Raw genomic sequence first — 115,343 nt, forward strand, 5'->3', positions numbered from 1 at the left:
ACCCAGATTCCAGAGGCGATCGCTAAATTAACCAATCTGACACAGCTTCACCTCCATAACAACAAAATAACCCAGATTCCAGAGGCGATCGCTAAATTAACCAATCTGACACAGCTTCACCTCCATAACAACAAAATAACCCAGATTCCAGAGGCGATCGCTAATTTAACCAATCTGACGCAGCTTCACCTCCATAACAACGAAATAACCCAGATTCCAGAGGCGATCGCTAATTTAACCAATCTGACGCAGCTTCACCTCCATAACAACGAAATAACCCAGATTCCAGAGGCGATGGCTAATTTAACCAATTTGACGCAGCTTCACCTCAGTGGCAACGAAATAACCCAGATTCCAGAGGCGATGGCTAATTTAACCAATCTGACGCAGCTTCACCTCAGTGGCAACGAAATAACCCAGATTCCAGAGGCGCTCGCTAATTTAACCAATCTGACGCAGCTTCACCTCAGTTACAACCAAATAACCCAGATTCCAGAGGCGCTCGCTAATTTAACCAATCTAACGCAGCTTCACCTCAGTTACAATTCAATTACCAATATTCCATTAGAAATTCTTAATTCAAAAAATGTAAAAGAGATTTTTAATTACTTGAGGCAAATTAGCACAAGTGAAACTCGACCATTACACGAAGCCAAACTCTTGCTCATCGGACAAAGCAGCGTCGGTAAAACATCCCTTATCGAGCAACTAATCCGCAATAAATATGACAAAAATCAATCCCAAACCGACGGACTCAATGTAGAAAATTGGAACGTGCAGGTTAATAGCAAAGATATCCGCCTCAATGTTTGGGACTTTGGCGGACAGGAAATTTATCATGCCACCCATCAGTTTTTTCTGACTAAGCGCAGCCTCTATCTCCTCGTTTGTAATTGTCGCACCAGCGAAGAAGAAAACCGCATTGAATATTGGCTGAAACTAATTGAAAGCTTCGGCGGACAGTCCCCCGTAATTATCGTTGGCAACAAAAAAGACGAACAACCCCTCGACATCAACCGCAAAGCATTACGCGAAAAATATCCTAACATCCAAGCGATTATCGAAACCTCCTGCCAAGACAATATCGGCATTGATGAACTTCGCACCACAATTTTGCAGCAAATCGCCAAACTCAAAGAAGTCTACGACCTTCTACCCCTGACATGGTTCGAGGTTAAACAACAACTCGAATCCATGACTGAAGACTTCATCACCTACAACCGCTACATCGGCATTTGCCACGAAAACAAGATTCCCGAAGAACAAAACCAAGATCAACTCATCGATCTCCTCCATCGACTCGGCTTAGTTCTCAACTTCCGGGAGCATCCCATCCTCAAAGATACCAACGTCCTCAAACCCAACTGGGTTACAGAAGGTATTTACGCGCTCCTGAGCGATGAAACCCTCAAAACTAAAACCAAAGGCATTTTCACCTCCGCCGATCTCATCCGCATCCTCAATCCAGAGCGCTACCCCACTAAGCGTCATGGCTATCTGATCGAACTAATGAAGGAATTCGAGCTTGGCTTTGCACTAGAATGTTACCCACCACAATTTCTGATTGCGGGACTTCTGCCTAAAGACCAACCAGACGAAACAAAACTCCACGGCGAAACCCTGGAATTTCAATACAATTATAAAGTTCTCCCCGAAAGCATCATCTCTCGCTTCATCGTCATCACCCACGAAAAAATTCATAATCAAATCTATTGGCGCAGTGGCGTAATGCTGCAATATCAAGAAAATAACGAAGTCTACAACATCGCTCGCATCAAAGCCGATCCCGAAGACAAAAAAATCTTTATCACCATTAGCGATCGCCAAGAAACTCGCCGCTTATTTCTCGGCATCCTCCGCGATGTCTTCCAAAAAATCCACAAAAGTCTTCCCAATCTCGAAATCACCGAATGGGTTCCCGTCCCCAATCACCCCAAACATCCGTCCCTCGACTACCAAGAACTACTCGGACTTGAGGCAATGGGCGTTCTTGAATATCCAATCGGTAAACTCAAAATAAACATCAATATCCGTCAACTACTAGATGGCTATGAATCAAGAGAATCGCGTCAGAAAATACAAAAAGTTGCTCCAGAAAGCGATCGCTCTCCAATTTTCAACATTTACAATAGCAATCACCAAGGAGATTTTAAACCCATGACAGAAAACACAAACAACCTTCAAGGCGCAAACATCGCCAACTTTGCCAACCAAGTTAAAGACAACGCCACTCAGCAAGCGTCTAACTTCAATCAAACAAGCGGCGCAAACATCAGCGAAATTCTGCAACTGATCGGCAACCTGCGCCAAACTGCCGCCCAATTCCCACCAGATATCCGCGACGACATCATCATTGATATTGATGATGTAGAAGTAGAAATTCAAAAGCCAGAAAAAGAACGCAATGTACCCAAACTCAAAAAGCGTTTAGTAGCTTTACTAACTGCTGCTACTCTAGTCGTTGGTGCGATCGCAGGTATGACAGACTTTACAAACAATGTTATGGAAATAGGGGACAAATTAAATATCGAACTAAAGCTTCCCTCTGGTAAATAGACTTTTCTAACTCCAGAGGCGATGCAACCTATTCTAGATTAATAATAATGATGACATACAGCATTTTGCATCTAAATGAAGTACATCCTTTAACCCACCCTAACCCTCCCCGTATGTATTGGGGAGGGAACCAGATTTTTCTTGTTTCCCCCCAATACATCGGGGGGATTAAGGGGGGTAATAATGTAATTAAAATTACAGCCAACTATTTTTCAAACAACCTCTTAGCAATGGGTTGACTATGAGGCTTATATTAGTTGAGGATGAAGTAGATTTAGGTGCAGCAATCAAAGAAGTCCTGAGCCATGAGGCATATATAGTTGACTGGTTTCTAGATGGTAATCAGGCATGGCAATATCTAGAAACTGGCTGGACTGAGTATACACTGGCGATTTTTGATTGGATGCTGCCTGGAGTATCGGGGATAGAGTTGTGTAAATGGTTGCGCGATCGCCAATTAACTCTACCTATATTAATGCTAACGGCTAAAGACCGGATGGAAGAAAAGATTATTGGTCTAGATAGCGGTGCGGATGATTATTTAGTTAAACCGTTTGATATGGCAGAACTGTTGGCAAGATTGCGAGCATTACAACGGCGAGCCTCTTACGTCGGAGCAACGCTGACACCTCAAGTCCAACCCCGACGCTTACAAGTAGGTTGTCTGACGCTCAATTATAGCACTCATCAAGTTATTCGTGAGTATGTTCACGGAGAAAAGCAAGTGTTTTCACTAACTACCAAAGAATTTCAATTATTGGAATATTTCATCAGGCATCCTAACCAAATTATCAGCCGCGACCAAATTATCAATCAACTTTGGGAAATTGGTGCAGAACCAGTTAGCAATGTAGTAGCAGCACAAATTCGCTTATTGAGACGCAAATTAGGAGAAGAAGACAGCGAATCTTTAATTGAAACTATTTATGGTGTGGGCTATCGCCTAAACATTCATGCTGCTGATTTTTGCTAACTTGACAGCAATACTTTCAGCAAGGGTTTAAAAATATGGAACGCAATCCCATTTTCCACCAAACTCGGTTGCGGTTTGCGGCTTGGTATACCCTTATCATGGGCGGTATTTTAGGGCTATCTAGTTTGGGAGTTTATAGTGTGGTTGCCCATACCTACTATGAAACCATAGACCAGGGATTGCAATCAGTCGCCAACGCACTCCATAAAAGTATTGAACCGGCTTGGCAACAACCCGGACAATTACAACGCCTTGCTAAAGAATTTTCTTTAGAATTATGTGTGGCACAGACTAATTGTTTGCCTAAAACAACATCTATTAAAAAATCGATCGCAGAAGCGGCGAATCCAGTTAATTACTATATCCGTTTATTGGATCGCTCAGGAAAACTTTTTGCCAGTGGAGGCATGGAATTTGACAAGTTACCGATGCCCTCAACATTAGATAATTGGCAGATATTAACAGATTACTCTGGCACTCGATACCGCGAAATCACTTTACCTTTGTATACTCAAAACCAGGTTTCGGGTTATCTACAAGTAGCGCGTAGCATCACTGATTTAGACCAACATCTTACTTATTTAAGATTAACTTTGGTATTGGGATTGCCAATTTCGATGATTTTCGTTGGTTTGTCTAGTTGGTGGTTGGCAGGAAGGGCGATGCAACCTGTATATCTTTCTTACCAACAAATGCAACAATTTACTGCTGATGCTGCCCATGAGTTTCGCACGCCTTTAGCAGCAATGTACTCTACTATTGAAGCTGCTATCAAGTTACAGCAAGAACCAAAAGCCAATGGGGGAATTTTAGATGTACTCAAACGCCAAAATCGGCGCTTATCACAATTAGTTGGAGATTTGCTGTTATTAACGAGGATAGATCGAAAACAACTAACAGGAGAATATCAGCCTTGCTGTTTGAATGATATCATTAGCGATTTAATTGAGGAATTAGCATTTTTGGCGGTAGAGACTCAAGTCCATCTTTCTAAGCAGGTGCAAGTCTCAGAAAAATTGTATGCGATGGGAAATGAAGAACAGCTTTATCGCTTAATTTCTAACTTAATTGTCAATGCAATTCAAGCGACATCTAGCGGTGGAAAAGTCACGGTTTTTTTAGAAAAAAGTGAGCTTTACGCCATAATTAAAGTTCAAGATACAGGAATTGGTATTGCCCCAGAACATCAACAGCGAATTTTCGATCGCTTCTACCGAGTAGATCGCGATGCCTACGGCGGGCTGCGCCTACGCTCTCGCACCTCTGGTGGTTCGGGATTGGGATTAGCCATCGCGATCGCGATCGCCCAAGCACACAAAGGTAATATTCACGTTCAAAGTCAACCTGGGCTAGGTAGTACATTTACGGTTCGACTTCCTCTTTCACCGTGATTTATGGAAATAAATGTTGCTATTTGCAAATCTGCGATCGGCAAAGTGCGACTTTGAGTTTTTGCACACATAGAGAGCGCACATTTATCTGTTAAAAAATCCTAAAAGTGCTTTGATAGTTTTTCCACAGGATGATTAAGATATAGGTATTTGACCTGACGGGTGTCGATACTCATGGTGCAAGACCAGATTTTGCTGAATGATTGGCATGTAATAGCGCGATCGCCAGACCTCCAACCTGGAACAGTTCTGCACAAGCGTTTATTAGGCGAAAATCTAGTGCTTTGGCATAATGGCGACAAAGTTTTAGCTTGGCAAGACGTTTGCCCTCATCGTGGTGCCCGTCTTTCTCTAGGATATGTTAATAAAGAGACTCTTGTTTGTCCTTACCACGGTTTAGCCTTTAATAGCGAGGGAAAATGTGTACTAGTTCCGGCTAATCCCGAACAATCGCCCCCCGCTCAAGCTTGTGTTAAAACTTACCAAATTCAAGAGCGTTACGATCTGCTCTGGGTTTGTTTAGGGACACCAAAACAAGACATAGCTCCGTTTTCTGAGTGGTACGATCCGGTCTATCAGAAGATTTTCTGTGGCCCTTACTACTATCACTCTAGCCCTTTGCGAGTGCTGGAAAATTTCATCGATCCGGCACACTTCCCAATTATGCATTCAGGATTATTTGCCCACGTCAGTCGTCCTGAGTTGACGCACTATGAATTAGAGTCTCTTCCAGATGGAATTAGTTTCAAATGTGGTTTGTGGGAACTAGATTTTAATTCCGGTAATCCTCTGTCAGCACCAATGATTTTCAACACTTACGATTACCGCATTTTCCGTCCGCTAGTGGCATACTTTAAACTTGGGCCTGGAGATCGGCGTTTAAATATCTTCTATACAATTACACCAGTCGATGAAGATGAGTGCGTGGTGCAATATTGGTTAATGGTAAACAGTGTCCGCGACTTAAAAGTGGAAGTGTATCTAGATATTCAAAATAAAGTTGCTAGTCAAGATATCGCCATTGTCGAGTCCCAGCAACCCCGACGCTTACCTTTGGATTTGCAAGCAGAAGTACATTTACCGAGCGATCGCTATTCTATAGCATACCGAAAGTGGCTCAAACAACAGGGTGTTACTTTCGGTACTATTTAGAACTTGGCGATGCTTGTCATTTGTATGATTAAGAAAAAATATTTAGATAAAATTGCTTTAGAAGCTAACTTCCTTAAAGAGTTTAAAAAACGGTAGATTGTTAATTACTCTACCGTTTTTTATGTATGTTGAATGCGTTATATCATGTCAGCTTGATTACTTATTAAACCCGAATCACCCCACTCCGCCAAAGCTATGCTTTGTCTCCCCTCCTCGCTTGCGGGGAGGGGTTGGGGGTGGGGTGCAATGACTTGGGAATCATAACTATTTATCCTAGCTTTCATCTCAAGGTTAATTTTGGATATTTATCGATCCACAGGTGCTAATTTTAAAGGATACAATGGCTCAGATCCATTTAATTGCCAAATTCTAAATACCAAGACAGCAGCTACAGTTAACCACACACAAGAAAATGATAAAGTCATTCCTGCTATAGGATTAGTTTGCCAATAAATTGCCGTCACCACTACAGCAGATAACCAAGGGCCTAAAATAACTACAGGTACAGCAGCACCTAATCTCCGTTCAACAGTAAAAATCGTATTCCAAGTATCCCCTAAAGCCAGATGTACCACAAATAAAATTAAAGGCAGTACTAAAAACTGGTGATTCATTTGCTGCCAAACCAATACAGAAGAAATTACCCGCAAAACGGCAATTATCATCCAAACTATGGGAAATGCTAAAGGTGGAGGAGACCATCTTGGTCTGATTACCTGGTCATAGGTCTGACGAGAACGGGTATTATCTAAAAGAGAAAAAATTCGAGAACGGATACTTAATACAGCAAAAAATAATCCAGTCAATAAGGTGCTAAACCAACTGGAAAAAGAAGAATTGTTATCAATCAACATTACTAGTTTTTCCATTCCCAATAACACGAGAATCATGACTAATATTTGTAGGATAGTCCCTAGTGTATAAACTAAAACTGCTTTGATATCTAGTTCTTGTGTAGTCGCTATTGATGTGTTTAGAGACTGTTGTTGATTCCCAGATTTTACCCCCATCACTGTATTAACAAACTGTTCAACTATTCCACTATTGTTGGATTTATTCATAATTAAGAGATTGCGCGTAGTTGGTAATTAGTAGTAATAAGTCATTATATGATATTCTAATAGTTAAAAATAATTTGGTTAGGCTCTTTTAACATCAGAGTTTATAAGTTCCGAATCTAATGTACAGTCTCTCATAACTGATATTGAGGAAAAAACGTGAAATTTCAGAAGTTATTGTATATTTTTACTCTCGTAAATATTGCTACGTTGGCTCTGAGTGTACCTGTATTTGCTCAAATCGCGCAGACTCCCTTTAATTCTGCACAGTCAAATTGTCGTGCAACTAAAGTAAATACTCCAATTTTCAAAGAACCTTCAACATCATCCCATACTATCAGAATATTGTCGGCAAAAACAAAGGTTACTTTAGCATACATCCCAGCTAGTGGAGATAGATTTGTCAGAATTAAAGCTCCGACTTCAGGGTTTATTCAAACTGCTGTACTGAGATTTTGTCAGTCGAATAACAACGCTCAAAATGTATCGAGTAAACCTACTATTGGCAGTGTATGTCGGCAAATTGTACGACAGGAAACTATACGTCGCCAACCAAGTACAAAAGAACCTTTTATTACAACACTTTCTCCAAACACAACTGTGTTTGTGAACTTGGTTACAGGTAATATAGTTAAGTCATATAAATCTGAAAATTACATTTGGGTAGAAATCGACCTTTCCAGAAGTTTCCCTGGAGAATTATCTGGTAATGGTTGGATAGTCAATACTGACTTAGTAAATACTCCTGGATTAAGCAGTCTGGCTTATTGTAGTTAGTAGCTTATTTCGCTTAATATATCCCCCAGCATCAGTTTCTCCATCCACTAGGGTCGTGCCTCTATCACTGAGTTTGGTTCAAGGTTTTTTCCACCTGACAAAGACGCTCTGGTATGGATGCGTTTGCAAATAATCTTGTACCCAGATACAACCATAGTGCAATATCTGGTTAATATCCAAAACTCAATCTAGTTGCCAGAGAATCACAACATCATCTAATCCGGCAGATGCTAGCTAGCAGTACCTGCCTTAGCGATCTCATCAAGAGCGCATTCGCCTAGAATTGAAAAGTTGCAAATCAAGCAAGAGAAATAGTTAATTGTGCTAAATCTTTGTGATGCAAGATCCGAGTACGAACAAACAACAAAGTGAGAATCACCACTATCCTTTGCTGTCTCAATGAGATCGGCGCAAAAATCGACACCCCAGCCATCAATTCCTAAAGAAAAAAGCTGTCGAGACAACCATCCCTCACCGCATCCAATATCTAAGTAATGTTCTTGGATTGAGTTGGGTTATCGCTTTAACTATAGCGGCATCTGTGGCGATCGCACGGCTTTCAATTTGTTGATTACGAATTGCTTGTGTCCATGATTTAGCATTCATCTGCCATGAGTCAAGGATTCGTTTTTCATTCTCGTCCATACAACACCGCTCAAATAGCACGAACAATCTTCTCCTTTAAAACATAAGCGATAATGCAGCCAGATGCAGGATTTACACTATTTCCAAGAATCGCAGTTGTAACTCATACCTATAGATGATTACAGCAATTCTTTAAGTTCTATCGATTAGCGATAGTACACACGAACTCCGTAGTATTCGCATTATTTAAGTATATTGGATCGCACCAAAAACTCAGTGCAAAAGTTTTTTGAGTCGCTGGGGAAACTGAAGGCTTTTTGGGGTTTTTCGAGTTTAATGGATGATTATATCATTAGTAATTGCAACGCTATGTTAATCAATGAATTAAGAAATATTAATTTGATTATTTTTCCTGACTGGTCTAATTTAGAAACTACGATGCCTTCTCTACGAGAGGCTGCGCCAACGGCGAGCTTCTCTACGAGACGCTTCGCGAACGCTAACGCAGAAGACTTGGCGAATGTTCTCAGAACTCTTTTCACACATCCAGCTAGACAAGATATAACACTGCTAATTTACAGCCAAAGTTTATCGGATGAACTACAGGATAATGCTAACTCATTACTTTTTGAGACAGTTCTGAAACTTAGTTTAGAAGAGGTTGTCTCGGAAGACCTGAATGTAGGGCTTACGGGTCAGTTAACCATCCAAGAATGGTCTATTATTAAATCATTAATTAATTTTCGTATCCCAATTAATAACGAAGATCGCTATATTATCCAGCAGCCAGAAATTGCACAAGTCCCTAGATGTGATTTGTCAGAAATTGAACAGTCAACTATTTATGAAGCGGCTCGGCTAGAATCTTGGCACAGATGGGGTGACTATTTCGCAGACAGTGAATCGCCTGAAAATGCTATCTCATATTACAGCAAGTATTTATCTAGTTGTCCGCACCAGATTAACTATTATCTGAAGTTAAGTGATGTTTTGTATAAAACTGGTCAGATGCCAGCGGCTATCACAACATTGCAAAATGGTATTAGCAATTGTCCTCAAGCAGAAGAACTTTATTACTGGCTGATTATTCGTCTAAAGCAAAGCCAGAACTATCTGGAAGCTCGTAACTTTGCTCAACAGATTACAGAGAAGTTTCCTGAAAACTACGTATTTAAAATGTTGAGCTATCTTATGCTTCCAGAAACTTATCATATTCCTCAAGAGATTGATACCTATCGAGCATGGTTTCAAGATGGGCTAGAAAAATTGATTCAAGAAATAACAATGAATAGCCCAAATGAACAGAAAAAAGCTTTCATCGGAATCAGCCATCATACAAACTTTTTTCTTGCATATCAGGCAAAAAATGATCTGGTATTACAGCAGCAATATGGACAGCTAGTTCACCAAATTATGGCGGCAAATTATCCGCAATGGAGTCAGGCGCGTCCGATTTATTCTATTAGTAACAATCGAAGAATTAAAATTGGCTATCTTTCCTATTTTTTATGTAGCTGGAGTGGAACAGTTTTGTTCTTAAACTGGCTTAAATATGCAGATAATCAAAACTTTGAAATTTATTCATATCACATAGGGCATCAAATTGATGCTGCTACTCAATTATTTCAGTCTCATAGTACAAAGTTTTATCATTTGCCGAATAAGTTAGAACAGATTTGTCAACAAGTTATTGACGATCGCCTTGATGTCTTAATTTTTCCAGAATTAGGAATGGATGCGACCACACTATGCATTGCTGGACTCCGTTTAGCGCCGATTCAATGTATGGCTTGGGGGCAACCTGTCACTTCTGGATTACCCACCATTGACTATTTTTTATCTAGCGAACTGATGGAGCCTGTGAATGGCCAATATCACTACACCGAAAGCCTTGTACGTTTACCTGGTGTTGGGATTTCCTATCCTACGATCGAAGTTGACTCAGTTAACCGCAACCGATTATTTTTTGGATTACGAGAAGATGCTATCGTCTACATTTCTAGTCAAGCTGCTTATAAATATTTACCGCAGTACGATTACGTTTATGCAGAAATTGCCCGTCAAGTTCCCAACGCTCAGTTTATGTTTCTTCGCTCTGGGATTTCTCAAGAACGTCTGAAACGGGCATTTGCGGCTGTCGGGTTAGATAGTCTTGACTATTGTGTATTCTCTCCTGTTCTACCGCGTGATGATTACTTTGACTTGCTTTCTTTGGCAGACATTTATTTAGATACCTTCGACTGGGCGGGTGGTAACACAACACTGGATGCGATCGCCTGTCATTTACCAATCGTCACTTGTCCTGGTGAGTTTATGCGGGGGCGTCATTCTTATGGTTTTTTGCAAGCGATCGCTGTAACACAGACAATTGCAGATGATACCTCGCAATATATTCAGATTGCAGTGCGATTAGCCGGAGATATTGATTGGCGATACTCAGTTCGTGAAGCCCTAAAACTCTCAAGCAAGGTTCTGTTTGACAATCCCACTGCTACCCAAAATTTAGAAGCATTCATCAAACAGGCGATCGCTGCAAGAAGTTAAAGAAAGTATATTTTGACTTTACCTGAGTAATATTCAAAGGCTATGAAAGTCGAAAATGAAACGTCCAAATCGCCTTGCTTGGATAGGAGCGCTCGCTTGTGCAATTTGAGTGATATTATGTGCGATTAAATAGCCATAATATCCTAATTAATTTTCTAATGTTTATATGTGTTGGGTTTTGCTATTGTTTAACCCAACACATATTTAAAGATTAAAGTGCTTTAACCTTAGATGCGATGTGTATTCTTTTGCTATAAATAGCTTTTATTAAGGAATCACAGTAATATTTGCACTGGTAAGTGCTACCTGATTCGAGAACTGGGCGATTTGAAGTTGTGCAACTTTATTATCAACCCCATCTGCGTCAAAGAATAGTTTTCCCGTAGTTTGATCGTAGATAAAGCGATCGCTTCCTGTTGTTGCACTGCTACCAAGTCGGAATACACCTGAATCGAGCGTTGTATTTTGAGATTGGTTGAGTCGGAATTCTATCTGGGAAATGAAAATAGTATCATCTCCAAGAGTAAAATCAGCGATCGTATCATAGCCTCCAGTACGGCTACCAGTGAGATCGAAGCTATCTTTCCCAATTCCACCAGTCATCATATCTCGACCAACTCCACCAGCTAGTAAATCATCACCTGCACCACCGAGCAAGGTGTCATTGCCTGAGTTCCCAAACAGGCTATCATTGCCATCTCCTCCACTCAAGATGTTAGCGGCATTATTTCCCGTCAAAATGTTATCAACGCTGTTACCAGTACCATTTTTTGTCCCGGTTCCAATCAGCGTCAAGTTCTCCAGGTTATTTCCCAACACCAAAGTTATCGAAGAGTTGACTAAATCTGTGCCTGCATCTAAGCCTTCAATAATAGAATCGTTGAGGTTGTCTATCGTGTAAATGTCATTACCGACTCCACCATTGAGCGTGTCATTTCCTGCACCTCCATCTAAGGCGTCATCGCCTGTGCCGCCATCTAAGCTGTCATTACCTGAGTTACCAAAGAGGTCATCGTTGCCATCTCCTCCTCTTAAGGTGTCATTTCCTGCACCACCATCTAAAATGTCATCGCCTGCACCACCATCTAAAATGTCATGACCTAAACTACCAAAAAGGTTATCGTTGCCATTTTCTCCACTCAAAATGTTAGCAGCATTATTTCCTGTCAGAATGTTATTAAAGCTGTTACCAGTACCATTGATTGCCGCACCTCCAATCAGAGTCAAGTTCTCCAGATTATCTAGCAACACTAAACTCACAGAAGAGTTGACTAAATCTGTGCCTGCATTTAAGCCTTCAATAATAGAGTCATTGAAGTTGTCTATTGTGTAAACGTCATTGCCGACTCCACCATTGAGACTATCAACTCCCAAACCTCCATCTAAGGTATCATCACCAACGCCGCCTAACAAAGTGTCATTACCTGAGCTACCAAAAAGGCTATCGTTGCCATTTTCTCCACTCAAGATGTTAGCGCCAGTATTTCCAATCAGAATGTTATTAAGGCTGTTACCAGTACCATTGATTGCGTCGGTTCCAGTCAGTGTCAAGTTTTCCAGGTTATCTGCCAACACCCAAGTCACCGAAGACTTGACTAAATCTTTGCCTGCATTGGCGGATTCAGTAATCAAATCGTTGAGGTTGTCTACGATGTAAATGTCATTGCCGATTCCACCATTGAAACTATCAGCTCCTAAACCTCCATCTAAGGTGTCATCACCGATACCGCCTAACAAGGTGTCATTACCTAAACTACCAAAAAGGCTATCGTTGCCATTTTCTCCACTCAAGATGTTGGCGTCGGTATTTCCAATCAGGATGTTATTAAGGCTGTTACCAGTACCATTGATTGCGTCGGTTCCAGTCAGTGTCAGATTTTCCAGGTTATCTGCCAACACCCAAGTCACCGAAGACTTAACTAAATCTGTGCCTGCATTTAAGCCTTCAGTAATAATGTCGCTGATGCTGTCCACAATATAAGTGTCATTGCCTTTACCACCAATGAGACTGTTAGTGCCTGCACCACCCTCTAATAAATCATTTCCATCGCCACCATCAAGAGTGTCGTTATCACCTAGTCCTTGGAGGGTGTCATTGCCCTGCAATCCTGAGATGATATCCTGGCTATCTGTACCAATCAGTTTGTTTGCAGTTGAAGTGCCATTAATAATCATATTAGGGTCTTTTATGAGGATAATCGATGCTTCTTCTGCTGTCCCAAGTGCGATCGCAGAATTCCCTAGCTTCGCTTTTTTTAAAATTAAACAGCCTCAGCAAATATGTCTAACTTGATACTTTGTTTAATAACGCCCATTTGGTTAAATCCACATCAGCACTCCACATCAACCAATATCGACATAAGCCGTTGGAACGGCTAAAAGACAAATCTTTGTGGTTATCTCAGCTGAACTTGGTCGATCCTCGTAAATTGGTGTTCGCGTAGCGTGTCCTAAAGGACAAGGCATTGCTAAAGTTAATTATATTTTTGACTTTGCCTAAAAAATAAGTAAGTATTAACACTAGTGATATTCAAAGGCTATGAAAGTCGAAAATGAAACGTCCAAATCGCCTTGCTTGGATGGGAGCGATCGCTTGTGCAATTTGAGTGATGTTATGTGTGCTTAAATAGCCATAATATTCCCGTTAAACCCGCGTGCAAATAAGGTTTAGGTAGCTTTTTATTATCGTTGTAGTTCCCATGTTGAAGATGGGAACTACAACGAGTTTAACCTTTTGTATTACCGAGAATGATAATTTACTCTGCCCTTGGCAATGTGTCACCGATCGCGAGGATTTTACTTAGTTTGCTTTCGTTAGGCAATGACAGTAATATTTGCACTAGTAAGCGCTACCTGATTCGAGAACTGGGCTATCTGAACTTGTGCAGCACTACCAACCCCATCTTTATCAAAGAATAGGTTCCCCGTAGTTTGATCGTAGATAAAGCGATCGCCTGCAATTGTCGCATTAGTCCCAAGTCGGAACAAGTTAGAATTGAGCGTAGTATTCTGAGATTGGCTAAGTCCGAATTCTGTCTTGGAAAGGAAGATAGTATCATCTGCCAGAGTAAAATCACCGATAAGATCATAGCCTCCAGTGCGGCTACCAGTCAGATCAAAGTTATCTCGTCCAGTTCCGCCAGTCAGCACATCTCGACCAATTCCCCCTGTTAGTAGATCATCACCTACACCACCAAACAAGGTGTCATTGCCTGAGTTACCAAAGAGACTATCATTACCATCTCCTCCAGTTAACGTGTTTGCGGCATTATTTCCCATGAGAATGTTATTGAGGCTGTTACCAGTACCATTGATTGTCCCGGTTCCAGTTATGGTCAAGTTCTCTAGGTTATTTCCCAATACCCAACTCACCGAAGACTTGACTAAATCTGTGCCTGGATCTAAGCCTTCAATAATAGAATCGTTCAGGTTGTCTACGATGTAAATGTCATTGCCGACTCCACCATCAAGACTATCAATCCCTGCACCTCCATCTAAGGTGTCATCGCCGGAACCCCCCAACAAGGTGTCATTGCCTGCACTACCAATCAGGCTATCGTTACCATCAACTCCATTCAAGACGTTAGCGCCAGTATTTCCAATCAAGATGTTATTAAGGCTGTTACCAGTACCATTGATTGCCGAGCTTCCACTCAGAGTCAAGTTCTCCAGGTTATCTGCCAACATCCAATTCACCGAAGACTTAACTAAATCTGTGCCTGCATTTAAGTCTTCAGTAATCGTATCGTTCAGATTGTCTACAGTGTAAATGTCATTACCGACTCCACCATTGAGACTATCAGCTCCTAAACCTCCATCTAAGGTGTCATTGCCGGAACCGCCCAACAAGGTATCATTGCCTGCACCACCAATTAGGCTATCGTTGCCATTTTCTCCACTCAAGGTGTTAGCGGCAGTATTTCCATTCAAGATATTATTAAGGCTGTTACCGATACCATTGATTGCCCCACTTCCAGTCAGGGTTAAGTTCTCCAGGTTATTTCCCAACACCCAACTCACTGAAGACTTGACTAAATCTGTGCCTGCACTGGCAGATTCAATAATAGTGTCGCCGATGCTGTCCACAGTGTAAGTGTCATTGCCTTTACCACCAATGAGACTGTCATCTTCTGTACCACCATCTAAGAAATCATTTCCATCGCCGCCATCGAGGGTGTCGTTATCACCTAGTCCGTTGAGCGTGTCATTGGCCAGCAATCCTGAGATGATATCTTTGTTCACTGTACCAGTCAGGTTGTCTGCAACTGAAGTACCAGTAATTTCATTAGGAAGTTGACTAATGGTATTAGCCACGGTTAATGCAAAAATATCGCTGACAGTTGCCGTTCCATCACTGGCTATAACTTTGATATTGAGGCTACCAACGTTGTTATTTGTGGGAGTACCACTAAAGGTAGTGCCGTTGAAGGTTAACCAAACAGGAAGTGGATTACCATTTTCCAAAGTGGCGGTGTAAACGAGATTATCGCCTGCATCCACATCACTGAAGGTATTTGCTGGCACCACAAAGCTAAAGGCAGCGTCTTCTGTAGCAATTTGGTCTGCGATCGCATTACTCACAACCGGAGCATCATTGGTATTGGCGATCGCCAGCTCAAACACACTACTGGCGCTAGCTCCATCCTTATCGGTTGCGGTAACTTTGAGGCTGAGGCTGCCCACATTTTGATTTAATGGCGTGCCGCTAAAAGTGCGTGTGGTTGGATTAAAGTTTAACCAAGCCGGCAATGGATTGCCGTTACTGAGGCTACTAGTATAGGTCAATACATCGCCTGCATCGACATCGCTGAAGGTGGTTGCTGGTACGGTGAAGTTGAAGATGGCGTCTTCTGTCGCTGTTTGGTCAGCAATAGTATCTAACGCTTTTGGGGCATCATTAATATTGTTGACTACGATCGCGATCGCTTCTTCGTATAATAAACTACCCTGATCTGTGGTACGTACACGGATATTGTAGCTATTCTTGGTTTCGTAATCGGGGGAGACATTGATACGTAACTCGTTACCCACAATTGTGAAGGCGCTGTTATCGTTGGTGTCTGTACCCAAAACTAAGGTGTAAGTGTGGCTGTCGTCTGCATCGGTATCAACAGTGCTAAAGTTGGCAATTACTGTGTTGGCAGGAACATTCTCGTTAACACTTGTAGTAGTCAGGCTCAGATTAGTGGGAGTACTGTTCAGGTCAAGGGCAAAAAGTTCATCTCCGGTATTGCCGTTGTTAGCAAAAAAGTAGAGTTTGTTATTAACGTAAGTTAGGTTGTAAGGATTAGAGCCACTCATGCCAGGGTAAATATCCTTGACGCGGACAGTACCAGCTTCTGTACCATCACTCTTCCAGAGTTCATAGCCACTACTGCCGTCGGTTGCACTGAAGTAAAGCGTGCCGTTGGCATTCGTCAGATAGAATGAATCAGAACTACTCGTGCCAGGGTTAATATCCTTGACACGGACAGTACCAGCCTCTGTACCATCGCTCTTCCATAGCTCCCGACTCCCACTGCTGTCATAGGCAACGAAGTACAGCGTGCCGTTGACATTCGTCAGAAAGTATGGATTAGAGCTACCCGTGCTAGGGTTAATGTCCTTGACGCGGACAGTACCTGCCTCGGTGCCATCACTCTTCCATAGTTCCCGACCCCCACTGCTATCATAGGCATCAAAGTACAGCGTGCCGTTGACATTCGTCAGATTTTCTGACCCCGAAGAAGCTGTACCAGTATTAATATCCTTAACGCGGACAGTACCAGCTTCGGTGCCATCACTTTTCCACAGTTCAGAGCCACCACTACTGTCGGTTGCCATGAAGTACAGCATACCGTTGACATTCGTCAATAAGTATGGGTTAGAATTACCCGTGCCAGAGTAAATATCCTTGACGCGGACAGTACCAGCATCAGTGCCATCACTCTTCCATAGTTCCCGATCCCCACTGCTGTCAGTGGCAACAAAGTACAGCGTGCCATTGACATTCGTTAGATTTTGCGGTGAAGAACTACCCGTGCCAGAGTAAATATCCTTGACGCGGACAGTACCAGCCTCAGTACCATCACTCTTCCACAGTTCAGAGCCGCTACTGCTATCGGTGCCAACGAAGTATAGTGTGCCGTTGACATTTGTCAAATATGCAAAGTAAAAGCTATTCGTGCCAGAGTAGATATTCTTGACGCGGACAGTACCAGCCTCGGTGCCATCGCTCTTCCACAGTTCCCTGTCTCCACTGCTGTTGGTGGCAACTAAGTACAGTATGCCGTTGACATTTGTTAGATTTTCTGGTGAAGAGTTATTCTTACCAGGGTAGATATCCTTGACGCGGACGGTACCAGCTTGGGTGCCATCACTCTTCCACAGTTCAGAGCCACTAATGCCGTCATTGGCAACGAAATATAGCGTGCCGTTGATATTTGTTAGAGATGTTGGGCTAGAGGAGAGTGTAGCAGGATTAATATCCTTGACGCGGACAGTACCAGCATCAGTGCCATCACTCTTCCACAATTCCTCACCCCCACTGCTACCATAGGCACTGAAGTACAGTGTACCGTTGATATTCGTCAGATTTTCTGGGCTAGAGCTATCAGTACCAGTATTAATATCCTTGACACGGACAGTACCAGCCTCGGTGCCATCACTCTTCCACAGTTCCCTGTCTCCACTGCTGTCGGTGGCAACAAAGTACAGTGTGTCCTTGAAATTCGTCAGATTTGCTATTGAAGAACTATTCGCGCCAGAGACGATATCCTTGACACGGATAGTACCAGCCTCGGTGCCATCACTCTTCCACAGTTGATAGCCCCAACTGCTATCGTAAGCAGTGAAGTACAGCGTACCGTTGACATTCGTCAGATTTTCTGGGGTAGAACCACCCGTGCCAGGGTAGATATCCTTGACACGGATAGTACCAACCTCGGTGCCATTACTCTTCCACAGTTCTGTGTCTCCACTGCTGTCACGAGCAACGAAGTACAGTGTGCTGTTGACATTCGTCAGATTGAACGGCAAAGAGCTACCTGTGCCAGTATAAATATCCTTGACACGGACGGTACCAGCCTGGGTGCCATCACTCTTCCAAAGTTCAGTGCCCCCAGTGCTGTCGGTTGCTTTGAAGTACAGTGTGCCGTTGACATTTATTAGATATGCTGGGTTAGAGCTACCTGTGCCAGTATAAATATCCTTGACGCGGACGGTACCAGCTTCAGTACCATCACTTTTCCACAGTTCCCTGTCTCCATTGCTGTCACGAGCAACGAAGTACAATGTCCCGTTGACATTCGTTAGAAAGGTCGGACTAGAGCCAGCCGTACCAGGATAAATATCTTTGACGCGCACGGTACCAGCCTGGGTGCCATCACTCTTCCACAATTCCTCACCACCACTGGTGTCGCTGGCAACAAAGTAAAGTGTGCCGTTGATATTCGTCAGGTATTTGGGGGAAGAACTACTTGTACCACTATAAATATCCTTAACGCCGACAGTACCAGCTTCAGTGCCATCACTCTTCCACAGTTCATAACCCCCATTGCCGTCGGTGGCACTGAAGTACAGTGTGCCGTTGACATTCGTCAGATATTGCGGAATAGAGCCACTTGTGCCAGGATTAATATCCTTGACGCGTACAGTACCAGCCTGGGTGCCATCACTCTTCCAGAGTTCATAGCCCGCAGTAGTGTCATAGGCAATGAAGTACAGCGTGCCATTGACATTCGTCAGATATGATGAGCCGGAGGAAGCTCCGTTAATATTGATATCTTTGATGAGGCTAATTGATGGTTCTTCTGCTGGCATAACTGTTTTTCCTTAAAGCTTTAGTTGCAATCACAAGGGAAATCAGGCGTTAGTAGACGCCCCAAGGAGGATCGCTATTTTTCTGGCTATGTAAATATGCGATGCGATCGCTTAACTCCCAAGCTTCGCTTTTTTTTAAATTAAACAGCCTCGGCAAATATGTCTAATTTGATACTTTATTTATATAAAGCCCATTTGGTTTAGTTAATATAAGCACTCCACATCAACCAATATCCACACGGATATGAACATAAATAACCCGTTGGAAGGAATGAAAGAGAAATCTTGGTAGTTGTCTCGATTCAACTTAGCCGATCCTCGTAAATTGGTGTTCGCGTATCGTGTCCTAAAGGACAAGGTATTGAGAAAGTCAATTATATTTTTGACTTTGCCTGAAAAATAAGTAAGTATTAACATTGATATTCAAAGGCTATGAAAGTCGAAAATGAAACGTCCAAATCGCCTTGCTTGGATGGGAGCGATCGCACTCGCTGCGATCGTTTTACTGAGTTTGTTCGCGGCTCCCAATAATACTAAAATTAACGCTGGCTCTACGTATAACCGGAACTCTGATGGCTATGGTGCTTGGTATGCTTTTATGCAACAACAGGGAATTTCTATTAAACGCTGGCAAAAGCCTTTTAGTGATATTCAGCCAGAGAATAGCCCAGTTACCTTCCTACAGGTAGGCGGCTATCCTAGAGAAACCACACTAGATAGTCAAGAGCGGGAATGGGTAGAGAAAGGGAATACTTTGGTAATTTTGGGTGCAAAGGCGCGGGTTACAGAAGCGGAGTTTAGCACTATGCAAAAATCTCCTGAAGGTGATATTAAAATTGATACACGTAGACGATATAAAAAAGCTAACTCCCAGCAAGTTAATTTAGGCGATCGCTTTGGTGCTGTTGTCTGGAAAGAAAATTACAAAAAAGGAAAGGTGATTTTTTCTACCACTCCTTATTTAGCTGCCAACGCCTACCAAGATTATTTAAGTAATTTCAAGTATTTAGCTAGTTTGGTTACTGAAAAAAGTAACACAATCTTTGTCGATGAATACATCCACGGCTATAAAGATGCCGATGTTAGGAAGAAAGAAAGCGAAGGAGATTTATCTAGCTTTTTTGCCAAAACTCCTTTACTTCCAATCTTGATACAGGTAGGTATCCTGCTATTAGTGCTAGTTTGGGCGCAGAATCGTCGCTTTGGCAAGCCAGTAGCTTTAGATACACCAGTTGTAGATAATAGCGAAGCATACATCCAAGCTTTAGCCGGGGTGTTGCAGAAAGCTGATACTACCGACTTTGTTGTTGAAATGGTGGGTAAACAAGAACAACTACAACTCCAAAAAGCTTTGGGATTAGGGCAAGTACTTTTAGAACGTCAAGCCTTGATCGATTTTTGGATGGAAAAAACAGGTGCAAGTGCAGCAGAACTAGATGCAGTTTTAAAGCTACAATCTCGCAAACAACCCATCAGTGAACGAGACCTGTTAAGCTGGTTGGGGAAATGGCGAACCATTAGGGAAATTAAAAATTAAAAATTAATTTTTGGAATTATGTATAGTATTTCTGCGTTAGTTATTTATCAATAAAAAATATGAGTGAAACACATCCTATCTTAATTCGTCTTGGTCAAGGTCTTAATCAAGTAATTGTCGGACAATCTAGCTTAATACAGCAACTCTTAGTAGCGCTGCTAGCGGGTGGGCACGTAATTTTAGAAGGAGTACCGGGAACTGGTAAAACCTTACTCGTAAAAGTGTTAGCGCAGTTAATTCAAGGGGATTTTCGCCGGATTCAATTAACACCTGATGTTTTACCTTCAGATATTACTGGTACAAATATTTTTGACTTGAATAGCCGCAATTTCACTTTGAAAAAAGGGCCAATATTTACTGAAGTATTGCTAGCAGACGAAATCAACCGTACTCCGCCCAAGACACAAGCAGCGCTGCTAGAAGCAATGGAAGAGATGCAGGTAACACTGGATGGTGAAAGTTTGCCTTTACCAGATTTATTTTGGGTAATTGCGACACAAAATCCTCTGGAATTTGAAGGTACTTATCCTTTACCAGAGGCACAGTTAGACAGATTTTTATTTAAGCTGGTGGTAGATTACCCCGATAAAGCTGCTGAAAAGCAAATGTTACTCAATCGTCAGGCGGGTTTTGCAGCACGGCGTTTGGATATTAGCCGTTTGAAACCAATCGCAACAGTAGCCGACATTTTGCAAGCACGACAAGCAGTCAAAGAAGTTAAAGTATCAGAAGCGATCGTTGATTATTTGTTGGCATTGGTGACAATATCGCGTCAATATCCTGATTTGACTTTGGGTGCATCACCCCGCGCTACCGGTGCTTGGTTGCAGACATCTCAAGCTCTAGCATGGCTAGCGGGAAGGCATTTTGTCACACCAGATGATGTAAAAGCAGTTGCATCACCGTTGCTACGTCATCGTCTCATCTTGAAACCAGAAGCGATGCTGGATGGTTTACAAATGGATGCAGTAATTGCGTCGGTAATTAATCAAGTACCAGTTCCGAGGTGAAAAAATTAAACCTCTGGCGTAAATCCTAAAATTAGCCCTCATCCCCCAACTCCTTCTCCCAAAATTTCCTCGTTCCCAGTCTCCGACTGGAAATGCATTCACTGAGTCTCTGACTCAATGTCTGAATGGAGGCAGCAGCCCCTAAATCAGGCATTCCCATGCTCTGCATGGGAACGAGATATTTCAAAGTCCCTCTCCCAAGTTTGGGAGAGGGATTTAGGGTGAGGGCTAATTATTAATGATTCCGAATTCAAAATCAGATCGCACCTCTAGATTTGCACTTTTCTGCATAGCTTGAAAATTCATCTCCAATTAAAATAAGCGCATACTTCAATGAGTTAGGGCTAAAAGATACAAGATATGACTCTCAAGTTAAATGCTGGAGACAAAGAAAATTTTCATAAAGCTTAAAGAAACTTTGAATTTGGATGAAAATATGGTAGTAGTAAATTTAAAAGAACATCAAGTTTTTGGATATTTACCAGTGGAAAAAAAGCTGGGTATTATTGTTGTAGATGACCACCAATTAATTTTAACTGGTACGCTCGATGTCTTAAGTAGACAGTATCCCGAAGCTGCTATTATTAAGGCTCAGACGGCAAAAGAGACACTTTTTCAACTTCAATATCATCACTTTGACCTGATTGTGATGGATTTATCAATTCCCGATCGCCAAGGGGAGACAGCAGAAATTGATACCGGAATTAAGCTGTTGCAAACTTTGCTCCAAGAATATCCCCATCAGAATTTCATGGTACAAACTAGTTATGTGAAGGCGTTAATTCGGATCAAACACGAGATTGATAATCATCAAGCTGGATTTGCGATCGCAGATAAAGGATTACCCGAAGATGAAATGCTAATGCGGGTTAATTTGTCCCTTCATGGTGCAACTCACACCAAAGACATCAAAACGGGAATCGAACTCAAACCAGAATGGTTGGAAGTGTTGCGGTTGGCTTTTGAAGAGAGTTTGACAGATAAAGCGATCGCCGATCGAATGTATAAATCAGAAAGAGCAGTACGTACTTACTGGACGAAGATTCAGGATGTGTTGGGAGTCTATCCTGAAGACTGCAAGCAAAGTGGTAAGAATATGCGAATTCAAACTGAAATTCGTTCCCGTGATGAAGGTTTAATCGATTAATCCGGGGAAATTTAATTCGGTAAAAAGCGAGATGAGATTATGTCCGTTTGCTTACTTATTAAACTCAAAAAACCCCAAAGAATCAAAGCTATCCTTTATCTCACAAAATGAAGCATCTGACACCAATTTGAAAAAAGAATGCGACAGATACATACTCCCAAACCTTTGTTCTGTCTGGTTTTCTTAATTTTTAATTTTTAATTTTTAATTGGTATGACGTGTGGGGGTGCAATGACTGTAGAAATTATAACTAATTATCTAGACATGATATGAGCAGGAGAATCTGGAATCGCATTCGCCAAGAATTTGGGTTGTGGTTACAGGCTGCACCTCCTGGAATCATGGTACTGTTTATGGTGATATTGATACGTATAACTGGAGGAATGCAATCTTGGGAATGGATGCTTTTCGATAAGATGTTATATCTGCGTCCAGTCGAAAAACTTGATGAACGGGTAGTAATTGTAGGTATTGATGAAAAAGATATTGAATGGGTTAAGCAATATCCGATTCCAGATGAGAAGATTGCAGAGTTACTCACCAAGCTGGAAACTTATAAACCGTTAGCTATTGGGCTGGATATCTTCAAAAATGTTCCTGTTGAACCTGGTGGTAAAGAACTTGCGCAGGTGTTGCAGCAGAATTCTAATATTATCGGGATTCAAAAAATATTACCACCCGAACAAACTTCTCCGCCCCAGAATTTGCCACCCGAACGAGTTGGATTTGTCGATTTACCTAACGATCGGGATAGCAAAAATCGGCGCTATTTGTTATTTACAACAAACCCTAATGATCCTAACAATATCAACGAAGATAAATATTCTTTAGCGCTGCGGTTAGTTGTTAAATACTTCCAAGCGAAAGGAATTGAATTGGAAACAGGAAAAAATGACCCGAATACAATGAGATTTCGGGGGATTGAATTACCCCGAATCACTCATAATTTTGGCGGATACGTTAATGTTGATGATGGCGGATTGTCAATTTTAATGAATTTTCGCAATACTTCCAAGCCTTTTCATGTTGTCTCGCTACGCGACATTTTAAATGGAAAAGTAGATGCAGAATTATTGCGCGATCGCATTGTATTAGTTGGCAACCGCAACACGAGTACTGGCGATATTTTTTATACATCTGCATTGGCAAACTTAGAATTAAACGGTCAAATTTATGGTATTGACTATCACGCTCATGCAATCGGTCAAATTCTTAGTAATGTAATCGACAGCCGCCCAATGTTGCATAGTTGGGGAGATATAGAAGAGTATGCATGGATCTTTGTTTGGGGTTTTCTGCCGATAATTATCGGACGGCTTACCCAATCTGTTTGGGAAAATATACTTAGTGTTGGCGTCGCCGGATTTGCTCTATTTAGCTGTGGGTATATGATGTTGTGGGTGTGGGGTATATGGATTCCGGTAGCACCTGGTTTGCTGATCTTAGCTGTAAATGGGCTTGGCTTGAGTGCTTTTGCGTTTTACCAGCATGATAAATTCTTGCGATCGCAAATTAACGAACGTCAAAACACAATTCAACACACTTTTACCGTAATTCATAATGGCCCTTTGCAAACTCTTGCTTATGGATTAAAGCATCTGCGTGCTAAAGATATCCCCTACGAACAACTAGTTGGGCAATTTGAAAAACTCGATCGCGAAATTCGGGAACTTGGTGAATTTCTCAAACTCGAAGCATTAACCACAGAAGAGAGTTTGCGTTTAGGTAGCGGATTAATACTTGAATTGAAACGACCTTTGCACGATTTATTATATGAAGTTTATTCAAGTACATTAGAACGTAAAGATTTTGAACATTTTCAAACATTAAAAGTAAAAATTCGCAATTTTGAACCGATTGATGATAAATATTTAACTATAGAACACAAACGGGGAATATGTCTGTTTTTAGAAGAAGCTCTATGTAATGTTGGTAAACACGCCCAAGGAGTCAAGCGAGTTCAAGCATCGGGTGTTTATAGTGCAAATAAATACAATTTATCTGTGAAAGATAACGGTTCAGGTATTAAATCAAAACTAGAAAATAAAGGGACAAAACATTTTAAAATGCTTGCTAAACAATTAGGAGGAGAGTTTCGCCGTGAATCCCTTTCTCCACGTGGAACTATATGTGAACTTAGTTGGACACCTACGAAGGAATTTTAAGAAAGAATAAAGGCGTTAGTCGCCAGAATTCTGAATTCTGCAAAAGTTTGAGATCGCCATACAATCAACAGCATTTACCATGAGTCATCAACATTTCGGATTTTGGCAAAATAAGCGCAGACTTACAAGCTTGGTTGTAGGAGTAGTTTTTCTTATGACCGCAGTCCCAGCATTTGCTCAGTTTAAACCACGCGATCGCAAACCAGCCAGCGGAAATACCCGTCCGGCTGGTTCGCGTGGATGTTCAGCTAACGGGATACCATTGACGCAGCTTGCACCTCAGACATTTATTGGTAAAACCGCTTCCACGCGTCCAATGTTAGCTTGGTATATGTCAAGTTCCCAAAATGCGCGATTCCAACTGTATGAATTTTATTCAGCTAACACCGTTAAAAAAATTGGGCAAGTTAAAGAAATACCCACAACAGTAGGGATTAACAAACTAAAACTTCCCGTTGATTACCCCGAACTCACAGTTGGTAAAACATATTTATGGCAAATTGCAATTGACTGCGAAAACGACACGATTATTAGACGTGCAGAATTTACCGTTATCAATCCTCAATCACTTGCTAAAAATCGATTTACGAGCATTCCACAAAGCATAAATTATTATGCTGAAAATGAACTGTGGTATGAAGCCCTGGAAGAAGCGTTAAAAGCAACTGCTAATGGTAAACTGGGGCAAACTGGAGCAACTTTAGTTAAAGAGCTAGCACAGTCCGAAATGCTTATCGGCGATCGCGTAGATCAAAAAAAGATTCAGCAACGAATTGAATATCTCCAGAAAATTGCCGGCGAAAAAATATAGCAGTTTTCATTTTGATGCAACACACTCTGACCTCACTCCAAATCCTGAATTTACCCCCCTTAATCCCCCCTTATAAAGGCTACGGTGTACACACAAGTAGAAGTAAACTACTAGGGGAAGGGATTTGAGGGGGCAAATGAGAGTGGAAAATCCAATAAGAATTCATGCTCAACTCTGGTCAGGAAAAGCATTTGGCGACCCAAGGTTGATAAAAAGGGGGCAGCATTGTACGAAGCAATCGGAAAACATCAATCAGTCAGCGTCCGTCAAATAAGTAGAAACAGAGCAGAACAAGTAGCCTACTACCGCTTTTTGGAGAATGAGAACGTCACAGTAGGGGAATTAATCCGAAGCCTCAGCGACCACTGCATATTGCAGGTAGAAAGAAAACATGTATTAGCAATAAGTGATACTAGCGAAATTAATTTGCAGTCTCATGTAGGCAGGTTGAAAGCAGAGGGTCTAGGTGTAGTGGGAAACAACACAGATGTAGGATTTTATATTCACCCAACCCTAATATTGGATGCAGAAAATGGATTTCCCTTGGGGATAAGCACAGTACAACTGTGGACTAGAGACATCAACCATGCGGATAAGCACGAACGAAAGTACCAAAAATTGCCGATATTTGAAAAGGAATCATATAAGTGGCTGCGTTCGGCAACGGATACTCAGCAATGTTTAAGTGCTGGTGATGCCAAAGTGGTAACTCATATCGCCGACCGAGAAAGCGATTTATATGAGGAATTTGCTACTGTCCCAAATCAAAACAATCATGTATTGGTAAGAGCGCGTCAAGACCGTCGCCTTGCAGGACAGACTCAATCACTTTATACGTATTTAAACCAACAGTCTAGCGAGGGAACTTATACCGTGGATGTCCCCGCAGATCCACGTCTTGGTAGAACGGCAAGGGAGGCATTATTAATCGTTCGCCGTGCGGTAGTGAAAATTCAGCGTCCAGATAAATTGAATTCCCAAGATTATCCTGCCAGTGTGACGCTTTATGCAGTTGAAGCCGTTGAAGTCAACTCACCCAAAGGTCAAGAACCGATTCATTGGCGATTATTGACTACTCATCAAGTCGTTTGTTTAGAACAAGCGCTCTGTGTCATTAGATGGTACACATGGCGATGGCAAATTGAACAACTGTTTGCCACTCTCAAAACTGCCGGATTAAATCTCGAAGCTACGCAATTAGAGTCGATTGCTGCCATCCAGCGACTAACTGTGTTGGCTTTGTCAGTTGCTGTCCAAATTTTACAACTGATTCAGGGACGGGATAATCCTGATTTGCCTGCAACTATTGCCTTCTCGGATGAACAACAGCAATGTTTGTCTGCGATCGCACCAACAATAGATGGAAAAACTCGACTTCAACAAAATCCCTATCCTCCTCATTCCCTATCTTGGGCTACTTGGATTATTGCTCGACTTGGTGGTTGGTCTGGTTATAGGTCTCAAAAACCTCCAGGAATTATTACTTTAGTTCGTGGACTTTATCAGTTTGAATCCACCTTTCTTGGCTGGAAACTCGCTCTAGGTCTACTTGTGTGTACACCGTAGCCTTTCTAAGGGGAGGGTTAGGGTGGGGTAAAACCCTGGTTAATCAGCTATTTCAGACTTGTGTGTACGCCGTAGCTCCTCTTAGGAGAGGGTTAGGGTGAGATCTGTATTAACAACTAAGAACCGCTATAGAAATAGTACGGAGAATAGAGATGGTGAAAATTTGGTGGTTTGCTGTCACAGGATGGCTGGGATGCGTGGCAGGTATTGCAGTTTATATTCATCCTGCTGTTGCTCAGTTAACTCCCGATAATAGCCTGGGAAAGGAGCGATCGCAAGTCATTCCCATTAATCCAAACAATGGCCGTATCGAGGGCGGTGCAGCTCGTGGTGCTAACCTATTTCACAGTTTTCAAGATTTTAACATCGGTGAGGGTCAAGGCGTTTATTTCGCTAATCCAGAGGGGATAACAAATATCTTTTCTCGCGTTACTGGTGGTAACTCATCGAATATTTTCGGGACATTGGGAGTCTTAGGTAATGCGAATTTATTTTTGCTCAATCCCAATGGCATTTTATTTGGTAAAAGTGCCAGCTTAGATGTGCAGGGTTCATTTGTGGGCACAACAGCGAACGGAATTCAGTTTGGAAATCAGGGGGTTTTTAGCGCGACGAATCCCGAAGCAGCACCATTATTGACGATTAATCCTTCGGCGTTGTTGTTTAATCAAATCCAAGCGAGTGCAGGAATTACTAATCAATCGCAAGCATATGCTGGTAAAAATCTTATTGCTGAAGATGTCACGGGTTTGCGAGTTGCTGATGGTAAAAGTTTGCTGCTTGTTGGTGGAAATATCAATATTGATGGTGGGAGTATTCGCACTTATGAAGGAAATATTGAGTTAGCAGGTTTGGCTGCACCAGGAAATGTCGGATTAAATATCACAAGTGATAATATCAGTTTGGTAGTGCCTGATGGTGTAGAACGAGCAAATGTTTCCTTCAATAACGCCGCAGAAGTTAATGTTAGAGGTGCGAATGGCGGGAATATTAAAATTCATGCCCGTGATGTGAATTTGGCTGGAGAAAGTAAACTCAGAGCAGGTATAGAGACAGGTCTAGGAACACCAAATAGTCAAGGTGGCAATGTTGAAATTAACGCCACAGGAACCATAAATCTCACTGATGCCAGCTTTATTTCCAACACATTGCGAAAAGACGCTGTTGGTACATCAGGTGACATTAATATAAAGACAGGTTACCTGAATTTAAGTAATGATTCATTTCTAGATGCCAGTACTTCTGGGCAAGGAAATTCTGGTAAAGTTTCCATCTTAGCTAAAGATAACATTGCGCTTACAGATAGTAGCGATATTTATAGTTCTGCGGAAGAAGGGAGTGTAGGTAATGGTGGTAGTATTAACATTCAAACAGGTTCTCTTTCTCTAGCGCAAGGTTCCCAACTCAACACCAAATCTTTCGGACAGGGAAATGCCGGTAGTATCAATATTAATACGAGTAATGGCATAAGTTTAGATGGTTTTGTAGATACTACTTTAAGGGACGGTAAACCAGGTCGAATTTATAGCCGTATTACTAGTATCGTCAACTCAGAAGGTACAGGTAAAGCTGGAGATATTCAGATAAAAACAAGTTCTCTCCAATCAACTAATGGAGCATTTATTAGCAGTGGTACCTTTGGTAAAGGCGATGGAGGAAATATTACGATTGATGCTAATAATATTGCTTTGGATGGTGATAGTTTTATTGACAGCGAAGTATCGGCAGATGGTGTAAGTAAAGCTGGAAATATCTGGGTTAATACTGGAACTCTCTCATTATTGGGTGGTTCACAAATATCTACCGCCGTTTCTGGTAAAGGTGATGCAGGTAATATCTTTATTAATGCCCGCGACACAATTCAGTTAGATGGGATAGTTGGCTATTCTATTGCTGGTATCAAAAGTTATGTGATAGCTGGAGGTGTTGGTAATGGGGGAAATATAGAAGTCACAACTGGCTTGCTATCGTTGACAAATGGTGCAAGTATTGATACAGGTACAAATGGAATAGGTAACGCAGGCAATATCACCATTAATGCCCGTGAAACTATTAATATAGACGGTTTTGGTAGGGCTTTTATTGAACAATTAGGAGAAGGTAAACTACCCAGCCGTATTAGTAGTGACGTTAGTTCGGATGGTGTAGGTAAAGGTGGAGATATCCGCATCAGTACCAGAGAATTATTCTTAAACAACAAAGGTAAAATAAGTGCTGATACCTTAGGGCTGGGTAATGGAGGTAATATTTTTATTCAAGCAGCAGAAAAAATTTTACTCAGCGATACTAATAATATTGGTTTTACTCAAATTAGTACTGCTGTTATCGATAAAAGTAGAGGTAATGGTGGCACTATAAACATTCAAGCTAGAGATTTATCATTAGACAATGCTGCGATTAATGCCTTTACAACTGGTCAGGGAAATGCTGGTAGTATCTCTATTAAAGTTGACGATACCTTATCTTTAAATAATCAAGCATATTTTAGTAGTGCAACTTCAGAATTAGTAGGTAATGGTGGGGATATTGATATCCAAACAGGAAAGTTTTCTTTAGATAATGGCTCTTATTTCTTCGCTAGCACTTCTGGTAAGGGAAACGGTGGTAATATCTCAATCCAAGCAACAGACACAGTTTCTCTTGCCAATAACAGTAGTATAAGTAACAGCATCTCCAAAACAAGTGTAGGTAATGCCGGGAATATTAATATCTTTGCAAAGTCATTTTCTGTAAGCGGAGAATCTGCCATTTTTAACAGCAATCTTGGTGGTAAAGGTAATGCTGGCAATATCTCAATAAATACAAAAGAGAATGTTTCTTTGACAGGTGGTTCTTACCTGAGTGCTAGTACATCAGGTGAAGGTAATGGCGGGAATATCAAAATTCAAGCAGGTGGTGCTGTGACAGTTTCTAGACGCAGTGAAAGACTTAGTAGCGGAATATCTAGCGGCGTGTTGGAAACTGGTGTAGGTAACAGTGGTGATATTGAGATTGTAGCCCGTAGTTTAGAGCTATCTGATGGCGCTGATTTGTTTACATTGTCTAATGGTAAAGGCAACGCAGGTAATGTCTTAATAACTACATTAGGTAACACAACAATCAAAGATAGTAATATAGCAACATTTATTGCCACAGATGGAAGTGCTGGTAAAATTGCAATTCGAGCAGGTGGTGATGTCTTGATTTCGGGAAAAAGCAATTTGTACTCCATTCTTAACCTAAATGCAGTAGGTAAGGGTGGAGATATTGAAATTCAGGGGCGTAATTTTTCTTTATCCGATGGTGCTGCTCTATATTCCACTACTGCTGGTAAAGGCGATGCTGGAAATGTGCTAATAAATGCCACTGGTGACATTTATTTCACAAATGGTTCTAACATCAATGCTGCAACAATTGGACAGGGAAATGCAGGTAACGTCACCGTTAATGCTGGCGGTAAATTCTCTCTTCAGGGGACAACTCCCAATGGTTTTAACTTTGACACTGGCATCTTTAGCATAGTCACAATAGATGCAGGATTCACAGGTAAAGGTGAAGGCGGCAATATTAACGTTACAGCCCGTGATTTATCTCTCAATGGTGCAGCTTTATCTGCTAGTAATCTTGGAGATGGAGTTGCCGGGAATATTAACATTAATTCAGGTACTGTACAACTAGATAATAAAGGAATCATTGCTGCTGTAACTAACTCTGGTGATGGTGGAAATATTAACTTAACCGCTACAGATTTATTACTATTGCGTCGTAACAGCAATATTACTACAACTGCGGGGTTAGCCAAATCAGGTGGCGATGGCGGTAACATCAATATAGACTCAAAATTCATCGTCGCCAGCCCTGAAGAAAACAGCGACATCAGCGCCGATGCATATACTGGTTCCGGTGGAAGAGTCCAAATCAATTCGCAAGGAATCTTCGGTATCGAAGCGCGGACAAAACCAACCGAAAAAAGCGATATTACTGCAAGTTCTCAATTAGGTGTTTCAGGTATAACAAATATTAACGCACCCGATACCAGTTACATTCAAAACAGCTTTACCGGATTATCCCCAAATGTCATCAATACTAATGCACTGATCGCTAATAGTTGCATTGTTCGCAGTTCAAAACAACAGGGTACATTATTCATCACGGGTTCTGGTGCTTTACGTAGTAGTCCGGGAGATGGATTAATTTCAATCTATTCGACTGGTGAAGTGCGTAATGTTGAACCAATATCGCAGACTTGGAAAAAAGGCGATGCAATAGTTGAACCACAAGGACTTTATCGACTTGCTGATGGACGCTTGGTACTCAGTCGAGAATGTCATTAAAAGGGAACTCTTAATAGCAGGCTTAAAGGTCTTCTGGTGCTTGCACAAGCCTCAGATAACATTACCTGAAAAGGAGACAATTGTCCAAAATTTTCTTAATGGATACCGAAAATGACCTTTAAAATCCATTCATCACAAGATAGGCAATTATTACCAAACAAAAGCGCAGAAGTTATGGTGAAGATTTGGTGGTTTGCTGTCACGGGATGGCTGGGGTGCGTGGGAGCAGTTGCAGTTTCTATTCATCCTACTCTTGCTCAGTTAACTCCCGATAACAGCCTGGGAATAGAGCGATCGCAAGTTGTTCCTTTCAATCAAAAAAATGACATTATCGATGGTGGTGCGGCTCGTGGCACCAACCTATTTCACAGCTTTCAAGATTTTAACGTCGGTGCTGGTCGAGGCGTTTATTTCGCCAATCCAGACGGGATAACAAATATTTTTTCTCGGGTTACTGGTGGTAACTCATCAAATATTTTCGGAAGATTGGGTGTATTAGGTGATGCAAATTTGTTTTTGCTAAATCCAAATGGCATTGTATTTGGGAACAATGCCAGTTTAGATATACAAGGTTCTTTTTTGGGAACAACAGCAAATAGTTTAGTCTTTCCCAATGGGATAGAGTTTAGCGCCACAAATCCCCAAGAACCACCGTTATTAGCTATCAATGTACCAATTGGCTTGCAGTTTGGTTCACAACCCGGAAGTATTACTAGCCAAGCAGTGATTCGGAATTCACGGGGAAATGCTGTTGATGGTTTGCGTGTTGGATCTGGCAGTAGTTTAGCATTGATTGGCGGTGAAATCACCTTGGATGGTAGTGTTTTGTTTACTCAAAATGGACAAGTGAAATTGGGAGCAGTCACTGGAGATACAACTGTTGGGCTAAATGTCAATGGCTCCTCATTGGGTTTTCAGTTTCCAGAAAATTTCGGACGCGCACCCATCAACTTAACGAATGGTAGCTTCATTCTTGCAATTGGAAATAGTGCAATTGAACTATTTGGGGGAGAGATTGGACTAAACGGTTCCATTCTTGGCGGTAGCAATGGTGGCTCGATTGTAGTTGATGCAACTCAACTTAGTTTGGATAACAACTCTGGAATTCAGAGCGGTACTTCTGGTGCAGCCAAGGGTGGTGATATTCAAATTCAAGCCAGCGATGCAGTAACTGTCGCTAACAGCAGTCAGATTTTATCTGCTAGTAGCGCTTCTGCTACGGGTGCGGGTGGTGATGTTACTATCAATGCCGGGAAAATCACAATTACCGGAGATGGAGATGGACAAAATAGCGGTATTATCTCTACATCTAGTCTTGGTAAAGGCAATGGAGGGAACCTGACTTTAAATGCTACTGAGTCGGTTAACATCAATGGTGGCTTTACCTCTGTTATATCTGGAAGTGCAGGTAATGCAGGAAACTTGACAATACGAGCTACAGATGCCGTCAATATCACTAACCAAGCTTCTTTAGGACTCGGAAGCTTTGGTTCAGGTTCAACAGGTAATCTGCGGATTGAAACGGGTACTTTCCGAGTCCAAAATAATTTCCCAACAGGGGGAGTGACAGCACTTACATCTGGTGGTGGAAATGTCGGTTCTATTTCTATTCAGGCTCGGAATGCGGTTGAGGTAACTCAAAGCCAGATATCTACAGCTATTGTTACACCACGCGGAAGTAAAACTCAAGCAACAGCAGGGGATATTACTATTGAAACCCAGCGACTCAATCTCAAAGATGGAGGTTATGTCAGTACAGATACTTTTAGCAGTGCAAATGCAGCTAACATTTTTATTAAAGCTAGTGAATACGTAGAGATTAGCGGTTTCTCTAGCTATGTATCAAGCAGTACATTTTCTGGCTCAGGAAATGGAGGTAATGTAACGATTGAAACACCGCGAGTCACTGTCAGTCAAGGAGGACATATAGACACCACATCCACTGAAAGCAGTGGTAATGCTGGGAATATTACCATCCGCGCCAAAGATGTAGAATTCGATGGGTTTGTTTTGGTACCTAAAGAACAGTTTTTGGCTAGACTAGGTCAAGCTGATGCAGAAGAAATTTTGTCTGACCCTCTAACACAAGAAATTCTGTCTCGGTTCGGGGGGACTTTTTATAGAAGTAACTTATCCTCGGATGTGTTGAGAAGTAATGCAGATGTGCGGGGTGGCACGATAACTATTGACACGGAACGGTTGCGGTTGAGTAATGGTGGAAATATATCAACCTCAGTGTTAACAGGGGGTAAGGGACAAGGGGGTAATTTGGTGGTTCGTGCCGCAGATTCTATTGATATTACTGGGGTTGGTGGAGAACTACTAGATGGCTCATTTGCAGGATCGGGTTTATTTGCAGAATTGCAAACTGGAGCTATTGGTTCTGGTGGCAGCATTGATGTTACAACAGGACGCTTAAACCTCAGCAATAACGGACAAATTTCTGCCTCTACATTTGGTCAAGGCAATGCCGGAAATATTGGGATTAATGCCAGTCAAATTGATTTACGTGGAAGTAGTGGTATCAGAACTCAAGTTGACAGTGAAGCTAAAGGTAACGCAGGCAATATCAGCATCAAAACTCAACTATTAAATGTACAAGAAGAATCCCAAATATCATCAGGAACTCAAGGGAATGGAAACGCGGGGAATTTAACGGTAAAAGCTGATAACATTATCCTGACTGGTCCAGACAGTGAGTCTGCAACTGGTTTGCTATCATCAGTTGACGAAGGGGCTAATGGTAAAGGTGGTGATATAGATATTACTACCAATCGCCTGACTGTACGTGATGATGCTGAAATCGTCTCTGGCAGCCTCGGTACGGGTGACGCTGGAAATATTAGAATTAAGGCTAATTTTCTAGAAGTTCTTGGTAAAGGCAGTGCGATCGCTTCTTTGACAAATGCAGGTAATGGTGGTGACATCAACCTCGATATCGCTGATTTATTACTGTTGCGCGATCGCGGTTTAATTTCAACCACCGCAGGTAGAAGCCAAGCTGGTGGCAATGGCGGTAACATCAATATCAATTCTAAATTCATCGTCGCCATCCCCAAAGAAAACAGCGATATCAGCGCCAATGCATACACTGGTTCCGGTGGAAGAGTCCAAATCAACTCACAAGGGATTTTCGGTATTGAGTCGCGTCCAAAGCCAACCGAAAGAAGCGATATTACTGCAAGTTCGGAATTAGGTGTATCAGGTATAACAAATATTAACGCACCCGATACTACTTCCATTCAAAACAGCTTCAGTGGAGCATTTCCAAATGTCATCGACACTAATGCACTGATTGCTAATAGTTGCGTTTCGCGCAGTTCCAAGCAAGAGGGTACTTTCTTCATTACTGGTTCTGGTGCTTTACGTAATAGTCCGGGGGATGGATTAATTTCAAGCTATTCGACTGGTGAAGTGCGTAATGTTGAACCAACATCGCAGACTTGGAAAAAAGGCGATCGCATAGTTGAACCACAAGGGCTTTATCGACTTGCTGATGGACGCTTGGTACTCAGTCGAGAATGTCAGTGAAGCAATTTTTAGATGATATCATGTCCACTTGATTGCTTATTAAACCCAAAGAACCCCACCCCGCCAAAGCTACGCTTTGTCTTCCCTCCCCGCTTGCGGGGAGGGGTTGGGGGTGGGGTGTAATGACTGTGGTTAGCATAACTAATTGACGGATAATTTCCTGTAGAGACGGCGATTTATCGCGTCTTTCTAACCGTAAAAATGAATTTGACAGACTATTACTGATAAAATATGCAAAATGCGAGAACTTTACCCAGCGATCGAGCCTTACTTAGAAGGTAGTTTACAGGTTTCCGACCTTCATACTATCCATTTTGAAGAGTCAGGAAACCCGCAAGGTCAACCCATCGTTTTGCTGCATGGGGGCCCTGGTGGTGGATGTCCAGCTTTTTATCGGCAATATTTCCACCCAGAAAAATGGCGGTTAGTGATGTTTGACCAGCGCGGTTGTGGTCAAAGTACTCCCCATGCAGAATTACGAGAAAACACCACTTGGGATTTAGTAAGTGATATCGAAAAACTGCGCCAACATTTAGGTATAGAAAAGTGGGCGGTTTTTGGTGGTAGTTGGGGTAGTACTTTATCATTAGCCTACAGTCAAACCCATCCCTCTCGATGCACAGGATTAATTCTGCGTGGGATCTTCATGCTGAGGCAAAAAGAGTTGCGCTGGTTCTACCAAGAGGGTGCTAGCTATATTTTTCCTGATGCTTGGGAAGAATATCTCAAACCAATTCCCGTAGATGAACGTGACGATCTGATTGCAGCATATTACAAACGCTTGACCAATCCAGATTTAGAAATTCAATTAACAGCAGCGCGTGCTTGGTCAATTTGGGAAGGTAGTACCAGTAGACTTTTCTTAGACCCAGAACTGATGCAAAAGTTTGGCGAGAGTGAATTTGCTTCAGCTTTCGCTCGGATTGAATGCCATTACTTTATGAATAAGGGATTTTTGGAAACAGAAGATCAATTACTCTTAAATGTAGATCGCATCCGGCATATTCCGGCTGTAATTGTTCAGGGACGCTATGATGTAGTCTGCCCAATGATATCAGCTTGGGAATTACATCGCGCTTGGCCAGAAGCCGAATTTATAGTGGTTTCTGATGCCGGACATTCGATGAGTGAACCAGGAATTCGTAGTGCTTTGATTGAGGCAACAGATAATATTTAATTCGGTTAGGTAATCTTTACCAGGATGCGAGGTGATTTTGTAGTAGCTACTTTGTTTGATGGGAATTTTGATGCGATCGCTAACAATTAAAGTTGACATTTCTAATTATTATCGCGGCAAAAGATGAGGAATTTTTATCATCTGGCATCACGACCATTCCCCCACTGGGGACCTTCTACTTCAATTCCATCGGGCATAGTGGTACGCCAGATCAAATTCCAGCCACTACAGATAAGACCACTTTCGGTGTGGGCACCTTGGAATTCAGCCTGAGCGAGAATAGCACGCTCGAAATACCCGATTTGAGTTCCACGAAAGGTGGAACCACAGGCATTCATGTAATCCAAGTCGCTCCCGCGCAAATCGGCATTGTCGAAACAGCTCCAATACAAGTTAGCGGCGGACAAATTAGCGTCACGAATAATAGCCCCAACCAAGGAACATTCTCTCAAGAAAATCCCCCCCAAATCGGCTCCAGTCAAATCGGCTCGCTCCAAATAGACTTCATGGAGGTAAGCCCCTCGCAAGTTGATATCTCGCAAAACCACACCGTCGAGGTCAAGTTTCCTACCATATTTGGAGCGACGAAATCCATAGAGTCCATAATGAGCCAATTTGATTCCAGCAAAGTTACGTTCCCCATCAGCATACCGCTCCAGCAACTCCTCAGCAGTAATTTCCCAGACCATTATTTACCTCCCGCATTAACTAACATATACAGCAACGCTAACTCTTGTAAATTTGGAAACTTACAATGTATATGAAGCATCAGTGTAAGTAGTTCACTATAAAAAAAGAAGATATGCGAATTCTATTTATGGAAAGCAGTCTGTTATTGCTCCTGACTGCGGTGACAACTGGCTGTGTCAGTTCTCCCTCTGTTACCAAACAGACACAAACCTTACCAACAATCACTGAACAGCCGACAAAAGAAGCTGTGTTGAACTCAACACTTACACCGACTGCAAAACCGATAGAGCATTCTACCCCTGAAGCCACTACTGCCACCAATCCGACGCGCTGTGAAACTAGTCAATTGTCAGTGCGTCGAGTCTCCGAAGATGCTGGCGTTGGGAATGTTGCAATTACCTACGCCTTCACCAATAACGCCTCATCCCCTTGCACCCTCTACGGTTATCCGGGATTGGCACTACTGGATGCAAAAGATCGACCTTTGCAGGGGATTAAAGTTATTCGCTCCAAGGATACTTACTTTTCGAGTAAGCAACCTCGACAACAAGTAACTCTAGCTCCTGGAAAACAAGCCTCATTTCAGATAGCTTACAACCACATTAGTTCTCCAGATCAAAACTGCCCAATGTCTAGTAAAATTCAAATCACACCTCCTAATGCTTACGAGCACTTTACCCTTACAGAACAAATCAAGCCTTGTACAGGCAAAGTTAGAGTGACTCCAGTACGATCTGCTGACACTCAACCCTAGTAAATTTCTGTAATTAACTCAAATACCCAGAAAAAGCATAAATTTAATCAAAGCCTCTGATAAGTTCGCTATTGTACTAATCAAAAAGGTTAAAAAATCCTATGGAAGGAATTGATGTTGCCGATCAAGACGGCAGAGTAGATTGGACGGCAGTAAAAAACTCTGGTAAAACTTTTGCCTTTGTCAAAGCCACAGAAGGAGTAAGCATTAAAGATTCTGCTTTTGCTCATCACTGGCAAACCATGAAAGCTGTTGGTCTGATTCGGGGTACTTATCATTTCTTTCACCCCCATACATCTGACCCGGTTCAGCAAGCGAAGGAATTCTTAAAAACATTGGGCAAATTAGAACCGGGAGACTTACCACCAGTTTTGGATGTAGAAGTAACTGATAAAGGAAGTAGCCAAGCTGTAATTAATGGAGCGAAGTTGTGGTTAGCAGAGGTGGAAAAAGCCCTTTTGCAACAAACAAAAAAACCAATCAAACCAATTATTTATACCTTTCCCAGTTTTTGGACGGAACTTGGTAATCCATCGGATTTTGCTAGTTATCCGTTATGGATTGCCCACTACGGAACTAGGAACCCAACTATTCCTGGTGCTTGGCAAGGACAATACTTAATCCATCAATATGAAGGTGATATATCTGGTGTAACTGGTGTTAGTGGTCGAGCCGATTTGAATAGATTTAATGGATTGCAGCTAGGAGATTCTGGGCTAAGAGTAAAACAATTACAACAGCAATTAAAAGATATTGGATTATATACTGATGCCATTGATGGGCGTTTTTCTGAATCAGTTAAGAAAGCAATTGTTAGTTTTCAAACATCTAAGAAATTGCAAGCTGATGGAATTGTCGGTATAAAAACTTGGGTAGCTTTATTATGGATTTAAGTAATTGGGCGTGAATAAACAAAGGTTTATAGTAAGGTTTGGAGCTTTGACTACAAACCTTTTATTAGTTTTGTATTGTATAATATAGTTTAATTTTTTCTGCCCACTACTTAACATCGTAATGCACAAAATTGGGATTTTACCTGAAAGAAACCTTTAAGGATTCGTTTGAGTGAATTAAACTTAACCCGCCTGATAGCTTTATTCACTTCTACCCACTGCCGTTTTCTTTTACTTGCTTCGGGATAATCTTCACTCAGCATATCGACTGATAGTAAATACATCTTGACGCAGTAAATTTTGCCTTGTTTGCGGTACTTGTAAGTTCCCACTTCATTTGCATCCACTTGCCCTATTATCCCTGCTTCTTCCCACGCCTCTTTGGCTGCGGAATCAGGTGGACTCATGCCATTAGGAATATCTCCTTTGGGAATCACCCAGTGTTGAAAGTCACGAGTTGTAATTAGCAAGATTTCAACTTTACCATTGTTTACTCTGTAAGGAATTACCCCAGACTGTATAAACACTTTACTGGCTTTTCGACTCATGTAATTTACATCCTGTACGTCCTAGATTTTTTGTACAATGTTTACTTCAGAAATTCTAGAGCTGATACCGGATAAATTTGGGTTAATCTTAAGTTATGAAAAGGTTAAAACTATTTTTTGCTTATAATAGTTAATTATTCAAAAAATTTCCAGCGTAAGTGTTTGCGCGGGTAATTATGGTTTTGATGCCGCAGTTACACTATTGTTAGACTTGTTTTATCTTGAAGAGTCAGACTCCTATTCGTCAGTTGTATCCATAAAAGTTGTGGGTAATCTGGGCAGCACTGTTGTTCAACTAACTGTAATAACTGTTCCCGCACTCTCGTTAGCTAATCTATCCACTGCACACACAGCATAGCTTCCCGCTTGTTGGACGGTAGCGAAGGTTGTGCCGGCAGACAAAATTCGCTGAATTGTCCAAGTATCGCCACTCAGCCGATAAAGTGTCCAGGAACGAACTGGCTGATTATCTCCAGGCTGCCAACTCAGTTTGCGGTTATTGACTTGTAATCCAATGGGTGGAGGTGGTGGTGTTGTATCCTGCCAAGGTAAAGTTGGCGGTAGCGCGGGTTTGTTATACAGCAGACTTTGGAATTTATCAGCAATGCCCTGACTATTTTCTGTCAAAACACTGAGATTAAAGAAAATATTCCCCAGTGACAACTGTCCAGCTTGGCTACGACTAATTTTCACCTGCTTTTCAATCTCATCACTTTCCCGACTCTTGTTGCTTGGTTCTGTCAGATTATTACCAGCGTAAACGTGTCTTTGTTTTGTGTTTACTTGTGTCCACCATTTTAGCAACGCCGGATAACTTTGTTGTGGTTGGTCTGTGCGCCAGTAAAGTTGAGGAGCGATATAATCAATCCAGCCTTCTTCTAACCATTTTTTTGAGTCAGCATACAGCACGTTGTAAGCATCCAAGCCAGTAATACCCGCGGGTTGTCCGGGGCGATAAATTCCAAAAGGACTGATACCAAATTTAACGTCGGGTTTGGTTGTTTTAATCCCTTGCCAAAGGCGCTGTACCATTTTGTTAACATTGTCTCGTCGCCAGTCGCCAAGGCTGAGTGTACCACCAGCTGCTTTATATGCAGCGTAGGTTTTATCATCGGGGAAAGGTTGTCCCTCAATGGGATATGGATAGAAATAATCATCTAAGTGAATGCCATCAACATCGTAGCGCTTCACTACATCGAGAATTACGTTATACGCCCTATCCTGAACTATTTTTAGTCCTGGGTCCATCCAGCGTTGTGTTTTCCACAAATAAACGCTTTCTGGATTGGTAGCTGCGATGTGGGGACGGACTGTTTTAGCTGGGTCGGTGGAAGTGCTAGCGCGGTAAGGGTTAAACCAAGCATGGAGTTCAATATTGCGCTTGTGACATTCTGCGATCGCAAACGCTAAAGGATCGTAAAATGGTTCCGGTGCTTTCCCTTGAGTTCCTGTAATCCAAGCACTCCAAGGCTCTAATTGAGATTCATACAAAGCGTCTCCCTCTGGTCGCACCTGGAAAATCAGAGCATTAAAGTTTAGCGCTTGTAATTTAGTAATAATCTCGGTAAGTTCTGCTTTTTGTTGAGCAACAGAAAGTCCCGGTTTGGAAGGCCAATCACCATTCCACACAGATACTACCCATGCTCCCCGGAATTCCCGGCTATGATTTACCCTAACGCTACCGATAGGTGTGGGCGTTGGAGTTGGAATTGGAATTGGCGTTGGAGTTGGAGTTGGAATTGGAATTGGAGTTGGAGTTGGAGTTGGAATTGGAATTGGAATTGGCGTTGGAGTTGGAGTTGGAATTGGCGTTGGAGTTGGTGTCGGTGTCGGCGTTAATATTGGCGGCTGTACTAAGTAACTAGAGGCAATTTTTTCTGCCTGACCTAAATACACCAAGGCTTGATAAATAATCACTGCCACATCTGCACGGGTGGCTGCGAGATTAGGATTGAGTAATTTAATATTTGGAAAACTAACCACCAATCCAGCGCTGGTGGCAATAGCTACGTGATTTCTACCATACTCAGGAATCTGTACAGAATCCTGATAAATTTGTGAAAGTTTTGAGAGGAGGTCAGGTTTTACCTTGGTAGCAATTTCTAAGCCTGCTACCAAGGAAACCAAGACTTCTACTCTAGTAATTCGGTTAGCGGAACGGAAAGTTTTATCAGGAAACCCGCTAATAAATGCTTTTTCGTAAGCTGTTTTAATGGCTGCTGCTGCCCAATAATTTGTGGGTACATCAACAAAGGGAACATACTGCCGCTTCTTGGAAACTGTCCCAAATGCGTTAGCAATAATAGCGGCAAATTCAGCACGGGTAAGTGAATTATCGGGGCGATAAGTGCCATTAGGCAGCCCACTGACAATACCGCGTTGGGCTAAGGCTGTAATAAATGAGCGTGCCCAATGGTTTTGAATATCCGAGAATGGAGTAGCAATTGATACCATTGTTAATTGCAGCTAGCTGGCCTTGATTTTGATTTCCTTTGTTAATTTAGCAATTTTGTTGGCGTAGGCATAGCCAGGCGTAGGCGTCGCTGCTGCAATGTCTTAGTAAATTGTCACTACTCAAGATTGGCCATTGGGCAAAACAGTGCTGAGTGCTGAGTTAGGAGTTATTCTCCCCTACTCCTCCGGTTACTGAGCGCAGTGGTTGGCGTGGTAACAGAGCGTAGTCGTTCGCGCAGCATCTCGTAGAGAAGTGCAGCCTCTCGTCGAGAAGTATGCTCCCCTGCTTCTTCTTCATTCCCTATCTACTAAGTAGGATTTGCAGCTTCATTAGTAGGATTCGAGGTAGAACGCGCATTTAACGCTAGCATTACGCGTGAGATGCCGGTGAAAATAATGCTGACACCAACTAGTGTACCCAGAAGCCAAGGTGCATTGAAGGGCCACTGGAACCAAATCATTGCACCTAAGACCAGCGTAATAATCCCATCACCTAGTACCCACGTCCAGTTCTCTTGCGGACGTAACTTGAATGCCAGAATTAACTCGAATGTGCCTTCAGCTAGTAAAAAGCTGCCAAGCAACAGAGTTAGTGTAAGCACACCTGTAAAAGGATAAACAAACAACATTATGCCGGTTGCAATATAGAGTCCGCTCAATAGAAGTTTCCAAATAAAACCTCCTTGGTGGCGGGTTTGAGTGGCATAAACTAGTTTTGTAAACCCAGCGAAAATCAAAATCACTGCAATCCAAGTTTCGGCGAATATGGTCGAGAGACTAGGCGCTGCGATCGCAATAACCCCTAAAATACTCAAGAGAACACCTGTTATCAGTGATCCATTCACATTCTTGTTAGTATCTCTAGAAATATCGGTTGTCATAAAAATCCTCTCCTATTCTTAGACTAAACTCTACATTTAGGTTAGGGAATTTCTCAGTAACAGGGTATGAACCCTAAGATAGACTCTTCAGTATTAACTTAATCCTAATAGTGACTAAAATTTATCACTCTTGAGACACTAAACAAATCATTATTGTCTGTAAGTAATTCTTATAAAAGTTCTGCAAGACTGCTAAGGCGTTCATAAACAGAGATGAGACGATCTCCTTCAAGTTCAACAGAAGTATTTGGATAATTTTGAATGGCTCCAAGTAGTGTAACTTCACCGTTTTGTTGAATAGATGTACTTAAAGCGCTTCGCAATGCCTCCTGATTTAGTTCTCCTGCTGGAGGATGAACTACCTCACCAATTTGGTTAACTAAAATTGGCCCAGCCCAACTAGACAGTAAGCTATTTAAAAAGGCAGCATCAGCTTTTATTGGTGCTTTCAGTGCCTTACGAGCTACTGCGGGATCTTGTTGCGCCGCCTCTAGATAAGCTCTTAATGTTGGGGTAGTCTTGCCAGTTTCTGTAAACTGACTTAATTCTTCAACCGATATTTGCCCCTGAAAAGTACCATACTTTAAAACAACTTGCTCGGCAGCATTAGCATTAGTAGTTGAAAATAGAACGATAGCGCCTAAGCCTAAAGCTACTGTCTGACTGAGTAACTTACTAAATTTTTTATTATTTAATCGACTGAAAAGTTGAGAAATCTGCATTTTTTTAAACTTGATAATAGTATAGAGCAGATATAGGCAAAAAATGCCTATATCGTTAGTATTAAACCTTTTCATTAGGCGAAGCCGCATGAGGTAGTATTGATTTATCTTCGTCTAAAGTTGCTGCAGGTACGCCCAAATGCTTCCTTGTAGTTTCTTCAGCAAGCTTTCGGTCTTGTTCGTTCTCGAACTGATTCTCATCTAACAAATGAGGATTTTTTGCTGCTTCGTCTCGGCTTGGTCGATAACCATTTTTCCACCTGTATTTCCAGTCCATAATTTAAAAGGCAGATATCCTGCAATTTTATTTCCTAGTTGCTTATAGTAGACGCTAAATGGAAAGTGATACTCCTGCTATGGGTTGAAGAGGCTCATTCATAAGGTATAATTTTAACATTTTAGGGTAAAAATACTTTGCTGCGTAAATTTTAATACTTTAATACGCAAATAACAAGTCATGAGTGGCGATCGCAAATCCCGCATTTCTCACAAGCTGCTTTGCGTATAAGTAATAAGTAATGAGTAATAAGTAATAAGTAATAAGTAATAAGTTAAGAATTTTACTCATTACTCCTTACTTACTACTCATTACTCCTCCATTCGAGGTGTGGTGAGAAATCCGGGAAATGTAAAGTCACTTTCAACCAATATCTCTATAGATATAACTAAAAAAGCTATTTTTATTATAATTACACCTTTAGGCTCACGCAATTTAAACTAAAAAGGTTAATACTGAAAAATAACTTTATCAGCATTAAATCTGGTTGTCATCACAAATTACAGCCAATAAAAAATTAGAGAAATAGAGAAAAAAGTACAAACAATGACTACTTCTACAGACCGCGATCTACAGATTAAAAAACTGCATGAGCTAATCAAAGATATTGATTATGGTATGTTTACCACAGTCGATGATGATGGCAGCTTGCATAGTTACCCAATGTCAAAGAGTGGTGAGATTAACTCTGATAGTATACTCTGGTTTTTTACTTATGCTGGTTCCCAGAAAGTGACTGAAATTGAACACTATGAGCAGGTTAATATTAGTTTCTCGTCATCCGAACAGCAGCGATACGTTTCTATCTCAGGTACGGCACAACTTGTTAAAGACCGCAATAAGATGCGAGAGCTATGGAAGCCGGAACTTCAAACCTGGTTTCCTAAAGGACTAGACGAACCTGATATTGCTTTGTTGAAAGTGAATATTAACCAGGTTAATTATTGGGATAGTGCATCGAGTTTCAAACCACAAACAATTAGTCTGCTGACACCATCACGTCTTTAAGTAATAAATAATTCGTAATTCGTAATTCGGAATTAACAATTCAATTACGAATTATTTAAGACGTTTATTTTTTTGGCAAAATTGCTACAGTTGTCGGTGGGATTGATTATTTAAGTGAATTAAAATTTATTGATCGCTGTTACCAATACGTTGTTAATGAAGATTTTAAACTCTTCAAAACTTCCAAAGTTTGATACTGCCTTCGTCAGTATCAAACATAGCTTTCCACCCCAAAGCAAAGGACAAACATGAGACTGGGGAAATAAAAGTTATGCCTTACAAACAAATTGCAGACTTACCAGATTCAGTCAAAGAAAATTTACCCAAACACGCCCAAGAAATTTTTCGGGCTGCATTTAACAGCGCTCAAGAACAATATGGTGGAGAAGAACGTGCCTTTCGAGTCGCTTGGAGTGCGGTAAAGCGCGATTACGAAAAAGGCGATGATGGGCATTGGCACAAAAAGCCAGAATAGAAGTGAACTCAATACGGTTCGGTTAAGGTTTTTTGATGAAAGTTATAAATCGCAAAGACGCGATAAATCACCATCAAGACGAAAGACTGATTATTGTAGAGACGGCGATTCATCGCGTCTCTTAACCGAACAGTATTTGAAGTGACCAGCCACAAAAAGATCAATCATGAGAGATCGCCTCAAGAAAAGCGATTGCTCCATTTGTTTTCATGAAAATATGATGACTAATAAGGAATCGCTTTTGCTTTATAGGATATAGTACAGTTTTAGAGATATGAGCAAAAATGAATGTAGAGACGTAGCACTGCTATGTTTATACCAGGGTTATGGGTAACACATATTTAATTTTACTCATATCTCTTTTATGTAAAATCGTAGTCTTTTTAAACTCGCAGAGGCGCAAGGTAAGCGCAGAGTGTTTTGGAAGCAATGTTGTAAGGAAGTATCAGATGTTGCACAAACAATTGATTTATTGCTGGCAAAAATGGTTACTTCCCATCTTGATGCCTGCCACTGTGCAAATAGTGGTTCTAACATTAGGAGTGTTGAGTATCTTGGGAAGCACTGCTCCTATGAGTCATGCTCAAGCTGTTTTTTCCACTTCTGTTGCAGATAATGCTCAACTGATAAGTACCACTAGGTACATCCAAGAGCAACAGACACCATCAAAATCAACAGTGCTAAATGCCACTGTATATCACAGTCCCGATTGTAACTGTTGTGGCGGGTGGATTGAGCACTTAAAGACACAGGGTTTTAAAATCACAGATTTTTCTACACCTGACATCGAAACAGTCAAACAAAAGTACAACGTGCCGGATAACTTGTCATCTTGCCATACAGCAATTGTTAATGGATATGTCATCGAAGGACACGTTCCAGCAGGCGATATCAAACGTCTGCTTCAAGAAAAGCCAAATGTTGTTGGTTTATCTGTTCCTCAAATGCCTGTAGGCACTCCTGGAATGGAAATGGGGAATCGAAAAGACCCGTTTTCTGTGCTTTCCTTCGATCGCCATAACTCAGTTGCAGTATTCAATAAGTATCCTGGTGAGTCCTGAGTGAATTAAAATTAAAAGGGTCTTTTAACTTGGAACTTAGCACTCTTTATTTAGAACCAGTTTTGATCGACTGCGACAAATGACTTAACCATCTCCTCAACCAGAAAGTAGATGCTGCGCTTGCAATTTTTTGAGAAAGAAACTCAATAGCATGGTTACAATCTTGCAGGCTGGCATCGAGTCCCATTGCGTGATAAATTTCACGAGCATTGCAAAAGGCATCCATCGCTTCTGATTCTCGATTGATTTTTTCTAATACCAAACCCAAATTAAACCAGCCATTTGCTTCCCCATTTGGGTCATTAAGATCCCTTCCGATCTCTAATGAATGCTGATAAAACTCCAACGCTCTTTGGTACTTTCCTAAAGCCTTATAAGCACTGCCCAATCCACTCAAGGCCATGCTTTGACCATTGCGATCGCTGATGAATTTTGCCAGCCCTAGCCATTGTTGGTAAAACTCAATTGCTAGTTGGTAAGATCCCAATGATTCATAAGTATTGCCCAAACTTCCCAGGCTTATGCATTCCCCAGTCCAATCGCCTGTTTTCTTGGTTATACTCAACCACTGGTGATAGAATTCAATCGCTTGCTCGTACTTACCCAGGTATTCATAAGTATTACCCAAGCTTCCTAAGCAAATACCTTCCCCAGTGCGATCGCCTATTTTCCTGGTAATACTCAACCACAGGTGATAAAATTCAATCGCTCGCTGGTATTTGCCCAGTGATTGGTAAGCGTTACCCAACCCAGATAAAGATTTGGCTTCTTCTAAGCGATCGCCTATTTCTTTAGCTATATCTAACCATTGCTGATAAAACTCAATTGCTAGGTGGTACTCACCTAGTGACTGGTAAGCATTGCCCAAACTTGCTAAAGAAACGACTTCTGCATTGCGATCGCCTGTTTCTCTGGCTTTTTCTAAGCACTGCTCTTCAAACTCAATGGACTCAATATTATTTAGGCCCCCGGATCTTATTACTTCTGTCATTCTCTATAGAAATTTTTGCTCGATAAGCTGTCGATTATACAATTTTCTATGGCTTTAGCACAGGATAAATGCAACTTATGTCAAAATTTAGAAATTATTTTTCAATATCAAACTTTCTTATATACTTTTAATACACAGCGATCGCTATGTATAAAAGGCTTTTATTTATCCTTAGTAAGAAGCATACAAATATACCATACTGAAAAACTTAGCTTTCTCAAAAGATATAAGAAAAACCAAATTAATCAGCAGCTGCATAATCTGGCAATACGTTGAGTTCTAAATTAACAGCGCTTAAATAATTTTGATCGTTTAAAACTTGTGATGGTAATTTATCTGCATTCACAGCAGCTTTAACCAAATCTTTCGCAAGAATATTTCTATTCAGAGTTTTAAGTACTAGCGCTTCTCCGCTAGGAATACCATGTTGTTGCAGACCTCCTTGATAAGCAAAAGTAACTAGATTCAAAGGCTGGAGGTAATTCGCAGAAGTCGAGTTCGTGGATAAATTATTAGAGTTAACAGCTATTGTTTCACTGTTGTTAGTAGTAGCTGTTTGAGCGCCAGCGATTCCAGGTACAAGAGTGATAGAAGCAAAAATCAGTGCAGAATTTATTAAGTTAGTAAGTTTCATAAGTTATATTTAGGTAAAATGCAATCGGTATTCCTTACTAATAGAGTCCTCTTTATTATTAATCTCAACTTCCTTCAGTCAGGTCATCTGATCGGTTGATCTATGACTCACCCAAAAGGGTGAGCTAATTGAGTGATACAAACAGCAATAGAGACTCAGTTAAGTCCAGACACAGAAAAGATTGGTTGAAATTTTCAAGTACGTAACTGAGGCGAGTTGAACATTTATGCAGTTTTTCAATTCGCCTCTTGAATTCCCCTAACAAAGCAAAGATTTCTGCGGCTAAGGCGCATCTGCGGCTGATGACTCAAACACGCCCATTGGCCCAAGCCGAATCGTGAGTATTTCTACATCAGTGATTGCTATGTGGGGGCCTTGTTGGGTGTGGGCTGGGGTGAACCAAAAAATTCCACCAGAACAACTCTTTCCCCCAGTTTCTACAACTCCTTTCATCACATAGACATACTCATCGCAAGGATGAGTATGAATGGGAATCGTTGTACCCGCCTTCATTGTTAGCAGATGTATTGAACCCTGCGATACAGGCTCGGCTAGGGGGAAAAACTTAGCACCAGGAAACTGCTCAATGTCCAGCGATCGCTCAAAGTCGGTTTGAATAAAGGTCTGTTCTGACATCTTCTTTACCTCTTTTTAATTAGTGTTCTAGCAAGCTTGACGGCAAAGCGTTTTTATAGTATATTAGTACTATAAAAACGCTTAAGTATTGCATAAAACTTTACCACTCCCGACTACGCCAATAGGAGAGTACAAAATAAATGAAGCTATCTAAGGTAGACTTGAGCAGTTTAGTAGCGATCGCTCATTCTGATGGATATTTGCAGTTGTTGCTCGACCGAGGCAACGAACTAGAGTTTTTGGAAATTCCGGCACCGATACAAGCTTATGAAGGATTGCAAGAACTCAACGAAGCGATTGCCGAAACGACTGCATTACCCTTTGAAGAAGAACCAATTGTCATGCTACCAGTTGTCTCATCAATGGCTATGGCTGTAGGCTACGATCGCAACGAACAGATTTTGCAAGTTGAGTTTCAAAGTGGAGCGGTTTATCAGTACTTAGGCGTAGACGAGGATACTTGGGAAGATTTACATTCCTCGGACTCAATTGGCAGCTTTTTCAATCAAGAGATTAAAGGTAGATATGACTGCGATCGTCTAGATAATGCAGATTAATGACTAATAACTGCATGTAGGGTTTTCAATAATTCTTGCGTTGTATAAGGTTTAGATAAAAAGGCTGTATACTACTCAGCCGTTTTATCGAGCGGTACTTGCTCACTTGTTACTAGTCCACTCACAGCAATAATCGGCAACAGCGGATTTATATCTTGCAATGTGCGAATGGTAGTTGCTCCATCCATCTTGGACATCATTATATCAATAATTGCCGCACTAATTTTCTCTTGATGCTCGGTGTAAATTGCTAATGCTTCCATGCCATCACCAGCAGTAATTGCTGTGTAATTATAGTTTTCTAGGGATGTTTTAGTAATTTCCTGAATCGCAGTTTCATCATCTACAACCAAAATGCATTCTCCCGATCCCGTTGGGATTTCTATATCTTGTAAAAACTGGATTGGAACTTGATTAACTGCTGGCAAGTAAACCTGAAATTTTGTCCCTTCGCCTACACAACTTGATATAGTAATAAAACCATCATGTTCTTTAATAATTGATATTACTGTTGATAGCCCAAGCCCTGTACCTTTCCCTAACTCTTTTGTCGTAAAAAATGGTTCAAATATTCTATCTAATATTTCTTTGCTAATTCCCAATCCTGTATCAGCAACTGTCAAGGCAATGTAAGCACCAACTTTAGATCCTATATGCATACTTGCATAAATTTCATCAATCCAAATATTCTCGACAGATATTGTTAAAGTTCCGCCTGTAAGCATGGCATCCCGCGCATTGAGACACAAATTAATTAATACCTGATGCAGTTGGGTGCTATCAGCACAAATAGGTAACAATTCTTCCTGAATTTCTGTGTACACTGTAATTGATTTGGGAAATGTTTGTAAAATAATTTGCTGTATTTCTAAAATCAAGTGTTTGACTTGAAGCACGGTGTGTTGAGGCGTAGCGGTTTGTCCTTGGATATCGCCTTCGATTCCCCTGGCAAATGACAGCACTTGCTTAACTAAATCAGCACCACGTTTAGCATTGCTTTCTATTATTGATAGCATCTGATTAATTTGTGGTTCGCGGTTTTTTGCTTTGAGCAGATGCACTGACATCAAAATTGGTGACAACACATTATTTAAATCGTGAGCAATGCCACTAGCAAGAGTGCCTATACTTTCCATGCGTTGGGCACGTAAAGCTTGCTTTTCTAATTGTTTTTTCTGGGTAATATCACTATCAATAGTAAGAATTGATTTGACTTGAGAATGCTCATCTTCGAGCAGCATCCAGCGACTTTCAACGATCAGTTTCTTTCCAGATTTGCTGGTTTTATGTAACTCACCTTGCCAAAAGCCATTCTTTAAGACAGTTTGATAAATTTCTAAATATTGTGCCAAAGCTTCAATGGATAAAAGTTCATCGAAGTGTTTGCCTATAGCTTCTTCTGATTTCCAGCCATAAAGTTCTTCAGCCTTTTTGTTCCATAATAAAATTTTGTTGGACAAATCTTGCACGAAAATTGCATCACTGACAAGATCCAACATTACTGCTTGTTCGTGAATTTGTTGTTCTACTTGTTTGCAACTGTCCAAAATAGATTCGCTTTGGTGTAATGCTTCTTGTACCTGCTTGTACTCCTGTTTGATGCTTGCCAGTTCAACTAAGTTGCGCCGATTCTCTAGTTGTCTAACTATCATGCGGCTAAGAGTTTGCAATGCTTCCACTTGTTGGGGATTGATTTGGTGTGGTACGCGATCGACTATACACAGAGTCCCGATCGCTTCTCCTCCCGGTGCTAACAAAGGAACACCAGCATAAAATCTCGCACCAAATTCAGCAGAAGTAACTAGGGGATTGATCGCAAATCGTTTATCAGCCAAGGTGTCGGGAATAATCAAAACTTCACCACTTTCCATGCAAATAGAGCCGAAGCCCTTATTTCGTGGCATTTCCGGTACATCCAACCCCACCTTGGCTTTGAACCACTGACGGTTAGCGTCAATTAGATTAATCAAGGCGATCGGTGTGTTACAAATCTGTGTGGCTAAAAATGCTAGATCGTCGAATGCTTCTTCTGGTGGAGTGTCCAGAATCTGGTACTGATGCAGAGCCTCAAGCCTCGCTGATTCTTTGTTACACACGAAAGATTTCATTAGATTGTTCCTAACTATTGCTGAATGACCACTTGCCCTCGTGTTACTAATAAACGTGGATTTGTAGCGCTTTCTGTAGGTAAGCATTGCCACCAAATATCACATAGACTTTTCTGGGCAATTCAGCCTTGCCTGCACTTGATAGCTCAATCAAATCACTATTGGATTATTGCAATAAGTGAACAAGCAGATAACTTGATTGCTTTAATTATAATAATATGTCTTAAGGGGGATAACAGTGAATTTTGGTGATTATAAACAGATTTTAAAATATTTTGGTTACAATCATTTTTTGCTAACAAATAAAATTACTTTTACTATGGCAAGAGAATTTTAACTTTTAATTGCTATCCTGATAAGCAACAAAATTTATCAACTTCAAAAATCCTCTTTTGCCCACAAGCATTAACTAAAGCCACTCAACATAGACTAGTAATGCTTTCTTCAGAGACAATAGAAAAAACCTATATAATATCAACGCAGTTATGACAACCACACTTACCTCTGCTGTTAAACCAAGAGCCGAAGATACTTTTGCCATTACCTTTGCGCCATTATCTCTGGAAGAAATCTACGCACAATCTGACGATCCAGCCAATGGTGCTGTGGTTGTGATGAGTGGTATGGTTCGCAATCAAACCGATGGCAAACCTGTGATTGCTCTAGAGTATCAAGCTTATGAACCGATGGCGTTGCGGATATTTTATCAAATTGCTGCTGATATTCGCTTATCTATGTCTGATGTGAATCGAGTTGCGATTTATCATCGTGTTGGACGTTTGCAAGTTGGGGAAATCAGCGTTTTAGTAGCTGTGGGTTCTCCTCATCGGGGTGAGGCGTTTGAAGCTTGTCAATATGCTATTGATACGCTCAAACACAATGCCCCTATATGGAAGAAAGAACATTGGCAAGACGGTTCTAGCACCTGGGTGAGTATTGGTGCGTGTGAAACATCAGGAGAAAATTGTTGATTTGAAAAAGAATTCAGAATTCAGAATGGGCTACGCCCCGCTGCGCTAACAGGAGTCAGATTGACAAAATCTTGACAAGCATAGGTAAAATGCTATGCTCTTTTTCCAAATCTATTTAACTCATCGACACCACTCACCAGAACCTTGAAAACCGTCATAATTTCGTTGAATGGTGTCGATTGTTTCTACAGTAAGGGTTTCAGGCTACTAAATCGATTGTTTGTCGCTGTGCAAAAGTACTCTTAACAAACTCTGCAATCTCTATACGATTCCCACCGGGATCTCGGAGGAAAAACCGCACGCATCCTGGAAGTGGTCGTCGATCGGGAATAATTTCTATCCCATGCGCTTTTAGGTGTTCTTCAAAGGCGTTCAAGTTATCGACTTGGAAACAAAAATGTCGTCTAGATGCTTGGTTATTGGCGTTTTTCTCTCTACTAACGTGCAGTTCAATGTCTCCCAACTTGTACCACGCTCCTGAATCATTTTTGATGAGATCATATCTGGCAATTTCAGTCAGTCCCAAAACTTCGCTGTAGAAAGATAGCATTGCTTCCTCTACTTCAAAAGGATAGGTTACTTGAATATGATGAATTGCATTAAGCTTCATAAATTTTTCTCCTAATTTGGGTTAAATTTGGTAACGCTACAATCACCTTTTGCCGTAATACTGGCGTATTTCTAAAGTTTTTCTGTTCAAACTCACTAAACATCTATGCGACAAGCTTTCCCATACTGATGCGTTCTTCAATGAGATAGCCAAGTTTTCTATAAAACTCAACTGCTTCTGCGTTGGAGACACGAACTTGGAGATTGATTTTGAGGCATCCCATCGCTATCAATACCTTCTCTGCGTGCTGCACTAGCTTGCTACCAATGCCCTGCCGTTGATACTGAGGACTGACTGCAACTGTGTATAGCCAACCGCGATGCCCGTCATATCCTGCCATGATAGTGCCTAGAATTACAGAGTTAATCTCGGTAACGAAAAACAACTCAGGCTGTACAGCAAGCTTCTGACTGATTACCAATTTTGGGCTGCTGTGCGATGGATTATTAGGAAACACCTCATCCCACAAAGCACTGACTAATTCAGCATCAGATTCTTGATATGGTCTTATATTCATCTACATCTCTAAATCAAAGGACTTGCCTTTGCACATTGTTTGTGAAATACTACTCTTAAAACTACGGAAAATCGATATATTTTAAGTAGTATTGTACAAAAATTACCATAAAACATCGCGTCCTGAAAGCAATTACAGGCTAATCCTAAGATGACAAACACAGAAATTCGCACTGCTCAAGTGAAAGTCCCTAACGGAGATTTGCAAATTGATGCTTACTTAGCTGAACCAGCCCAAAAGGGAACCTTCCCAGCCGTGATTGTGATTCAGGAAATTTTTGGGGTTAATATTCACATTCGGGAAGTTGCTGAGAAATTTGCCAAAGAGGGTTATGTGGCGATCGCACCGACTTTATTTCAACGCACTGCTCCCGGTTTTGAGGGTGGATATACCCCTGAAGATGTTCAGCAAGGGAGAGGATATAAGGAGCAGACAACAGCAGAAGAAATATTGAGTGATATTAAAGCTGCGATCGCTTATTTAAGAACCTTACCAAATGTACAAGGAGATGCGATCGGCTCTATTGGTTTCTGCTTTGGTGGTCACGTCGTTTATCTAGCTGCCACTCTACCAGATATTAAAGTTACAGCTTCCTTCTATGGTGGCGGGATTCCCAACTCAACTCCCGGCGGTGGAGAACCAACCATCACCCGCACTCCAGAGATTAAAGGCCCCATTTACGCCTTCTTTGGTCTTGATGACCAGGGAATCCCCTTAGAACATACAGAACAGATTGAGGCTGAATTGAAGAAAAATCAGATTACTCATGCTATCTTCCGTTATCCCGGTGCAGGACATGGCTTTTTCTGCAATCATCGCGCCAGCTACAATGTCGAAGCTGCCGCCGATGCTTGGAAAAATGTTCAAGAACTATTCCAAAAGAACCTTCAGCTTCAAAAAGTCTAAATCTTTAGGTTACGAGCAATAGAACATTAGAGGCGCACAAATGTGCGCCTCTACGACTAGTCAAAAGCAAATAAAAAACAAAGTATCACGTCCATGATTCCCGCCTTCAAACAGCCACAAGTTAAGATTTTCCAACGTTTTTCACTATTCCTTTTACCTGGATTATTAACAATCTCAACAACCTTAATCAGTTGCTCAGTTCAAATCCCAAATTCAGCAAATCAAACCACTGGGTTGAAAACCAAAGTTGTCCGAATGGGATATCAAAGTTCTGGGGATATTTTCAGACTTAAAGGATTGATCGAAAAACGTTTAAAGCCTTTAGGTGTTTCTGTAGAATGGGCGCAATTTGCCGCCGGGCCACAACTGATGGAAGCAATGAATGTGGGTAGGGTTGATATTGGCTCTGTAGGCGAGACTCCCCCGATATTTGCCCAAGCGGCTGGCACATCTTTAGTTTATGTTGCTAGTAATAAACCTAGTACTGGTAAAGGAAGCGGGATTATCGTCCAAAATAATTCACCGATTCGGACTTTAGCCGATCTCAAAGGTAAAAAAGTAGTTTTTCAAAAGGGTTCTGCTTCCCATTACTTATTAATAAAGGCTTTGGAAGAGGCTGGTTTGAAATATAGTGATATTCAAGCTATTAGCCTCCCCCCTTCAGAAGCTCGTGATGCTTTTATTCAAGGCAAAATAGATGCTTGGGTAACTTGGGACCCTTATTTAGCCGTGGTCCAAAAAAAGGCCAATGCTCGTGTTTTGCGAGATGCTAGTGGCATTTCTACTCAGGGCGGATATTATCTGGCTGCGCGAAAATTTGCCACAGAAAATCCGAAATTAGTACGATTAGTTCTTGAGGAGATAGATAACACAGGGCAATGGGCTGATAAAAACCGAGCAGAAGTTGTAAAACTGACTATTCCTCACCTCAAAATTGATGAAGATATTTTAACAACAATGGTTGGAAGGCGAACTTACGGGTTAAGACCAATTACACCCGAAATCATGGAAAAACAACAGAAAATTGCCGATTTGTTTGCCAAAGAAAAAGTGATTCCTAAACCCATAAATATTAAGGAAGCGATGCTGACTAGCGAACAATATGCAGCTATAACACCGGAAACCATTAGCCAGAAATAGCGCCAGGAGAGAAGAAAATGGAAGTTTTTTGGTATTTGCCGACACAGGGAGATGAGCGTTATTTAGGTACTACAATCGGCAGGCGGCCAGCCACTTATCCCTATATGCAGCAAATCGCCCAAGCTGTTGATAAATTGGGCTATGGCGGGATGTTGATTGGTACCGGACAAAAACAAGATACTTGGATTGTCGCTACTTCATTAATTTCAGTTACGGAACGCTTGCGGTTTCTTGTAGCCTTTCGTCCGGCAATTATGTCGCCTTCTTTGGCAGTTAGAATGGCTGCGACTTTTGACCAGATTTCTAACGGTCGAATTATTCTGAATGTTGTTACTGGTGGCGATACCAAAGAACTTGCAAAAGATGGGATTTTCTTAGATCGTGACCAGCGTTATGAACTCACAGATGAGTTTTTGACAATTTGGCGATCGCTCATGCAAGGTGAAGAAGTAACCTATAGTGGTCGTCATTTGCAAGTTCAAGGGGCAAAACTCCAATTTCCTCCCGTACAAAAGCCTTATCCCACCTTATATTTTGGCGGTTCTTCAGATGCGGCGCTCCAAGTTGCTGCCAAACACATTGATGTGTATTTAACTTGGGGTGAACCACCAGATCGAGTTGCCGAAAAGATTGCAAAGGTACGCCGATTAGCAGCAGAACAAGGTAGAACAGTTCGCTTTGGGATTCGGATGCACGTCATAGTCCGCGAAACTACGCAAAAAGCTTGGGATGCGGCCAATGAACTGATTCAGTATGTTGATGATGAAACCATAGCAGCTGCACATCAGCGGTTTGCTCAATCGGAATCAGAAGGACAACGCCGTATGGCTCAACTGCATAATGGTAATCGCAAAAACCTAGAAATTAGCCCCAACTTATGGGCAGGTGTTGGCTTAGTGCGTGGAGGTGCTGGGACTGCCTTAGTTGGAGATCCAGACACAGTTGCAGCGCGAATGCTGGAATATGCCGATTTAGGAATTGATACCTTCGTTTTCTCAGGTTATCCCCATCTCGAAGAAGCTTATCGAGTTGCGGAATTACTGTTTCCCAAATTGCCATTACAAACTCCAGGCATCGCATTACCGCAGCAGGTTGCAAGTACATTCAGTGAATTTGTTACCAAAACAGATTTACTCAAACCCCAACCTGTGTAGGTAGGGACGCTTTGCGTCCCGCAGGGATGGGATATTTTTTTCACTAGAAGTTCCTTCCTCTACGTGCGTCTGCGTTTAAAAACACTACGATTTTACGCGTATCCAATTCTTACCAAATAGAAAAAAGCATGAGTACGAAAAAACCTCAACTTAGACTAGATCCATTCTTGCCCTATATCTTTCGATCGCTAGTGGATAAGCTCAGTTAAAATTTATCGCAATAGTAATGTAAGATAATTATCTGGATTATTGTCTGGTTAAAATCTATAACCTCAACAAAATCTAAATTACTCAAGCTGGGAGTTGGGAAACTCCGGTGAAATTCCGGGACTGTGCCGCAGCTGTGATGGGATGACCCAAGTCAGAATGCCAACTCTCAGGATGTCCTCAAGACACACTCACCGTCTACTCCCTGCGTTGCACGGGGAAGGAGTTCTAAGTTTGGTTTCTGGATTTGCCACTTGTCCTGGCTTGTTTTATGCTACTCCCGCCGCAGATGGTATATTATCTCGCGTTAGAATACCAGGTGGAATTATTAGTAGTCAGCAGTGCCGTGCGATCGCAGATACAGCAGAACAGCATGGTGGCGGTTATATAGATGTGACTAACCGAGCTAACCTGCAAGTTCGTGAAATCCGCACGGGGATAAATGCTGAGGTTCTGAAGTACCTACAAAATATGGGATTGGGTTCTGACAATACTGTTGTAGACCAAATCCGCAATATTATGACCAGTCCAACTGCTGGTATCGATCCCCAAGAATTAATCGACACTCGCCCCTTTGTCCAAGGTTGGGATGATTATATTGCAGAACATCCGGCGCTTTCGGGACTGTCGGCCAAATTTAGCGTTTGCTTTGATGGTGGTGGGATAATTCAGGTGTGCGATCGCTTGAATGATATCGCCTTTGCAGCTGTCTTAGTTGATGGTAGTGTTTACTTTCGCCTCTATCTCAGTGTCGGCAAGAAGGGTCAACCGCCCAGCGATACGGGAATTTTGTTATCACCAGAGGACTGTTTGCCCGTCTTAGCAGCTTTGGCGGATGTCTATCTAACTTATAGTCATCCTACGAGTAAGCGACGGCTACGTCTAAGAGAGTTATTGAATACTTTGGGTTGTGAAAATTATCTTCAGGAAGTTGAGCAGCGTTTACCTTTTTCTCTTTTATGCAGTGAAATCAGAAAAGACCTAACCCCCCAACCCCCTTCCCTACGAGGGAAGGGGGAGAAATTCTCTCCTCTCCTTGTAGGAGAGGGGTTGGGGGAGAGGTCAGATACGAAATATCAGCATATTGGCATCCATCCCCAACGTCAGCAAGGCTTATTTTACATTGGTGTCGTATTGCCGCTTGGGCGATTGGAAAGTAGACAGATGCGGGGTTTAGCAGATTTAGCAGCAAAATATGGTAGTGGAACTCTCAGGCTAACCCCTTGGCAAAATTTGCTCCTTACAGATATTCCTCAGCAATGGGTTGCTAATGTCCAAACTGAAATTGCTTTATTAGAATTAGATTCCTCTGCAACCAATATCAAAGGTGGATTAGTTGCCTGTTCTGGAAAAAAGGGTTGCGCCGCTTCTGCCACTGACACAAAAAGTCATGCGTTGGCATTGGCAGAATATCTTGAAACTCGCGTTACTCTCGATTACCCAGTTAATATCCACTTTAGCGGCTGTGAAAAATCTTGTGCCCAACATAGCAATAGTGATATTACTCTCCTCGGTGTCAGCATTGAGGCTGAAAATACAACCGTGGAAGGCTATCACGTTTATGTTGGTGACAGCAATCAGAAATTCGGACGCGAACTATATCAATATGTAACTTTTGCCGAACTACCTGCATTAATAGAGCGGATGCTATATGTATATAAAATTCAACGCTTAAATTCTGATGAGTCCTTTGGGAAATTTGCTAATCGATTTGCACTGGCACAATTACAGCAATTATTTAATATTTTTCCTCAATCATTTGTGAATAACAAGATTCCTAAGTTTTTAGAGAAGTTGGCAATCTAAGCCTTTTGATTTTTATATGTCAATCCAAAATTTAAAATCCCAAATTTAATGCCCGACTATATCCGAGATGCCAACGAAATTTACCGTAATTCCTTTGCAATTATCCGGTCAGAAGCGAAGCTAGATGTGCTGCCACCAGATGTAGCAAAAGTTGCTGTGCGTCTAATTCATGCCTGTGGGATGACGGATATTGTAACAGACTTGGGATATTCACCAATAGCAGTACAATCCGCAAGGGCAGCACTGGCAAATGGAGCGCCAATTCTGTGCGATTGCCGGATGGTTGCCGATGGCGTTACCAGACGGCGGTTGTCTGCAAACAATCAAGTTATCTGTACCCTTAACGAACCAGAAGTGCCAGAACTTGCCCAGCGTATGGGTACTACAAGATCGGCGGCAGCTCTCGAATTATGGCGATCGCACCTGGAAGGCTCAGTAATTGCAATTGGGAATGCGCCCACAGCCCTGTTCCGACTGTTAGAAATGCTCGATGCAGGAGCGCCTAAACCTGCGATTATCTTAGGCTTTCCAGTGGGGTTTGTCGGTGCAGCGGAATCAAAAGCCGCACTGGCAGCAGATAGCAGAAATGTACCATTTTTAACCTTACACGGTCGGCGCGGTGGAAGTGCGATCGCGGCAGCAGCAGTTAACGCCCTGGCAACGGAGGAAGAATGAATATGCAACCCAAAGGTCGTCTTTATGGAATTGGTGTCGGTCCAGGCGATCCCGAACTATTGACTCTGAAAGCACTGCGGCTATTACGTGCGGCTCCAGTGGTAGCCTATCAATCAGCCACAGATAAAGAAAGTATCGCTAGAGCGATCGTGGCGCAGTATCTTCCTGGCAATCAAATCGAGGTACTATTTCACCTCCCCCGCGCTTTGGAACCGGAAAAGGCCAAGTCTATTTATGACAACGAAATTCAACCAATCGCCGACCATTTAGCAGCCGGTCGAGATGTCGTAGTGTTATGCGAGGGCGATCCATTTTTCTATGGTTCCTTTATGTACCTGTTCACGCGGTTATGCGACCAATACGAAACAGAAGTTGTCCCCGGAGTTTCCTCGCTGATGGCTTGTCCGGTAGCCTTGGGTGTACCTTTCACCTACTACACTGATATTCTCACAGTCTTACCCGCCCCATTGCCAGCAGAAGAACTGACAACACATCTGCTGATGACCGATGCAGCCGCAATTATGAAACTAGGTCGTCACTTTACCAAAGTACGAGATATCCTGCATAAATTAGGGCTAGCGTCACGAGCAAGATATATTGAGCGGGCATCAACATCACAGCAACGTATCATCCCTCTAGATGAAGTCGATCCAGCCGAAGTACCCTATTTCTCAATGATTGTGATTCCAACTAAGAATCGACTATAGACTGACTTTTTCTTTTTAGTTAAGGTATTGTTTAACTGATGATTGAGACTTTACCATAAAAAAATACTTCAAGAAAAGTTGATGGCTTCTAATAGCACCTTCACTCCTGATACGATCGCTGCTGGCTTTCATGCCCTGTCTGACCCCCTACGGATTAAGGTATTAGAACTGCTGCGCTCTCAAGAACTATGCGTCTGTGACCTGTGCGACCATCTGGGAACCACTCAGTCTAAACTGTCTTTTCACCTCAAAACCTTGAAAGAAGCGGGTTTAGTTCGCGCTCGTCAAGAAGGGCGCTGGATTTACTACAGCCTCAATCTACCGCAGTTTGCTGTCTTAGAGCAGTATTTAGCAGAATTCCGCCGCTTTAGCCCCATATTACCTATTCGTCCCCCCTGCGATCCTTAAATACTCATCAATTTTTTTTGTAATATTTTGTTTAATTTTAGTTTTATAGGCATTGACAAATCAACTTTTTTTGAAATGATAGATATATACTCTTGATATAACTCACGAATTTTAGATTTTCAATTTTGGATGTTGGATTGAATAATCTGAAATTCCTGCTCGAAGCTCCTGCATTCATGTATGGGGTTAATTGTCATGAACAAAAATACTTCAAAACGCCTCTCCTTTATTGACCGCTTCCTAACCTTATGGATTTTTTTAGCAATGGCGATCGGTATTAGTTTAGGCTATTTCTTTCCTGGAGTAGAAGCCTTTATCAATCAGTTCCAGGTGGGAGCAACCAATATACCGATCGCCATCGGGTTAATTCTGATGATGTATCCGCCCTTAGCCAAGGTGCGCTATGAAGAATTAGGGGATGTATTTCGCAACGGAAAAATTCTTGGTGTTTCACTAATTCAAAATTGGATTATTGGGCCAATTTTGATGTTTGCTCTGGCAGCTATCTTCTTACATGGTTATCCAGAATACATGACGGGATTGATTTTGATTGGATTAGCCCGTTGTATTGCAATGGTAGTTGTGTGGAGTGACTTGGCACGAGGTAATACAGAATATACGGCTGGATTGGTTGCCTTTAACAGTATCTTTCAAGTCATCTTTTATAGTCCTTATGCCTGGTTTTTCATTACTGTACTGCCGCCACTATTTGGTTTACAAGGCAGTGTTGTTAATGTCAGCATTGCTGAGATTGCTAAAAGTGTGTTTATCTATCTCGGTATTCCTTTTTTAGCTGGATTTTTCACTCGTTACTTCTTAGTAAAAGTGAAAAGTAAGCATTGGTATCACGAGGAATTTGTACCTAAAATCAGCCCCATCACACTGATTGCTTTATTATTTACAATCGTCGTTATGTTCAGCTTGAAAGGGAATTTGATTGTTCAGATCCCCTTAGATGTGGTGAAGATTGCAATTCCGTTGATCGTCTACTTCTTCATCATGTTTCTGGTCAGCTTTTACATGGCTTGGCGCGTTAAGACGGACTATTCAAGAGCCGCAAGTGTCGCGTTTACATCGGCAGGAAATAATTTTGAACTAGCGATCGCAGTGGCGATCGCAGTATTTGGCATTAATTCGGGTGTTGCTTTTGCCGCCGTTGTCGGGCCTCTGGTGGAAGTGCCTGTATTGATTGGTCTGGTTAATGTGGCTTTCTGGTTTGAAAAACGTTATTTTTCGCCATCTGAATCGAAAACCTTTTAAATTTAGTCAAATTATTCAGAGGATTTGAACCATGAAACGTGTGATGTTTGTCTGCAAAAAGAATTCTGCCCGTTCCCAAATGGCGGAAGGTTTTGCTAAAACTCTTGGTAAAGGAAAGATTGCAGTGATTAGCTCTGGTTTAGAAGCAAGTCAGGTCAGATCGGAAGCGATCGCCACTATGAAAGAAATTGGTATCGACATTACCGCTCAACACTCCAAACCCCTCAGTGATTTTCAAGCGAAAGACTTTGATGTAGTGATTTCTTTGTGTGGCTGTGGCGTGAATTTGCCGCCAGAGTGGGTTATGCGAGAAGTATTTGAAGACTGGCAGTTAGACGATCCAGCAGAGCAACCAGAAATTTTTCCTAGAGTCCGCGATGAGATTAAAAAACGGGTGACTCAACTAATTGAGTATATAGAAAATCCAACATACAAATCTGATGTTGAATTGCGAGAGTTGGAGGAGAATAAGCAATTACCATGACGACATTTGATCGTTCCCCCAGAATTTTGTTTTTGTATGGTTCCCTGCGCGAGCGTTCCTATAGCCGCCTCTTGGCAGAGGAAGCAGCACGCATCATTGAAGAATTTGGCGCAGAGGTAAAGTTTTTCGATCCCCGCGAACTGCCGATTTACGGCAGCGTACCTGACAGCCACCCAAAGGTGCAGGAGTTACGCCAATTAAGCCTGTGGTCAGAAGGACAGGTTTGGTCTAGTCCAGAACTGCACGGTCAAATTTCTGGCATTATGAAAAACCAAATTGATTGGATTCCGCTCAGTATCGGAGCCGTTCGCCCGACTCAAGGGAGAACTCTGGCTGTGATGCAAGTGAGTGGCGGATCTCAGTCTTTCAACGCTGTCAACACATTAAGAATTATTGGGCGCTGGATGCGGATGTTTACTATCCCGAATCAATCTTCAGTGGCTAAAGCATACGAGGAGTTTCATGAAGACGGCACTATGAAGGATTCGCCCTACCGCGATCGCGTTGTCGATGTGATGGAAGAACTTTACAAATTTACTTTGCTATTGCGTGACAAAGTTGATTATCTCACAGACCGCTATAGCGAACGTAAGGAAAAAGCTGCCAAAGAGACAATCAAGATAGCCTCTCAATCTCTTGAAATTAACTCTAATAAAACAAATTGACTATTGAGCATCCAAAAAAAGATAACCTCCTGGCAGATTGAACCAGGAGATTTAAAAAAATTGATTCATCTTTACAAGCGTTGTAGCAGACTCAAACCGTGGCTATCAGTACCACAGGTATTGAAAAGAAAGTATTCATCAGCCAACTTTTGCACTTGTTCTGATTCCAATACGCTGGGTTTCCAAGGGTTAGGGTTATTGTAGGCGTAGAAAGTTTCCACGCCATCGATGCCCTTTTCTGCCGCCGCTGGAATCAAGTCGAAATGCGATCGCTTGTAACGAGCTGGATGAGCCAGAACTGCCAATCCCCCAGCTTCATGAATAGCGGCAATCACGTTACTTGCCTGATATTCTTGCCCTGTAGTCGGCCTTCTTTGCAGATAGGGTTTCATACTAGGGTGTTCTGTTGCAAAAGCGTAAGCCAAAATGTGAACTTCTATATTCAAAAGGTTGGCATTGATTTCCACGCCACTCCACAGGTGAGGAGTGGTTGCATGAGGATTATTCCACTTCCAATCTTCTAACCAAGCAAGGGCCGCTTGATAGCCGACAATACCATGATGATCGGTGATAGCTAACCCTTTTAACCCAATAGCGATCGCCTGCTCCATCAATGCACTCGGCTGCAACTTGCCATCCGAGAAGACAGTGTGCATGTGAAAGTTGAATAACTTTGGACAACTATGTGCATCAATGTTACGGAATACTTGCTTTAAAAGTTCTGCCGAAGTTGTAGTACGGGCCAAATTTACAACCATAACCCCCTCTGAAGAAAATATATATTCTTAACACACCAAAACGCCACATCTCTGGATGAGAAAGAACCAACACTAAAAATTAGTATCGGCTGCTACTTTCTCAGCAAATTTTTCAATATGTTAAGACTACGTTAGCAAATCTTAATCTCAGTGGTCATGGGTGATTAGCACTACTTTTAGATTAAGTGGTAGTAAATATTACATCCAAAATTTTATAAATGTGCCTATAGCATCTGTGTTACATGACTTAGAAAATAAAGGTTTAGTAGAGTAATAATCTCTAATAAGCCTGAAATGTAAATTGCTTTTGTGTGTAAAAAATATTATTTATCTCAGTAATTACAGCTTTTTATGACTTTAGCGTAGGCGTAGCCCGCACTTCTCTACGTTCGCGCAGCGTGTCGCAGACAGACGCTGCGCGTAGCTTGCTTCCACGTTCGCGGAGCGAGTGTGGTACGACACGGTTCGACTCCGGCTCCATCGAGCGAAGCCGAGATGCTCACCAGCCGCTCTGTTACCACCGCAGGCATCGCATAATTGAGTCTACAATAACTTCGATAAAACCAGCGATGTCTACGACGGGCTATGCCTACGCTTGGGTTGGATTATACCCCTCGCGCAATTCCAAAAGAATCTCCCTTCAAGGTGACTCCAAGGGGTTCTATCACTACCTCGCGGGAAAGAGACGCTTCAACTCTTCCAGCGATCGCAGCCGAAAGTTGATGTTCTCTTGCAAGTAGGACAATTCTCTCTGCATCCTGTTCAGACTCTGTATAGAATGCGAATCCTGCACCGTAATTGAACACCGAAAGCATCGTCTCGGCCCCGCCCTCAAGATGACTCTCAACAAATGTAAATATCTCTGGTACTGGGAGCATTGTTTCGATAACGTACCGAAGCGGCTTCACCGACCGCATCAGTTTTTGCCAGCCATGACCAGTGATATTCTCCATCGCCGTGGGACGAATTCCTTCGCCAAGCACTGCCTGTACAAGGGGCGTGTAGAGATACGAAGCAGCATTCATCGCTTCCCAGAACTCCTGCCCACTCGGAAGTTTTGTTCTATAACCATCAGGGAGCGACTCAGCAAGCTTTCGTAGTGGGGTAAAACCGTTCTCATGCGGCCCCGAACTTTCGACGAGAACAATAGTATTTCCGACATCCAGACGCGAGCTATCAATAGGAGCGACACCAGGGGGCATAACCCCAAAAACCGAGCCGGCGATATCGAGCCGCCCTGGAATCATCTTGGTTTTTAGTTGAGGAGTTTCCCCTGAGAGATACACACATCCCACTCGTTTGCAGCCCTCAACTACTCCATCCAGAAACCCATCAAGGAAAGCGGGGGTAAAAATTGTTTCGGGAGTACTCGAAGGCAGATAAAGACCGAGAAGTATAGTCTGCATACCTGAAGTTGCGGCATCGTTCGTCAGACACGAAATAATCTTGATACCAATATTCCACCAGAATCGTCGAAGTTCTTCTTCGGAAAGATCGTCAGGGCGGGTATCATCTGCGGTGCCTAGTCCTTCCGGCACAAGTGTCATCGAAAGTTCTCTAGCCCCCACCTCCAGAAAGGGAGCGAGGTTAAAGCTGAAAGCGTTGGCGCTTGCTCCCAGACCTGACGCGGGGACGATGCCATAAGCGCTTGCAAAGCCAAGTGTGCGTTTTGCAGCATCGATGAAGCGTCGTTTTGCAGCATCGAGAGTATCGTAATCGACTTGATCGAGAGCTTGAGCCATCAGGTTGCGTTTTAAGTTAGGAGTTAGGAGTTAGGAGTTAAAAGTTAGGAAAACTCATAACTCATAACTCATAACTCCTCACTTTAAAATACCTCAAAATACCTCATCTTCAATACCGCGCCACCATTCACCTAATTTCATCAAGTCTTGGTAAATATCTTCTAATTCTTTGGTATAAACATCGTTTGTCAGAGTGGCTCGACGCTCTTGCAATTTTTTGAGACGCAGTTGTACCAATACCCAAGGTTTAGAGATGCTATTCGTTGCTTCGATGTATTGCGCTAGTTCTTTGCTATCCATATATTTTATATTTTGATTTCTCCACCATCCCCTCAAGACCTAACCAAAAACAGTCACGATACTAGTACAATGTCAAGCTAGTTTTCAGGGTTTGTAGTAAGCACTAAAGTGCTTAGGAAATAAGGACTAAAGTCCTTACTACGAAATCGCTTACCCATCAATTAAAACTTGACTGACTACTGTCGTGACTGCTGACAAAGGTGTTAAGTGAATTATTTTTACTTTACATATCTGGCATAAGCTACGTAGCTGCAAAGTAGCTGGCTAAAGTACATCGCAGCCAGTTCAAAACTGCCAAGTAATTAAGCTTTAGCCAAGTTTTCAGCAGCAAAGTCCCAATTTACCAAGTTTTCTAGGAAATTCTTGATGAACGCTGGACGGGCGTTTTTATAGTCAATGTAGTAGGCGTGTTCCCAAACATCCAAGGTTAGGAGTGCCTTTTTACCATGAGCTAGGGGATTTTCTGCATTTGGTGTTTTGATCACCTTCAGCGTACCACCATCATCGATCAGCCAAGACCATCCACTGCCGAATTGAGTTGCAGCCGCGTTAGAGAACTCTTCCTTGAATTTGTCAAAGCTACCAAAATCTTTATCAATTTTGGCTGCGAGTTCACCTGTGGGTGTGCCACCACCTTGTGGTTTCAAAGAATTCCAGAAGAAGGTGTGGTTCCAAACTTGGGCAGCGTTGTTGAAAATTCCCACCTTAGAGGAGTCTTGGAAGGAAGTTTTAATCACTTCTTCCAGGGACTTATCAGCAAGTTCTGTACCTTCAGTGAGCTTGTTGAGGTTGTCTACATAAGCTTTGTGATGCTTGCCGTAGTGATACTCAAAAGTTTCAGCTTTCATGCCAAAAGGCTCTAGAGCATCTTTTTCAAAGGGTAGTGGGGGCTGTACAAATGCCATTGTGTCAAATCCTCTCTTTACCGGTTTCTAGTTTGTAAGCTATTGCAGAAGTTTGGAAAATTAATAGCTTTTATTTTTAGAGGTTTTATGCCTTTTGATTAGTGAAACATAAAACTTAACATCGTCATTCTACTACCAAAGTGAAGACGGAAACAAAGTACTTTGTTGATAAGTCAGATCGCTAGCAATTCCTGACTATAAATAAAAATGACTAATATATAACGAAAGGCCAATAACTAAATAGCATTTAGCAATTAAAACTTTAATACTTCTATCTTTAGTAGGATTAATTACGATTTTAAAAATCAGTCGAAAGCGAGATGATTTAATATTTAAATAAACGTAATATTTATTTACATCAAAAATATTAATTCTTAAAGAAAATAGCCAGCAGTCAAATTATATATTTTTTATTTTTAAAATAATTTTGAGGATGGTAAGTGAATAATCGCTCACCCACCACCCTTTGAAACAAAAAAACTAACAGCAAGTACGAGTAACTAACACTGAGATAAACGCTGTTGGTAATAGTTAACGATTTGTGCCGTGACTTCAGACACGTCCAAACCATCAGTTTGAAGTTCGATCGCATCTGCTGCTTTCTGCAAAGGAGAAACCTTGCGTGTACTATCTTTCCAGTCACGTTCGGCGATGTCGTGTTCCAACTGCTCTAAACTCACTTCAGGTAGACCTTGGATGTTAAAGTCTTGCTGGCGGCGACGGGCGCGTTCGCCGACAGAAGCAGTTAAGAAGATTTTAACTTCGGCATCGGGAAATACGTGAGTACCAATATCCCGACCTTCAGCAACTAAACCACCTCTCTTACCCCAGCTTTGCTGTTGTTTAACCAGTGCTTGACGGACAGCGCTTTGTGCCGCGATCGCAGATACAAGAGAAGTTACCTCAATGGTGCGAATTACCTGGGTAACATCAGTACCGTCAATCCAAACCCGCACGGACGATTGTAAATCCTCGGTGGGAGTAAGTTCAATTTTACACTGATTAGTTAATTCGGCGATCGCACACTCATCGTCAATAGCAATTCCCTTTTGCAGTACTAACCAAGTGACAGCACGGTACATTGCTCCTGTATCTAAATACACTAAACTCAGATTTGCTGCCACTTGCCGCGCCACTGTGGATTTTCCAGCACCAGCTGGGCCATCAATAGCGATAATGGGTTGACGATCGCGCAATATGATATTGTCAATCAAACGTGTAGCACCAAGACGAGCTGCGATCGCCAACATTCCTTCCTCCTCAACTTTTTCTAAAGACATTAACGTAGTCGGTTCAACCAATTCAATATATTCCACTGAGACCGTGCTGACCATTGCCACTTCTTGCTGTACCACTGCTATCAACTTGTTGCTATTGCGATCGCCTGCAATGAATGCAGCTTCAGCTTGTCGTAAACCCCGATATAACACCGCTGCTTGCTCTTTTGCCGTTGCAGTCAAATATTGATTGCGAGAGCTGAAGGCCAGACCCGACGCTTCCCGTACTATTGGACAAGCAACAATTTCTACTGGCAAATTTAAGTCAGCCACTAAGCGTTTAATAATTGCTAGTTGCTGACCATCCTTTTGACCAAAGTAGGCACGGTCAGGCTGTACCAAGTTGAAAAGCTTGGTAACAATCGTAGCGACACCTTGAAAGTGACCCAGCCGAGAACGACCACACAAGCCTGTCATCATAGCAGATGGGGGGATAACTTGTGTAACCTTTGATTCTTGTATACTCTTCTGCGGAACTGCCATCTCTTCAGGACTCGGTGCAAAAATTGCATCTACCCCAGCTTGTTCGCAAAGTTGTTGGTCTTGCTCTAAAGTGCGGGGATAGCGTTGATAATCCTCATTAGGAGCAAATTGCAGGGGATTGATGAAAATACTCACAATCACCGTAGAATTTTCGTGCCGCGCCCGTTGGATTAAGCTTAAATGACCTTGATGCAAATTTCCCATCGTTGGCACCAGACCGACTGCCGTCTGATACCAGCCAGTCATCTCATCTAGTCTCAGATCCTCAGTAACCGCAATTAGCTTGTTTTCTGAGCAGCGTTTAGTTAAATAGCAGCGTAAAGCTGCGACTGTTGTCAGCAGGCGCACAAAAATACCCCTAGTTCTTATCGATCCCTCCCCCGTTAGTTTATATCTGAAATAGAGGGAAGAGTTGATTGAACTAGGGGAATTAAGTGATACGGAACTGGGATTGAGGTTAGGGGAAAGGTTATAGGTAATAGGCGATAGGGAATAATTTTTCCCCTGTAACCTGTAACCTGTAACCTACTCGATTATTTACCCAAAACTTCAATATGCACTGGTGCAACTCCACTGCCCATCATTCCCAAAATTCGAGCCGCGCCGGCAGACACGTCAATGACTCGACCTCGAATGAATGGACCTCGGTCATTAATCCGCAGCACTACGGAACGACCGTTGCGAGTGTTAGTTACACGCACTTGCGTACCAAAGGGTAAACTACGATGAGCGGCAGTCATTGCTTCTGGATTAAATCTCTGACCGCTAGCAGTGCGATTACCAGAACCGTCATAGCCGTAATAAGAAGCCATGCCTCTCAGGGTGGCTCGCACTACTCCGACGGCAACCTGTTGAGGTAGCTTTGATATTGATATTTGTTGACGTACTGGTAAATTTGCAATCTCTTTTAGGGGAGATGCATTGCCTAGTAGTCTTCGCAAGCGATTGGTTGCTTGCAATGCATCTTGCGCTAGATCGTTGGTACTACCTGCTAATCGCGTACCTTCGCTGATTTCGACCAACTCTTCGCCATTAATTTTAATTACATAGCGATCGCCATTTTGTTGGACAGGAACGCTTTTGTTTTGCGCTCGATCGGCAGTAGATTTTTCCCCTGCTTTCCAACTGACGGTAATCTTACTCCCGTCTACGTTTTCCCGATTCAACTGGTTGATCTTAGCTGCTATTACACCAGCTATCTGAACCGGGTCATTGTCAGCGGAGCTAATCTGGTTACTGGCATCTGTTAGGTTCCCAGTATTTAATGCATTTGATGAATTGCTAGCAATAAGGGCGTACCCTTGTACGCCCCCAGTATTGCCAATTGCACCAACTTTTTTAGTCTCAAGATTCGTATTTGATACAGAACTCAAAAAGGTGAGAACAGGTATATTTTTGATAAAAAGGGTTGCCGCCTTACGTCCTCTAATGTTGTGAGGATGAATTTCTGTAATCACAGCATCCAAGGTTTGTTTCCCTGCTGTTGATTGGTACTCTCCCACCTTAACCACATCAGGGGCAGGTGATTTTTGGGATGCTAGCGCATTTCCTTTGGTGGTTTGAGTGCAACCGACTGATGGTATTCCCAAAACAGTCAGAAACAGGGCAACAATAGTCCACAAATGTCTTTGATTCATGCGTCCGTTTTTGAAAGCGACTGTAGAACTTAAAGTTTTATAACTTGTGGGATTGATCGCTAATGAAAGTGATTTCCCTTTTGAAAAACTCGAACTCGTTCCGTTTTCACTTTGTTCTTTATAACTGCAACAGACTAACACGAACCTTTTGGCTTGGGGATCAGGGTTTTAGCGTAACTATCGGCCACTTTCTCAAATTCCCATTCCAATTTGAAGGTCGAAACCTTTCTCAAAAGCGGGCTTTGGCTATGTAACGCTTTTTTCCGTAAGTCAAAAATTTCTTAAAAAAACTTTACGCTTATTTCACACGAAAGTAGCGATACCCTATTCACATCACTTCTAAAGGCTCGCAACTACTCGTGTATTCTAGATCACATTGTTTTTGGCTATTTCCTATAAGACGGTAATATAACTTTAATTAAATGGCATCGGCATAAATACTTAAAATCATTTATTTAAGGAAATATTTAGATTTAACTATGAATAAGTCGTGATATGAGTTACATCTTAAAAAATTATGCAAATTAGTTTGAGTCTAATATCTTTTTTCTAAGTTTTTTCTACTTACATCAATCATTACTTTTATTCTCCACAACTAGACTGATATTGGTGATAAATATAACTTTTGCTAACCGTATTGCTGAGTATAAAAAAAAGGACGATACCCAAGTTAATATTTTTCAGGATTAATGACTTAAAAATTAAGAAAACTTTGCGATCGCTTAAACAACATCTGTTGCATGTCACAAAAATTACATCTTATCTTGTTTATCTTCAGTAATTGCTCAAGTATGATTTTTTAGAGCAAGCTATTTTTGACAAAATCTTTGTAACAGTAGGGATGTACACCTGCACCTCTTCTATATATAGTAGGTATTTTGGGAAATGCCATCAGCCTAATGACAAACCAAGTACATCAAGGAGATTTAGAAATAGAAGCATCGCCATTAAAAGCTGTTCTCAACGAATTGCATTCCCAATACCAGTCACTGCGGGAGGGTGCAGTAGCGAAATACATTCCCGAACTGGCAAAGGTAAACCCGGATTTGTTCAGCATTTGCATTGTGACAGTAGATGGTCGGGTTTACAAAGTTGGGGACTACGAGCAACTTTTTACTATTCAGTCAATTTCTAAGGTGTTTGCTTATGGACTTGCCTTAGAAGATCATGGACTGGATTATGTTTTGACGAGAGTGGGCGTGGAACCGACAGGGGATGCATTCAACGCGATTGTTTTGGATGAGCAATCGAAGCGACCTTATAATCCAATGGTAAACGCAGGAGCGATCGCGACCACTAGCTTAATCAAAGGTTCCGGCCCAACTGAACGCCTCAATCGGATGCTAGATATGTTTCGCCGATATATTGGCCGCGACGTATTCGTTGACATTTCAGTTTTTACCTCAGAACGCAGTACAGGGCATCGCAATCGCGCAATGGCGCATTTGATGCTCAACTTTGGCATGATTGACCGAAACATTGAAGAGGCGTTGGATCTTTATTTCCAGCAGTGTGCTGTGATGGTGAATTGCCAAGACTTAGCGGTGATGGCGGCTACTCTGGCGAACAGAGGTATTAATCCCATCACCAAAGAACGGGCGGTAGATAAGCGTTACATCAAAGATATTTTGAGTGTTATGTATACCTGTGGGATGTACAACTTTGCAGGTGAGTGGGCTTATAAAATTGGGATTCCGGCGAAAAGCGGTATTTGTGGTGGGATTATCGCCGTTGTACCCAATAAGATGGGCATTGGCGTTTTTTCGCCCCTGCTGGATGTGCGTGGTAACAGTGTGCGGGGGGTAAAGGTGTGTGAAGAACTTTCCCAACGGTTAGGTTTACATCTATTTGAGTGTTCAGGTCAAGAGGTGAAATTTGAATAAATTAGAATACCTAAAAAAAAACTTAGCAATGTTAAACGTTTAGCTTGGAAACCAATCGTTCAAGAAGGTGATGGAGATTTAACTGTATCAAAGTTTGGTGGGAAACCTTGGCTAAATGTTGATGAAGAATGGCCACGTTGTCCAAACTGCGGCAAGCCGATACAGTTATTTTTACAACTTAATCTAGACGAGCTTCCGCAAAACTTAAACACTAAATTTGGCAATGGAATACTTCAATTCTTCTACTGCACAAATGAAATTATAGTAGAGCATGATACTGGATTGTATGGAAGAACAGTTGAAGAGTGCGAAACTTTAATGATGAACTTACCTCATGATATGCCAATCAAAGGAAGAATTGGTGTACATGTAGATTGGCAAGGAGATATTGGAAAGGTAAAAATTTTAGCTTGCGAACAAGATTGTGTAAGTGATTGTGAAGGATGGTCTCCATTTTCTAGATGTCAACTTGTTAGAATTTTCAAGCCCAAAATTCCTTCTGCATTTTTTGAAATTCCAGAAATAGGAAATTTGTTTGAACCTAAATTAATTGTTGGATGGAAAGAGGTAGATGACTATCCTAATTGGTTAGAAATCGATGACTTTGAAACCACGCTAGATGAAGATGAAAAAGATTTTTTAGATGAAATTTTAATGGAAGAACTTCATCAAGGTAGCGATAAATTAGCAGGTTGGGCTGATTGGGTACAATACCCTGAATATCCAGATTGCCCAATTTGCAAGCATCCAATGAATGAATCTCTATTTCAGTTTGAGTCAAATGAGAATATACCCTATATGTGGGGTGATGGAGGAGTAGGCTATATTGTTCAGTGCCCAGAGCATAAAGAAACAGTGGCTTTTTTCTGGCAATGTGCTTAAAGATCAATATAGTTGAGTTAAACATTTCGGTTCTTCTGTCTGTGTTCTCTGCGCCTCTGCGGCTTCTGCGTCGCTAACGTAATTAAGTTTTGCATTAGCGAACGCGAGTGCGTCTCGTTGAGCAGGATGCGTTCTTTGTTGTTTCCACAAAGGGGCAGGGGGCAGAACCCCATACATAAATTTAGGGCTGCTGAAACCCTTTTTGCAGGGTAATTCCAGTATCTTTCTCCCCTGCTAGCTGCAAGAACTGCCCCCCGCCTCTTCGATCAAAATTCTTCTGCTTGGGGAAGCGGGAAGATTTCACCAGCTAAATAAGACTGAAAGTGCTTTTGGAAGTACAACCAGGAAGTCATATCTTCCCCATCGCTTAATGCTTTTGGGGCTTGTTTATATAGAGGAATACGGTTACTAATTTCGTCTTGCAGCACTGGGGGCAGTTCTGTTAAACCATTGACTTTGCTGCCAACAGCACTGTAGATTAGTTGACCGGGGCGATCGCCCATTTTCATCCAGGGAAGCCATTGACCAATTCGATCCCAACTCAGTTTGAGTTCAGAAACTGATTTAAGTGCTGGGTTGAATAAATCTGCGGTTGGCACTGTTAATTTAAACAATTCCGCTGCCTGATAAATTGGATTTGGGCTATATTCGGCAAATTTGCGATCGTCTGCTAAGGGATTGGGGTAATAAGGAAATATATCAAAAACGAAGGTTGTGCTTTCACCATCTACTTGGGCGGGAAAATTTCCCTCAAACTTTCCCTGCACAGGATTATTGGCAACGTGAATCACCGGAACTGTCTCGCCTGTCCAAGGATTCTCCCATTTGGATAAAACCTCATCTGTTTTTGGGTTGAGGTAGTAAGTTAGTTCCCTAGAAGTAAAATCCCAACTACCTTCTGCTGTGGGAATACATCGGCTAACGCTTAATCCTAGCATTTTAAACAGGAGTTGTCTTTTCTCACCGGGAATAAAAGCGTAAATTTTACCTTTCCAAATCAGGAAAGTGGATTCGGTAGGGTCAAGGGAAGAACGAGTTTTAACCCAGTGCTGCGCTTCAAGTTCTTGAATTTGGGCAACCATCTAAAGCATCCTTAGTATTTGGATAACAAAAGAATAAGCTATCAGCATTCAAGTTGCATCTTTGTTATTAGTTATTTGTCATTTGTCAAAAACTAATGCCCCATGCCCCATTCCCAAAGCCTTCATCAATTAAACTGGTTCAGAAACCTGCTCATCTAGACGGCGAAACAAAAACACCCAAAGAGGCAGGGAACTGTTAATCGCAATTAGCCGCACTAAATGACCAGTTGTAACAATTTCAACATTATGATTCAATGTTAGGGAAACTAGGATCATTTCTGCCGATCCTCCTGGTGCTGTGACTAGCAGACAAGTTAACCAGTCCCAAGATGTTAATTGCATCGCAAGTATAGCAGCGATCGCTCCGGCTACGAGAGTCATCCCCACAGACATCAAGGCATAGGCGAAAGTCCGCTTTTTAAAGTTAGGTTTATCTCCCCAATATTCACCAATAGTAATTCCCAGGAGCATTTGACCCAATAAGTTTATTATTGGCGGCGGACTAAAGCTAATATCACCCACAAAAGGCAGCCAATGTAGCAAAGGATTAAACCCGATACCAATCAGCAATGCACCAAAGAAATCGCCGGCAGGAATTTTAAATAATATAGCTGGATAAACTACTAATCCAGTAACTAGCAGTACTAACAAGAGTAATTCTAGTTGAGATGGATCGAGATTGAGCCAAGCAGGGTTAATTGGAAGTGTTTGCGGATAGTAATTACCAGCTGATGTCCTAGCGATGAAGGGAATTAGAACAACTACACAGGTAACGCGAATCGCCTGAACTAGGGCAACCAAGCTAACATTTTTATTGTAATCGGCTGCGATCGCTGCCATAATTCCTACACCACCAGGAACTGTAGCCAGCATTGCTGTAAATAGGTTGGTTTTGCTGACGCGGGAGTAAATGTAACCGATACAGCTTCCACTCAGCAGCAAAAATAAAGTAAGAAAAATAAATATGGGAATACCGGAAGCAATACTAGCTAGATTAGCGTGGGCATTGGAAGCGCCGACAGTTAAGCCGACAAGTGCCATTCCCACTTTTCTAGCAGTGCGGTTAGGTTGGGGGGAATATTGATAAAAAATTCGACACCCTTGGAGAATCACTGTACCAGCTGCAATCCCGCCAAATATCCAGGCAATCCTGCCAATTTGGAACTTTGTGAGGAGTAAACCCAGAGGTAATGCCAGAAGCATTTCCAAGACAAGAACAATTAGTTGCTTTCCAAATAGCTGCTGTTTGGTAACAACAGGATTTTGATGAGTGTGTTCTTCCAGGCTGGGAGTAGCACTTAGACTTTGATTCATCGATACTAAGCTTTTTTTTAAGTCTAAGCTATAGGTGCAAAAGTGGATCTCCTGGGATGCGATCGCACTTTACCAGAAATAAGCAAAATGATACAAGTGAAGGGTTTTAGTTCTAGTGGTGAGTTTATTTTAGATTTAGATTTAAGTCAGGTTTGGTACCTCACCTCTTGCACCAGACAATTAAAATAGTGCCAGAGATATTCCACATCCACAGACAAAATTAAATATATGAACACAACTCCCTCTAAAAGAGAAATAGATGAAATGTTCAAGTGGTTAAATCGTAACCGCCAGATGTTATTAGATTTATATAAAAATCAATATATCGCTTACAATGCAAATGGAATAATTGCTCAAAGCGAGAACTTACGCGAAGTTTTAGCATTAGCTAATGCTGCGAAACAGCCTTTTTTAATTTACCTAGTTCCTCGTCGCACTGCTTCTATAGAAATAAATTTTACCAATTCGCTTGTATCCGTATCTGCGCCCGGACTTGTTCAAGAATCTGGCTCACTAGCTTAAAGGTTCAATCAACCCACGTTTGACAGCTTCGCTCAACGCAGTGGCTTTTCTTAAAAGTCCTTCTTGATAAATCTGTATCAAGCTTTGTAACTCTGAGCGATCGCCTTCACTAAGAGTATCTGATTGTTGGCGATCGAGCAGTTCGCTTAACCGAGCATCCTGTTCCGATTCCATTTGCAGTTCGGTCAGCACCAGGACTTTGGTATTGATGGGTATATAGATATTGTAAATGATGTAAGAGAGTTATATGAAATAGAGGAAGTTCGTAGCTATATTAAACAGATTGAATCAATCGTAAAGTATTGGTTCTTTTTTCTAGAGACATTCCCTACATCACACGGACTTAAACTATTCCTGAGTTGCAGATGTAGAATTCAAAAGTGTTCAGTAAATAAATTAGAAATTGATAGGAGAGATATGATGGAGTTCTTATCAAGAAACTTTGTTTGGTTGAATGAAATTACGGACAGGCTTGCAGTATCGCCGGAAGATAATCAACAGATATCAGAAGCTATATTGAAATACTTTAATCTGAATGCTTAGTTCAGTTCTAACTTTGAAAAAATAAAAATCAGGACTGAGAAATAAATCTCAGTCCCGATAAAAAAGCGGGCTAACCGCTATTTATATGGTTAACCCGTGCAGCTTTGGGAACGCGCAGAGAAATTGTTATTGCAATACCAACTTCACATTGGCGTTTTGCAGACCGCGCTGTTTCACTTCAGCCAAAGTTTTGTTAACGGCATACTTTTGGTTGATTGAGTTGATCAACTCGGTTTGGTTGTGCTTCTTAGCAACGCCCCACAAGTCAGCGATTAGGTCAAAAGAACCATCGCCATTGCGAGACCAGCCGAGGTCATATTCGCCTTCCAACACGGCAACGATGTCCGAACGGACACGCTGACCGTTATAACCACGGACATCAGCTTCAGTCTTTACGCTGATACCGAGGTCGCGCAAGGAAGCCTTGAGGATTTCGGCATCGGTGATTTTGGTACGCAGGGTGCTAAAGTGAGACATTTGGGTTTCCTCCAATGAGAAGATTGAGAAAAACGACAACGGTTTGTTTTGGGCGAAGCCGCGCTTAACAGGATGCGGCTTTTTTTATAACTGCTAGCATTTTCAGCTAGCCTTTCCCCCTGGGATGGCAGAGGAAAGCTTTTAAAACTCCATTCGCTGATATTCAGCTACGGAGGATGCTGCGGGGCGGGCGCGCTGTCTGGCCCAATCTCTCAGAGCCGTTACTTGTTCTTGCATCGTTCGAGACAGCGGCAATGTTGCCTTCAGTGCAGCAATAATATCTAGTTGGGTGAACTCCCGATCTTGGGCAAAAGCTTCATACATTGCCGCAACGATCGCTTGTTCAACTTCTGCCCCAGAAAAGCCATCAGACATCTTGGCTAATTGCTCAAGATCGAATCGAGAGATGTCTTCACGGCGTTTCGTCAGGTGAATATTGAAAATGTGTTGCCGTTCTTCCGGTGTTGGCAGATCGACAAAGAAGATTTCATCAAAGCGTCCTTTCCTCAAGAATTCCCCAGGTAAGCGTTCTACTCGGTTGGCAGTTGCCATCACGAACACTGGTGATTTCTTATCCTGCATCCAAGTGAGGAAAGAGCCGAAAATTCTACTTGAAGTCCCCCCATCAGAATCAGAGGAACCTCCACTACCAGCAAAGGATTTATCTAATTCATCGATAAACAATATCGCTGGGGAAATAGATTCTGCTGTTTTCAGGGCGTTTCGCAGATTTGCCTCACTTCGTCCCACCATTGAGCCGTCGTAAACTCGCCCCATATCTAACCGCAACAGTGGTAAACCCCACAGTCGGGAAGTAGTTTTGGCTATTAATGACTTACCGCAACCGGGAACTCCTAAAATTAACATCCCCTTTGGTTGAGGCAAACCATACTCTCTCGCTCTTTCTGTAAAAGCGTTAGAGCGTTGTTTGAGCCATCTTTTTAACTCTTCTAAGCCACCTACTGCATCAATGGTTTCATCTTCTTCGATGTATTCTAAGATGCCATTGCGCCGAATTAGTTGCTTTTTCTCAGATAAAACGATATCTACTTCATCTTCCGTCAAACGCCCTGTAGTTACCTGTGCCTTACGGTAGACTTTTTCAGCTTCATCTTTAGTTAGACCTAAAGCGGCTCTGAGAAGTTTTTCTCTGGCTTCTGTTGTCAGTCGGCGACCACGATTTTGGTCTATATGGTGAGTTAATACTTTGTTCAACTCAGCCATATCTGGCAATGTAAAGTCGAGAACGACAACTTCTTTTTCCAGTTCTATAGGTACTTGTTGCATTGGAGACATCAAAATGATGTTCTTTTGCATACCTTTGAAACTAGCGATCGCATCACGTAACGATCTGTTAGTCGCAGGCGCATCTATAAAGGGGTGTAAATCTTTAAGAATAAATATACTTGGTTCTTTCTGCCGAATTATCCACTCAATCGCCGCCTCTGGAGACACGGTATTATGTTGGGTGACATTCCGGGGTTGACCATACTCGACAATCCCGTGTGTTACTGTCCAAATAAATACTCGGCGCTGGGGCTTTAACAACTGGGCGATTGTGGAAACTGCTAGCTCGGCCCGCTCTTCCTCGGAGGTCACAAGGTAGATTAAAGGGTATTGAGCTTGAATTAGGATATTGAGCTCTTCTTTCATACTTCGACCTACTTGAGACCTTATAGAGACAGTAGAGACATTGCTTCTGGTAAAGACAACCAAATCATGAATATCTATCTAGCAAGGAACTAACTCTTCCTCGCCCTTGGGATTGGTTTCATCTTCATCCATCTCATCAATAGAAAGATGCTCTTGACCAACTACTCCTGGTTGATTGCCTAAAGTAACCAGTTCCCCATCACGTAATACTAGTGAGCTATCACAAGTCGGGCATGAATAAACTCTATGAGTCCGCCCATAACTAGAATCTTCTAACTCGTCAACTAATTCTTGATTAGACAGGTAAAAACCAAGGGCACGCTCGGCAAGTTCTGACATTGGCTCGGAATCGATTGCTGAACGAATCTTCAGTTTTCTGTGCAACTCTGACGATAAATACAAAGTGACCTTTTGCTTAGTTTGCGTTTGCATATAACTCTTTAACGGTCTTACCCGGGTATGTATATCAAGTTATCGGTTCTTCTATTGGTTGTCAAGATAGTAAAACGTTTTAACGTCACTTTCGTTACTTTTATTTACAATTGGGTTTACTTGCACCATAATATTTGATGGTTTATGGTTCATCACTAGTGGCTCTAGCCCTTGAAATTGAGCGATTTATCGCTCACTACGAATCTCTTAAAATTGATGTGGCAGACGAGTAGTTAGCTGATTGAGAATAGTGCAATATCAGAGTTTCTGGTATTTCTATAAAATCAGTAACTTTGGCAAAATGTGTGATGTACATGGCTACTGCTAATAAAATCTCTAGTTTGGGGCGAAGAATTTATCGGTTTGCCGCCAGCATTAGCGGAGTCATTGCCCTGTTAATCATGCTGTCGGGTTGTACAGCAAATGATTTTAACGCCGGGGCGATCGCCTGGAAAACTTATAGCAACTCTCGTTATGGCTTTGAATTTCCATATCCGAGTAATTGGACTTCTTTAGCAGCCTCAGAAAATGGTGATGGAATTGCGTTTATTTCACCACAAAATAACTCCGTGGAAATTCGGGGGTGGGCAAGTCAGCAGCTGCCAAACGATCCAGAGTCAGTGAAAAAGATAAAATCCAACTTTCAGACCGCTCAAGGGGTAGCTGGGGTACTCCTTGTAGAAGTCGAACAAGGAGTAAGTTCGATGACACTGACGCTAACTCAGAGTCAAGTGAAATACCATTTACAGGGACGGAGTAAGAGCCAAGAATTTCAAAATTACTATCGTTTGTTTTATTACATTGCCCAGCAGTATCGCATTCCGAAGTCCTGAGTGAGGAGAATTCCCTTCATTTTCCCCATTTTCCCCTGTTCGCTGCTCTCTAAATCCATATCTCTCCCAGAATGATGATTGAGAGGGTACAGAAACCTGATAGATTTAGCTATCAGCGAGTAAAAACTGGTGAAGATGAAAGTCCTGGTTATTGGTGGTGATGGATATTGCGGTTGGGCAACTGCTCTTTACCTTTCCAATCGAGGTTATGAAGTTGGAATTTTAGATAGTTTGGTGCGGCGGCATTGGGATAATGAACTTGGTGTCGAAACTCTCACTCCGATCGCACTAATTCAACAACGTCTCCAGCGCTGGCAAGATTTGACGGGTAAATCGATCGACTTGTTCATCGGCGATATTACAAATTACGAGTTTCTCCATAAAACATTACAGCAATTTCAGCCAAATGCTCTGGTGCATTTTGGCGAACAGCGTTCGGCCCCATTTTCCATGATTGACCGAGAACATGCAGTTGTTACCCAGGTCAATAATGTAGTTGGGACGTTGAACTTGCTGTACGCCATGCGGGAAGATTTCCCCGACTGTCATTTGGTGAAGCTGGGGACGATGGGCGAATACGGTACACCCAATATCGACATCGAAGAAGGGTATATCACCATTGAACACAATGGACGCAAGGATACCCTACCTTATCCCAAGCAACCCGGTTCGATGTACCATTTAAGCAAAGTTCATGATAGTCATAACATCCACTTTGCTTGCCGGATTTGGGGATTGCGGGCAACTGATTTAAATCAGGGTGTAGTTTATGGTGTCTTAACCGAAGAAACGGGGATAGACGAACTATTGATTAATCGACTGGATTACGATGGTGTGTTTGGTACTGCACTAAACCGCTTTTGTATTCAAGCAGCTATTGGACATCCGTTAACTGTCTACGGTAAAGGTGGACAAACTCGCGGATTTTTGGATATTCGGGATACAGTACGATGTGTGGAATTAGCGATCGCTAACCCTGCCGAAGCTGGTGAATTCCGCGTATTTAACCAATTTACCGAACAATTTAGCGTCGCCGATTTGGCATTGATGGTGAAAAAAGCTGGTAACGCTATCGGATTGAACGTAGAAATCAATCATTTAGATAATCCCAGAGTTGAAAAAGAAGAACATTACTTCAACGCTAAAAATACAAAATTGCTTGATTTAGGTTTGCAGCCTCACCTGCTCTCTGATTCTCTCCTCGATTCTCTGTTAAACTTTGCCATCAAATATCAGACACGAGTAGATCGCAAACAAATTCTGCCTAAAGTCTCTTGGCACAGAAATTAGGATAAACTCTGCGTGCGGCTAATAACAGAACCTTATTTAACTCAAGTCAGTAATTGGCCAAAAAATGGTCGTCATATATTAGCACAATATGACGACCATTCAATTGTTGTTTATCAGGCGTATCGTCCAGCTATTGGTAACTTCGCCGCCACCTACGGTTATTTTGGTGGTGAGTTTAGTTTTGACCGCATGAGTTGGATCAAAACTAACTTCCTCTGGATGATGTATCGTTCTGGATGGGGTACAAAAAGTGGGCAAGAGGTAGTGTTAGCTATTCGGATTAAGCGTTCGGCAATTGAAGAAATTTTAGCGGCGGCTGTTCATTCCAGCTATGTTCCAGAACTTTATCCCGATAAAAGTGCTTGGCAAAGAGCATTGAAGCAATCACAAGTTCGCCTACAATGGGACCCAGACCATCACCCATCTGGGACAAAATTAAAAAGACGCGCTATTCAGTTAGGGTTACGTGGTGAAGTACTAGCTGCTTACGCCAAAGATTGGATTGTCAACATTGAGGATATCTCGGACTTTGTACAAAAACAGAAGCAAAACATTAAATCTGACTGTGCAGAGTTGATTACACCACAGGAGAGGGTCTATTCTGTGTTTGATACCAAAACGCAAGCAAAGCTGAGATTATCTGCCTGGACTGAATAGTTTTTTATGAGAATTGCTCTATTTACCGAAACCTTTTTACCCAAGGTTGACGGCATTGTAACGCGCCTGCGTCACACTGTTGACCATTTACAGCGCAGTGGTAATCAAGTGTTGGTGATTGCCCCTGATGGAGGTATCACAGAACACAAAGGCGCTAAAGTTTACGGCGTTACTGGCTTTCCTCTGCCATTGTATCCAGAATTGAAAATGGCATTACCCCGCCCAGCCATTGGTTACGTCTTAGAAGAGTTTAAGCCAGATATTATTCATGTCGTGAATCCAGCCGTTTTGGGTTTGTCTGGTATATTTTATAGCAAAATCCTCAAAATCCCCTTGGTGGCCTCTTATCATACCCATTTACCCCAATATCTCCAGCATTACGGCTTAGGTATGCTGGAAGGTTTTCTTTGGGAACTGCTGAAAGGCGCTCATAATCAAGCAGCTTTGAATCTGTGTACCTCCACAGCAATGGTGGAGGAATTGACTGCACATGGTATTGAACGTGTAGATTTATGGCAGCGTGGGGTGGATACGGAATTATTTCACCCAGATTTGGCTAGTGTAGAGATGCGATCGCGTCTATCGCAAAATCATCCAGAAAGTCCATTGCTACTTTATGTGGGGCGACTTTCGGCTGAAAAAGAAATTGAGCGTATCAAACCAATCTTAGAAGCAATTCCCGAAGCGCGGTTGGCATTGGTTGGAGATGGGCCGCACCGTCAAGCATTGCAAAAACACTTTGCTGGCACAAACACTTATTTTGTTGGCTATCTTATGGGGCAAGAGTTAGGTTCTGCCTTTGCGAGTGCTGATGCCTTTATCTTTCCTTCCCGTACAGAAACACTGGGTTTAGTACTACTAGAAGCGATGGCTGCTGGCTGTCCCGTGGTAGCAGCCCGTTCCGGGGGAATTCCTGATATTGTCACAGACGGCGTAAATGGATATCTTTTTGAGCCAACAGCAGATATTAAAGGAGCATTAGCTGCTACTGTTCGACTCTTAGAACAAAAACAACAACGAGACATCATCCGCCAAAATGCCCGCCAGGAAGCAGAAAGTTGGGGTTGGGCAGCTGCTACCAGGCAGCTACAAGATTACTATCAAAAGGTGATATTTTCTGAACAGTTGGCAAAATAAGGGAGTGGGGAGATGAGATAGCAGGGGAGGCAGGGGAAGAAGAATTAATAACCATGCCCTATGCCCAAAATCCAAAATTCCTATGACCGAAACAGACTCATGATACAAGCCCATTTATTTATGGGGATTATTAATTTTGAATTTTGAATTTTTAATTCGGAGCGAAGCGACGTGACACTCCCCAACTCTGGCAGCGTCTTGGCTACATTAACTGAACTGACTCAAGTTAATCGTGCTCACGCCCTATTGCGTCGCGTCAAAGACTTATCTGTTAATGAATTTGTTTGCTTACTCGACTTTATAACTGCTGAGTTCCAGCAATTTCTGAGAGCTATTGAACTGATCAATAATGAAGCTCTAGAAACTATGTTGGAGAAAGTATTAGAAGCTATCACACTCAAAATTGGTCAAATTCTCCAAGCAGAACATACAGCCATTTTTTTAGTTGATTATGACAAAGGTCAACTGTGGTCAAAAGTTCCTCAAGATAATACCCAAAAATTCTTAGAAATTCGCACTCCCATTACAGTGGGTATCCCTGGACATGTTGCTAGTACAGGTCAATACCTGAATATATCTGAAACTTATACTCATCCCCTATTTAGCCCAGAACTTGAAAAACAAATGGGCTATAAAATCCGTAATATTTTATGTATGCCCGTTATCAGTAGCAAAAACCAGACTGTAGCGGTAGTGCAACTAGCTAATAAAACCGGGAATGTTCCGTTTAATCATGATGATGAAGAACGTTTTCGAGACTTTGCGGCTTCAATTGGGATTATCCTGGAAAGCTGCCAATCCTTTTATGTAGCGGCTCGTAATCAAAGAGGCGCAACGGCTTTGTTGCGGGCAACTCAGACACTGGGGCAAAGTTTAGATTTAGAAGCGACTTTGCAGATAGTCATGGAACAAGCTCGAATTTTAATGCAAGCAGACCGCAGCACACTGTTTTTATATCGTAAAGAGCTAAACGAACTCTGGACGAAAGTTGCAGTGGCAGCAGATGGCACAAACTTGATAGAAATTCGCATTCCTGCTAACCGTGGCATTGCTGGATATGTAGCTTCCACTGGTGAGGCCTTAAATATTTCCGATGTTTATAAAGACCCCCGCTTTGACCCGACTATAGATAAAAAAACTGGTTATATAACTCGCAATATCCTGTGTTTACCAGTATTTAATTCTGCAAATGAATTGATTGGTGTTACACAATTAATTAATAAGCAACAAAACAGTTTTACTGCTTCTGATGAAGAGTTTATGCGAGCTTTTAATAATCAGGCAGGAATTGCTTTAGAAAATGCTCGGCTGTTTGAAAATGTGCTGTTAGAAAAACAGTATCAAAAAGATATTTTACAAAGTCTGTCAGATGCTGTGATTTCTACAGATATGGCAGGACAGATTGTCACGATTAATGATGCAGCCCTAGAGTTGCTGGGTTGTCCGATAAAAGACGCTAATAGTAAAAACAACAAGCTTTTGTGGGAACAAAATTTGATTGGTCGCCTAGTTTGGGAAGTTGTGCCAATTGAAAATCTCCAAATGCGACTAGAAGATAGTCTAAAAACTGGAGCTAAACATTATGTGCCAGAGCAAAGTTTGATGCTGGGACTTTACCAAGTGCTGAGTGAAAACCAGGACGGGCTAAACGCTCCGCTACCCTTAACAGGACTTAGGAATCAACACTCAATTTTAGCAGTGCGCGATCGCACTAACCCCGATATTTTTATTCCCTGGAATCAACCTCTGACTCCCCAATCTGAGTTTCTCACTTCTAATGAGGTACAAACATTAGAACGCAATATCAATCTTACTGTTAATCCTCTGACTAACCCAGAAGGCGGTGTCCGCGGTGGTTTGGTGGTCTTAGAAGACATTACTCAGGAAAAACGGATGAAAACTACCATGTCCCGTTACTTGACGCCCCATGTAGCTGAACAAGTTATGGCACTAGGGGAAGATGCTTTAATGGTAGGCGAACGGAAGGAAGTAACTATCTTGTTTTCTGATATCCGGGGCTATACAACACTTACGGAAAATCTCGGTGCAGCTGAGGTGGTATTGCTGCTCAATCAATATTTTGAAACGATGGTAGAGGCGGTTTTTAACCACGAAGGCACTCTCGATAAATTTATTGGTGATGCCTTAATGGCGGTATTTGGTGCGCCGCTACCCTTGACAGAAAATCATGCTTGGAGGGCTGTACAGTCAGCGTTAGATATGAGACGCCGCTTAGAGGAATTTAATCAACGGCGAATTATCCAGGCGCAGCCGCAAATTCGTATTGGCATTGGGATTAGTTCTGGGGATGTGGTTTCGGGTAATATTGGTTCTCGCAAACGGATGGATTACACCGTCATTGGAGATGGTGTAAATTTAAGTTCGCGCTTGGAAGCGGTAACTAAAGATTACGGTTGTGATATTGTTTTGAGTGAATTTACTTACCAATTGTGCAGCGATCGCATTTGGGTGCGCCAGTTAGATAAAATCCGAGTCAAAGGGAAACACCAGGCAGTTAATATCTACGAGTTAATTGGCGATCGCACTACTGAATTAGATGCCAACACTCAAGAGTTTTTATTTCATTATGCTACTGGACGCGCTGCTTATTTATCGCGTAACTTCTCACAAGCGATCGCTTGTTTCGAGTCCGCCAAATCTATCCAGCCCCAAGACCAAGCTGTTGATATCCACCTAGAGCGTGCGCGTAATTATCAACAAACGCCGCCTCCAGAGTCCTGGGATGGTATTTGGACAATGCTTACTAAGTAGTCATTGGTCATTGGTCATTGGTCACTTGTACTGAGCGTAGTCGTTGGCGCAGCCTCTCGAAGAGAAGTATTGGTCATTGGTCATTTGTCATTTGTTAGTTCCCAATGTCCCATACCCCATTCCCCATTCAATCTTTAGCCTCTCCCTGGTCATCTTGAAACGGAGCTTCGCCAATTCCTAGCTCTTTTTTTGAGCGTTTCAACTGTTTCCACAGTTCCTTTATTTGTTCGTAAGCTGCACCTGGAGGCACTTTTCCGCCTGTTTCTAAGTTGCAAATGTAACTTACCCGTTGAGCAAATTCCTGGAGATTTGCATTAAAAACCAAGTTTTCTGGCTTAACTTGACCGTAGTAGCGACCGCGAGGGAAGAGAAAATCATCCTTGTTCACTATTTTTTTCTCCATTTATTCAATTCACCTTATGTTTTGGTTTCTGAAGCTGAATTACTAGCTAACCTAATCTTTGCTTTTGTCAGATTGGGGTAAATTTAGATCGTCCAATTCCTTTTCCAATTGTTGATGCAGGAATTCGTTGATTCAGATTTTAAGGCTAGAGGATAAAGCTTGCAATCTTGTGTGTTATAAATATTACAAAAAACTTTCCGCCAAAGTAACTAGAGAGAACATTTGATTTTCCTCCTGGTTATCAATTTATCTCATCTTAATTTATGAAGTTGAAATTGTAATTAGCTTCAGTTGAAACCTTTTAAGTACAAATGATTATGACATATCAGTATGCCTAAGTAAATTATTTTATCAAAACAAATTAAAATTCTCATGTAAAAATACTTACGTGAATATACTAGATCGGAAAGCCAATTGTCCTCTGTTAAAAGTTAGAGATTTAGTTATAAATATTTGGCAACTGACTATTAAGCAGCGACCTAGAAGAGAAAATTGGTCTGGGCATTGGTAATTAATTATTTTAACCTGCCCCTGCTTCCTCTTAAATAATCACCAATGGCTAATAGTTAATAACTAAAGATAAAATGGTGAAGCCTCAAAGGACAATTTTTGTCCATCGCCTAAAACACTACCTGCCATCATGTCTGTTAATTCCAAGTTATACGAAGGCAAAGCAAAAATTCTTTATACAACGGACGATCCAGAAGTCTTGTTGGCTGATTTTAAAGATGATGCGACGGCGTTTAACGCCCAAAAGCGTGGCAACATCGAAGGGAAAGGAAAAATTAATTGTAGCATTTCTAGCCAGCTTTTTAAACAGTTGGAGGCCTATGGTATAAAGACTCACTTTATCGATAGTCCTGCCCCGAATCAAATGCGGGTGAGGGCAGTAAAGATTTTACCCTTAGAAGTGGTGATCAGAAATATTGCTGCTGGCAGTTTGTGTCAGCAAACAGGTTTACCAGTGGGTACAATTCTGAAACAGCCTTTGGTTGAGTTCTATTATAAAAACGATCAATTAGGAGATCCTTTGTTGACACGCGATCGCCTGTACCTGCTAGAACTAGCGACTGCGGAACAAGTAGACGCAATTACACATCTAGCATTGCAAATCAATGAATTTCTCAATAACTTTTGGCAGCGGTGTGGCATTACCCTAGTAGACTTCAAACTAGAGTTTGGTTTGGACTCACAACAGCAGTTGCTCTTGGCAGATGAAATTAGCCCCGACACCTGCCGTTTGTGGGATACCGCAGAAAAGGACTCAAACCGCCGGGTAATGGACAAAGATCGCTTTCGCCGAGACTTAGGAAATGTAGAGGATGCCTACCAGGAGGTTTTACAAAGAGTGCTAAAAGCAGTAGAAACTATAAGTTAACAGGTAAAAACCAAAAGGTAAGAAGGAATTATATTTAACTTTTGCCTTTTGCCTTTTGCCTTTTGCCTTGTAAAGTAAAAAAGCAAAAGAAAAAAATTATGTTTTGAGTTTTACCTTTGGGATAAGGGCATTATTGCCTTGTAATGGTGTGTGTGTGGTCGTGAAGAGGAATAATAAGTAAAATGCGTTTATCTCCCGTATTGCTGGCAGCAGTAGCAATTGCAGCCCCTTTGGGTGGCTCATTGAGTGCAAATGCAGAAACCGCCAACAGTTCAAAACAGACAACAGAAGTTTTGACACTAGAAACAAATCAGCAGCCAGAAAAGGACACTGGTCAGGTTAACTCTAGTAAAAGTCTAGAATCTCGACCTAAATCCACAGGAGTTATAGAGGCGGAGCGTCCCCAATCCCGCGTCGTCGCAATTTACCCTGCCAACCCAGCAGCGATCGCGAATCCAGAGGTAATTGTGCCAACCTCCACAACGCCAACAACTGCACAAACCCCTGAAATCAATCCCAGCCCTACTCAACAGCCGTCTCCGGCTCCAGACATTCCACCGCCAGAAATTCAAGAACCAACGCCTTCTCCAACTCCTGAGACCACTCCAGTTCCAGAAAATGTCAATCCACCGACAACGGAACCTTTATTACCCACAACTCCAGAACCATCAACCGCTCCAGAAATTCCCCCCCCAGCTAGTCAAGAAAGAACACCTGCGCCATTCCCAGGCACCACTCCAAGTCCCCAGAATGTTAACCCACCGACAACTCCGGGCAATACTCCATTCCCAGGCACTACTCCAAGTCCCCAGAATGTTAACCCACCGACAACTCCGGGTAATACTCAACCCAACACAGCCCCAGAAGCCAACGATCCCCGCGTACTGGTATCGGAAGTAGTAGTTAGATCCCAGGCAGGCCAACTATCACCAGAACTGGAAAGCCAAGTTTACAGAGTAATTCGTACCCAACCAGGACAAACAACCACCCGCAGCCAACTGCAAGAAGATATTAACGCCATCTTTGGTACTGGCTTCTTCTCCAATGTCCAAGCAGCGCCAGAAGACACCCCCTTGGGAGTGCGGGTGAGCTTTGTTGTGCAGCCTAACCCCGTTCTCAGTAAAGTAGAAGTGCAAGCCAATCCTGGAACTGGTGTCGCTTCTGTACTACCAGCTAATACTGTAGATGAAGTATTTAAAGAGCAGTATGGCAAAATTCTCAATTTGCGTGACTTGCAAGAAGGCATCAAGCAGTTAAACAAGCGGTATCAAGACCAAGGTTACGTCTTAGCCAACGTGATTGGAGCGCCACAAGTCTCTGAAAGCGGAGTTGTTACCTTACAAGTAGCAGAAGGGGTAGTAGAAAACATTAGAGTCCGGTTCCGCAATAAAGATGGTCAGGAAACAGACGAGAAAGGACAACCAATTCGCGGACGGACACAGGAGTACATCATTACCCGAGAAGTCGAGTTGAAGCCAGGACAAGTATTCAATCGCAACACAGTGCAAAAAGACCTACAGCGCGTGTATGGATTAGGACTGTTTGAAGATGTGAATGTGTCCCTTGACCCTGGTACCGACCCCAGTAAGGTGGATGTAGTAGTGAATGTAGCTGAACGCAGCAGCGGTTCTATTGCGGCTGGGGCTGGGATTAGCTCTGCTAGCGGACTTTTTGGAACAGTTAGCTATCAACAGCAAAACCTGAACGGTAGGAACCAAAAACTGGGGACAGAAATACAGGTAGGAGAACGGGAACTGCTGTTTGACGTGCGGTTTACCGATCCCTGGATCGCAGGAGATCCTTACCGGACTTCCTACACAACCAATATTTTCCGTCGCAGTTCTATTTCGTTGATTTTTGATGGTAAAGATGAAGATATTAGGACGTTTGATCCGGGTAATCCCAACGATGTAGATTCTCAGGATCGCCCCCGGATTCTCCGTGTAGGTGGTGGTGTCACCTTTACCCGTCCTTTGTCTGCCAATCCTTATAAAACTTCTGTCTGGACTGCCTCAGCGGGCTTACAGTATCAACGAGTTTCCGCCCGTGATGCTGATGGTAATCTGAGAAAAACAGGAGCGGTATTTGATGATGATACTGGAAACCGCCTCAGTGATGAAATTCCACTGACCCTCTCTAGCGGCGGTCAAGACGATTTACTACTGTTGCAAGTAGGGGCACAGCGCGATCTCCGTAATAACCCCCTGCAACCCACTAGTGGTTCTTATCTCCGCTTTGGAGTCGATCAGTCAGTCCCTGTGGGGCTAGGCAACATCTTCCTGACCAGATTCCGGGGTAGCTACAGCCAATATTTACCCATTAAGCTGATTCGCCTCAGCAAAGGGGCGCAAACCTTAGCATTTAACCTGCAAGCAGGAACCATCCTTGGAGACTTACCTCCCTACGAAGCTTTTACCCTTGGGGGTAGTAACTCCGTCCGGGGTTATGAAGAAGGAGCATTAGGTAGTGGACGCTCTTATGTGCAAGCATCAGTTGAGTATCGGTTTCCAGTTTTTTCAGTAGTTAGTGGGGCACTATTTTTTGATCTCGGTAGTGACCTGGGAACTAGTACTAGGGCTGCTGAAGTGTTGAACAAAAATGGCAGTGGCTTCGGCTATGGTCTTGGCGTTCGCGTCCAATCTCCACTGGGGCCGATTCGGATTGACTACGGTATCAACGATGATGGTGACAGTCGGATTAATTTCGGTATTGGCGAAAGATTTTAATTTGTCATTAGTCATTGGTCATTGGTCATTAGTGAATCACGAAGGACAACTGACAAAGGACAAAGGACAAAGGACAAATGACAATTAACTTTTCTGGATTAGCTTGCTAATTGTTACATTTACCTCAATACTGTTCCGATAAAGGGATTAATGACATTTTTCAGGGAATATCAGGGATTTTACCAAAACAGACGATGAACAATACTAAAGGAAATATATTAACTTTTCGGCTATGCGACAGCACACTCTAGCTGCCCAAATCACCCAAATAGGGGTGGGACTGCATAGCGGTGTGAATACCCAGGTGCGGATACTACCAGCCGAGGCGGGAAGTGGACGCTACTTTGTGCGGGTGGATTTACCGGATTTGCCAATAATTCCAGCCCAAGTTGCAGGAGTTAATCACACTGTTCTCTCGACTCAGTTGGGTAAGGGGGAGGTATATGTTCGCACGGTAGAACATTTGTTGGCAGCACTTTCGAGTATGGGTGTGGATAATGCCCGGATTGAAATTGATGGTTCAGAAGTTCCACTTTTAGATGGTTCAGCAAGTGTGTGGACAGCCAATATTGCCCAAGTTGGCTTAGTCTCACAAGCCGTTAACAACCAAGTTCCCTTAGCTATTACAGAACCAATATGGGTCTATCAAGGGGATGCCTTTGTATGTGCCCTCCCAGCACCAGAAACCCGCTTTAGTTACGGTATTGATTTTGACCTGCCTGCTATTGGCAATCAATGGCATAGTTGGTCGCTAACGGCTGAACTAGAAAACGCTTCTGCTAGCTTTGCTACGGAAATTGCTCCTGCGCGTACTTTTGGGTTACTGCATCAAATTGAACACTTACAAAAAACAGGGTTAATTAAAGGTGGCAGTTTGGATAATGCACTCGTTTGTGGGCCAGAAGGCTGGCTAAATCCACCATTGAGATTTGCAAATGAGCCAGTCCGTCATAAAATCTTGGATTTAGTAGGAGATTTGAGTTTACTAGGAACTTTTCCTCGTGCTCATTTTTTAGCGTATAAAGCCAGTCATAATTTACACATTCAACTGGCTCAAAGAATTTTAGATTCGATCTAAAGTTTGCATCCAGGATTATTAAGGCTTTGGATATACGCCTGCCTACTCAACTTTTAGATAAAAAATCAACTACACGCCCAATGTCAATCCTCACTGAAGTGAATACCATCGATACGACTACACCTACATCTACCGAACCACAGGGTATAAATGAGATTACAATCAGTTCTGAGATTAAAACAACTTTCACATCTGAAGAAATTCAGAAATTGCTACCCCATCGCTACCCATTTTTACTTGTAGACAAAATAATTGACTACGTTCCAGGTAAAAAAGCTGTTGGGGTTAAAAATGTCACTATCAACGAACCCCATTTTCCAGGACATTTCCCTGAACGTCCACTGATGCCAGGAGTGCTAATTGTTGAAGCAATGGCACAAGTTGGAGGCATTGTCCTAACTCAGATGTCTTCGGCAGAAGGCGGGCTGTTCGTCTTCGCTGGTATCGATAAAGTTCGCTTTCGTCGCCAGGTTGTGCCGGGGGATCAACTAGTAATGACGGTGGAACTGTTATGGGTAAAACAACGTCGTTTCGGTAAGATGCAAGGTCGTGCCGAAGTTGATGGTCAACTTGCTTGTGAAGGGGAATTAATGTTCTCTTTAGTTAGCTAAAAGTTTGCTTTCGTGGTGTGGGTATAGCCGTGAAATGCCCCTACTGAATCCTGAAACAGGATAACAGTTAAAAAATCCACAATAGCATCTGAATAATTTCTTGATTTTCGCCGCCCTCTCTACGAGACGCACTCACAAACACACTTAACTTGCTTTGCCCGACACTTTCGTTCACTGAAATATTTCACACTCAACAACGCCAGTCGCCTCAATGGGGCGGTAGTCGGTACAACTCTTTTAACCAGAGTAACGCGCTGCCTCAAAAACCCCGCCTGGCGCTGGATTATTAAGACAGTTCTGGAGATTCACCCTTGAAAACGCTAATTCATCCAACTGCTGTAATTCATCCGAAATCGGAACTCCACCATACAGTGCAAGTCGGTGCCTATGCTGTGATTGGAGCGCATGTCAAAGTGGGCCCTGAAACAATAATCGGTGCTCATGCAGTGCTAGAGGGGCCTTGTGAAATTGGGGCGCAAAATCAGATTTTTACAGGTGCAGCCATCGGCATGGAACCCCAGGATCTGAAGTTTGTAGGAGAACCAACCTGGGTCAAAATTGGTGATAACAACTTGATTCGTGAGTACGTTACGATTAACCGCGCGACCGGTGCTGGTGAAGCGACCATAATTGGTGACGGTAATCTGTTGATGGCTTATGTCCATGTGGCTCATAACTGCGTCATTGAAGACCAAGTAGTGATTGCTAACTCTGTGGCGTTGGCTGGTCATGTCCATATAGAATCACGCGCTAGACTCAGTGGAGTTTTAGGTGTCCATCAATTTGTGCATATTGGTAGACAAGCAATGGTGGGAGGTATGGCACGTATTGACCGCGATGTGGCCCCATATATGCTAGTGGAGGGAAATCCAGCGCGGGTGCGAACCCTCAATCTTGTCGGACTCAAACGGTCTGGTATGGACTCAGCAGATTTGCTTATGCTGAAAAAAGCCTTCCGCATTCTCTACCGTTCTAATTTGTCTTTTAAGGATGCTTTGGAACAGTTGGAATTGTTAGGAGATAGCGAAGAATTGCAGCATCTGCGACGCTTCCTGCTACTTTCTCAGATGCCTGGAAGACGTGGCTTGATTCCCAGTAAAGGGAAAAAAGGCGCAAGTGATGAATCGTGAATTAGGAGTTAGGAGTTAGGAGTTATGAGTTATGAGTTGATAAATTAAATTTTTTAACTCTTTACTCCTCATTCCTAACTCTTCACTTTTAACTCCTCACTTTTAATTCCTAACTCCTAACTTTAATTATCAAATGCGGATATTTATCAGCACTGGCGAAGTATCTGGCGATTTACAAGGGTCGCTACTAATTTCAGCGCTGAAGCGTCAAGCTGTGGCGATTGGGTTGGAATTAGAGATTGTGGCACTGGGTGGCGAAAAAATGGTAGAGGCTGGGGCAACTCTGTTGGGAAATACCAGTAGTATTGGCTCAATGGGTATTCTAGAAGGGCTGCCTTATGTTTTACCGACTCTTCAGGTGCAACGTCAGGCGATCGCTTCCTTAAAGCAAAATCCACCTGACTTGGTAGTGCTGATCGATTATATGACTCCCAATCTGGAAATTGGGACTTATATGAAACAGCATCTACCAGATGTGCCTGTGGTATATTACATTGCTCCCCAAGAGTGGGCTTGGTCAATAAGTTTGCGGAGAACTAACCGGATTGTTGGTTTTACAGATAAGCTGTTGGCAATCTTTCCACAAGAAGCCCGTTACTTTCGCGAGAAAGGCGCAAAAGTTAGTTGGGTGGGACATCCTTTGGTTGACCGAATGCAAGATGCTCCTAGTCGGGAAGCAGCTCGTGCAACATTAGGGATTGCACCAGAAGAAATTGCGATCGCACTCCTCCCCGCCTCTCGCCGCCAAGAACTAAAATATCTTTTACCAATTATTTTTCAAGCTGCCCAAACTATTCAAGCTAAATTACCTGAAGTTCGTTTCTGGATTCCCTTATCGCTGGAAGTCTATAGACAACCAATCGAGGAGGCTATTGAGCGTTACGGTTTGCGGGCGACAGTTATATCAGGTCAACAAATGGAAGTTTTTGCCGCAGTTGATTTTGCTATTAGCAAATCTGGTACTGTCAACCTAGAACTTGCTTTGTTAAATGTGCCACAGGTTGTAGTTTATCGCCTCAGTCGTTTGACTGCTTGGATAGCTCGTAAAATTCTCAAAGGTTCAATAACCTTCGCATCGCCACCTAATTTAGTTGTGATGAAGCCGATTGTGCCAGAATTTTTACAAGAGCAAGCCACAGCAGAAAATATTACCCAAGCAGCGATGGAACTGCTACTCAATCCCAGTCGCAGAGAGCAAACTTTGCTAGATTATGAAGAAATGCGGCAAAGTTTGGGAGAAGTTGGGGTTTGCGATCGCGCTGCTCAAGAAATTTTGCAAATGCGACTAAATAATTCGTAATTCGTAGTTCGTAATTCGTAATTAAAAATAGAGAATCAATCAGTTTATTTATGAGTAAAATTAAGTGCGAACCACCTATTTTTGCCGAAACCCGCATTTATCCATAGGGTAATTACGAATTACGAATTACGAATTATTAATTACGAATTAGATTGGGGTGTCATGGCTTATGAGATGAAAAAACAAAGAGCGATCGCAGTTGACTTATTCGCTGGTGCGGGCGGTATGACTCTTGGCTTTGAGCAAGCTGGTTTTGATGTGCTGGCGTCTGTGGAAATCGACCCGATCCATTGTGCAACACATGAGTTTAACTTCCCTTATTGCTCAGTGTTATGTAAAAGTGTTGTGGATACAACCGGGGAAGAAATTAGGAATCGATCTAAGATTGGCGATCGCGATATTGATGTGGTAATTTGTGGTTCCCCATGTCAAGGATTTTCCCTAATTGGTAAACGGGCTGTTGACGATCCTCGAAACTCTTTGGTGTTTCACTTTCATCGACTGGTTTTTGAACTAAAACCGAAATTCTTTGTGATGGAAAATGTCCGGGGGATAACGGTTGGCGAACATAAACAAATCCTCCAAACATTAATTAGCGAGTTTAGAATTCACGGCTATAAAGTAGAAGAAAATTATAAAATTCTCAATGCTGCAAATTACGGAGTACCACAGTCCCGTGAAAGATTATTTCTCATAGGTGCAAGGGAGGATGTAGAATTACCGAAATATCCTCAGCCGATTACTAAACAAGCATTACCAAATAATTTAAATTCTAAAAAAATATCTGACATTCCATCGAGTCCTACAGTATGGGATGCAATTGGAGATTTACCTAAAATAGAAAAATATCCAGAGTTACTAACAAGAGATTGGGTTGTTGCAGACTATGAAAAGCCTAGTAACTATGCTCTTGTACTTCGCGGTATCAAATGCCTAAATGATGATTATTCTTACAAACGAGAATATGATTTGCGAATACTTTCTTCAAGTTTAAGAACAAAACATTCTGCGGAAACTGTTAAACGTTTTCAGGAGACTCAACAAGGCGAAAGAGAAAAAATTAGTCGTTTTCATAAGTTACATCCTGCTGGTGTCTGTAATACTTTAAGAGCCGGAACAGATAAGTACAGGGGTTCCTTCACATCTCCTAGACCGATTCATCCATCTACGCCGCGCTGTATCACCGTCAGGGAAGCGGCGAGATTGCATTCTTACCCCGATTGGTTTAGATTTCATGTAACCAAATGGCACGGATTTCGACAAGTTGGTAACTCTGTACCACCGTTATTAGCAAAGGCTGTGGCGTCAGAAATTATTCGCAGTTTGAATATTTCGCCTTTTAAGCCGAGTTTGAGATACAAGTTGCCAGAAGAGAAGCTATTACAATTTAATATGTCGCAAGCGGCACAATATTATCAGCGGGACTGATAAGAATACACTTTGTAATATGTGCAAGGTTAGGCTAAGTCCAAGCACGGAAGAATGTACTATCTTCCCAGACATTAGCAGCCCGTTGAGCGATCGCTGTCAATTCTGGCTCCTTCAGGGGTACAAAAGCCCGCGCTATCTTGACATTATTCTCTAATTGTGGAACTGTCTGTGCTGCGATCGCGCAACAATGAACCCCAGGCTGAGATAGTGTGTAACCTAAAGCTTCTTCCATACCTGTCAACGCACCTGATTTAAACAGCCGACCATAAGCCAGGACTTTCATCGCAATCACACCAACATTTTTTTCTTGAGCAACTGGTAGAACCACTGGAATAAATGGACGTGGGTGGTGTTTGTCGGCGGCATTTACAGGTATGAGTGTAGTGTGGAAAGGATAGCGACGTAACCCTTCAGCAATTACTTGAGGGTCGTGATGTCCGGTGATCCCAGCAAAGCGTACCAATTTTTGTTCTATGGCTTCTTCTAAAGCTTTAATTGCACCAGATGGACTAAAGATGGTGTCGAGTTCTTCAGAAAAAGATACGCGATGCAACTGCCATAAATCGAGATAATCTGTATTGAGACGTTTAAGCGATCGCTCCAATTCTCGCCATGCACCATCCCGATCTCTTTGATCGGTCTTGCTTGCTAGAAAAAGCTTTGAGCGATGGGGTGGTAGCACTTTGCCTAAATAATCTTCACTCGGCCCATAACTAGCTGCTGTATCAAAGTAGCGAATGCCGAGTTCCAGCGCTCTTTGAACAATCGCTATCGCATCACCCTCTTTTCCTTCGCCACCGGATAGTGGCATTTGTCCTGCTCCAAACCCGAAGATAGGCAGATTTACTTGCGTGCGTCCCAGTAACCGTTCTGGGATAGTTGCTGGCGGTGTGGCGGTGTTGGTAGTATTTTGCTCAAAAGCATTAGTTGCCACAATACCTCCAGTTATAGCAATGCTGGTAATTAGGAAATTACGCCGCGTTTTTCCTTCTGTCATGATTGGCTTCGGGAGCGAAATAACTTTTATTATAAAATTTTAGCTAGGGAGAATTAACCGGATATCCCTCTAAAGGATAAATCCATCACATTTCATCAGGATCGGTAAAAATAAGAGCGATCGCGTTACTTGCCAGGGACGGCATTTTTTTCAGCGTAGTTAATATTTTTCTGATATTCTTTAATTTTTTGCTGGGCTACTAGATAATTTGGGCTAGAAGATTGCACAGTTTTCATAAGTGCGATCGCAGCTTGCCACTGACTCACAACTGTCTTCCACTCATCTGGAGATTTTGCTAGCTGGGTTAGTTTGGCAGCACTTGTTGCTTTATTAACAGCCTCTCGGAATGTATCAGTTTGAGACGTGAATACTGTTAGAAATGGACTTGGCGAAGTAACTGGAAAAGCTATATAAGTTGGTACTTTTTCTTTTGTTTTGGGAATTTTTGCTGATAAATATATTCCAATATAAACCAAAGGAATGAGCATAATTATCAACAGTTTTTTCTTGATATTTTTAGGCTTTTGAGAATTATCTTGAGATAACGAGAGTATAAGTAAATGCTGCTTTTTCCCTTTTTTGATTTGGGTTAGCCCCATATCATCACGCAATCTGTCAATTTTTAAAATTGTGCGATCAATACTGTAGCTTTTACGTTTAGTTTGTAAATTTTGGACTAGAAGTGTCAGGTGTGGAATTAAGCGGTTTACTATTAAGTGTTCTAATTGGTATAGATATGCGGCAGTGAACATCCAAATCATGAACCAACGTTGACTTAAAAAATCATTATTTTCAATGCTGTAAAAAATTCCGTTTGTTGCGCGTCCTGTTAAATGCCCTGTACAACCATTAAAATATTCTGGTATTTTATTGTACAAGTTGCAATTAAAAAAAGCTAATTCTGAGAAAATAGTTAGGATTAGCATAAAAGATAATCCCATAACCACTGTGCCATAGAAACCAGCCCATAAACTATTCAAGGTAGGTATCCATTTAGGTAATTTATTAGATAATTTAGGCTTTTGCCAAATAAACCAAAAAATATGGTAAACAAAGGCTAAGAAAATGGTTGGTATTAATAAGCCGAATAAAACAGAAAATATTAATAATATAGGGCTGTTGCCGAGAAGTGATATAAATACTCCGGCTAATCCAAAAACTATTAAACGTGCGCCAGGAAATGCTATGGGAACTAGAATAATCGCCCTAAACCAAGAACTAGGATAAGGAAACCAAACTGGCCATATTTGAGAGAGTTTTTCGTATTTTCCCTGTTTAGCTAGTTCTAAAATACTAGAATTTTTTTTAATCTCCTCATTCTCAGGAGTCAACTTTAAATCATCTATCCAAGCTACTGAGGTTTGTCCTTTGCCTTTTCCGTAGATTTTTACGGACTTAATAGGTGTAGCTTCTAACTTTATTATTAGTTTACGAATAAAAGTGACCGATGATTCTTGCTCCGGTACTTGAAAAGATTCCAGCATTACCTGTAAGCAACCATCTTTCAAGACTACTTTGGCAGTAATATCCTTTGGTTGCAGGAGATAATTAATTACTGATGCGATCGCTTGTGCATCTCCCTGTTTAGCAAGTTCTAAAAGATTTGGCTGTATCATAACCAATAAATCCGAAAACCTAAGAAAATATCTTCTATCTCAGGGTTCCCCATTTACAGGTAAAAAAAATATTTTAAAAGTCTTTAAATCCCTATAGTGAAAATATACCTGAATTTATCATAATTGCAACAAAAACATCAATTTTATACTATTTTTCTGCGTCTCTGGGTGAGTATTAAACATTAACGTTCCTTTGTAATTACAGAGCTACCATTACTAATACTTACTTTTTGAATAAAAACGTTAGTACAAGATGATAAAATATCAGAACTTATTTGATTAGCAATAAATTCAAAATCTTTGTTTGTTAATCCCCGTGCAGTATCGCCGCTTAGGTTAATAGAAATGGTTAGATTTTGAGTATTACTAGAAGACTGTTCATTATCTACTGCTTCTACTTCTGCTATGCTCAAATCAAACTCTTTACTCCAAGCTGGAAACTCTTTACCCGTTTGTTGCCCGTAAACTTTCACTTTTTGAACAGATACAGCCCCTAAAGCGGTTAACCCTTTGCGGATAAATGCAACTAAAATTGGCTGATTTAGCACTTGGGCAGATTCTAGTATTACCTCCAAGCAAGCATCTTGGAAGCCAACTTTTGCAGTGATTCCTTTGGGGTGTAAGTGACGGTTCATCAGAGATGCGATCGCTTCTGCATCTCCCTGTTTTGCAAGTTTTAGAATATTTGGCTGTGTCATAACCAGTAAAAGAGAAAATCTAGAAAAATAAACTTATATTCTCAGGATTCCCTCTTGACAGCCTTAAGTAACATTATGATGCAAGATATCAGCTAACCTGGGCTAAAATATTTAGTATAAAGATAGTCATTCACAGATTTTTACAAAAATCTATTTTCCCTGTATCAACATCAAAAAGTTTTGTTTTTGTGCTTGCTAAATTAACAAGATTAATATTAATCAGTTAAATTCCAATTTTCAATATGAAATTTTACCGAGATCATGCTTGGCCTTCAACGCTAGAAGAAGCCATAGTTATCCAAGAAACGCTGCAAAATCAAGTAATTACTGAGGATCGACTGCAAGAACCTATCCAGTATGTTGCTGGGGTGGATATGGGTTTTGAAGCTGATGGGACAATTAGCCGTGCTGCTGTCGCAGTCCTAAGTTTTCCTGATTTGCAAATAATCGAGACAAGCCTAGCACATCGTCCTACAACCTTTCCTTATGTTCCTGGGTTCCTCTCATTTCGGGAAATACCAGCCGTCCTCGATGCCCTGGAAAAGATTAAAACAACACCAGATATCATTCTGTGTGATGGTCAAGGAATTGCCCATCCCCGCAGATTAGGTATAGCTAGCCATTTAGGGTTACTTATAGATATACCGACAATTGGTGTAGCTAAGTCGAGGTTGATAGGTAAGCATGAAGAATTGGCAGAAACCAAAGGCAGCACGCAACCACTAATATATAACGGTGAAACCATTGGGGCAGTTTTGCGATCGCGCACAGGAGTAAAACCTCTGTATATCTCCAGTGGTCATCGAATTAGTTTACCGACAGCCATTGACTATGTATTACGCTGCACGCCCAAATATCGGCTGCCAGAAACAACACGCATTGCTGATAAATTAGCGTCGGATAGATAAAGCTTGTTGAAGTTTTTTCTAAATACTTGCTTCCACCTACTCAATCATGTTAGGAATCGCACAGAAAGAAGTTGAAGTAGCTAAATACGATTTACGAAGTTAGAACCATGAACGCACTAACTTTACAGTGGCACGATGCAGGTCAAGATAAAACTCAAAATATTTACGAACAACAGCCAAGTCAAAATCATGGCACTGTCCGCATCGGTCGCGATCCCCTCCGGTGCGACATTGTTCTGAGTCATCCTACTGTGTCTGGACTGCACGTTGAAATATTTTTTCATCACCACCAACAGCGCTTTTATATCAGGAATTTGCGATTGCAAAATCCCCCCGTTGTCAATGGACAGCAATTAGTCCAAGGTGAAATGCCTTTAACTGAGGGTACTAGCATCACTTTAGGACAAATAAAACTCAATGTTACAAGCATTTCCACAGGTAGCATTCCAGCAACAATTTTGCTACCACCCAATCCAGCAGTAAATCTCGGACATCACCATCACCCACAAACACCCCCCGCACCACCGCCAGGAGTTTATGGCTTAGAATGCCCCAAATGTCATAAAGTTTCCCCAGGAGAGAATCTACAAATTGGCTGTCATTGGTGTGGGACATCTTTAGCTGCGGCTGTGAGTGTGTTGGTAGCAAGGAATTAGGGAGCAGAGGAGCAGAGGAGCAGGGGAGCAGGGGAGCAGGGGAAGAATTCCTAACTCTTGACTTAATGACCAATGACAAATGACCAATGACAAATGACAAATGACAAATGACCAATGACAAATGACCTACAAATCCAATTAAGTTGGGAAGAACCAGCGACGGGCGAACGGCGAGAACCACTGTTGAATGTGCCGATCGCTTTTGGTCGAGAATTTGCCCGCTTACCTCCTGAACTCAGGGGAATGCGGGTTTCTCGGATGCTGCTTAACAGTAACGAAGTTTCTCGTTACCATGCCCTAATTGACTGGGAACAAGACCATTTAGTAGTGATTGACCAAGGTAGCGTTAACGGTGTCTATGTCAACGGTCAACCACAAACGCGCAGTGTCCTGGTTAATGGCGATACGTTGCAAATTGGCCCGTATTTGATTGCAGTGACATTTGGTGCTAGCGCTTCTGCACCAGATACTAGCCCCCCTTCAACGATTCACTTCAACGCAAATACCAATCGCCCAGACCCCAGCTTGCCTGTAGTTCAGCCGCTAGCGCCCGTGGCAAGTAATTTCCCGCCATTGGCATTTCAGGCACAAAAGGTCTCTGTGCAAGCACTTCATGCTACGGGATTACCAGTAGATGAATCTGATTATCTAGCGATCGGGGCGGGATTGGGTAGCTTTTTATGGGCTGATTTGCTGCGAATTAGTGGTGTACGTGCTGACAAAATTGTGGCTTTGGGATTAGAGGCGGAACCTTATGCCCGTTACAAGCGCCTCTGTCTGAATTCGCAAATTCCTTTATATGAAAGATTGCGTTCTAATTCTGATTCTTGTCCCGATAATATTTGGGGTTGGCCTAGTTATGCCTTGCGTGAAGCTTGGCGAGACTTAGCCAAAGGAGAGATAAAGCCAGCATTCAAGTATTTATGGCAAGTTTTTGCTGAACCAACATTTGCAGAAACTTATACTCCCCGTGCGGGTAACGTCTTTGATTCCATAGATAGGGAGGCGAAGCGCATTGGCTGGAATCAAATTTATCGCTATGGGCGAGTTAGGGTAATTCGCAAAACTGATGATGGCAGATATTGCGTAGCCTATTCTCGCGGCCCAGGAAATTATGCTTTTTTAGTTAGTCGTTATTTACATTTAGCTACTGGATATCCAGCAATTCAGTTTCTCCCAGATTTGCAAGCTTATAGAGAAAAATATCAAGACTTTAAATCTGTTGTCAATGCTTATGAAGCTCACGATCGCGTTTATGAGCAACTAGAGCAACATGGTGGTACGGTATTGATTCGGGGGCGGGGAATTGTGGCTTCGCGGATTGTGCAGCGAATTTATGAAGCCAGAAAACGAAATCAGAATATTGCAGTTTTGCATTTAATGCGATCGCCTAAACCCCAAGGCAACAAATTTCAAAATACCCAGCGCCTAGTCAAAAATCATTACGAATTTCAACCCTTTAACTGGCCAAAAGCCTGTTGGGGCGGCGAACTCCGGGCAATGTTAGAAAAAGCCACCCCCGATGAACGCAAGCGTTTACTAGCAGACTGGGGTGGAACTACCACCGCCGACCGCCAAGACTGGCAGCAAATTACTGCCCAAGGGTTAAGCGAAGGCTGGTATCAAATTACCTTCGGAGAGGTGCTGGATGTGGAACGAGATGCGCAAAACCGGACTATTACCCGTATCCGAGAGCAAAGCTTTGGGGAAATAAAATTGCTAGCTGATTTTATTGTTGATGCTACTGGACTGGATGCCAAGGTAGATGCCAATCCCCTCTTGGCAGATTTGGTGAAACATTACAATCTTCCAGTGAATCATCTGGGGCGATTGACTGTAGCGAACAATTTTGAGTTAGTAGAAATGCGTAGCGATAGAGGTCAAATGTATGCTGCGGGAGCCATTACTTTAGGTGGCCCTTACGCCGCAGTTGATAGTTTCTTGGGCTTGCAATACGCCGCATTAGTCGCCGTTGATGGACTCGCCGCCGCCCGTGCGCCTGGAGTTCAAAAGTTGAATACTATAAGTTCTTTTAGCCAGTGGTTGAAGTGGGTGTTAAATCAGTCACCTTAGTATTAGGGGCAGGGGGGATAGAATATTTATCTGGCTGTTTTGAGTAGCAAATCCCAACTTCGAGGTTAAAAGGTGCGACTTCGAGGATAAAAGGCGCAACGTTGAGGATAAAAGGTACAACTTCGAGGATAAAAGACTCAACGTCGAGGTTCAAAGGCTCAACTTCGAGGATAAAAGGCTCAACGTTGAGGATAAAAGGTGCAACTTCGAGGTTCAAAGGTGCAACTTCGAGGATAAAAGGTGCAACTTTGAGGATACAAGGCTCAACTTCGAGGCTCAAAGGCGCAACTTCGAGGATAAAAGGTGCAACATTGAGGATGAAAGGCTCAACTTTGAGGATACAAGCCTCAACGTCGAGGCTCAAAGGCTCAAGTGCGATCGCATCATTCTTGCTCTTTGATGTTGCCTAACTACTAATTAGTACAAATTTCTCAAACTTCATATTAAAAACCTGCGTTTCTAAGGCTTTTATGCATACGACTCTATGCAATAGGGAGTCAGTATCAGCCTTTATGCATAGGCGTAGCCCGCCGCAGTCATCGCACTCGATCGCGATCTACATTCCTATATACAATTTTAACATTACCAGTACATTAAAAATCGTGTTCAATGTGTCGCTCAACGATGTGCTGCAAAGAATCGAGTTGGGTAGTACCTATGGTGCAAGCTAACTTTCTAACTGAATAATCTAGAATCATATTTAGGCGCTTATGGCGCTAGTAGCAGCGGTATTTCCGATCGTCGCGCTCTGTTATCGGGCGGCACAATCTTAATCTCTTTCTCGAAAGAGAAATATATCTTTATCAATGGTTTAAATTACCGATTATGAAACTTAAAGACATATCCTCAAATTTTCCCCGTCGTCAAGTTATCAAAACTGCTCTCACTTTTGTGACTGGCTTAACTACGACATCATTATTATCTTTTGTGATTACCAAATCCACCAAGCCAGCACAAGCAATTGTTGTGCAACGACCAAATGAATTTGAACTTAAAGGTAAAGATACTAACATCAAGTATTCAATTATCAATGGAGTTCTACAGCTTGATTACAAAACTCCAAAAATTTCTGAGCATTTTAGTGGCGATCAAATTCAGACATTAGCTACTGATATCGGTACGCTACTGACGATAATTATTAGCAGACCACTAAACCCTGATTTGGGAGGAAATATAGTTAAACTGAGCTTACTCTTACCAATTATCAACCTAGCGATCGGAACACGAGAAACTCCTGTCGAAACCGAAGCCATTTTAACTACTCAAAAAACATCAGGATTTATTCGTACTCCCCTATTTGGACAATTACAGTCATATCAAACTATAGTACTCACCGGAACTGCTAGATACCGCTAGATACGGTCTAATTTCTGAAATTAATTCTTTTGGAAAACTAATTATCAACTATCCCTTAACTCGCAATACGGTTCAGTTAAGAATATTTGTAGGTTGAGTTGAACGTTCGCGTAGCGTCCAGTAGGGAAGTGAAACCCAACAAATTGTTTGTTGGATTTCGTTACTCAACTCAACCTACACATTTTCATTTTTTGGGCTTAATTGATTATTGTAGCGACGGCGATTCTTCGCGTCTCTTGTCTTAACCGAATTAGCGGAGATTTTACAACTAGGCAATTTCCCAATTGCAAATCTCAAATCTTACAAAATCACACCAAATTGATACCACATAATAGTTGTAGCTTAAATTTTAGCAGCGATCGCCCATCAATTCTAACTTCAAAGGGCGATCGCTCCTTTTTATCTCTTCCTTCTCTGCGAGACGCTGCGCGAACGTGCCCTTTGCGTCCTTCCCTTCGGGACGCTTCGCGAACGCGGTTCGATTCTCATGTTCCCTTATATCTAAAGTACAGTGAAAAATAGAGCGATCGCTAGCTGTTTCGAGATTAACTCTTCACCTTTGATTGTTCTTTTAAAAAGTTAACAAACAAAATTAATTCCCTAATTATTCACACAAGTTTTAGTTCCATTCGGTGTTCTTGAAGAAGTCACCAAAAAATGATGATGTCGCATCAACACAATTACCCAGTATTTCTTGGATACAAACAGTAGAAGTTAATGCTATTGGCTCCTGTTGTAGCAGCTTGGGATATTTGGGAAAGGGAGAATCACAAGTATTGAATTTGGCACTAAAAAATTCCGACTGTGCCGCTATTGTTGACGATAGAGCAGCACGGCGTTACGGTCAAGCTTTAGGTATTAATACCATTGGAACAGGAAGCTTGCTGATATTAGCAAAAAGACGTGGATTAATCCCAAGCATATCTCCTGGAATTCAAGCTTTACGTGACGCTGGTTTGTGGTTATCCGATACTTTGGTCAATTTACTGAAAACTTCAAGCAGGAGAATAGCGATCGCTATCAATTGTAACTTCAAATAGCTTTTGCTTCCTTTTCTCTCTTCCTTTTTGCCCTCTGCGACTCTACGGTTTGATTCTCATACTAAATAACAAGGCACGTAGCCACTAGATTTAAATATTTTTATACAAACGGTACTTTTACCCCAAGCAGATAAGATTTTCCAATGGGGACAAAGCTACAATAAAAATAAACTTCACAAGCTGTTTATGCAATGGGCTAATTTTCTAGCCAAAGAAGCTGCTACGAATGGCTTATCTCTAGAGCAAACGGCAGCTTTTACAAAATATTTTCAGACAGAAAACTTAAGTAAAACTAAAGCTAAACTTGCCAGCGAATTAAACGTTGATATTGCCGCTTTCACAAAGTGGGTGGGTGAGGTATATGACAAGTTTGCCCAGAATTCTCCTGAGTTAGCGACTTTCAACAATCGAGACAAACTAGAAAAGTTACAAGCTTATCTCAGCCTAAAATATAATAGCGAATTAGATGCCCTCAAACCATTGGCAGCGATGAAATTATTCAAATCGCTAGTGGTTCGAGAAAGACTGCAACAAGAAGCTTGGGTTGCGAGAAGAATTTGTAAATTTTTGGGATATTTACCTTTAGCGTTAGAGTTAGTGGGACGATATTTGGATAAAATGCCAGATTTGTCTCTGGAAACACTGCTGAAGCGGCTAGAGAAGAAACGAGTGGAACATGAACCAGTAGTCAATGCTAACTCATTGATGCCTGATGAATACGGTATATTTGAAGCTTTTGAATTGAGTTGGGAACAGTTGGATGAAAATGCCCAAAGCTTTGGCTGTTTGCTAAGTTTGTGTGCTTTAGCTGACATTCCCCTATCTGTTGAGACAATAGAAGATGACAAAAAACAAGAACTCAACGAGAAAGCCATAGCCGATTTACTGGAATTGCATTTGCTACAACAGAAAAATAAAGGCATTTATTTTCTAAATCCACAGATTCGGCAACTTTTCCGAATGAAGTTGGATAAATCAAGTGAGGCGGATGAAGCAAAAACTAAATTTGCAACCATGATGTTAGAGGTAGCAAAGCTAATTCCACAACAGCTTAACTCTGAAGATGTTCTCAACCTCACTCCACATATCCCGCATATTACAGAAGTTGCAACTCACCTATCCGAATATCTAGGCGATGACAATCTAATCACTCTGTTTACCAAATTAGCCTGGTTTTATCAAGGTCAAGGACTTTATCAGCAAGCAGAACCTTGGTTGCAACGGTGTATAGAACTAACTCAAAATCGTCTTGGTTCAGAACATATCCATGTCGCCACTAGTCTGAACAATTTAGCAGCACTCTACGAAACTACAGGACGCTACAGGGAAGCCGAACCATTGCTTGAGAAAGCTTTAGCACTGAGAAAACGCCTGCTAGGAGAAGAACATAACGATGTCGCCACTAGCCTGAGCTATTTGGCATTAATCTACGAATATACAGGACGCTATAGCGAAGCCGAACCTTTGTATCAGCAAGCTTTAGAACTGTGGAAACGCCTAGTAGGAGAAGAACATCCCCATGTTGCCACGAGTCTGAACAATTTAGGAGCATTGTACTGTTATACAAAACGCTACAGTGAAGCCGAACCCTTGTTCAAGCAAGCATTAAAACTGAGAAAACGCCTGCTGGGAGATAACCATACCGATGTTGCCACCAGCCTGAATAATTTAGCACAACTTTACGAATCTACAGGAAGTTACAAGCAAGCCGAACCTTTGTATGAGCAAGCTTTAGAACTGAGTAAACGTCTGCTGGGAAATAACCATCCCGATGTCGCTATTAGTCTAAACAATCTAGCAGCACTCTACCGTCATACAAGACGCTACAGGAAAGCCAAACCTTTATTTGAGAAAGCTTTAAAAATTTGCGAACGGACTTTAGGTATAAGTCATCCGACAACTATGACGGTTCGGGCAAATTATGCCAGCTTTTTAAGAGAAGCATATCACTAGCGATCGCTGCGCGTAATTCGTAATTCGTTAAAAAATATATCCCTCTTCGTTAGCGAAGAGGGGTTAGGATTTACTTACATCCTAAAGACTTGCGAGTATCCACACCAGTTTTAGAATTCACACCACTTGCTTTAACACAAAGCTTTTTCACTTGTATTCCATCTAAAATTGCATTCGTAAAATCAGTACCTGTTATATCCACACCATCAAAAGTAGAACGCAGCATCATTGCATCAGTCAACACCGCATCACTTAAGTCAGCATCCTTAAACCTGCTTAGATAGGCTATACCTTCACTAAAATCAGCACCATGCAGATTTACTCCCTCCAATACGCTACCGTTAAATACGCCACCACGTAAGTCAGCATTGCTAAAATTAGCATTCTCTAATTTGAGATTGGTAAACTCACTACCAATTAAACTTTGACCAGAGTAATCCTTGCCCTTGAGTTCATCATTACCCACAGAACGGGTAATACTAGAAGAACTTGCAGCTTGCGCCGATAGGGGAAACAAAAAAAGAACCATAGCTAAGACAAAGCTAGCTAACAGTTGCCAATATTTCATAATCTCTTCTTAATAAATCTCAACATTGCCACCATTAACTATTAAACCTTACAGAAGGGGATAAGGGAGCAGGGGAGCAGGGGAGCAGGGGAGCAGAGGAGAATTAGTAGTAGTAAGTTTTTCTCCTCTGCCCCTCTGCCTCTCTGCCTCTCTGCCCCTATGCCCTATGCCCCATAACCATAACCAATTCAATACATAAAGACTGTAAAACTAGAAAGCATCTCGTAGGATGATAGATGTTGAGGTGCGATCGCAATAATTACCTGTGGCTAATCAAGAAGACAACGCCCAATCTCTGGCGCGAACCCCTTTATATCAACTGGGTGTAGAACTCAAGGCACGCCTTACCAGCTTTGGCGGCTGGGAAATGCCCGTGCAATTTAGTGGAATTAGCCGCGAACACGAGGCTGTAAGAAATACAGCCGGAATGTTCGATATTTCCCATATGGGCAAATTTACCCTCCAAGGTAAAAACCTGATTTCCCAACTCCAGCCGCTAGTACCTTCCGACTTGAGTCGTTTGCAAGCTGGTCAAGCACAATACACCGTATTGTTAAATCCTCAAGCGGGAATTATTGACGACATCATTGTTTATTATCAAGGTGAAGACACCAGTGGTACACAAAAGGCATTCATCATAGTCAATGCGGCAACTTCTGCTAAAGATAAAGCATGGCTATTGCAACATCTTGACCTGGATAAATTACAATTCCAAGACCTTTCACCAGATAAAGTCTTAATTGCCGTGCAAGGGCCAAAAGCGATTAAGTATCTCCAGCCATTAGTTCAAGAAGACTTACAACCAATCAAAGCCTTTGGACATTTAGAAGCAACTCTACTAGGTAAACCTGCATTCCTAGCTCGCACAGGTTACACCGGAGAAGATGGCTTTGAGGTGATGGTAGACCCAGATGTGGGAGTAGAATTGTGGCGAAGTCTCCATAAAAGTGGTGTTATCCCCTGTGGACTTGGTGCGAGAGACACTCTGCGCCTAGAAGCAGCGATGGCACTTTACGGACAAGATATCGATGACACCACCACACCCTTAGAAGCAGGTTTAGGGTGGCTAGTTCACTTAGATACTAAAGGCGATTTTATTGGTCGGGAAGTTTTAGCAGAGCAAAAATCCAAGGGAGTGCATCGCCGATTGGTTGGTTTGCAAACCCAAGGACGCAACATTGCCCGTCATGGCTATCAAGTGTTATCCACAGGTAAAGTTGTGGGAGAAGTTACTAGTGGCACCCTGTCACCTACACTTGGTTATCCCGTTGCATTAGGCTACGTTCCCACCCAGCTAGCAACTGTCGGTCAGCAGCTAGAAGTCGAAATTCGCGGCAAAGCTTATCCAGCAGTTGTAGTTAAACGTCCCTTTTATCGGTCAAAAAATCGTGTTGCCAACTGATAAGCGCTGAGGTTTTTGAGGAATAATGTGTTGTGAGTTATTCAATCTACAGTCAGGTTCATTACCGGATATGGCTTGCATGACTATTGGGGCAATAATTTTTTTAATAAGGGAGAGGAAGTGATATGTCTTTTGAATATCCTCAAGATTTCAGATACCTGGATTCTCATGAATACGTGCGAATAGATGGTGAAATTGCCACCATTGGCATTACTGAGTTTGCCGTACATGAATTGGGTGATATCGTCTTTTTGGAACTACCAGAAATTGGCGACGCTCTTACCAGGGGAGAAAACTTTGGCACAATTGAATCAGTGAAAGCCGTTGAGGAACTGAATTCACCAGTAACAGGCACCGTTATAGAACGGAATGAAGCCTTAATTAGTTCTCCCGAAGAAGTGTCAGAAGACCCTTACGGGGAAGGGTGGTTTTTGAAAGTGCGCGTCAATGACCCTGGCGAAGTTGAAGATGCCTTGACAGCTGATGAGTATCGCGCCCAAGTAGAAGGGGAGTAGGACCCGGATTTCTCACGCATAGTGTAGGCTTCAGGGGAAGAGGAGTGTGGGGAGTGTGGGGAGTATGGGGAGTATGGGGGGTAAGACTTCTTCTCCATCCTCCCACACCTCCCACACCCTTTGGATTTCTCTCTTGTGAGAAATCCAGGTAGGAGTGCTGAGTGCTGAGTGGAAGAGTAAGGGAGTAGGTGAGTGGAGGAGGTAATTAACAATTACTCTTATTCACCTATCCAATATCTTCCGAATCCCCAGTCCCCAGCCCCCAGTTTAAGAGTATTTATTGCAAAATATGAAATAGTACCATCTGGAGAGTAATTTGTGGTATTGAACGCCCCTATTCTCAAGTCTCATGAGCAGCAAGTGCTGGACGAAAAAAATCAAAAGTTAAGTAGTTTTGTGCCAAGACACATTGGCCCTAACTCCGATGATATTCAACAAATGCTTAAGGTTTTGGGGTTTCCCAGCCTGGATGCCCTAATCGACCAAACAGTTCCACAGACAATTAGGTTGAAGCAACCGCTAAAGTTACCAGCAGCAGAAAGTGAGTATGCAGCACTGGCATCTTTAAAAAAAGTTGCTGCCAAAAATCAGGTTTTTCGCTCATACATTGGTATGGGCTATTACGACAGTATTACCCCACCTGTGATTGGGCGTAATATCTTAGAAAACCCTGGTTGGTATACTGCTTACACTCCTTATCAGCCAGAAATTGCCCAAGGGCGACTAGAAGCGCTGCTGAATTTTCAAACCCTGATTATCGACCTCACAGGTTTAGAAATTGCCAATGCTTCCTTACTTGATGAAGCCACAGCAGCAGCAGAAGCGATGAGCCTAAGCTACGGTGTCTCCAAAAATCAGGCAGATGCTTATTTTGTCTCTCGTGATTGCCATCCCCAAACCATCGACGTGTTGCAAACACGCGCTAAACCATTGGGGATTAAAATTATTGTCGGCGATCATCAAACATTTGATTTCGATCGACCAATTTTTGGGGCTGTTCTGCAATACCCTGCAAGTGATGGCACTATTTACGACTACCGCGCTTTTATCGAAAAAGCCCATGCTAAGGGTGCATTGGTGACGGTAGCAGCAGATCCTCTAAGTTTAACTTTACTGACTCCTCCTGGGGAATTTGGCGCTGATATTGCTGTCGGAAGCACTCAGCGGTTTGGTATTCCTTTGGGGTTTGGGGGGCCTCATGCAGCATACTTTGCTACGAAGGAAGAGTATAAACGGCTGGTTCCAGGGCGAATTGTGGGAGTATCAAAAGATGCCCAAGGTAAACCTGCATTACGTCTCGCCTTGCAAACCCGCGAACAGCACATCCGCCGCGAAAAAGCTACTAGTAATATCTGTACTGCACAGGTGCTGCTGGCGGTAATGGCGAGTATGTACGCTGTCTATCATGGGCCAGATGGACTGAAGCAAATTGCGGAGAATATCCACCAGCTAACTTTAATGTTGGCAGCAGGACTAAAGCATCTGGGTTACAAAATTAGTTCTGAATATTTCTTTGATACACTGCGGGTAGAATTGGGAACACGCAGCCTGGAGGTAATTCTCGAAGCTTGTCAAGCACGGAATATTAACCTGCGGATTTTTGATGACACTGCCGTTGGTATCTCTGTAGATGAAACAACTACAGCAGATGATTTAATAGAGCTTTTCGAGATTTTTGCAGCACCTGATAGTCTATTGTTCGGTTTTAAAGAAATTGGAGACTTAATTGCAGCACGGCGCAAATCATCTCTACAAAACTCAACTTTTGCCCGCACCAGTAACTATCTTACCCATCCTGTATTTAACCGCTATCACTCAGAAACTGAATTATTGCGCTATCTGCACAAGCTGGAAAGCAAGGACTTGTCGCTAACGACATCGATGATTCCTTTGGGTTCTTGCACAATGAAGTTGAATGCAACTGCTGAGATGATTCCGGTAAGTTGGGAGGAATTTGGCAAGATTCATCCATTTGCTCCTGCATCGCAAACGCAAGGTTATCAAATCCTATTCCAGCAACTTGAGGCATGGTTAGCTGAAATTACTGGTTTTGAGGGAATTTCTCTACAACCAAATGCTGGTTCTCAGGGCGAATATGCCGGACTTTTGGTAATTCGTCAGTATCACGAAAATCGGGGCGAAGCACACCGGAATGTTTGTTTGATTCCCACTTCGGCACACGGGACAAACCCAGCGAGTGCGGTAATGTGCGGGATGAAGGTGGTGGCTGTTGCCTGTGACTCACAAGGTAATATTGATGTTGATGACCTGAAGGCTAAGGCAGAAAAACACAGTAATGAATTAGCCGCCTTGATGGTGACATATCCTTCAACTCACGGTGTTTTTGAGGAGCCAATTCAGGAAATCTGCGCTGTTGTCCATAGTCATGGCGGACAAGTTTACATGGATGGGGCAAATATGAATGCCCAAGTGGGAATTTGCCGTCCTGGGGATATTGGCGCGGATGTCTGTCACTTGAATCTGCACAAAACCTTCTGTATTCCTCATGGTGGCGGTGGCCCTGGTATGGGACCCATTGGCGTTGCATCTCATCTTGTGCCTTTTCTACCCGGACATCCTGTTGTTACTATCAACGACTCAACTCAGCACTCACATATTGGTGCTGTGGCGGCTGCGCCTTGGGGTAGTGCGAGTATCTTGGTGATTTCTTGGATGTACATCGCCATGATGGGTGCAGATGGTTTAACACAAGCAACGAAGGTGGCGATTCTCAACGCTAACTACATTGCCAAGAAACTGGAATCATACTATCCGGTTTTGTATCAGGGGAAAAATGGTCTAGTTGCCCATGAATGTATTTTAGATTTGCGATCGCTCAAAAAATCTGCTGCGATCGAAATTGATGATGTCGCCAAGCGTCTCATAGATTACGGTTTCCATGCACCGACTGTCTCGTGGCCTGTAGGGGGTACAATCATGGTGGAACCTACAGAAAGTGAATCTAAGCAAGAGTTAGATCGTTTCTGTGATGCGTTGATTTCTATTCGCCAAGAAATTGCCCAAATAGAAGTTGGCAAGGTGGATATCCAAGATAATGTTTTGAAGAACGCACCCCACACTGCCGAAAGTCTCATCACCGGAGAATGGAATCATCCTTATTCTCGCGAACAAGCTGCCTATCCTGCGCCTTGGACTCGTGAATATAAATTCTGGCCGGCTGTCGGTCGCATTGATGCAGCCTTTGGCGACAGGAATTTTGTTTGTTCTTGTCTGCCAATGGATGCTTATTCGTAGTACCTCAGCGCTAACCGCCTTTCTGTAAACAGAAAGGCGGCTACTATTTGGAGTCTCGGAATAATGGTATGGATTTTGTTTCGTCCCAAGACACAAGATAAAAGATTTCTTTATTAATACTAATTTTTCATGAAGATGCAGGTAATTTTTATTAAACGAACTACAAAGGAAGAGATAATTTAAGTAATTATCCAGCGTAAGTTTACAAAAAATTAGTATAATATTTTATAAATATTGAGGTTTTTTTACTTAGCTATGGAATTTAGTATATATGGTTCGATACGCATTAAATAAGAACCGTATTTTTGTTGATGCTCAATTGAGCCTCTACGATAAGGATGAAATTTTCACATGTATATTCTGCGATCGCCCACTTTTCTATAAAAAAGCGCACCATAAAACACGCAAGGAAACATCGTTCTGGGTCTGTGGACATTTTTCTCATAACGTCAATATAGAAGAAGCACAAGAAACAGAAATAGATTGTATCAGCAATAAATTTTTCAGTACTAGAAGCGAAAGTGCAGTACATAAATATGCAAAAAGTCGAGCAGAAAATATACTTAATGCAACTACTCAAACTTACTTTAAACAAGAAAGTTTTGAGTCAATTCAAGAATACCAATACCCAGGCAGAAGAACTGATATTGCACTTGTTAATAAAAAGGGAGCAGGTTTTCTAAATTACGAAATACAGACTTCTCCTACAAGTTTTACTTCTATTACAACAAGGGTAGAAAAAGATAAAAGCAACTATGTAGGAGCAACAATTTATGCAATTGGAGAAATCAGCAGAAGAGGATCTAATGATGAATGGGGTAAAGGTGTTGGTGGTCTGGGTGCAACTCAGGCAGTACTGTTAGCTTCATGTCTGGAAGCTTATGGAATGGCTCAGGATATTCAAAAAGTTGCAACTCATCATGAAATCACATATTTGGAAGATACTAGAACCGGATTCATCTATATAGAGGAAAAAGATATATATGGAGACATTCAATTTAATCAGCATAAGCTTATAGGCAGACATAACGAAATCAGTAATGTAACTACAGACACAACAGCCGAAGTTATATATCAAGCAATACTTGAACATGAGAAACTACTCAAAGACCCGATAATATTTGATATGGGTTTTTCTGGCAACCCTTCTATTTCACATGTGAGCGATACAGTCGAACGATTTGATGGTGATGACGATAATACAAAGAGATATGAAACACCTTTAGTAAAATTAGATTTAGAGTTGCTTCAGAAACTCAAGCTATTGTGTCAAACACATCAGGGACATATAGGGGCTGCAATAGAGTTTGATATTAATACCCATAAAGCAAAAGTTGTCTTGCTATGGCAAAGTGTAGAGCGTTATGAGTGGATAGACTTTAAAAACTTATTTATCTCAGAAGCAGATTTTATATCTACGACAAGCTCATGCAAAAACACCGAATTAGAAAAAGAAGAAGCTAATACCCCTTGGATAAAGAGAATTAACACAGAAATAATTCCTTATAATATACTCAACCCAATAAAAGATTGGAGCCAGGAAACTGCAAGTCGAATACAAAGACTTAAAATAGGTGACAGATGCACCTGGATTGATGCACCTAATTGGTGGAATCCCAAAGGAGAGGAAATCAATGATATTGCCCAAGATGGAAGAGTGCGTCTTGCCTATGGCGGTAGATATATCCCTAGAGAAGAAGTAATTCTTATTGAATCTGCGGAATAAAGAGCAAGCGATTGTCCACCAAATAGTCTAGAAATTGTTCTACTTGCTGATGGGCTGAATTTTTGTCTAAATCCCATTGTTTAAGTGCCAGCAACTATAGCATTTCCAATTCTTCCCTTACAGATAAAGGCTGATAACCCAATGCAAAAGCTTTGGAACTATCCAAAGAAACATCTGCCGGTCTAGGCGCTGCCATTTTCACATCTTGTTGTCGGCAGGATTTCAGACCAGTGCTAGGAAGTTGAAATACTTCCACTAATATCTGTCCAAAATCATAACGTGAAATCCGCTCTTTGCCACCTAAGTGAATGATGCCGTTAACTTTTTCTAATGCTAGTAAAAGTCCTTTGGCAGCAGTTGTTCCACTTACTGGTGTGCGAAATTCATCTATAAATAAACTTAGTTCTTCTTCGGCTTGTAAAGTCTGAATAAATGGCTGAATAAAGCTTTTAGCTGTGGGTGTTGCTGCACCAAACATCAACGGCATCCGACACACTGCGGTCATGGGATACCTTTCTAGCATATCTGCTTCTGCGATCGCCTTTTGCTCGCCGTAAAGATTGACAGGGCACACGGCATCTGTTTCTTGATATGGGGCATTTAAGCCATCAAAAACTAAGTCGGTTGAGGTAAAAGCACAAGAAATAGAATTATCCGCGCAAAGTCCGGCAATATTACAGGATGCGATGACGTTAATTGCGTGGGATTCTTTGGGGTTGGTTTGACAAAAATTTGGTTGCGAATGTGCAGCAGTATGAATAACTGCCGTCGGTTGAACATCATTAAATATGCGTTTCAATTCCTGAAAATTTGTTAAGTTCGCTTTTAACATTTTCATGTCAGGAATTTCTAAGGGATGGGATAAATAAGTGCCATAAATCTCCCATTCTTCTTTTGCAAGCTGGCAAAGATGCCATCCTAAAAAACCACTTGCTCCGGTGATTAACAATTTTTTCATGTCTAATCTGAAACCGCTAGCATCACGAAAAAATCTTGTTAGGCTTATATTCTACACTGAGTAGTGGTAATAAAATACTATTGCAGTAATTTCTGAAACTGCTTTTCACTACGCACTTTGCTAAAGTCTGGGTCAGTTTTTGCTAATTTCTTGTATTTATCAGGAACAAGCTTGATTGCTTTGTCTAGGTTCTCAATTGCTAATTCTAGATTGCTTTGTAAAGCATAAGAGCAAGCTTTATTGTAATATGCTTGGTGCAAATCCGGCTTGATGGCGATCGCTCTATTATAAGACGCGATCGCATCCTTGTAGCGGTGTAGCTTTGTCAGAGCTATGCCTCGGTTAATTAAGGCTTCATATTTGTCGGGTTTGATCGCGATCGCTCTATCATAGGATACAAAAGCGTCTTTGTAGCGTTGCAACGATGTTAAGGCGATGCCACGATTATACCAAGCTTCATATTTGTCGGGTTTGATTGCGATCGCTCGATCGTAAGATGCAAGAGCGTCTTGGTAGCGTTGCAACGATGTTAAGGCTATGCCACGGTTAATCCAAGCTTCAGGACTCTCAACTTTGATGGCGATCGCTTGATCGTAAGCTTTTATGGCATCTTCATAATTTTGTCTATCTAATAAATTATTACCTTGATGAAAGTAATCGTCTGCTTTTTGCGTAGCCTTCGCTTCTATAAAAA

At 42.0% G+C, this 115,343-nt stretch carries 94 protein-coding genes, 1 pseudogene and 1 riboswitch (1 of these 96 running past the window's edge); of the genes and pseudogenes, 57 read left to right on the forward strand and 38 right to left on the reverse strand.

Translation table 11 applies throughout. The features are described 5' to 3' along the window. The 4 genes from V7K84_RS23425 to V7K84_RS23440 form a co-directional block, all read left to right on the forward strand. Positions 1–2,556 (forward strand): COR domain-containing protein (locus V7K84_RS23425; RefSeq protein ID WP_334841564.1); only part of this gene is annotated, 2,556 nt, incomplete at its 5' end. Positions 2,557–2,797: 241 nt separating this feature from the next. Continuing rightward, positions 2,798–3,529 carry a two-component system response regulator RppA gene (rppA, locus tag V7K84_RS23430; RefSeq protein WP_334841566.1) on the forward strand — a complete coding sequence of 244 codons (732 nt, stop codon included), beginning with the start codon at positions 2,798–2,800 and terminating at the stop codon, positions 3,527–3,529. Between the two features lie 35 nt (positions 3,530–3,564). Beyond that, positions 3,565–4,920, forward strand: coding sequence for a two-component system sensor histidine kinase RppB (gene rppB / locus V7K84_RS23435; RefSeq protein ID WP_334841568.1), 1,356 nt, complete (start codon positions 3,565–3,567; stop codon positions 4,918–4,920). Positions 4,921–5,094: 174 nt separating this feature from the next. Next, positions 5,095–6,072 carry an aromatic ring-hydroxylating dioxygenase subunit alpha gene (locus V7K84_RS23440; protein WP_334841569.1) on the forward strand — a complete coding sequence of 326 codons (978 nt, stop codon included), beginning with the start codon at positions 5,095–5,097 and terminating at the stop codon, positions 6,070–6,072. A 305-nt stretch (positions 6,073–6,377) separates the two neighbouring features. Here the strand turns inward: V7K84_RS23440 and V7K84_RS23445 are convergent, their stop codons facing one another. Further along, positions 6,378–7,133 (reverse strand): TspO/MBR family protein, encoded by a 756-nt coding sequence (locus tag V7K84_RS23445; protein WP_334841570.1) that lies wholly within the window; start codon positions 7,131–7,133, stop codon positions 6,378–6,380. A gap of 156 nt (positions 7,134–7,289) precedes the next feature. Here V7K84_RS23445 and V7K84_RS23450 point away from each other — a divergent pair, with 156 nt between their 5' ends. After that, on the forward strand, positions 7,290–7,907 hold the full coding sequence (locus V7K84_RS23450) for a hypothetical protein (RefSeq protein ID WP_334841572.1): 618 nt from the start codon (positions 7,290–7,292) through the stop codon (positions 7,905–7,907). Positions 7,908–8,137: 230 nt separating this feature from the next. Here the strand turns inward: V7K84_RS23450 and V7K84_RS34320 are convergent, their stop codons facing one another. Next, complete coding sequence (locus V7K84_RS34320) at positions 8,138–8,371, reverse strand: hypothetical protein (protein ID WP_442940986.1); 234 nt, start codon at positions 8,369–8,371, stop codon at positions 8,138–8,140. A gap of 7 nt (positions 8,372–8,378) precedes the next feature. Then, positions 8,379–8,552, reverse strand: a complete 174-nt coding sequence (locus tag V7K84_RS23455) for a hypothetical protein (protein WP_334841573.1) — start codon at positions 8,550–8,552, stop codon at positions 8,379–8,381. A gap of 309 nt (positions 8,553–8,861) precedes the next feature. Between V7K84_RS23455 and V7K84_RS23460 the strand changes: the two genes are divergently transcribed. Then, positions 8,862–11,036, forward strand: a complete 2,175-nt coding sequence (locus V7K84_RS23460; RefSeq protein ID WP_334841575.1) for an O-linked N-acetylglucosamine transferase, SPINDLY family protein — start codon at positions 8,862–8,864, stop codon at positions 11,034–11,036. 267 nt (positions 11,037–11,303) lie between these two features. On the opposite strand, the gene V7K84_RS23465 is transcribed toward V7K84_RS23460, so the two are convergent. From V7K84_RS23465 to V7K84_RS23475, 3 genes are all read right to left on the reverse strand, one after another. After that, the gene (locus V7K84_RS23465) at positions 11,304–13,211 is read right to left on the reverse strand and encodes a calcium-binding protein (protein WP_334841577.1); all 1,908 of its coding nucleotides are present in this window, start codon (positions 13,209–13,211) and stop codon (positions 11,304–11,306) included. Between the two features lie 168 nt (positions 13,212–13,379). Then, the gene (locus V7K84_RS23470; protein WP_334841579.1) at positions 13,380–13,502 is read right to left on the reverse strand and encodes a hypothetical protein; all 123 of its coding nucleotides are present in this window, start codon (positions 13,500–13,502) and stop codon (positions 13,380–13,382) included. A gap of 348 nt (positions 13,503–13,850) precedes the next feature. Beyond that, complete coding sequence (locus tag V7K84_RS23475; RefSeq protein ID WP_334841580.1) at positions 13,851–18,836, reverse strand: ELWxxDGT repeat protein; 4,986 nt, start codon at positions 18,834–18,836, stop codon at positions 13,851–13,853. A gap of 445 nt (positions 18,837–19,281) precedes the next feature. Here V7K84_RS23475 and V7K84_RS23480 point away from each other — a divergent pair, with 445 nt between their 5' ends. The 9 genes from V7K84_RS23480 to pip all read left to right on the forward strand — a co-directional run bounded on the left by V7K84_RS23480 (position 19,282) and on the right by pip (position 36,093). Beyond that, entirely contained in the window at positions 19,282–20,373 is a 1,092-nt protein-coding gene (locus V7K84_RS23480; RefSeq protein ID WP_334841581.1) for a DUF4350 domain-containing protein, read from the forward strand. A gap of 59 nt (positions 20,374–20,432) precedes the next feature. After that, a complete protein-coding gene (locus V7K84_RS23485) occupies positions 20,433–21,383 on the forward strand; it encodes an AAA family ATPase (RefSeq protein ID WP_334841583.1) in 951 nt (316 codons plus the stop codon). A gap of 436 nt (positions 21,384–21,819) precedes the next feature. Next, entirely contained in the window at positions 21,820–22,530 is a 711-nt protein-coding gene (locus V7K84_RS23490) for a response regulator transcription factor (RefSeq protein ID WP_334841585.1), read from the forward strand. Positions 22,531–22,799: 269 nt separating this feature from the next. Further along, on the forward strand, positions 22,800–24,695 hold the full coding sequence (locus V7K84_RS23495) for a sensor histidine kinase (RefSeq protein WP_334841586.1): 1,896 nt from the start codon (positions 22,800–22,802) through the stop codon (positions 24,693–24,695). Positions 24,696–24,849: 154 nt separating this feature from the next. Then, entirely contained in the window at positions 24,850–25,506 is a 657-nt protein-coding gene (locus tag V7K84_RS23500; RefSeq protein ID WP_334841587.1) for a DUF928 domain-containing protein, read from the forward strand. A 237-nt stretch (positions 25,507–25,743) separates the two neighbouring features. After that, positions 25,744–27,072 carry an IS4 family transposase gene (locus tag V7K84_RS23505; RefSeq protein ID WP_334841842.1) on the forward strand — a complete coding sequence of 443 codons (1,329 nt, stop codon included), beginning with the start codon at positions 25,744–25,746 and terminating at the stop codon, positions 27,070–27,072. Between the two features lie 152 nt (positions 27,073–27,224). Next, a complete protein-coding gene (locus tag V7K84_RS23510) occupies positions 27,225–31,385 on the forward strand; it encodes a two-partner secretion domain-containing protein (RefSeq protein ID WP_334841588.1) in 4,161 nt (1,386 codons plus the stop codon). Positions 31,386–31,496: 111 nt separating this feature from the next. Continuing rightward, on the forward strand, positions 31,497–34,916 hold the full coding sequence (locus V7K84_RS23515) for a two-partner secretion domain-containing protein (protein ID WP_334841589.1): 3,420 nt from the start codon (positions 31,497–31,499) through the stop codon (positions 34,914–34,916). A gap of 238 nt (positions 34,917–35,154) precedes the next feature. Continuing rightward, positions 35,155–36,093: a prolyl aminopeptidase gene (gene pip / locus V7K84_RS23520; RefSeq protein ID WP_334841591.1), complete on the forward strand. Its 939-nt coding sequence runs from the start codon at positions 35,155–35,157 to the stop codon at positions 36,091–36,093. Positions 36,094–36,230: 137 nt separating this feature from the next. On the opposite strand, the gene V7K84_RS23525 is transcribed toward pip, so the two are convergent. Beyond that, entirely contained in the window at positions 36,231–36,782 is a 552-nt protein-coding gene (locus tag V7K84_RS23525) for a pentapeptide repeat-containing protein (protein ID WP_334841593.1), read from the reverse strand. 113 nt (positions 36,783–36,895) lie between these two features. On the opposite strand from V7K84_RS23525, the gene V7K84_RS23530 reads away from it, so the two are divergent. Then, positions 36,896–37,537 (forward strand): DUF4232 domain-containing protein, encoded by a 642-nt coding sequence (locus tag V7K84_RS23530; protein WP_334841594.1) that lies wholly within the window; start codon positions 36,896–36,898, stop codon positions 37,535–37,537. A 101-nt stretch (positions 37,538–37,638) separates the two neighbouring features. After that, a complete protein-coding gene (locus V7K84_RS23535; RefSeq protein ID WP_334841595.1) occupies positions 37,639–38,430 on the forward strand; it encodes a GH25 family lysozyme in 792 nt (263 codons plus the stop codon). Between the two features lie 110 nt (positions 38,431–38,540). On the opposite strand, the gene V7K84_RS23540 is transcribed toward V7K84_RS23535, so the two are convergent. From V7K84_RS23540 to V7K84_RS23560, 5 genes are all read right to left on the reverse strand, one after another. After that, positions 38,541–38,978, reverse strand: coding sequence for an NUDIX hydrolase (locus V7K84_RS23540; protein WP_334841597.1), 438 nt, complete (start codon positions 38,976–38,978; stop codon positions 38,541–38,543). A 291-nt stretch (positions 38,979–39,269) separates the two neighbouring features. Next, positions 39,270–41,432, reverse strand: a complete 2,163-nt coding sequence (locus V7K84_RS23545; RefSeq protein ID WP_334841599.1) for a glycoside hydrolase family 10 protein — start codon at positions 41,430–41,432, stop codon at positions 39,270–39,272. 308 nt (positions 41,433–41,740) lie between these two features. Next, positions 41,741–42,313, reverse strand: coding sequence for an HdeD family acid-resistance protein (locus V7K84_RS23550; protein WP_334841601.1), 573 nt, complete (start codon positions 42,311–42,313; stop codon positions 41,741–41,743). A 170-nt stretch (positions 42,314–42,483) separates the two neighbouring features. After that, on the reverse strand, positions 42,484–43,035 hold the full coding sequence (locus V7K84_RS23555; RefSeq protein ID WP_334841603.1) for an alpha/beta hydrolase: 552 nt from the start codon (positions 43,033–43,035) through the stop codon (positions 42,484–42,486). Between the two features lie 61 nt (positions 43,036–43,096). Then, on the reverse strand, positions 43,097–43,312 hold the full coding sequence (locus tag V7K84_RS23560) for a bromodomain-containing protein (protein WP_334841605.1): 216 nt from the start codon (positions 43,310–43,312) through the stop codon (positions 43,097–43,099). A gap of 546 nt (positions 43,313–43,858) precedes the next feature. On the opposite strand from V7K84_RS23560, the gene V7K84_RS23565 reads away from it, so the two are divergent. The 3 genes from V7K84_RS23565 to V7K84_RS23575 all read left to right on the forward strand — a co-directional run bounded on the left by V7K84_RS23565 (position 43,859) and on the right by V7K84_RS23575 (position 45,856). Beyond that, positions 43,859–44,320, forward strand: a complete 462-nt coding sequence (locus tag V7K84_RS23565) for a pyridoxamine 5'-phosphate oxidase family protein (RefSeq protein ID WP_334841607.1) — start codon at positions 43,859–43,861, stop codon at positions 44,318–44,320. Between the two features lie 271 nt (positions 44,321–44,591). Next, on the forward strand, positions 44,592–44,795 hold the full coding sequence (locus tag V7K84_RS23570; protein WP_334841609.1) for a ChaB family protein: 204 nt from the start codon (positions 44,592–44,594) through the stop codon (positions 44,793–44,795). A gap of 449 nt (positions 44,796–45,244) precedes the next feature. Then, on the forward strand, positions 45,245–45,856 hold the full coding sequence (locus V7K84_RS23575) for a DUF411 domain-containing protein (protein ID WP_334841610.1): 612 nt from the start codon (positions 45,245–45,247) through the stop codon (positions 45,854–45,856). Positions 45,857–45,902: 46 nt separating this feature from the next. Here V7K84_RS23575 and V7K84_RS23580 read toward each other — a convergent pair whose 3' ends face one another. From V7K84_RS23580 to V7K84_RS23590, 3 genes are all read right to left on the reverse strand, one after another. Beyond that, positions 45,903–46,847: a tetratricopeptide repeat protein gene (locus tag V7K84_RS23580; protein ID WP_334841611.1), complete on the reverse strand. Its 945-nt coding sequence runs from the start codon at positions 46,845–46,847 to the stop codon at positions 45,903–45,905. A 241-nt stretch (positions 46,848–47,088) separates the two neighbouring features. After that, a complete protein-coding gene (locus V7K84_RS23585) occupies positions 47,089–47,481 on the reverse strand; it encodes a hypothetical protein (protein ID WP_334841612.1) in 393 nt (130 codons plus the stop codon). Between the two features lie 282 nt (positions 47,482–47,763). Beyond that, on the reverse strand, positions 47,764–48,117 hold the full coding sequence (locus tag V7K84_RS23590) for a cupin domain-containing protein (RefSeq protein WP_334841613.1): 354 nt from the start codon (positions 48,115–48,117) through the stop codon (positions 47,764–47,766). A gap of 140 nt (positions 48,118–48,257) precedes the next feature. On the opposite strand from V7K84_RS23590, the gene V7K84_RS23595 reads away from it, so the two are divergent. Continuing rightward, complete coding sequence (locus tag V7K84_RS23595) at positions 48,258–48,674, forward strand: KTSC domain-containing protein (protein ID WP_322662161.1); 417 nt, start codon at positions 48,258–48,260, stop codon at positions 48,672–48,674. On the opposite strand, the pseudogene V7K84_RS23600 reads toward V7K84_RS23595, so the two are convergent. Continuing rightward, positions 48,671–50,707, reverse strand: a pseudogene (locus tag V7K84_RS23600) (hybrid sensor histidine kinase/response regulator); the annotation flags it as partial. The gene V7K84_RS23595 and the pseudogene V7K84_RS23600 sit on opposite strands and share 4 nt — an antisense overlap. Positions 50,708–51,267: 560 nt before the next feature. Between V7K84_RS23600 and V7K84_RS23605 the strand changes: the two are divergent. Next, entirely contained in the window at positions 51,268–51,753 is a 486-nt protein-coding gene (locus tag V7K84_RS23605; RefSeq protein WP_334841616.1) for a molybdenum cofactor biosynthesis protein MoaE, read from the forward strand. 199 nt (positions 51,754–51,952) lie between these two features. On the opposite strand, the gene V7K84_RS23610 is transcribed toward V7K84_RS23605, so the two are convergent. Then, entirely contained in the window at positions 51,953–52,363 is a 411-nt protein-coding gene (locus V7K84_RS23610) for a VOC family protein (protein WP_334841618.1), read from the reverse strand. A 103-nt stretch (positions 52,364–52,466) separates the two neighbouring features. Next, on the reverse strand, positions 52,467–52,880 hold the full coding sequence (locus tag V7K84_RS23615) for a GNAT family acetyltransferase (RefSeq protein ID WP_334841620.1): 414 nt from the start codon (positions 52,878–52,880) through the stop codon (positions 52,467–52,469). Positions 52,881–53,030: 150 nt separating this feature from the next. On the opposite strand from V7K84_RS23615, the gene V7K84_RS23620 reads away from it, so the two are divergent. The 10 genes from V7K84_RS23620 (at position 53,031) to arsH (ending at position 62,292) form a co-directional block, all read left to right on the forward strand. Further along, positions 53,031–53,786, forward strand: coding sequence for a dienelactone hydrolase family protein (locus tag V7K84_RS23620; protein ID WP_334841621.1), 756 nt, complete (start codon positions 53,031–53,033; stop codon positions 53,784–53,786). Positions 53,787–53,879: 93 nt separating this feature from the next. Continuing rightward, positions 53,880–54,926 carry a sulfonate ABC transporter substrate-binding protein gene (locus V7K84_RS23625; RefSeq protein ID WP_334841622.1) on the forward strand — a complete coding sequence of 349 codons (1,047 nt, stop codon included), beginning with the start codon at positions 53,880–53,882 and terminating at the stop codon, positions 54,924–54,926. A gap of 17 nt (positions 54,927–54,943) precedes the next feature. Beyond that, positions 54,944–56,080, forward strand: a complete 1,137-nt coding sequence (ssuD, locus tag V7K84_RS23630) for an FMNH2-dependent alkanesulfonate monooxygenase (protein WP_334841623.1) — start codon at positions 54,944–54,946, stop codon at positions 56,078–56,080. Positions 56,081–56,376: 296 nt separating this feature from the next. Next, a riboswitch (adenosylcobalamin-variant (AdoCbl-variant) riboswitch) is annotated at positions 56,377–56,460 on the forward strand. A 1-nt stretch (position 56,461) separates the two neighbouring features. Further along, a complete protein-coding gene (gene cobG / locus V7K84_RS23635) occupies positions 56,462–58,093 on the forward strand; it encodes a precorrin-3B synthase (RefSeq protein WP_442940987.1) in 1,632 nt (543 codons plus the stop codon). A 48-nt stretch (positions 58,094–58,141) separates the two neighbouring features. After that, positions 58,142–58,768 (forward strand): precorrin-8X methylmutase, encoded by a 627-nt coding sequence (locus tag V7K84_RS23640; RefSeq protein ID WP_334841625.1) that lies wholly within the window; start codon positions 58,142–58,144, stop codon positions 58,766–58,768. Positions 58,769–58,770: 2 nt separating this feature from the next. Further along, positions 58,771–59,475, forward strand: coding sequence for a precorrin-2 C(20)-methyltransferase (locus V7K84_RS23645; RefSeq protein WP_094350610.1), 705 nt, complete (start codon positions 58,771–58,773; stop codon positions 59,473–59,475). 81 nt (positions 59,476–59,556) lie between these two features. Continuing rightward, the gene (locus V7K84_RS23650) at positions 59,557–59,883 is read left to right on the forward strand and encodes an ArsR/SmtB family transcription factor (RefSeq protein WP_334841626.1); all 327 of its coding nucleotides are present in this window, start codon (positions 59,557–59,559) and stop codon (positions 59,881–59,883) included. A gap of 195 nt (positions 59,884–60,078) precedes the next feature. Then, positions 60,079–61,143, forward strand: coding sequence for an ACR3 family arsenite efflux transporter (arsB, locus tag V7K84_RS23655; RefSeq protein WP_334841628.1), 1,065 nt, complete (start codon positions 60,079–60,081; stop codon positions 61,141–61,143). A 31-nt stretch (positions 61,144–61,174) separates the two neighbouring features. Next, positions 61,175–61,627: an arsenate reductase, glutathione/glutaredoxin type gene (arsC, locus tag V7K84_RS23660; RefSeq protein ID WP_334841630.1), complete on the forward strand. Its 453-nt coding sequence runs from the start codon at positions 61,175–61,177 to the stop codon at positions 61,625–61,627. After that, complete coding sequence (gene arsH / locus V7K84_RS23665) at positions 61,624–62,292, forward strand: arsenical resistance protein ArsH (RefSeq protein WP_334841631.1); 669 nt, start codon at positions 61,624–61,626, stop codon at positions 62,290–62,292. Before arsC ends, arsH begins: the two co-directional genes overlap by 4 nt. Before the next feature lie 71 nt (positions 62,293–62,363). Here arsH and V7K84_RS23670 read toward each other — a convergent pair whose 3' ends face one another. From V7K84_RS23670 to V7K84_RS23695, 6 genes are all read right to left on the reverse strand, one after another. Continuing rightward, positions 62,364–63,050: a PHP domain-containing protein gene (locus V7K84_RS23670; protein WP_334841632.1), complete on the reverse strand. Its 687-nt coding sequence runs from the start codon at positions 63,048–63,050 to the stop codon at positions 62,364–62,366. 605 nt (positions 63,051–63,655) lie between these two features. Then, positions 63,656–64,792 (reverse strand): AIR synthase related protein, encoded by a 1,137-nt coding sequence (locus V7K84_RS23675; RefSeq protein WP_334841633.1) that lies wholly within the window; start codon positions 64,790–64,792, stop codon positions 63,656–63,658. Positions 64,793–64,885: 93 nt separating this feature from the next. After that, the gene (locus V7K84_RS23680) at positions 64,886–65,092 is read right to left on the reverse strand and encodes a hypothetical protein (protein WP_099099470.1); all 207 of its coding nucleotides are present in this window, start codon (positions 65,090–65,092) and stop codon (positions 64,886–64,888) included. Between the two features lie 302 nt (positions 65,093–65,394). After that, positions 65,395–65,997: a superoxide dismutase gene (locus V7K84_RS23685; protein ID WP_322671464.1), complete on the reverse strand. Its 603-nt coding sequence runs from the start codon at positions 65,995–65,997 to the stop codon at positions 65,395–65,397. Between the two features lie 500 nt (positions 65,998–66,497). After that, a complete protein-coding gene (locus tag V7K84_RS23690; protein WP_334841636.1) occupies positions 66,498–68,105 on the reverse strand; it encodes a bifunctional pantoate--beta-alanine ligase/(d)CMP kinase in 1,608 nt (535 codons plus the stop codon). A gap of 185 nt (positions 68,106–68,290) precedes the next feature. Then, positions 68,291–69,394, reverse strand: coding sequence for a septal ring lytic transglycosylase RlpA family protein (locus tag V7K84_RS23695; protein ID WP_334841637.1), 1,104 nt, complete (start codon positions 69,392–69,394; stop codon positions 68,291–68,293). 899 nt (positions 69,395–70,293) lie between these two features. Here V7K84_RS23695 and glsA point away from each other — a divergent pair. Together glsA and V7K84_RS23705 are read left to right on the forward strand one after the other, a co-directional pair. After that, on the forward strand, positions 70,294–71,277 hold the full coding sequence (glsA, locus tag V7K84_RS23700) for a glutaminase A (protein WP_334841639.1): 984 nt from the start codon (positions 70,294–70,296) through the stop codon (positions 71,275–71,277). Positions 71,278–71,331: 54 nt separating this feature from the next. Next, the gene (locus tag V7K84_RS23705; RefSeq protein ID WP_334841845.1) at positions 71,332–72,159 is read left to right on the forward strand and encodes a DUF1963 domain-containing protein; all 828 of its coding nucleotides are present in this window, start codon (positions 71,332–71,334) and stop codon (positions 72,157–72,159) included. Positions 72,160–72,425: 266 nt separating this feature from the next. On the opposite strand, the gene V7K84_RS23710 is transcribed toward V7K84_RS23705, so the two are convergent. Beyond that, a complete protein-coding gene (locus V7K84_RS23710; RefSeq protein WP_334841641.1) occupies positions 72,426–73,241 on the reverse strand; it encodes a DUF1838 domain-containing protein in 816 nt (271 codons plus the stop codon). 129 nt (positions 73,242–73,370) lie between these two features. Then, a complete protein-coding gene (locus V7K84_RS23715) occupies positions 73,371–74,555 on the reverse strand; it encodes an AbrB family transcriptional regulator (RefSeq protein WP_334841642.1) in 1,185 nt (394 codons plus the stop codon). 228 nt (positions 74,556–74,783) lie between these two features. Between V7K84_RS23715 and V7K84_RS23720 the strand changes: the two genes are divergently transcribed. Further along, positions 74,784–75,077, forward strand: coding sequence for a DUF5678 domain-containing protein (locus tag V7K84_RS23720; protein ID WP_334841644.1), 294 nt, complete (start codon positions 74,784–74,786; stop codon positions 75,075–75,077). Here V7K84_RS23720 and V7K84_RS23725 read toward each other — a convergent pair. From V7K84_RS23725 to V7K84_RS23740, 4 genes are all read right to left on the reverse strand, one after another. Beyond that, positions 75,069–75,269, reverse strand: coding sequence for a hypothetical protein (locus tag V7K84_RS23725; protein ID WP_334841645.1), 201 nt, complete (start codon positions 75,267–75,269; stop codon positions 75,069–75,071). The two genes, V7K84_RS23720 and V7K84_RS23725, sit on opposite strands and share 9 nt — an antisense overlap. Before the next feature lie 477 nt (positions 75,270–75,746). Further along, a complete protein-coding gene (locus V7K84_RS23730; protein ID WP_094350625.1) occupies positions 75,747–76,097 on the reverse strand; it encodes a DUF1257 domain-containing protein in 351 nt (116 codons plus the stop codon). Positions 76,098–76,238: 141 nt separating this feature from the next. Further along, positions 76,239–77,750, reverse strand: coding sequence for a stress-responsive protein Ycf46 (gene ycf46, locus V7K84_RS23735; RefSeq protein ID WP_179065078.1), 1,512 nt, complete (start codon positions 77,748–77,750; stop codon positions 76,239–76,241). Between the two features lie 78 nt (positions 77,751–77,828). Beyond that, entirely contained in the window at positions 77,829–78,182 is a 354-nt protein-coding gene (locus V7K84_RS23740; protein WP_094350627.1) for a hypothetical protein, read from the reverse strand. A gap of 314 nt (positions 78,183–78,496) precedes the next feature. On the opposite strand from V7K84_RS23740, the gene V7K84_RS23745 reads away from it, so the two are divergent. The 5 genes from V7K84_RS23745 (at position 78,497) to V7K84_RS23765 (ending at position 84,871) form a co-directional block, all read left to right on the forward strand. Next, a complete protein-coding gene (locus V7K84_RS23745; protein ID WP_334841647.1) occupies positions 78,497–79,015 on the forward strand; it encodes a hypothetical protein in 519 nt (172 codons plus the stop codon). 135 nt (positions 79,016–79,150) lie between these two features. Further along, the gene (locus tag V7K84_RS23750) at positions 79,151–80,305 is read left to right on the forward strand and encodes an NAD-dependent epimerase/dehydratase family protein (RefSeq protein ID WP_334841847.1); all 1,155 of its coding nucleotides are present in this window, start codon (positions 79,151–79,153) and stop codon (positions 80,303–80,305) included. 12 nt (positions 80,306–80,317) lie between these two features. Then, positions 80,318–80,962: a DUF4291 domain-containing protein gene (locus tag V7K84_RS23755; RefSeq protein ID WP_334841649.1), complete on the forward strand. Its 645-nt coding sequence runs from the start codon at positions 80,318–80,320 to the stop codon at positions 80,960–80,962. A 6-nt stretch (positions 80,963–80,968) separates the two neighbouring features. Next, a complete protein-coding gene (locus V7K84_RS23760; RefSeq protein WP_334841651.1) occupies positions 80,969–82,099 on the forward strand; it encodes a glycosyltransferase family 4 protein in 1,131 nt (376 codons plus the stop codon). Between the two features lie 171 nt (positions 82,100–82,270). Further along, entirely contained in the window at positions 82,271–84,871 is a 2,601-nt protein-coding gene (locus V7K84_RS23765; RefSeq protein WP_334841653.1) for a GAF domain-containing protein, read from the forward strand. A gap of 127 nt (positions 84,872–84,998) precedes the next feature. On the opposite strand, the gene V7K84_RS23770 is transcribed toward V7K84_RS23765, so the two are convergent. Continuing rightward, positions 84,999–85,274: a DUF7219 family protein gene (locus tag V7K84_RS23770; protein WP_334841654.1), complete on the reverse strand. Its 276-nt coding sequence runs from the start codon at positions 85,272–85,274 to the stop codon at positions 84,999–85,001. Positions 85,275–85,914: 640 nt separating this feature from the next. Between V7K84_RS23770 and purC the strand changes: the two genes are divergently transcribed. From purC to V7K84_RS23805, 7 genes are all read left to right on the forward strand, one after another. Next, positions 85,915–86,652, forward strand: coding sequence for a phosphoribosylaminoimidazolesuccinocarboxamide synthase (gene purC / locus V7K84_RS23775; RefSeq protein WP_194046456.1), 738 nt, complete (start codon positions 85,915–85,917; stop codon positions 86,650–86,652). 182 nt (positions 86,653–86,834) lie between these two features. Then, on the forward strand, positions 86,835–89,378 hold the full coding sequence (locus tag V7K84_RS23780) for a BamA/TamA family outer membrane protein (protein WP_334841656.1): 2,544 nt from the start codon (positions 86,835–86,837) through the stop codon (positions 89,376–89,378). A 232-nt stretch (positions 89,379–89,610) separates the two neighbouring features. Further along, positions 89,611–90,456 (forward strand): UDP-3-O-acyl-N-acetylglucosamine deacetylase, encoded by an 846-nt coding sequence (gene lpxC / locus V7K84_RS23785; RefSeq protein ID WP_334841658.1) that lies wholly within the window; start codon positions 89,611–89,613, stop codon positions 90,454–90,456. Positions 90,457–90,536: 80 nt separating this feature from the next. After that, on the forward strand, positions 90,537–91,067 hold the full coding sequence (fabZ, locus tag V7K84_RS23790) for a 3-hydroxyacyl-ACP dehydratase FabZ (RefSeq protein ID WP_334841660.1): 531 nt from the start codon (positions 90,537–90,539) through the stop codon (positions 91,065–91,067). Positions 91,068–91,378: 311 nt separating this feature from the next. Then, positions 91,379–92,197, forward strand: a complete 819-nt coding sequence (gene lpxA / locus V7K84_RS23795) for an acyl-ACP--UDP-N-acetylglucosamine O-acyltransferase (RefSeq protein WP_289797906.1) — start codon at positions 91,379–91,381, stop codon at positions 92,195–92,197. 133 nt (positions 92,198–92,330) lie between these two features. Continuing rightward, the gene (gene lpxB / locus V7K84_RS23800; RefSeq protein ID WP_334841663.1) at positions 92,331–93,497 is read left to right on the forward strand and encodes a lipid-A-disaccharide synthase; all 1,167 of its coding nucleotides are present in this window, start codon (positions 92,331–92,333) and stop codon (positions 93,495–93,497) included. 162 nt (positions 93,498–93,659) lie between these two features. Next, positions 93,660–94,925, forward strand: a complete 1,266-nt coding sequence (locus V7K84_RS23805) for a DNA cytosine methyltransferase (protein ID WP_334841849.1) — start codon at positions 93,660–93,662, stop codon at positions 94,923–94,925. A gap of 34 nt (positions 94,926–94,959) precedes the next feature. Here V7K84_RS23805 and V7K84_RS23810 read toward each other — a convergent pair whose 3' ends face one another. The 3 genes from V7K84_RS23810 to V7K84_RS23820 form a co-directional block, all read right to left on the reverse strand. Then, positions 94,960–95,925 carry an aldo/keto reductase gene (locus V7K84_RS23810; RefSeq protein ID WP_334841665.1) on the reverse strand — a complete coding sequence of 322 codons (966 nt, stop codon included), beginning with the start codon at positions 95,923–95,925 and terminating at the stop codon, positions 94,960–94,962. A 125-nt stretch (positions 95,926–96,050) separates the two neighbouring features. Next, on the reverse strand, positions 96,051–97,433 hold the full coding sequence (locus tag V7K84_RS23815; protein ID WP_334841666.1) for a hypothetical protein: 1,383 nt from the start codon (positions 97,431–97,433) through the stop codon (positions 96,051–96,053). Positions 97,434–97,723: 290 nt separating this feature from the next. After that, positions 97,724–98,239: a hypothetical protein gene (locus tag V7K84_RS23820; RefSeq protein WP_334841667.1), complete on the reverse strand. Its 516-nt coding sequence runs from the start codon at positions 98,237–98,239 to the stop codon at positions 97,724–97,726. A gap of 242 nt (positions 98,240–98,481) precedes the next feature. Here V7K84_RS23820 and nfi point away from each other — a divergent pair, with 242 nt between their 5' ends. From nfi to V7K84_RS23835, 3 genes are all read left to right on the forward strand, one after another. After that, positions 98,482–99,147, forward strand: a complete 666-nt coding sequence (gene nfi / locus V7K84_RS23825) for a deoxyribonuclease V (protein ID WP_334841668.1) — start codon at positions 98,482–98,484, stop codon at positions 99,145–99,147. A 107-nt stretch (positions 99,148–99,254) separates the two neighbouring features. Continuing rightward, entirely contained in the window at positions 99,255–99,803 is a 549-nt protein-coding gene (locus V7K84_RS23830; protein ID WP_334841671.1) for an FHA domain-containing protein, read from the forward strand. Positions 99,804–99,917: 114 nt separating this feature from the next. Beyond that, complete coding sequence (locus V7K84_RS23835) at positions 99,918–101,876, forward strand: FHA domain-containing protein (protein WP_334841672.1); 1,959 nt, start codon at positions 99,918–99,920, stop codon at positions 101,874–101,876. Here V7K84_RS23835 and V7K84_RS23840 read toward each other — a convergent pair. Further along, positions 101,836–102,240, reverse strand: coding sequence for a hypothetical protein (locus tag V7K84_RS23840; RefSeq protein WP_334841674.1), 405 nt, complete (start codon positions 102,238–102,240; stop codon positions 101,836–101,838). The genes V7K84_RS23835 and V7K84_RS23840 overlap by 41 nt on opposite strands. 461 nt (positions 102,241–102,701) lie before the next feature. Here V7K84_RS23840 and V7K84_RS23845 point away from each other — a divergent pair, with 461 nt between their 5' ends. From V7K84_RS23845 to V7K84_RS23855, 3 genes are all read left to right on the forward strand, one after another. Further along, positions 102,702–103,232, forward strand: coding sequence for a hypothetical protein (locus V7K84_RS23845; protein ID WP_334841676.1), 531 nt, complete (start codon positions 102,702–102,704; stop codon positions 103,230–103,232). Positions 103,233–103,870: 638 nt separating this feature from the next. Then, positions 103,871–104,272 (forward strand): DUF3368 domain-containing protein, encoded by a 402-nt coding sequence (locus V7K84_RS23850; protein WP_334841677.1) that lies wholly within the window; start codon positions 103,871–103,873, stop codon positions 104,270–104,272. Positions 104,273–104,458: 186 nt separating this feature from the next. Continuing rightward, complete coding sequence (locus tag V7K84_RS23855; RefSeq protein WP_334841679.1) at positions 104,459–106,225, forward strand: tetratricopeptide repeat protein; 1,767 nt, start codon at positions 104,459–104,461, stop codon at positions 106,223–106,225. A 70-nt stretch (positions 106,226–106,295) separates the two neighbouring features. Here the strand turns inward: V7K84_RS23855 and V7K84_RS23860 are convergent, their stop codons facing one another. Then, a complete protein-coding gene (locus V7K84_RS23860) occupies positions 106,296–106,793 on the reverse strand; it encodes a pentapeptide repeat-containing protein (protein ID WP_334841681.1) in 498 nt (165 codons plus the stop codon). A 265-nt stretch (positions 106,794–107,058) separates the two neighbouring features. On the opposite strand from V7K84_RS23860, the gene gcvT reads away from it, so the two are divergent. The 4 genes from gcvT (at position 107,059) to V7K84_RS23880 (ending at position 113,691) form a co-directional block, all read left to right on the forward strand. Further along, a complete protein-coding gene (gcvT, locus tag V7K84_RS23865; protein ID WP_334841683.1) occupies positions 107,059–108,195 on the forward strand; it encodes a glycine cleavage system aminomethyltransferase GcvT in 1,137 nt (378 codons plus the stop codon). Positions 108,196–108,320: 125 nt separating this feature from the next. Then, entirely contained in the window at positions 108,321–108,710 is a 390-nt protein-coding gene (gcvH, locus tag V7K84_RS23870; protein ID WP_289797706.1) for a glycine cleavage system protein GcvH, read from the forward strand. 318 nt (positions 108,711–109,028) lie between these two features. Continuing rightward, positions 109,029–111,965, forward strand: a complete 2,937-nt coding sequence (gcvP, locus tag V7K84_RS23875; RefSeq protein ID WP_334841685.1) for an aminomethyl-transferring glycine dehydrogenase — start codon at positions 109,029–109,031, stop codon at positions 111,963–111,965. Between the two features lie 271 nt (positions 111,966–112,236). Further along, complete coding sequence (locus tag V7K84_RS23880) at positions 112,237–113,691, forward strand: hypothetical protein (protein WP_334841686.1); 1,455 nt, start codon at positions 112,237–112,239, stop codon at positions 113,689–113,691. A gap of 94 nt (positions 113,692–113,785) precedes the next feature. Here the strand turns inward: V7K84_RS23880 and V7K84_RS23885 are convergent, their stop codons facing one another. Continuing rightward, complete coding sequence (locus tag V7K84_RS23885; protein WP_334841688.1) at positions 113,786–114,649, reverse strand: SDR family oxidoreductase; 864 nt, start codon at positions 114,647–114,649, stop codon at positions 113,786–113,788. A gap of 77 nt (positions 114,650–114,726) precedes the next feature. Continuing rightward, positions 114,727–115,343, reverse strand: partial view of a tetratricopeptide repeat protein gene (locus V7K84_RS23890; protein WP_334841690.1) — the 3' portion only. It continues 127 nt past the right edge of the window; 617 of the gene's 744 nt are visible here — the last part of the coding sequence; the start codon falls outside the window, past its right edge; the stop codon is at positions 114,727–114,729.

Origin of the sequence: Nostoc sp. (assembly GCF_036917315.1) — a bacterium.
GTDB lineage: Bacteria > Cyanobacteriota > Cyanobacteriia > Cyanobacteriales > Nostocaceae > Nostoc.

Coding starts and splice junctions, on each gene's coding strand:
- V7K84_RS23575 (WP_334841610.1), top strand. CDS start 45,245: ATGTTGCACAAACAATTGATTTATTGCTGGCAAAAATGGTTACTTCCC.
- V7K84_RS23855 (WP_334841679.1), top strand. CDS start 104,459: ATGCAATGGGCTAATTTTCTAGCCAAAGAAGCTGCTACGAATGGCTTA.
- V7K84_RS23680 (WP_099099470.1), bottom strand. CDS start 65,092: ATGGATAGCAAAGAACTAGCGCAATACATCGAAGCAACGAATAGCATC.
- lpxC (WP_334841658.1), top strand. CDS start 89,611: ATGCGACAGCACACTCTAGCTGCCCAAATCACCCAAATAGGGGTGGGA.
- ycf46 (WP_179065078.1), bottom strand. CDS start 77,750: ATGAAAGAAGAGCTCAATATCCTAATTCAAGCTCAATACCCTTTAATC.
- V7K84_RS23560 (WP_334841605.1), bottom strand. CDS start 43,312: ATGGACTGGAAATACAGGTGGAAAAATGGTTATCGACCAAGCCGAGAC.
- V7K84_RS23440 (WP_334841569.1), top strand. CDS start 5,095: ATGGTGCAAGACCAGATTTTGCTGAATGATTGGCATGTAATAGCGCGA.
- V7K84_RS23540 (WP_334841597.1), bottom strand. CDS start 38,978: ATGAGTCGAAAAGCCAGTAAAGTGTTTATACAGTCTGGGGTAATTCCT.
- V7K84_RS23625 (WP_334841622.1), top strand. CDS start 53,880: ATGATTCCCGCCTTCAAACAGCCACAAGTTAAGATTTTCCAACGTTTT.
- V7K84_RS23460 (WP_334841575.1), top strand. CDS start 8,862: ATGTTAATCAATGAATTAAGAAATATTAATTTGATTATTTTTCCTGAC.
- V7K84_RS23485 (WP_334841583.1), top strand. CDS start 20,433: ATGAGTGAAACACATCCTATCTTAATTCGTCTTGGTCAAGGTCTTAAT.
- V7K84_RS23550 (WP_334841601.1), bottom strand. CDS start 42,313: ATGACAACCGATATTTCTAGAGATACTAACAAGAATGTGAATGGATCA.
- fabZ (WP_334841660.1), top strand. CDS start 90,537: ATGTCAATCCTCACTGAAGTGAATACCATCGATACGACTACACCTACA.
- V7K84_RS23670 (WP_334841632.1), bottom strand. CDS start 63,050: ATGGTTGTAAATTTGGCCCGTACTACAACTTCGGCAGAACTTTTAAAG.
- V7K84_RS23805 (WP_334841849.1), top strand. CDS start 93,660: ATGGCTTATGAGATGAAAAAACAAAGAGCGATCGCAGTTGACTTATTC.
- V7K84_RS23535 (WP_334841595.1), top strand. CDS start 37,639: ATGGAAGGAATTGATGTTGCCGATCAAGACGGCAGAGTAGATTGGACG.
- V7K84_RS23545 (WP_334841599.1), bottom strand. CDS start 41,432: ATGGTATCAATTGCTACTCCATTCTCGGATATTCAAAACCATTGGGCA.
- V7K84_RS23590 (WP_334841613.1), bottom strand. CDS start 48,117: ATGTCAGAACAGACCTTTATTCAAACCGACTTTGAGCGATCGCTGGAC.
- V7K84_RS23530 (WP_334841594.1), top strand. CDS start 36,896: ATGCGAATTCTATTTATGGAAAGCAGTCTGTTATTGCTCCTGACTGCG.
- V7K84_RS23610 (WP_334841618.1), bottom strand. CDS start 52,363: ATGAAGCTTAATGCAATTCATCATATTCAAGTAACCTATCCTTTTGAA.
- V7K84_RS23830 (WP_334841671.1), top strand. CDS start 99,255: ATGAACGCACTAACTTTACAGTGGCACGATGCAGGTCAAGATAAAACT.
- V7K84_RS23750 (WP_334841847.1), top strand. CDS start 79,151: ATGAAAGTCCTGGTTATTGGTGGTGATGGATATTGCGGTTGGGCAACT.
- V7K84_RS23580 (WP_334841611.1), bottom strand. CDS start 46,847: ATGACAGAAGTAATAAGATCCGGGGGCCTAAATAATATTGAGTCCATT.
- V7K84_RS23730 (WP_094350625.1), bottom strand. CDS start 76,097: ATGTCTCACTTTAGCACCCTGCGTACCAAAATCACCGATGCCGAAATC.
- V7K84_RS23455 (WP_334841573.1), bottom strand. CDS start 8,552: ATGGACGAGAATGAAAAACGAATCCTTGACTCATGGCAGATGAATGCT.
- V7K84_RS23525 (WP_334841593.1), bottom strand. CDS start 36,782: ATGGTCTGGGAAATTACTGCTGAGGAGTTGCTGGAGCGGTATGCTGAT.
- V7K84_RS23880 (WP_334841686.1), top strand. CDS start 112,237: ATGGTTCGATACGCATTAAATAAGAACCGTATTTTTGTTGATGCTCAA.
- purC (WP_194046456.1), top strand. CDS start 85,915: ATGTCTGTTAATTCCAAGTTATACGAAGGCAAAGCAAAAATTCTTTAT.
- V7K84_RS23565 (WP_334841607.1), top strand. CDS start 43,859: ATGACTACTTCTACAGACCGCGATCTACAGATTAAAAAACTGCATGAG.
- V7K84_RS23465 (WP_334841577.1), bottom strand. CDS start 13,211: ATGATTATTAATGGCACTTCAACTGCAAACAAACTGATTGGTACAGAT.
- rppB (WP_334841568.1), top strand. CDS start 3,565: ATGGAACGCAATCCCATTTTCCACCAAACTCGGTTGCGGTTTGCGGCT.
- V7K84_RS23585 (WP_334841612.1), bottom strand. CDS start 47,481: ATGAAACTTACTAACTTAATAAATTCTGCACTGATTTTTGCTTCTATC.
- V7K84_RS23745 (WP_334841647.1), top strand. CDS start 78,497: ATGGCTACTGCTAATAAAATCTCTAGTTTGGGGCGAAGAATTTATCGG.
- V7K84_RS23715 (WP_334841642.1), bottom strand. CDS start 74,555: ATGAATCAAAGTCTAAGTGCTACTCCCAGCCTGGAAGAACACACTCAT.
- V7K84_RS23615 (WP_334841620.1), bottom strand. CDS start 52,880: ATGAATATAAGACCATATCAAGAATCTGATGCTGAATTAGTCAGTGCT.
- arsC (WP_334841630.1), top strand. CDS start 61,175: ATGAAACGTGTGATGTTTGTCTGCAAAAAGAATTCTGCCCGTTCCCAA.
- V7K84_RS23510 (WP_334841588.1), top strand. CDS start 27,225: ATGGTGAAAATTTGGTGGTTTGCTGTCACAGGATGGCTGGGATGCGTG.
- V7K84_RS23595 (WP_322662161.1), top strand. CDS start 48,258: ATGAAGCTATCTAAGGTAGACTTGAGCAGTTTAGTAGCGATCGCTCAT.
- rppA (WP_334841566.1), top strand. CDS start 2,798: ATGAGGCTTATATTAGTTGAGGATGAAGTAGATTTAGGTGCAGCAATC.
- V7K84_RS23810 (WP_334841665.1), bottom strand. CDS start 95,925: ATGACAGAAGGAAAAACGCGGCGTAATTTCCTAATTACCAGCATTGCT.
- V7K84_RS23685 (WP_322671464.1), bottom strand. CDS start 65,997: ATGGCATTTGTACAGCCCCCACTACCCTTTGAAAAAGATGCTCTAGAG.
- V7K84_RS23645 (WP_094350610.1), top strand. CDS start 58,771: ATGCAACCCAAAGGTCGTCTTTATGGAATTGGTGTCGGTCCAGGCGAT.
- V7K84_RS23470 (WP_334841579.1), bottom strand. CDS start 13,502: ATGCCTTGTCCTTTAGGACACGCTACGCGAACACCAATTTACGAGGAT.
- V7K84_RS23760 (WP_334841651.1), top strand. CDS start 80,969: ATGAGAATTGCTCTATTTACCGAAACCTTTTTACCCAAGGTTGACGGC.
- gcvH (WP_289797706.1), top strand. CDS start 108,321: ATGTCTTTTGAATATCCTCAAGATTTCAGATACCTGGATTCTCATGAA.
- V7K84_RS23820 (WP_334841667.1), bottom strand. CDS start 98,239: ATGACACAGCCAAATATTCTAAAACTTGCAAAACAGGGAGATGCAGAA.
- V7K84_RS23860 (WP_334841681.1), bottom strand. CDS start 106,793: ATGAAATATTGGCAACTGTTAGCTAGCTTTGTCTTAGCTATGGTTCTT.
- V7K84_RS23620 (WP_334841621.1), top strand. CDS start 53,031: ATGACAAACACAGAAATTCGCACTGCTCAAGTGAAAGTCCCTAACGGA.
- arsH (WP_334841631.1), top strand. CDS start 61,624: ATGACGACATTTGATCGTTCCCCCAGAATTTTGTTTTTGTATGGTTCC.
- V7K84_RS23780 (WP_334841656.1), top strand. CDS start 86,835: ATGCGTTTATCTCCCGTATTGCTGGCAGCAGTAGCAATTGCAGCCCCT.
- V7K84_RS23650 (WP_334841626.1), top strand. CDS start 59,557: ATGGCTTCTAATAGCACCTTCACTCCTGATACGATCGCTGCTGGCTTT.
- lpxB (WP_334841663.1), top strand. CDS start 92,331: ATGCGGATATTTATCAGCACTGGCGAAGTATCTGGCGATTTACAAGGG.
- V7K84_RS23740 (WP_094350627.1), bottom strand. CDS start 78,182: ATGCAAACGCAAACTAAGCAAAAGGTCACTTTGTATTTATCGTCAGAG.
- V7K84_RS23480 (WP_334841581.1), top strand. CDS start 19,282: ATGAAACGTCCAAATCGCCTTGCTTGGATGGGAGCGATCGCACTCGCT.
- V7K84_RS23495 (WP_334841586.1), top strand. CDS start 22,800: ATGAGCAGGAGAATCTGGAATCGCATTCGCCAAGAATTTGGGTTGTGG.
- V7K84_RS23475 (WP_334841580.1), bottom strand. CDS start 18,836: ATGCCAGCAGAAGAACCATCAATTAGCCTCATCAAAGATATCAATATT.
- V7K84_RS23445 (WP_334841570.1), bottom strand. CDS start 7,133: ATGAATAAATCCAACAATAGTGGAATAGTTGAACAGTTTGTTAATACA.
- V7K84_RS23695 (WP_334841637.1), bottom strand. CDS start 69,394: ATGAATCAAAGACATTTGTGGACTATTGTTGCCCTGTTTCTGACTGTT.
- V7K84_RS23885 (WP_334841688.1), bottom strand. CDS start 114,649: ATGAAAAAATTGTTAATCACCGGAGCAAGTGGTTTTTTAGGATGGCAT.
- cobG (WP_442940987.1), top strand. CDS start 56,462: ATGTCCTCAAGACACACTCACCGTCTACTCCCTGCGTTGCACGGGGAA.
- V7K84_RS23675 (WP_334841633.1), bottom strand. CDS start 64,792: ATGGCTCAAGCTCTCGATCAAGTCGATTACGATACTCTCGATGCTGCA.
- V7K84_RS23720 (WP_334841644.1), top strand. CDS start 74,784: ATGAACACAACTCCCTCTAAAAGAGAAATAGATGAAATGTTCAAGTGG.
- V7K84_RS23605 (WP_334841616.1), top strand. CDS start 51,268: ATGACAACCACACTTACCTCTGCTGTTAAACCAAGAGCCGAAGATACT.
- V7K84_RS23500 (WP_334841587.1), top strand. CDS start 24,850: ATGACCGCAGTCCCAGCATTTGCTCAGTTTAAACCACGCGATCGCAAA.
- V7K84_RS23515 (WP_334841589.1), top strand. CDS start 31,497: ATGACCTTTAAAATCCATTCATCACAAGATAGGCAATTATTACCAAAC.
- nfi (WP_334841668.1), top strand. CDS start 98,482: ATGAAATTTTACCGAGATCATGCTTGGCCTTCAACGCTAGAAGAAGCC.
- V7K84_RS23710 (WP_334841641.1), bottom strand. CDS start 73,241: ATGGTTGCCCAAATTCAAGAACTTGAAGCGCAGCACTGGGTTAAAACT.
- V7K84_RS23770 (WP_334841654.1), bottom strand. CDS start 85,274: ATGGAGAAAAAAATAGTGAACAAGGATGATTTTCTCTTCCCTCGCGGT.
- pip (WP_334841591.1), top strand. CDS start 35,155: ATGCGAGAACTTTACCCAGCGATCGAGCCTTACTTAGAAGGTAGTTTA.
- arsB (WP_334841628.1), top strand. CDS start 60,079: ATGAACAAAAATACTTCAAAACGCCTCTCCTTTATTGACCGCTTCCTA.
- ssuD (WP_334841623.1), top strand. CDS start 54,944: ATGGAAGTTTTTTGGTATTTGCCGACACAGGGAGATGAGCGTTATTTA.
- glsA (WP_334841639.1), top strand. CDS start 70,294: ATGACAAACCAAGTACATCAAGGAGATTTAGAAATAGAAGCATCGCCA.
- V7K84_RS23640 (WP_334841625.1), top strand. CDS start 58,142: ATGCCCGACTATATCCGAGATGCCAACGAAATTTACCGTAATTCCTTT.
- V7K84_RS23490 (WP_334841585.1), top strand. CDS start 21,820: ATGGTAGTAGTAAATTTAAAAGAACATCAAGTTTTTGGATATTTACCA.
- V7K84_RS23555 (WP_334841603.1), bottom strand. CDS start 43,035: ATGCAGATTTCTCAACTTTTCAGTCGATTAAATAATAAAAAATTTAGT.
- V7K84_RS23570 (WP_334841609.1), top strand. CDS start 44,592: ATGCCTTACAAACAAATTGCAGACTTACCAGATTCAGTCAAAGAAAAT.
- V7K84_RS23845 (WP_334841676.1), top strand. CDS start 102,702: ATGAAACTTAAAGACATATCCTCAAATTTTCCCCGTCGTCAAGTTATC.
- V7K84_RS23835 (WP_334841672.1), top strand. CDS start 99,918: ATGACAAATGACCTACAAATCCAATTAAGTTGGGAAGAACCAGCGACG.